The 90,022-nt window shown below is 34.4% G+C and carries 62 protein-coding genes and 1 tRNA gene; 37 read left to right on the top strand and 26 right to left on the bottom strand.

Annotated elements, in window-relative coordinates; translation table 11 throughout:
- Window positions 1-31: 31 nt before the first annotated feature.
- The 8 genes from PL77_RS08365 to PL77_RS08330 form a co-directional block, all read right to left on the bottom strand.
- Complete coding sequence (locus PL77_RS08365) at window positions 32-1,807, bottom strand: tetratricopeptide repeat protein (protein ID WP_044203733.1); 1,776 nt, start codon at window positions 1,805-1,807, stop codon at window positions 32-34.
- A 169-nt stretch (window positions 1,808-1,976) separates the two neighbouring features.
- Window positions 1,977-2,981 carry a sugar nucleotidyltransferase gene (locus PL77_RS08360; RefSeq protein ID WP_044203732.1) on the bottom strand — a complete coding sequence of 335 codons (1,005 nt, stop codon included), beginning with the start codon at window positions 2,979-2,981 and terminating at the stop codon, window positions 1,977-1,979.
- Between the two features lie 9 nt (window positions 2,982-2,990).
- Window positions 2,991-3,425 (bottom strand): dUTP diphosphatase, encoded by a 435-nt coding sequence (dut, locus tag PL77_RS08355; protein WP_044203731.1) that lies wholly within the window; start codon window positions 3,423-3,425, stop codon window positions 2,991-2,993.
- 5 nt (window positions 3,426-3,430) lie between these two features.
- Window positions 3,431-4,939: a lipopolysaccharide biosynthesis protein gene (locus PL77_RS08350; protein ID WP_044203730.1), complete on the bottom strand. Its 1,509-nt coding sequence runs from the start codon at window positions 4,937-4,939 to the stop codon at window positions 3,431-3,433.
- A gap of 113 nt (window positions 4,940-5,052) precedes the next feature.
- Entirely contained in the window at window positions 5,053-5,829 is a 777-nt protein-coding gene (locus PL77_RS08345; protein ID WP_044203728.1) for an enoyl-CoA hydratase/isomerase family protein, read from the bottom strand.
- A gap of 229 nt (window positions 5,830-6,058) precedes the next feature.
- A complete protein-coding gene (locus PL77_RS08340; RefSeq protein WP_044203727.1) occupies window positions 6,059-6,877 on the bottom strand; it encodes a tetratricopeptide repeat protein in 819 nt (272 codons plus the stop codon).
- Window positions 6,878-6,918: 41 nt separating this feature from the next.
- Window positions 6,919-7,734, bottom strand: a complete 816-nt coding sequence (locus tag PL77_RS30355; RefSeq protein WP_052444265.1) for an OmpA family protein — start codon at window positions 7,732-7,734, stop codon at window positions 6,919-6,921.
- A gap of 159 nt (window positions 7,735-7,893) precedes the next feature.
- On the bottom strand, window positions 7,894-8,187 hold the full coding sequence (locus PL77_RS08330) for a hypothetical protein (RefSeq protein ID WP_044203726.1): 294 nt from the start codon (window positions 8,185-8,187) through the stop codon (window positions 7,894-7,896).
- 157 nt (window positions 8,188-8,344) lie between these two features.
- Here PL77_RS08330 and PL77_RS08325 point away from each other — a divergent pair, with 157 nt between their 5' ends.
- The 15 genes from PL77_RS08325 to PL77_RS08255 all read left to right on the top strand — a co-directional run bounded on the left by PL77_RS08325 (window position 8,345) and on the right by PL77_RS08255 (window position 41,192).
- Entirely contained in the window at window positions 8,345-9,664 is a 1,320-nt protein-coding gene (locus tag PL77_RS08325) for a tetratricopeptide repeat protein (protein ID WP_044203725.1), read from the top strand.
- 84 nt (window positions 9,665-9,748) lie between these two features.
- Window positions 9,749-11,689 carry a DNA topoisomerase (ATP-hydrolyzing) subunit B gene (gyrB, locus tag PL77_RS08320; RefSeq protein ID WP_156152293.1) on the top strand — a complete coding sequence of 647 codons (1,941 nt, stop codon included), beginning with the start codon at window positions 9,749-9,751 and terminating at the stop codon, window positions 11,687-11,689.
- A 130-nt stretch (window positions 11,690-11,819) separates the two neighbouring features.
- A complete protein-coding gene (locus PL77_RS30350) occupies window positions 11,820-12,758 on the top strand; it encodes a lysophospholipid acyltransferase family protein (protein ID WP_052444264.1) in 939 nt (312 codons plus the stop codon).
- A 321-nt stretch (window positions 12,759-13,079) separates the two neighbouring features.
- A complete protein-coding gene (locus PL77_RS08310; RefSeq protein WP_044203723.1) occupies window positions 13,080-14,144 on the top strand; it encodes a type IX secretion system membrane protein PorP/SprF in 1,065 nt (354 codons plus the stop codon).
- A gap of 206 nt (window positions 14,145-14,350) precedes the next feature.
- Complete coding sequence (locus PL77_RS08305; protein WP_044203722.1) at window positions 14,351-30,982, top strand: T9SS C-terminal target domain-containing protein; 16,632 nt, start codon at window positions 14,351-14,353, stop codon at window positions 30,980-30,982.
- A gap of 335 nt (window positions 30,983-31,317) precedes the next feature.
- A complete protein-coding gene (locus tag PL77_RS08300) occupies window positions 31,318-31,920 on the top strand; it encodes a porin family protein (protein WP_044203721.1) in 603 nt (200 codons plus the stop codon).
- A 131-nt stretch (window positions 31,921-32,051) separates the two neighbouring features.
- Window positions 32,052-33,668 carry an adenine deaminase gene (gene ade, locus PL77_RS08295; RefSeq protein WP_044203719.1) on the top strand — a complete coding sequence of 539 codons (1,617 nt, stop codon included), beginning with the start codon at window positions 32,052-32,054 and terminating at the stop codon, window positions 33,666-33,668.
- Window positions 33,669-34,007: 339 nt separating this feature from the next.
- Window positions 34,008-34,081, top strand: a tRNA-Ile gene (locus PL77_RS08290).
- A gap of 181 nt (window positions 34,082-34,262) precedes the next feature.
- Window positions 34,263-35,054 carry a zinc ribbon domain-containing protein gene (locus PL77_RS08285; protein ID WP_044203718.1) on the top strand — a complete coding sequence of 264 codons (792 nt, stop codon included), beginning with the start codon at window positions 34,263-34,265 and terminating at the stop codon, window positions 35,052-35,054.
- An 83-nt stretch (window positions 35,055-35,137) separates the two neighbouring features.
- Window positions 35,138-35,749, top strand: a complete 612-nt coding sequence (locus PL77_RS08280) for a fumarylacetoacetate hydrolase family protein (protein ID WP_044203716.1) — start codon at window positions 35,138-35,140, stop codon at window positions 35,747-35,749.
- Between the two features lie 12 nt (window positions 35,750-35,761).
- Window positions 35,762-36,916 (top strand): serine hydrolase, encoded by a 1,155-nt coding sequence (locus tag PL77_RS08275; RefSeq protein WP_052444263.1) that lies wholly within the window; start codon window positions 35,762-35,764, stop codon window positions 36,914-36,916.
- Between the two features lie 13 nt (window positions 36,917-36,929).
- On the top strand, window positions 36,930-37,679 hold the full coding sequence (locus PL77_RS08270; RefSeq protein WP_044203715.1) for an RNA methyltransferase: 750 nt from the start codon (window positions 36,930-36,932) through the stop codon (window positions 37,677-37,679).
- Window positions 37,680-37,761: 82 nt separating this feature from the next.
- Window positions 37,762-38,577, top strand: a complete 816-nt coding sequence (locus tag PL77_RS08265) for a hypothetical protein (protein ID WP_044203714.1) — start codon at window positions 37,762-37,764, stop codon at window positions 38,575-38,577.
- Between the two features lie 140 nt (window positions 38,578-38,717).
- Window positions 38,718-39,524, top strand: a complete 807-nt coding sequence (gene murQ / locus PL77_RS08260; protein ID WP_044203713.1) for an N-acetylmuramic acid 6-phosphate etherase — start codon at window positions 38,718-38,720, stop codon at window positions 39,522-39,524.
- A 363-nt stretch (window positions 39,525-39,887) separates the two neighbouring features.
- On the top strand, window positions 39,888-41,192 hold the full coding sequence (locus PL77_RS08255; RefSeq protein ID WP_044203712.1) for a DEAD/DEAH box helicase: 1,305 nt from the start codon (window positions 39,888-39,890) through the stop codon (window positions 41,190-41,192).
- Here PL77_RS08255 and PL77_RS08250 read toward each other — a convergent pair.
- Complete coding sequence (locus tag PL77_RS08250) at window positions 41,189-41,920, bottom strand: geranylgeranylglyceryl/heptaprenylglyceryl phosphate synthase (protein ID WP_044203710.1); 732 nt, start codon at window positions 41,918-41,920, stop codon at window positions 41,189-41,191. The genes PL77_RS08255 and PL77_RS08250 overlap by 4 nt on opposite strands.
- Before the next feature lie 160 nt (window positions 41,921-42,080).
- Between PL77_RS08250 and pyk the strand changes: the two genes are divergently transcribed.
- The 12 genes from pyk (at window position 42,081) to PL77_RS08190 (ending at window position 56,094) form a co-directional block, all read left to right on the top strand.
- Window positions 42,081-43,511, top strand: a complete 1,431-nt coding sequence (gene pyk / locus PL77_RS08245) for a pyruvate kinase (protein WP_044203708.1) — start codon at window positions 42,081-42,083, stop codon at window positions 43,509-43,511.
- A 239-nt stretch (window positions 43,512-43,750) separates the two neighbouring features.
- Window positions 43,751-44,830: an LptF/LptG family permease gene (locus PL77_RS08240; RefSeq protein ID WP_044203705.1), complete on the top strand. Its 1,080-nt coding sequence runs from the start codon at window positions 43,751-43,753 to the stop codon at window positions 44,828-44,830.
- Between the two features lie 229 nt (window positions 44,831-45,059).
- Window positions 45,060-45,725: a diphthine--ammonia ligase gene (locus tag PL77_RS30345; RefSeq protein ID WP_052444262.1), complete on the top strand. Its 666-nt coding sequence runs from the start codon at window positions 45,060-45,062 to the stop codon at window positions 45,723-45,725.
- Window positions 45,726-45,891: 166 nt separating this feature from the next.
- On the top strand, window positions 45,892-47,727 hold the full coding sequence (locus PL77_RS08230) for a T9SS type A sorting domain-containing protein (RefSeq protein ID WP_044203702.1): 1,836 nt from the start codon (window positions 45,892-45,894) through the stop codon (window positions 47,725-47,727).
- Window positions 47,728-47,926: 199 nt separating this feature from the next.
- Window positions 47,927-48,838, top strand: coding sequence for a DMT family transporter (locus PL77_RS08225; RefSeq protein WP_044203701.1), 912 nt, complete (start codon window positions 47,927-47,929; stop codon window positions 48,836-48,838).
- A gap of 60 nt (window positions 48,839-48,898) precedes the next feature.
- Window positions 48,899-50,098 carry a S9 family peptidase gene (locus tag PL77_RS08220; protein ID WP_044203699.1) on the top strand — a complete coding sequence of 400 codons (1,200 nt, stop codon included), beginning with the start codon at window positions 48,899-48,901 and terminating at the stop codon, window positions 50,096-50,098.
- Window positions 50,099-50,201: 103 nt separating this feature from the next.
- A complete protein-coding gene (locus tag PL77_RS08215; protein ID WP_052444261.1) occupies window positions 50,202-51,077 on the top strand; it encodes a universal stress protein in 876 nt (291 codons plus the stop codon).
- Between the two features lie 79 nt (window positions 51,078-51,156).
- Window positions 51,157-52,254 carry a Nif3-like dinuclear metal center hexameric protein gene (locus PL77_RS08210; RefSeq protein WP_044203697.1) on the top strand — a complete coding sequence of 366 codons (1,098 nt, stop codon included), beginning with the start codon at window positions 51,157-51,159 and terminating at the stop codon, window positions 52,252-52,254.
- 47 nt (window positions 52,255-52,301) lie between these two features.
- The gene (locus tag PL77_RS08205) at window positions 52,302-53,468 is read left to right on the top strand and encodes a YncE family protein (protein ID WP_044203695.1); all 1,167 of its coding nucleotides are present in this window, start codon (window positions 52,302-52,304) and stop codon (window positions 53,466-53,468) included.
- Between the two features lie 82 nt (window positions 53,469-53,550).
- The gene (gene sdaAB, locus PL77_RS08200) at window positions 53,551-54,228 is read left to right on the top strand and encodes an L-serine ammonia-lyase, iron-sulfur-dependent subunit beta (RefSeq protein WP_044203693.1); all 678 of its coding nucleotides are present in this window, start codon (window positions 53,551-53,553) and stop codon (window positions 54,226-54,228) included.
- 83 nt (window positions 54,229-54,311) lie between these two features.
- Entirely contained in the window at window positions 54,312-55,658 is a 1,347-nt protein-coding gene (locus tag PL77_RS08195) for a TolC family protein (protein ID WP_082026452.1), read from the top strand.
- A 16-nt stretch (window positions 55,659-55,674) separates the two neighbouring features.
- On the top strand, window positions 55,675-56,094 hold the full coding sequence (locus PL77_RS08190) for a DUF2147 domain-containing protein (protein WP_044203688.1): 420 nt from the start codon (window positions 55,675-55,677) through the stop codon (window positions 56,092-56,094).
- 63 nt (window positions 56,095-56,157) lie between these two features.
- Here PL77_RS08190 and PL77_RS08185 read toward each other — a convergent pair whose 3' ends face one another.
- The 7 genes from PL77_RS08185 to PL77_RS08155 form a co-directional block, all read right to left on the bottom strand.
- Entirely contained in the window at window positions 56,158-57,441 is a 1,284-nt protein-coding gene (locus PL77_RS08185; protein ID WP_156152291.1) for a site-specific integrase, read from the bottom strand.
- Between the two features lie 325 nt (window positions 57,442-57,766).
- A complete protein-coding gene (accC, locus tag PL77_RS08180; RefSeq protein ID WP_044203686.1) occupies window positions 57,767-59,110 on the bottom strand; it encodes an acetyl-CoA carboxylase biotin carboxylase subunit in 1,344 nt (447 codons plus the stop codon).
- A 51-nt stretch (window positions 59,111-59,161) separates the two neighbouring features.
- Complete coding sequence (gene accB, locus PL77_RS08175; RefSeq protein WP_044203737.1) at window positions 59,162-59,680, bottom strand: acetyl-CoA carboxylase biotin carboxyl carrier protein; 519 nt, start codon at window positions 59,678-59,680, stop codon at window positions 59,162-59,164.
- Window positions 59,681-59,758: 78 nt separating this feature from the next.
- Window positions 59,759-60,325, bottom strand: coding sequence for an elongation factor P (gene efp / locus PL77_RS08170; protein WP_044203683.1), 567 nt, complete (start codon window positions 60,323-60,325; stop codon window positions 59,759-59,761).
- A gap of 81 nt (window positions 60,326-60,406) precedes the next feature.
- Entirely contained in the window at window positions 60,407-61,393 is a 987-nt protein-coding gene (locus PL77_RS08165) for a beta-ketoacyl-ACP synthase III (RefSeq protein ID WP_044203681.1), read from the bottom strand.
- 156 nt (window positions 61,394-61,549) lie between these two features.
- Window positions 61,550-61,756 (bottom strand): 50S ribosomal protein L32, encoded by a 207-nt coding sequence (gene rpmF, locus PL77_RS08160; RefSeq protein ID WP_044203678.1) that lies wholly within the window; start codon window positions 61,754-61,756, stop codon window positions 61,550-61,552.
- A 20-nt stretch (window positions 61,757-61,776) separates the two neighbouring features.
- On the bottom strand, window positions 61,777-62,316 hold the full coding sequence (locus PL77_RS08155) for a DUF177 domain-containing protein (RefSeq protein ID WP_156152290.1): 540 nt from the start codon (window positions 62,314-62,316) through the stop codon (window positions 61,777-61,779).
- A 149-nt stretch (window positions 62,317-62,465) separates the two neighbouring features.
- Between PL77_RS08155 and PL77_RS08150 the strand changes: the two genes are divergently transcribed.
- The 4 genes from PL77_RS08150 (at window position 62,466) to PL77_RS08135 (ending at window position 66,130) form a co-directional block, all read left to right on the top strand.
- Complete coding sequence (locus tag PL77_RS08150; RefSeq protein ID WP_044203674.1) at window positions 62,466-63,170, top strand: 16S rRNA (uracil(1498)-N(3))-methyltransferase; 705 nt, start codon at window positions 62,466-62,468, stop codon at window positions 63,168-63,170.
- Between the two features lie 93 nt (window positions 63,171-63,263).
- Complete coding sequence (locus tag PL77_RS08145; RefSeq protein ID WP_044203671.1) at window positions 63,264-63,932, top strand: DUF4159 domain-containing protein; 669 nt, start codon at window positions 63,264-63,266, stop codon at window positions 63,930-63,932.
- 68 nt (window positions 63,933-64,000) lie between these two features.
- Complete coding sequence (locus tag PL77_RS08140; RefSeq protein WP_044203668.1) at window positions 64,001-65,026, top strand: acyl-CoA reductase; 1,026 nt, start codon at window positions 64,001-64,003, stop codon at window positions 65,024-65,026.
- Between the two features lie 3 nt (window positions 65,027-65,029).
- Window positions 65,030-66,130, top strand: a complete 1,101-nt coding sequence (locus tag PL77_RS08135; RefSeq protein ID WP_044203666.1) for a glycosyltransferase — start codon at window positions 65,030-65,032, stop codon at window positions 66,128-66,130.
- Here PL77_RS08135 and PL77_RS08130 read toward each other — a convergent pair.
- Complete coding sequence (locus tag PL77_RS08130; RefSeq protein ID WP_044203664.1) at window positions 66,120-66,392, bottom strand: hypothetical protein; 273 nt, start codon at window positions 66,390-66,392, stop codon at window positions 66,120-66,122. The two genes, PL77_RS08135 and PL77_RS08130, sit on opposite strands and share 11 nt — an antisense overlap.
- 229 nt (window positions 66,393-66,621) lie before the next feature.
- On the opposite strand from PL77_RS08130, the gene PL77_RS08125 reads away from it, so the two are divergent.
- Together PL77_RS08125 and PL77_RS08120 are read left to right on the top strand one after the other, a co-directional pair.
- A complete protein-coding gene (locus PL77_RS08125) occupies window positions 66,622-67,275 on the top strand; it encodes a metal-dependent transcriptional regulator (protein ID WP_044203663.1) in 654 nt (217 codons plus the stop codon).
- On the top strand, window positions 67,272-68,336 hold the full coding sequence (locus PL77_RS08120; RefSeq protein ID WP_044203661.1) for a M42 family metallopeptidase: 1,065 nt from the start codon (window positions 67,272-67,274) through the stop codon (window positions 68,334-68,336). Before PL77_RS08125 ends, PL77_RS08120 begins: the two co-directional genes overlap by 4 nt.
- 62 nt (window positions 68,337-68,398) lie before the next feature.
- On the opposite strand, the gene PL77_RS08115 is transcribed toward PL77_RS08120, so the two are convergent.
- Window positions 68,399-69,019, bottom strand: coding sequence for a hypothetical protein (locus PL77_RS08115; RefSeq protein ID WP_044203658.1), 621 nt, complete (start codon window positions 69,017-69,019; stop codon window positions 68,399-68,401).
- 217 nt (window positions 69,020-69,236) lie between these two features.
- Between PL77_RS08115 and PL77_RS08110 the strand changes: the two genes are divergently transcribed.
- The 4 genes from PL77_RS08110 to PL77_RS08095 all read left to right on the top strand — a co-directional run bounded on the left by PL77_RS08110 (window position 69,237) and on the right by PL77_RS08095 (window position 72,794).
- Complete coding sequence (locus PL77_RS08110; RefSeq protein WP_044203655.1) at window positions 69,237-69,668, top strand: hypothetical protein; 432 nt, start codon at window positions 69,237-69,239, stop codon at window positions 69,666-69,668.
- 147 nt (window positions 69,669-69,815) lie between these two features.
- On the top strand, window positions 69,816-70,841 hold the full coding sequence (locus PL77_RS30340; RefSeq protein ID WP_052444260.1) for a sensor histidine kinase: 1,026 nt from the start codon (window positions 69,816-69,818) through the stop codon (window positions 70,839-70,841).
- Window positions 70,822-71,550 (top strand): LytTR family DNA-binding domain-containing protein, encoded by a 729-nt coding sequence (locus tag PL77_RS08100; protein WP_044203653.1) that lies wholly within the window; start codon window positions 70,822-70,824, stop codon window positions 71,548-71,550. Before PL77_RS30340 ends, PL77_RS08100 begins: the two co-directional genes overlap by 20 nt.
- Window positions 71,547-72,794, top strand: a complete 1,248-nt coding sequence (locus tag PL77_RS08095; RefSeq protein WP_044203650.1) for a hypothetical protein — start codon at window positions 71,547-71,549, stop codon at window positions 72,792-72,794. Before PL77_RS08100 ends, PL77_RS08095 begins: the two co-directional genes overlap by 4 nt.
- A gap of 155 nt (window positions 72,795-72,949) precedes the next feature.
- Here PL77_RS08095 and PL77_RS08090 read toward each other — a convergent pair whose 3' ends face one another.
- The 8 genes from PL77_RS08090 to PL77_RS08055 form a co-directional block, all read right to left on the bottom strand.
- A complete protein-coding gene (locus tag PL77_RS08090) occupies window positions 72,950-74,845 on the bottom strand; it encodes a 7TM diverse intracellular signaling domain-containing protein (protein WP_044203648.1) in 1,896 nt (631 codons plus the stop codon).
- On the bottom strand, window positions 74,842-77,157 hold the full coding sequence (locus tag PL77_RS08085) for an outer membrane beta-barrel family protein (protein ID WP_044203645.1): 2,316 nt from the start codon (window positions 77,155-77,157) through the stop codon (window positions 74,842-74,844). The genes PL77_RS08090 and PL77_RS08085 overlap by 4 nt, the downstream gene beginning before the upstream one ends.
- A gap of 1,075 nt (window positions 77,158-78,232) precedes the next feature.
- Window positions 78,233-80,764: a copper-translocating P-type ATPase gene (locus PL77_RS08080; protein WP_052444259.1), complete on the bottom strand. Its 2,532-nt coding sequence runs from the start codon at window positions 80,762-80,764 to the stop codon at window positions 78,233-78,235.
- Between the two features lie 139 nt (window positions 80,765-80,903).
- Window positions 80,904-82,427: a hypothetical protein gene (locus PL77_RS08075; RefSeq protein WP_044203643.1), complete on the bottom strand. Its 1,524-nt coding sequence runs from the start codon at window positions 82,425-82,427 to the stop codon at window positions 80,904-80,906.
- Window positions 82,428-82,587: 160 nt separating this feature from the next.
- The gene (locus tag PL77_RS08070) at window positions 82,588-84,327 is read right to left on the bottom strand and encodes an efflux RND transporter periplasmic adaptor subunit (protein WP_044203641.1); all 1,740 of its coding nucleotides are present in this window, start codon (window positions 84,325-84,327) and stop codon (window positions 82,588-82,590) included.
- 32 nt (window positions 84,328-84,359) lie between these two features.
- Window positions 84,360-85,592, bottom strand: coding sequence for a TolC family protein (locus PL77_RS08065; protein WP_044203639.1), 1,233 nt, complete (start codon window positions 85,590-85,592; stop codon window positions 84,360-84,362).
- Window positions 85,593-85,615: 23 nt separating this feature from the next.
- Window positions 85,616-89,386: an efflux RND transporter permease subunit gene (locus PL77_RS08060; protein ID WP_044203636.1), complete on the bottom strand. Its 3,771-nt coding sequence runs from the start codon at window positions 89,384-89,386 to the stop codon at window positions 85,616-85,618.
- Window positions 89,387-89,485: 99 nt separating this feature from the next.
- A complete protein-coding gene (locus tag PL77_RS08055; RefSeq protein ID WP_044203635.1) occupies window positions 89,486-89,902 on the bottom strand; it encodes a hypothetical protein in 417 nt (138 codons plus the stop codon).
- Window positions 89,903-90,022: the final 120 nt, after the last annotated feature.

The raw sequence follows: 90,022 nt of genomic DNA, 5'->3' as shown, positions 1-90,022 counted from the left end.
ACTGATGAGTTATGAGACAGCCTCTTTTTAGTTATTGTGATATGTATTTTTTCTGATTGATCTTCTGTTCTAAAACTTCCGTGACTTCATCACCCGTTTCTTTTGCTTTTTTCCAATACTCGATAGCCTTATCAACTTTCCCCACTTTAAACAATACATCACCATAATGTTCTAAGACGGTTCCATTTTTGGTAATTCCTGCAGCTTTTTCAAGTATTTTTTCAGCTTCGGTGTATTTCTCTCTCACAAACAATACCCAACCATAAGTGTCTAAGTAAGTATCATTTTCAGGTTCTGCTAATATCAGTTCTTGAGACATTTTCTCAGCTTTCTCAAGGTTTTCCTTGCGAAGAGATAAATAATAACTGTAGTTATTTAATACATAAAGATTAATAGGATCAACCTCAAGTACCTCTTCGTATTTCTTAAATGACTTTTCAAAATCATCTAATTTATAATAAGTGTCACCTAGTTGAGCATTAAACTGAATTTTAAGTGAAGGATCTACCACAATCTGAAGACCTTGATTAAGCATTGCTTCAGCTTCTTCGTATTCTTCTAAAAACAACTTCGATGAACCACTATAGAAATATAAAATTGCTTGATTTGGGAAATACTCAATTGCTAAATCTGAATGAACTTCAACCGAGTCAGTCTCCTGTAATTCCCAATCAATTGATAAGACCTGCTGCCATAACTTAAAATTATTAGGATTAAGATCTAATGACCTTCTATAGTAGTTTCTTGCCTCAGCATACTTTTTGATTGAAACTTGAAAATCACCATAAATTGCAAATACCCTATGATCATTTGGATGTGCTTCTAAAGCGATTTTAATCAATTCCTCTCCTTCTTTTCTCTTCTTCTCGTTATAAGTGAATTGAAGGTAGCCAGTTAAAATATTGAATGATTCATCAGAAAGTGCATCATCACTTCCAAATGCTATTTTGAGTTCTTCGTAATACTTTTCAGATTCTCCTTGATTTCTGTAAATACTCGCTAAAAGAAAGTGTCCCTCTCCTTCATTAGGATAATCTTTTAAAATCGGCTCTAGCATTTCTCTTGCATCATCCGTTTTATTATTCCCCAATAACAATCTTACTTGAGAATACTTAAAGTTAAGATCTTCAGGGTAAGCTCTAATTAGTTTTTCACCTTCAGAAAGTGCTGAATCTAAATCCCCAAGACGTATATATATTCTTTGTTTTTGACGAACTATAATATCATTAATGCCATATTTCTCTTCACCAATATCAAAATATTCGATTGCTTTTCTTGGTGCTCCCATTTGTAGATATAGCATTGCTATTTGGAAAAATGCTTCTTCGTCATCACCTGTTTTAGTGATTTGATCTTCTAAGACTTGTAATGCATCTTTGTACAAACCAAGAATTTCAAAATTTTGGGCGACAAGTTTATAATAATATTTATTGTTTGGATCAAGTTCTAAAGCTCTTTTGGCAAACTGTTGAGATCTCTGGTAATTCTCTAACTTTTGATAACATAAAGCCGTTTGGTATTTAATACCATCGTTTTTTCCGTTTAGCTCGTTACATTTCAAGAGTAATTCTAAAGCCTGATTATACTCTTCTAATAAGTAGTCATTAACAGCATAGATAAAGAGTTCTTCCGATTTTCTTAAATCTTTTTTAGAAGGTTCCTCAATACTTACAACAGGTGTGTCTTTTTCTTTTTTTGACTTCCTTTTTTTCTTTTTCTTTTGGGCAATTGCTGCATTATCAAAAGCAATAAAACTAATGATAAGTAAAACTAACAAAGTACGAATGTTCAATAAGTTTCTATTCATTGTATATGATAAACCCCTCTAAATCTATTTTGAAGCAAGTGAGCATTTAATATAAAGTCTACACCTGTCTATATTTATATAAATCTACGAAAATACTAAATGAAAAAAACAGCGAAATTTAAAATATTTCGCTGTTTTTGATATTTAATGAAAATAAATAATGATTTTTTTATTCTTTTACAGAAGTAAAGTCTCCAATACTAAGATCTTTTGATCGACCTCTGTAAACAACATGGTTTCCAACTACTGAATTCTCAATATTTACTCTTCGAATATCACTATCTTCTTGTACAATAGAATTTTGAACGACAGAATTTTCTATAATAGTATTCTCACCAATAGATACATAAGGTCCAACTACTGCATTAGAGATTTTTGCATTCTCACCAACGTAAACAGGACTTACTAATACTACATTATCAAGAACGGCAGAATCATGAACTAACTCTTGCTCTTGGATATAAGTTAAATATCTTTGGTTTGTATTTACAATTGCATCCTTATTGCCACAATCCAACCATTCAATAACAGTTCCCGGCTTTAAACGAGCACCTTTGGCTTTCATATTTTCAAGAGCACCAGTTAATTGATACTCACCATCATTCATGATATTATTGTCAATTAAGTACTGTAATTCAGTTCTTAATTTCTCACCTTCTTTGAAGTAATAAATACCAATAATCGCTTGATCTGAAATAAATTCCGTTGGTTTTTCAACGAAATCAGTAATAACACCTTCAGAATTTAATTTTACAACACCAAATGCTGATGGATCTTCTACTCTCTGTGTGTAAATGATACCATCTTCAAATTTATCAATTGTAAAATCAGCTTTAAATAATGTATCTGCAAATGCAACAATAATATTACCATCCATTGAATCTGCAGCACAATTAATAGCATGTGCAGTTCCAAGTGGTTCGTCTTGATAATAAATTGTTCCCTTAGCGCCTAATGACTCTGCAATTTGAACAAGCTCTCTTTCAACAACTTCACCAAAATCACCTATTACGAAAGCAATCTCTTCTAATGTTTCATCAGACATTGCTGCTAAATCTTCTACTAAACGATGAACTATTGGCTTACCTGCAATTTTAACAAGAGGTTTTGGAGTTGTAAGAGTATGTGGTCTCAAACGAGAACCACGACCAGCCATTGGTACAATAATTTTCATATCTATATTTTATTTTTTTCCAGTACTACCATATCCACCTGCACCTCTTTCAGTTGATGAAAGCTCTTCTACAGGTTCCCATTCTACCGTCTCATGCTTTGCTACAATCAACTGAGCAACTCTTTCACCATCTTCTATATTGAAAACGTCATTCGATAGGTTTACTAATAAGACTTTTACCTCACCTCTGTAATCAGCATCGATGGTACCAGGTGAGTTCAACACTGTCAAGCCATGCTTAAACGCAAGACCACTTCTAGGTCTTACCTGAGCTTCATAACCTTCTGGTAATTCAATAAATAACCCAGTAGGGATTAGTTTTCTTTCTAAGGGTTGAAGTGCTACAGGCTCCTCTAAAACAGCTCTTAAATCCAAACCCGCTGATAATGGTGTTTGGTATTGAGGTAAAGGATGATGACTCTTATTTATAACTTTAATTTGCATTGAAATTAAATTCTGTTTGAAAGTTTATGTAATAGTGAATTCACCAATTCTTTCTCCTTATAGACAATGAATAATAAGAAGAGTACAAACATAGTATTTTGAGCGAAAATATTTAGCCAAAATCCATTTATTTTTGCGAATGTGTTAATAACAATAAACATACCACCCACAAAAAAGTAGACAAAAACCATCTTTACATTGTAAGGTATAGGGTAATATTTCTGACCTAAATAATAGGAATAAGCCATCATTGTAAAATAACAACAAAAAGTTGCTATTGCACTACCAAAAAAGCCTATGTAAGGTACCAATATAAAGTTCATACTTAATGTCACTACAGCACCAATTGCACTGATCTTGGCTCCATAGGAAGTTTTATCAGTTACTTTAAACCAAACTGATAAGTTATAATACATTCCTAAAAATACATTTGCCATTAAAAGTATTGGCACAACTGGTAATCCTACAAAATACACTTCTTGTTGTAATACAATTGGTGCAATCCAAGATAGGTTACTAACTACTCCTACAACCATAATCATAAGAGTAATTACAAAATAGTGCATTACCTTAGCAAATATTTGTGGAGAGTTTTTTGATTCAGCAGTTGAAAAGAAAAAAGGTTCAGCTGCGTATTTATAAGCGGTAACTGCCAGTGTGATAAAGATAGATAATCTATAATTGGCAGAATAAATACCCATCGCGGCTTCTGCATCACCAAAGGAGTAGAAATCATCTGGTATAAGTATTGTCAATAGAGTTCTATCTGATGCCTCATTGATAAAAAAGGCTACACCAGAAAATATTAAAGGAAAACCATATTGATAATAAGGTTTCATTTTCTCCCAAGACCAAGAAAACTTAATAGTTAGAAACTTATCCAATAACAACAACATGACGAATGCTTTTGAAATCAAGTTTGCTAAGAAAACGTATCCTCTACCGAAACTAGGATCAAAGTATTCCAAAATAAGGTTTGAGAATATTGAAGTTGATTTTCCTTCTACAACTTCCATACAAGTCACAAGGAAAAAGTAATTTAAACCAAATGTTAAAACTACTTCACTCATTTTTAAAATGGCAAATCGTTTGGCTTTACCATCAATTCTTAAACTCGCAAAAGGAATAACAATAATGGTATCTATTGCAAATAAAATCGAAAATAACTTCACATACATTTCACTATCTTCATACCCAAATAATGTCTCAACATAGGGTGCTAAAAACCACAATGCTGAGGATAATATAAATGAGGTTATAAATAATGAAGATTGAATATTGGAGTAGACTTCATTCTTATTTTTTTTGGCAGCAAACCTAAAAAATGCCGTTTCCATACCATAGGTATATAGGACATTAAATAAAACGGCGTAAGTGTAAAAGAGGGAAACAATTCCAAAATTTGCAGGACCAAATACTGACGTATGCAAAGGAGTTAAAGCATAGTTGATCAGTTTCATCAACACTGTAGTTAACCCATAAATAACAGTATCTGAAAGTAATTTTTTAAGCATTTGTTTGATAAATGAAAAACCTCTTTAGTCATACTTAGCTGAATAAAGAGGTCATAACACCAAGGGTTAATAATTTAATTTACAACCGAATAGTGCTTGTTTAGTTTATTTAATTATTTTCCTTTAAAAGATGCCTTTCTTTTTTCTAGAAATGCACTTGTTCCTTCTACGAAATCATCTGTCTTAATCGCACTTGAAAAGGCATTAGCCTCCGTTTGATAACCTGTATTCATCTGGAATGACGCATTAATACAATCAATAGCGTGAGAAACAGCAAGTGGTGCTTTCTTAAGGATTTTATTGACTACCTGTTTTGCTTTTTCTATTAATTCCTCTTGAGGAACAACGTGATTTACCAAACCAATTTCATAGGCTCTTTGTGCTGAAATCATATCTCCGGTCAAAATCAACTCATTAGCAATCCCTTTTCCTACTAAATGTGGCAACCTTTGAGTACCTCCATAACCTGGAATAATTCCAAGAGACACTTCAGGTAAACCAAATTTTGCATTTTCAGAAGCAATACGAATATGACAGGCTAAAGATAACTCACACCCACCACCTAAAGCGAATCCATTAACAGCTGCAATGACTGGTTTTGGACACGCTTCAATACTTTGCATAATCTCCTGCCCTTCTTCCGAAAATTTTCTTGCGTTTAACTCATTAAGGTCTTTAATCTCTGAAATATCTGCCCCTGCAACAAAAGCTTTTTCACCTTTTCCAGTAATAATTATTGCTCGAATAGATTCATCATCGTAAGCATTTTGAAAAGCATCTTTAATTTCTTCTAAAGTTTTAGAATTTAGAGCGTTTAACTTACTCTCTCTATTAATCGTAATAAGAAGTAAGTTTTCATTTTTTTCTAAAAGTAGATTTTTATAATCCATTTTGACAATTTCTTTTCTGTTCTGTTAGCAAATAAATTTTGTAGTTTATAAATCGACTTTATTAAAAAGAAAATTATAAATCACCAATGTAAAAATCCTATTCACTTTTCTTGAAAATACTGAATCATCTGTTATGATCCTCTAAAAATATTGAAATAGCTATCTAAAACTAAACCATTTGTGATAAATGTACCAAATATTTTGGTGCAAAAACAAACAAAATCAACTTCTATTGTCCACAACTTAACAAGATCAACGAATCATAATCCCCAGTTGAGTTATAATATTCAGCCATTTTTGCATGTTTACAAGCTTCTGGAAGATTGCCAAGCTGTATTGCCGCTTTTGATACATTTGATCGGTACAAGCTATTTTGAGGTTTGATGTCTACTGCTTTTTTGAAAAATTTATATGCATCTTTAAATTCTTCTTTTTTCATCGAAATCATTCCAAGATTATTCGCTGCTTCATCCCTTTTAGGGTTGATCTCTAATGCTACTACAGAATAATGAAACGCGGAATCCAATTGATTTAATTCAAAAAAACAGTAACCAAGATTGGTGTATAACACGTCATCTTCAGCTACGAACTTTTTTAAAACTCTCAAGTCTGCCAAGGCTTTATTATAGTCCTTTTGATTTTGATACAAAGTTGCCCTATTTAACAAAAGTGAAGTATTCTCTACGTTACAATCAAGTCCTAGTGAAAGTGTAGTTATAGCCTGTTTTATCTCTTCTTTAAGATAAAGTAAGTTGGCTTTATTTTGATAAGCATCTTGTAAACATGAATCAAGAAGAATAGCCTTATCATAAGCTTCTAACGCTGATCTATACTCTTCAAGTTCAGTATAAGCAATTCCTAGATTATTCCATGCCTCTGCAAAATTACTATCGTATTTCACGGACAGTTGTAATTGTGTTTTCGCTACAGTATAATCTTTCTGCTTCAAAGCATCTCTCCCTTTGATAAATGCTTGGTTACGGTCTGCATTCTCATCACAAGCACATAAAATGCATGCGGCAATTAAAATGTAAAAAATCTTTTTCATAAAAAAACCGACTCAATTTGATGAGTCGGTTGCAAATGTAATTAGTTCAAAGCTTTAATGGAAACCCTTCTGTTTTTGAGTCGTCCAACTTCTGTACTATTTGGTGCAATTGGCTTTTCAGAACCCCATCCTATCGGTTCAAGTCTTTCACTCTTTACACCATTTTTTATTAATTCATTCTTTACTGCTACAGCTCTTTGTAAAGATAATTTCTTGTTACTTTCAACATTACCTACGTTATCGGTATGTCCTTCAATACTTAAATTTAAACGAGGAGCAAACTGATTCATTAATTTTGCTACTTCTTTAATATTTTCATAAGAGGCTTGAGAAAGGTTTGCACTACCTGTTGAGAATTGGAAGTAAAGGTTTACCTCTCCTTTCGACTTTAACATTTCAAGCATCTCTTGAGCCGTTTCAGCTTCTTGAATTTTTTCTTGCTCAATGATCGTAATCGTGTAAGTAGCTCCATCTTCATGAGTTTCCAAAATACACCAAAACTTCTTTGTATTTGACCTTACTTGAAAAGATCCATAATTAGAACCTTTAAATAGAGGTTTACCTCTCAAGCTTTTTACTTTATCAAAATAGGTTTGTATAATCTGATTTGCATTTGGGTGTTTGTAAGCACCACTTTTTTCATATTTAAAGGTAGCAAAAGTCTTATTTCCTGATATCGGAAAGATGTCTACTTCACTCATTGGAAACTCTATTTCATCAAATTTTGATTCACTATAAATCAATTCATAACCACTCAATTTTACAACAAGTGGGTTATCAAGTACATCTTGAGCATTGATTTGTATTGAAAAAAATATTAATAGGTATGAAATTAAGGTAAACTTTGTACTACGCATTATTAATCAAATTATCATGTTATTTTTACAATTATCCTCTACTACAAAATACGTGCAAAATACTCGATATATTGTATAGACGAACTTTAAAGCAAAAAATAAGGGTTGCTATCTACTTCATACATAGACAGCAACCCTTATAAATATTTTGATATTTTTTTAGTTTAGTGAAAACGAAGGAACAGCCGGACTGGTTACCTCGGCAATACTTAACTCTGAAATAGTGATTTCTACAAAATCATAAAGTTTGAACGCACATAAAATATTATCCACCTCGCTTTTTGATTCTGCATCTAAAGTTAACCAAGCCTTCTGTGCATTGTCAGACAACATGAAAGATGAAATAATGCCATCGTTCATCATGTTTCCTATTTCTGTATATTGTGAAGGAAGAATGTCTATTAAATGCTGATCTAAAATTTCAGGTAACTTTATTTCTACAATAAATTTCATATGTTATATATTTGTTCTAGAAGACAAGATTATCTAAAAAAATTTACGTTTCCTATTTTATAAGGTTGCTTTAACTAAATGTTGTTAATTATTTAATTGAAGTCTATCTCATAATATTGCCAGAAAAAATATCTTTTAACAGTCAATATCCATTTTTTTGAATTTTAGACCTTTTTTTACTGTTTTATTCGTTTTCGTTTGTGATATCGCTGTTTACAGTCAAACAATCGACCCTTTACTTACAGAAGACCTAAAAACGATTTCAATTTATCAGGAAAACCTAACTAGTACTAAAAAAGTTCACGTTATTCCTAACGTCTCAAAAGACAACAAATACTATTATAATAGCCTATTTGTCAAAAGTTTGTGCGAGTTTAAAAGCGGGTCGTATTGGTCTGGATATTGGGATTTAAAAAAAGTGTATAGTCATGCACAACAAAATTACAGTCATAATCAAAGTGATACTTTAAACGGCTTATTGATAGGCATCATCTCAACCACAATCAATATTATTCCGCAAGAATACAAATGGCTTATGCGGTTTGTTGGTTTTCCTAACCTATCCCACCAAAACCCTGAAAGGTTAATTGAAAATGCGAAAAATTCTACAAACCCTTTTATTGAGTTTGAAGCTTATTCTTCTGACTTGTTTCTTGATGTTTACATAAGGAAGGATTACAAAAAACAAAAAATCGAATTATATCAAAAAAAATATGGTCAACTGTATGAAGGTAAAATCGTATTGAGTTGGGTTTATGATAGAATTAAAGAATATGAATCCAACATCAATATCTTACAATCTTTCACAAGTGTTGAGAGAAATAACTATGAGTATTTTTATTACTTATTGGGAACTAGTCATTTTTATCTTAACCGGTATAAGAATGCAAAAAATTACTTCGACGCGTATCTTAACATCACAGAATCAGATTATATCAAAACTACCAAGTACAGACTTTTTCTCATTGACTGGCTGACGAAAGACCTTTCTGAAGAAGAAGTCATTGATAAACTTAAAGACATCTCAAAATCAGGTGAAGATCAACTCTACCTCGATAAATACGCACAATCCTTTGCACAATCTTCCGATTTACCTAACAAGGATTTAATGTATGCAAGAGTGCTTTATGATGGAAAAAAATATAATGCTTCTGATTCCATTCTTTATCATATGAATCCTGAAGAATTCTCAAGAAAAGATAAATTAGAATACAATTATAGATATGCCAGAGTAAAAGAAGCTTTAAATGATACAACTTTAGCAATAAAGTATTATCTTAATGTGATTGATTATGGAGGAAGTAAGCCTAAAAGATACTTTACGGCCAATGCCGCACTGCAATTAGGTATTTTATATGAAGGGTTAAATGATATTGAAAAAGCTACTTTTTATTATAAAAAAGCATACTCCTATCCTAAACATTCCTATAAAAACAGCATAGATGCAGAAGCGAAAAGAAGATTAAACACTTTGTAAGCAATTGACTACAATTCCATTAAAAAAAAAGGGTTGTAATTGAGCTTAAAAAAAGGTAGATTCGCAGATATTTTGAACAAAGATATGGAAGAAAAAAAAGACAATTATTCAGCCGGTAATATTCAAGTCCTTGAAGGATTAGAAGCCGTTCGTAAGAGACCAGCAATGTACATCGGTGACATTGGCATCAAAGGTTTGCACCATCTAATTTGGGAAGTTGTAGATAACTCCATTGATGAGGCAATGGCTGGTTTTTGTACAGATATATTTGTGACTATCAATGAGGACAACTCTATTACCGTTCGTGATAATGGTAGAGGTATTCCTACTGATATGCACCCTAAGGAAAAGAAATCTGCTCTTGAGGTAGTAATGACAGTACTTCACGCAGGTGGTAAATTTGATAAAGATACTTATAAAGTATCTGGTGGTCTTCATGGTGTAGGTGTTTCATGTGTAAACGCATTATCTACAGACTTAAAAGTTACTGTTCATAGAGCAGGGAAAATTTTCCAACAAGAATATAAAACAGGTATTCCTCAATATGATGTAAAAAATATTGGCGAAACAGATATTACTGGTACAACAGTTCAATTCTGGCCTGACTTAAGCATCTTTACTTCAGGTGTGTATAATTATGACACTGTAGCTTCAAGATTAAGAGAATTATCTTACTTGAATGCAGGTATTACAATTCACTTAGAAGATAAAAGAGAGCAAGACGAAGAAGGTGAAAACATCAAAGAAACTTTCTATTCTGAAGGCGGTTTAAGTGAATATGTTTCTTACTTAGACAATACTCGTCAAGCACTTTTAGGCACTCCTATCTTTATGGAAGGAGAAAAAGCCAATATTCAAGTGCAAGTGGCAATGACCTATAATACTTCTTTCTCTGAGCATGTTTTCTCTTATGTGAACAACATCAATACTTATGAAGGTGGTACTCACGTTGCAGGTTTTAGACGTTCTTTAACGAGAACTTTAAAGTCTTATGCTGATTCTACTGGTCTTTTAGATAAAGTAAAAGTAGATATTGCTGGTGATGACTTTAGAGAAGGTTTAACAGCCATCATCTCTGTTAAAGTACCTGAGCCACAATTTGAAGGTCAAACGAAAACAAAATTAGGTAACTCTGAAGTTTCAGGTGCAGTGGATTCGGCTGTAACTGAGACATTAAAGACTTTCTTAGAAGAGCATCCTAAAGAAGCTAAGAATATTGTACAGAAAGTAATCACTGCCGCTCAAGCTCGTCATGCAGCTCGTAAGGCTCGTGAAATGGTACAGCGTAAAAACGTTCTTACTGGAACTGGCTTGCCTGGTAAACTCTCTGACTGTTCTGAAAAAGATCCCGCACTTTGTGAATTATACCTAGTGGAGGGTGACTCAGCAGGTGGTTCTGCTAAGCAAGGTAGAGATAGAAATTTCCAAGCTATCCTTCCTCTTAAGGGTAAAATCCTTAACGTAGAAAAAGCACAAGAGCACAAAATCTACGACAACGAAGAGATCAAAAACATCATCACAGCATTAGGTGTTCGTTTTGGTACTGAAAATGATGAGAAAGAACTTAATTTAGAAAAGTTACGTTACCACAAAATCATTATCATGACCGATGCCGACGTCGATGGTTCTCACATTAGAACATTGATCCTAACATTGTTCTTTAGATACATGAAACCATTGATTGAACAAGGTTATTTATACATCGCTCAACCTCCTCTTTACTTAGTGAAGAAAGGAAAGCAAGAAAAATATTGCTGGAGTGAAGATGACCGTATAAGAGCTATCCAAGAATTTGGTGGTGATGAAGGAAAAGTAGGTTTACAACGTTATAAGGGTCTTGGTGAAATGAACCCAGAACAATTATGGCATACTACTATGGATCCTGAATTCAGATCAATGAGTAGAGTGGATATTGAATCTGCTGCTGAGGCAGATCACTTATTCTCTATGCTAATGGGTGATGAAGTTGCTCCTCGTAGAGACTTCATTGAAAGAAATGCACGTTACGCAAATGTTGATGTTTAATCAACTTTGTTAATTATATTAGAAGGCAACAGCAACCCTGTTGCCTTTTTTTAGTAATAATTAAACGAACCTTTCTTTCTATAAAGCGTTTACAAATAAGATCATTCATTTTTCAAAATAAACTTCAAAGATGAGTCAACATAAAGGTTGGAAAAAAGTAAAATATGAACTTTTGTATAGAGTCATTGTTGTATTAATCAAAGTAGCAAACTGGATTCCAAGAAAAGTTTTGATGTGGTGGTTCGGTAAATTAGGCGGATTAGTTTATTATGTAATGCCTCAAACCAAAAACCTCACGTTAAAGCACTTAAAATATGCTTATGAAAATGAGCTTTCTGACAAAGAGATCGAAAAAATCGCCAAAAATGTTTTCAAAAACTTAGGCCGAAACTTCACGGATATTGTCAGGTATCCTTCTATCAAAACAGTAGAAGAGTTAAACTCTGTAATTGATGTAGAAGGTGAACAATATTTAATAGATGCCCATAAAAAAGGCAAAGGTGTTATTCTCCTAACATGCCATAGAGGTGCTTTCGATATGGTTGGTTTTTATCTAAGCATGAATGACTATCCTTGTATCGCCATCGGAGCAAAATTACACGATGATAAATTGAATGACTTAGTTGTAAAAACACGTCGTCATAATAAAAATGAACAAGCAGATTTTGTAGAAAGATCTGATCCTCGAGGAAGCATCAAGATGTTTAAAAAACTAAAGGATGGTGGCCTAGCATTCTTATTGATTGATCAAGACACAACCAAAGTTCAAAATACATTTGTAGACTTTTTTGGTAAACAAGCAGCGACGCCCATTGGTGCTGCAATGTTAGCACTAAAAGCCGATTCGGCAATTATTCCTGCTTCAATTAAAATGCAAGAAAACGGAAAACACTTACTTGAATTTAGACCTGAAGTTCCTCTTGTAAAAACAGGAGACAGAGAAAAAGACATCAATGTTAATACGCAAAATATGTCCCTTGCTTTGGAGAAGTTCATTCGAGAAGCACCCGATCAATGGGTATGGTTCCATGAAAGATGGAAGTCTAAACCCACTGCAGATGTAAGCTAAAATGACATTTTCTAGTTTTCGATAAAAAAACAAGAGGAAATCAATAATAATTGGTTTCCTCTTTTTTGTTCCGTATACGTAATAGTGAGTTATTCATTTGTCAAATATATTACAATTAACCCTCAAATATTTAAATAATACAATATTAACATATTTTTATATATGTAAGTTTAAAAGATAATCTCACAGAAAAATGATTTTTTCTTTTAACAAGATCAAAAGACATATAACCCTTACAATGTAAGTTGTTTCAAGTGATTTAAGAAACACAAAATCCTTAAAAAACGTTCTTAAAATAACACTCACCCAAATTAACTTACTATGAAACCTAATTATTTCAATTTTCTATTTTTAATTACGACCACTTTTGCTTGTCTTTCATCTTATAAAAGTCAAGCTCAAGACACACAATTTTCTCAATATTACTCCACTCCTATGTATCTTAACCCGGCCTTAACAGGTGCTGGCGGAAAAACAAGAGCTATAGTAAATTACAGAAAGCAGTGGGCTGGATTGCCATCGAGTATTGTTTCTTTTATGGCTGCATTCGACCATAATTTCAAATACAAAAACTTCTCTCTGGGAGGATATATCAAACAAGATCAATTCGGAGTTAATGAAGGTACTCCACTCTCTCATTTAGAAGCGGTTGCTTCAGGCTCTTATACTATTGGAATAAATAGATATATGGGACTGAATTTAGGTCTACAAGTTGGGTATGGACAGAATAAATTAGACCGTTCCGCACTTGTATTCAATGATCAGCTAGATAGTTTTGGATTTACAGGAGGGGCAACAAATGAACCCTTTATCAATGATCAAGTGGGATATGCTGATGTGAGTACAGGTGCTATGCTTTATGGAGAAAAGTATTGGGTTGGGGTTGGTTTTAGCCATATCACAAGACCAAATATTTCTTTTTTAGGAGAGCAATCTTATCTACCTGTCAAAATTTCTGTAGAAGCAGGCTATATGATTCCATTAGAATTCAAAGGACATAGAACACACATTCCAGAATATAAAAGAAGATCAATTACGATTGCTACTCATTATCAATCACAAGGAAAAAATGATCAATTAAGCATTGGTGCTTACCTTCATTACGCACCTCTACTTTTTGGTGTTTGGTATAGAGGTCTTCCACTTATTAAAAGTGCTGAAAAAGACAGCGCAATTAATCACGATGCTATAGTGTTATTGACAGGTATAAAATTAGGGAATATAAACTTTGGCTATAGTTATGACATCACGACTTCAGACCTCCCACAACAAAATGCAAACTCCCATGAAATTAGTTTGCAATACACATTCAATTTATACAAAGATTACAGAAAGAAACCGAAAAGAAAACCTTTAGAATTATCTTGCCCATCCCCTTTATTATAAGAATAATACAATTTAATTTAAAACATTTTAGAATATACTTACATAAGTTTAATTATCCCCTTAGATTTTCTTAAATTCTAAGTGGATAATTTTTATTACCCCAAAAACAGTAGTTCAAAATTTATCCAATGCTAATTAAGAACCAATTATTCACTAGCTATAGAAAAAAGGGCTGACCTTCCTTATAAGTGCTGAACACCAATATTATGAACAAGTCGGTATTAAAAACATTACTCTTTTTGATTATCTGTACCTTAAGTCTTTTAGTCAATAAATTACATGCTCAAACAATCATCAGAGAATTCAACGGAACTACTTACACAGATCCTAATGTGGTAATAAACGGATGTGGTGGTGTTGCGATTGATTTTTCCGTTTCGCCTCTACCCGATCATTCTTATTCGAATTATCAATGGTCAAGGATAGAGAATGGAATTATACAGCCTTCATTTTCTATGCTTGCTGATCCCTTTGAACAATTCAATACAACAGGAGTTTATGGGATATCTGTAACATTTGATGATTACGATTCTACGAATTTAAGCACTACTACGCGTACACTCACTACCGCAGCAAACATAATCGAAGTATTTGACCAGCCTGAAGGTTCATTTTTCGCCGATGTTCAGAGTGTTTGTGTTGGAGGTACAATTACGTTAACCCAAACTACTCCTGGGACATTTTCAAGTCTATCATTTTTGGTTGACAATCAACTTTATGCTCTTACCGGAGACTCCACGACCATAACATTGGACAACCCCGGTGATTATGATGTCGTTTTAAGTGGTACGACAACAGACGGATGTCAGTTTATACGCAGAATGAATGATTATTTGCATGTTGAAAAGCCGTATTCCACGTCTTTTATTGCTTCACAAACACTTAGCTGTAATACAACCCAGAATGTTACATTTACTGCTACATCAACTGATATTGATGGCGGTTCTGTATCTCCAACTTATTTTTGGAATTTTGGAGATGGTACATTAGACACAACCTCCATTAATACTGTCACTCATACTTTTGATAGAGCTTTTGGTACTGATTTCAATGTGACTGTAAGTACAGAAAGTAACAATTGCCCTGGGACAATTAACAATTCAATCGACATCTACTTCAGAAGTATCAGCAGTCTTTATGGCACTCCAACTGTATCAGGAGATTGCAACGATCATATTCTCACTTATACACCTGGAGCAATTGACCCACAATTAGCAGGTATGAATGTCACTTGGGATTTTGGAGATGGATCCACCCCAACAGTACATGCTATAGGAGATATAGTTAGTCATGCCTATTCAAATCCAAGTCCTAATCCAGTAAATGTAACTGTTTCAGCAACTTTAAATAATGTTGCCGATAACAGCTGCAGTTACACTGATGCACAAGTAATCCCTATTTTACCTGAAGGCGGAATCACTATTTCATCAAATGAATTAGAGTATTGTAATGAAAACTTCGATGTTATTGTAGGGGCCAATAATCTACAGAATGTCACCAACTTCTATTGGGTACTTGATGGCAACACATCTACTCCTATTGGTAATAATGCAATGGTTGACACAATAGCAATTTCTGGGTTTGGTAGCCATACCATAGAATTATTTTTCGATGCGGGAACCGGTGACCTCAATGACAATTGTGCTTTAAATAGTATAGAAGTTTACTCTGCTCCTTTAAGTCTTTCTGTAGCAGGAGCTTCTCAAGCCTGCGAACCCGCAAATGATTCTTTTTTTGGGTCAAGTACATGGACTGATCAAGACGGAAATACAGTAGCCAACCCTTTCCCTGTTAATATCGAGGAATGGGAAGTTGTCAATTCAATTAATGATGATACCACTTACTATTACACCAACCCTCTTGATTTTGTTGATTTAGAATACGGAAGTTATCGAATTCGATATAACTTAACATTAGACTCCATTGGAAATAATGCTCAGTGTGAATATTCTTCGATTGAATACCTGTATGAAGTGGGTGAGGTTTTTGATAGTCCAACATTAAATTTAGATAACGGCACAATCTGTATCGGTACGATAGTCAATTTTTCAACAACTACTGATGCTGACACTGCTGGACTTGGTTTATCGGGCGAATACCCTATTATTTATGAGTACCGATATGCAAGTAATCTGAATTGGGTTGATGTTGGGACTGCCGGTATTGGAACATACTATTATGGTGATATAATAGATGATAATCGGATTGCATTACCTGGAGTATTTCAAGTAGAACTTAGAGCCGTTATCAACGGATGTGCCGGCGAGCCTACAATGATGGAAATTACAATTGAACCTTCAGAGGCAGAACATGAACTCACCACTGACGAATGTAACCCTACCGTACTAGGTTTTGTTAATAATTCACTTGGTACTAATGATACAGACTATCGTTGGACGTTAACAATTACACCACCAAGTCAGTCTTCTGTCACTTGGACTTCAGGGCTTACAAAAGATGAAAATTTTAATTTTTTAGCGGAACCTGACTTCCCTACTTTCACCGGATATCCTCAAGGTGAAATTCCCGAAAATTCTCAAGTTGATGTAACAATTGAGGCAATTGAACCAGGCAATAGTTGTTCAGATACTGAAGACACTACGTTTTTTATGCCTGGTCCTCTCCCACAATTAACAGCTTCACCGCAAACCTCAACTGGTACTTGTATAAATGATACTTTGGTATTTAATGCTGGCGATGGAAATATGGGGGATAATTACTTATGGACTTTCACTCATACTACAGACACTACAATTCAATATACATTTTCATCAAACACATCAAGTGTCAATACATTTTTTTCTATTCCAGGAGAATATAATGGAAATGTATTAGTAACAACTACTGGAGGTTGTACTTTTAATGATTCCGTTGGACCTATTCAAATTACAGGTGGATCAATTGCTATCAGCGGTCCGAGTAATGGTTGTGTTGGGGATAATTTCACTTTTAGTGGAACCAATCTCATGTATAGCCCCAATGCACCTAACTACACTTGGAAAGTAGATGGAGCAACTCAATCTTCAGGCATTGCTACTGGTGGTATTATTCCCGATCTTACAGGGGTAACATTTGCTTCTCCGAATACCCCTCAGAGTACTTCTCATACTATTTCATTAGAATTAGAAGTAGATGGCTGTTCGGCTGAATACTCCCACGATATAATTGTAACGCAACCAGATTTTGATTTCCCAGCCCCTCATAGCGATTATATCTCCTTTGATTATCAATGTGATGAAATTATAACAGTGGTTGATCTAGATTTAGATGACAATGAAGTTTATAATCTAAATACAGCCACAATCACCTATTCCATAGGTGGAACTTCGCTTACACCGGTTTCACAAACCGATGACCAAGCAAGATTAGCAATTGCTGCGGGTACTTATACTATGACTGTAACAATCGAAGATGAATTTGGATGTTCGTCTAATGATAATCTTCTATTTACTGTTCCGACCATGAGGGAGTTAGAAGCTGATTTAACTCCTAATACTACTAATCTTGTCTGTCCTGGGTTTGTAAGTTTTGCCGATTCATTGTTTGAAACTCCAGGTCATACCACAAGACGTCAATCCTTGGATTCTACAAATACATTATACGATGTTGAAATAATGTCATGGGCATGGGACTTTGACGCAGATGGAACAGTAGATGTCACGACAACTACAGGAAATGTTACACATTTTTATGACCGCCCTGGAGAATACAAAGCCATTGTAACTGTGACTGATGCTCAAGGTTGTCAAGATGAATCTGACTCTGTAACTATTGAAGTTGGAGGTACAGCAGGAGGATATGAAATCTTGAAGAAAATTGGATTTGAACCTGCTACTACAACAATGGTTGCTATTCCTGTCATGGATCCCAATACAGATATATCGAATACTATTTATCAATGGTCATCTGGTCATGGCTTATCAGGGTCTGATAGTGTTCAGGTATTCACTTATAATACAACTATTGGAGGAGCAAATTTAAGTACGGTCACTCCTAACCTTACCTTCTTAGATGAGAATGGCTGTAGCTACCCTGCAGACTATTCTGGCGACATGACAATTCTAAGCTGCCCTGACATTTCAAACCCTGACATTACTTTATGTACTGACAATGGACCTTATACACTAAATGTTGAGGACATGGCTTGGAACAGTCAATTTAGTCAAGCGGATACCATCGAAACGGATCAATATATCTATTCTTGGGAATTACAATACAGATGGTTTGTCGATGGTAATCCTATTTCAGAAATAAATGGTGGACACGATACGGAAGTTACTTTCAGTTTTGCTTCAGTTGACACCAACCCTTTTGTCATCAATCCTGATGATGCTGACGGCAAATTATATACTATTCAAACTACTATTATCGCTTCTTATGTCGATAAAATTGACGCCAGTAATAATGCACTGAATATTTCTGAATGTGTAACAACAGACAATATTAGAGTCATCTTCAACCCTACTCCTGTAGCCGCTTTTACCAACACAGAAGCCTGCGGTGGCGACCCTACAACGTTAGATGCCTCTACAACAGGTTTTGGACTCTATAGCAGAGGCAGCATTTCAAATTATGAATGGGATATTGACAATGATGGCACTTATGATATTAGCACTGCTTCTTCAAGTACAAATTATACATTCCCTGGACAGGGAGTTTATCCTGTTACACTTCGAGTGACATCTTCCGATGGTTGTGTCCATCAAACGACAGTAGACTCAGTGATTGTAAATTCTATTCCTGTTGGAGATTACTCTTATCAAAATATCTGTCAAAGTTTTGGCATACAGCTTAACGATCAATCCTCTATTTCACCTGTTACAGATGATGAAATTGTAAGATGGGATTGGGACTTTAACAATAATGGCACTTTTGACATAGGCGGTACTGACACTTTAATTCATCAGTTTCCACTTGTCTCTTTTGATACGCTAAGAGATAATTACAATACAGGTGCAATCATTGGTACTAATGTAGTATTAAGACCTCGTTTAAGAGTCACCACCAATAAAGGGTGTACATTTGATTATATCCCGTCTACTGATTCTCTTTTAGTTTTCTCTTTTGATGACCCTATCGCCAACCTTTCCGCTGAACGTCAATCAGATAATTTAGTCAATGAAGTATGTCTTGGGCAAACCATGCAATTTAATGATTTGTCTAATGTCAGCAACACTAATATCGCTTCCTATATCAGCAGCGGTGTTTTACCAAATGGCGTAAATGATATTAATGCTTGGATGTGGGATTTTGGTGACGGCAACTTTTCTACCTCTCAAAGTCCAACACACGATTACTTAACCGAAGGTACTTACACGGTAAGATTAACAGTCACAACTGCTAGAGGCTGTAGTGATTCAAACACAATTACTGTAAACGTTAGGGAGAATCCAGATCCTGAAATTGGATCAGACAGTTTAATTGTCTGCGATGATCAAACCGTATCTTTAAGACCTATTGCCAATGACAGTATTAATTTTGCTTACACTTGGTCTCAACTTATTAGTCCAACTACAGGTTCTATCACTGAAAACAACCTCAACGCTCATACTGCAACAGTTGATGTTGATGAAAGTGATTTCAATCCAGGTGAAAGCATTATTGATATCAGATATCAATTAGAAATCATTGATAACAACCACCCTACGGCGTGTACAACTTTTGACACAGTCGATGTACAATTCCACCGTTTCCCTAACATTGTATTAGATACTACTTTGGTTTCTTGTGACACTTCTGCCCACTATGAAGCATTACCTTTTGGAACGGAAACGATTAATGGATTCAATTACCAATGGACGCAAGTTTATCTTTCGGGAGGAACGGTTACAGAAACTAGTTTAACGGCTCAAGATTTCACTGTAAAGCCAAATACATACAACAGTGGATCTACAATTATCAGAGCAAAATATTATATTGATGTCACCAATGCTATCGGCTGTACTGATAGAGACAGTATTGAATTTGAATTTTACAGAAGGCCTGATTTCTCATTATTAAACCACACTTCTCCTGTTTGTAATGATACAGATCGAAGTTTATACGTAGTAGACTTTTATCCTTTTGGCACATCTGAAATACTTCCTCATAATGCTGCTTATGATTACACATGGTCAATGTCTTCAAGCCCAGGTGATCATAATGTAGATCCTGCATTTCTTAATGACCTTATTAATCAAGTCACTACCAATGATACCACTCAAAATTTATCGCTCAATATTTTAGAAGACTACTTTAATGATAACACAACAGACTTATCCTTTGAAATAGATTTACATGTTGAAAATACATTTGACAATACTTGTTTGAAGGATACGTCCTTGATTATTAATATTGAAAGGAGACCTAGAGATTTCACTCTTTTAGATACAAGAGTTGACCCTTGTAATTTATCGGTGACTCTTAACCACCATACAGAAACTTTAGATTTCAATTACAGATGGAGAGCTACTTCCGTAAGTTCAGAATATAATGGACCTGCCATTCCTGATACCAACGATCAAATTCGCACATTAAACTTTTCCGATACTGATTTTGCAACTGGAGAATCCCAATTTACAGTTGTCATGAATAACAGAGTAAGAAGGAAAACTAATCCAAGGTGTACTGTGAGCAAAAATGTTACTTTACAATTTTACAGAACACCAAATATCAACTTTTCTGAAATATGGCCAAACGGGAATAATTGTGCTCGAAATTTACAGCTTTCTTCAGGTAGTGAAGTTATCCCAGGCTTCGACTATAGTTGGGTTCAAACAGCAGTTTCTAACGGTACCGTCGTCCATGATGCCACAAATAATAAGGATATCAATTTATCAGTTGGCAGTTGGGATACAGGTGAAACTGTAATTACCGTAACATATGAACTTACTGTAACCAATTCAGCTTCCCCTACTTGTATGGATGTTGAAAGTTACACTTTTGAATTCCATAGAACTCCGGAGATTTCTTATAATCCTACCGCACTTAATTGTGCACTTCTAGATACGATCACCGTAAATAGCGAAGCGCTTAATTCTGCTACATTCTCATGGAATGAAAATACTGTTTCTGGAGGCGTGTTGACTACTACTGATAATGGAAATGAATACATCATTGAAGTGGATAGCTTTGACCCTACATCCCATAGAATAGATGGTAACTACTCTGTGAACATAGCCAATACAACTGCAAGTATTTGCGATAATGACACAACGCTTGATATTGTTTTCTTCAGAACTCCCGAGATCGCCTTTACAGACACTAGAACAGATTCTTGTGCACTTACCAATACTTATCAACCATTTGGAACAACAACCATTTCGGGTTATAATTATCAATGGAGAGAATTATATGTAAACGGCGGTACTATCTCGACCAATTCACTTACTGATCAAGATTTAACCTTTGATGTTGTAAGTTTCGATCAAGATACAGCTTACATTGACATTGCGTATGAATTATATGTAGAAAATAGTGATGCAACAAGCTGTATTGATGTGGATACCGTAATGTTCCAATTCTATAGAACTCCTCAACTAAATAACTTTAGAAAAACAAAACCGAATGATGAATGTGGCCTTTCAGTGGTACTCTATCCATTAGATAGCGTTGAAGTCATTAATCATTCTGAAGGCTTTGATTACACTTGGACTTTAGACGCATCAACTGTTACAGGTGCGACTTCAAGCACTTTGCCTGCCACGGTGATCACTGACATTTCAAATCAAGTAAACACACAGAACTTCAGTTTGAATATGCCTCTAACTGCATTTGAAGCAGGCAGCAATGAAATCACTTTCGAATTAGATTTAAACATAGTGCATTCTGCTTCAGGAGTGGATTGTAGCACCGACTCTACTATTTTACTCTCTTTCAAACGTCCTCCGGTGATAGATATGGTAGAAGTTAAGTCAGACAGCTGTGCACTTTCCGCCACACTTCAGCCATTTGGAACTGAAACTATTAATGGTTTTAATTATGACTGGCAAGTTGTTTCTATTACCAACTACACGAATTCAACTTATGCAGTAGGTCAAAACTTTACATCTCAAGACCTTACTGTAAATCTTGTAGACAGTGATTTTACACCTACGGAATCAAAAATTACAATGATTGTGGCATTAGAAGTACAGAATCAATTGTTACCTACCAACCCTTCTTGTATTGATAATATTACCGACACTTTAGTTTTCTATAGAACTCCTGAAATTGACACTCCATTTTTGTCCACAAAAATCAATACTTGTGATCATACCGCTACTGCAGCACCTTTTACTACTGAGGTAAATGGATATGGTTATGTTTGGGAAAAAGTATCTGAAACAAATGGAGCCGTAACGGATAATACTTTAACCAATCGAGAAATTACAGTTTCGCTTGATACATTTGCCACCAACAGCCTTCAAGTTGATGCTCAATATAGATTAAGAGTTTTCAATATTGAAGTACCAAGTTGTTACGATGAACAGACCGTAGACTTTGAGTTTTATAGAACTCCTGAAATGGCCTTTGACAACCCACTTTCTTATTGTGCTTCGGTTGACTCTTCCATGACATTCCGATCAAACAATGAAGCTTTCGTTCACTTTGGAGCTGATTTTTATTGGAATCTAAATTCTATTACTGGAGGTACTATTGACAGTACTGCAGGAGGTAGCGAGGTATTTACAATTGATGTAGCTTCTTTTGATACCGATGCCGTAAGAATTGATGCCGAATATACATTGACAATTACGAATCCATCTACTCACACCTGTGACGATGACACAACTTTCCAAGTCACTTTCTTTAGAACACCAGAGATCAATTTTGCTTCCACAAAAACTGATTCTTGTGCACTTACCGATATAATTCAACCTTTTAATGGAGAAGACATTCCTTTGTTTACAAGAAATTGGAGACAATTGTCAGTCAATGGAGGAGCCATCACTCAAAATTCCTCAAATACTGACCTTGACTTAGACATTACAGCGGATAGTTTTGATCAAAATTCCACCACCATTACAGTAAGATATGAATTAACAGCTACCAATTCAGTGTCAAATATTTGTGTTGACAAAGATACGGTTGAGTTCTATTTTTATAGAATACCAAACTTTAATAATTACAACGAGCAGCAACCTTTAGGACTATGCGGAGGCCTGATCCAAGTAGCTCCTCTTGGTCTTACAGAAGTGATAAATCACAACAATGGTTTTGATTACACTTGGACGCTTGACCCTACTTCTGTTTCCGGGGCCGGGGTTGACGGAAATACGCTATCGACAAGTGTTTTGAACTATTTAAATACAAACCAAAATAGTCAGAACCTGAGTGTAAATATTGAAGACAGTGATTATCAAGAAGGAGCACATATCTTACGTTTTAATATGGATTTTAATATTAGACATTCCAATACTAATATTACTTGTGCTGATTCAAGCAAAACGATCATGTTCCAATATTACAGAAATCCCGAAATTAATATTACAGAATTGAAAGCGGATTCTTGTGATTTAACTACTACACTACAACCTTTTGGTGCTGAAATTATCCCTGGTTTTTCACACAACTGGGAAATTCAAAACATTACAGGATATAACGGAAGTGACTATGCTGTAAATGATACGTATACTACTCAAAACACTACGTTTACAATCACTGATGATGATTTCATTTCAAATGAGTCTGTAATCAGTATCACATTGGCGTTAACTGTGGTCAATACTGAGGCCCCACTCGATAACAGTTGTAGCAATACTGAAACTTACACCCTCTATTTCTATAGAACACCTCAAATCAAAAATGATTTCTTTGCTTCAAAAGATGCAGTATGTGATAATAATGGAACTATCTCTCCTTTTGATACTCATATCAATGGATATGTCTATCAATGGACTTTGGATTCTATTTCTACAAAGAACGGTGTAGTTACAGGTGTTGTCAATGATAATAGTAGCTTAGCAGAAAGAGAATTAAATGTACAGGTAGATAGTTTCACTGATCTTCATTCTATCATGAAGGTCTACTATAAATTAAGAGTCCTCAACTCAAGCCAGCCTATTTGTTATGCGGAAGACACGGTGACTTTTACTTTCTACCGAACTCCTGAAGTAATGCTAACAAGTATGACCGGTGCTTGTCAAAATGCTGTAAAAGTCACTTCCACTAATGAGATGCTCATGGATGTTGATTTTGATTGGATGCTAATCAGTCAATCAGGAGGAACCGTCCTTACTGACCCAGCAGATCATGATGGACATCGAACGATTACTTTTACAGCCACTGATTATGACCCTGGACAAAGTGAGATCAATTCTACTTACATGATCACCTTGTTAAACTCGGGAGAATCAATGTGTGATGATGATACCACCTTTAATTTCACTTTATATCGCCATCCTGAAATCAACTTCAGCTATACAAGATCTTCAGCGGATTCTTGTGCAGATGCCTTAACTATTCATCCATTTTATGGAGAGGGAATTTCTGGATTCACAAACAGTTGGAGTGAAATTTCAAGGACAGGTGGTACGATCACAACCTCATCATTAACCGATGAAGACTTAACGATCTCTTTAGATACATTTGAAATCAATTCAACGAGAGTTGATACTAGATATTCACTGACCTCATTTAATACCAATTCTGCTTCTTGTGAAGATTCTATGAGTATTGTAACTACACTTTACCGTCAAGCTGACTTTACAAATTTTAATGAAAGTAGAGCTGGCGGAATGTGTGGATTGGAAATGACACTTTCACCATTAGGTCTTATCGAGAATATCCCACACAATACAGGTTTTGATTATACTTGGTCTTATGACAGTTTAAATGTAACAGGTGCTGCTAATAATCAATTACCACCTGAAGTAATCAATAGTTTTTATAATCAAGTAAATAACCAAAACCTAAGTTTAACACTCCCAATTGAAGCCTTTGCTAATGGGAGCAATAAGATTGAGATTCCTGTTACCATTACCATCGATAACAGTGATCAAAATAGCTGCTCAAATTCTTACAATCATACAATGGTATTTTACAGACCTCCTGTATTTGATATCCAACAAAGTTTAGTGGGATGTGATGTTACCAATACGATTACCACGTTTGGAAGTGAAAATGCTTCATCAGCTTTTAATTATAATTGGAGTTTCGCAGCTCCTACAGGAGGTACCGTTACAAATACTTCTTTAACTGGACAAAATATCACGTTTAGTAACCCTGTATTTAATAACGGAAGTGATACTATCAGAATAAATGTAGCATTAACGGTAGAAAACGCTGAAAATACTTCATGTCAAGCTGATACCGCTTTCACGTTTGTATTCTACAAAACACCGGTCATCAGTTTCTCTCAGACAATTACAGGTTGTGATTCCGTGAACTTAATACGTTCTATGGGCACTGAAACTATTAATGGTTTCGCCTATTTATGGGAGCAAACACAACTTTCAGGAGGCCAAGTTGGTTTTACACCTGGTTACTCAACGACGACTCAAGACATCGAAATAGAGAAAGTTTCTTTTGATGCGGGGAGCCATAAAATTGACACTGAATACAAATTAACAGTTCATAATACAGATACCTTAGGAAATGTTCTTTGTTCTGATATTGATAGTACTTCATTTACAATTTTAAGAGTCCCATCCATCTCTATACAACAATCACTGGTGGCAGGAGATTGTGGAAACACCAATACAATTACAACATTTGGAACAGAAATTATTTCAGGGTTTGTATACGAGTGGACTCCTGTCTCAGTCAATGGAGGAACAGTGAATTTATCTTCGACTACAACGCAAAATGTAACGTTTGATAATCCAATCTTTGATGTTTCATCTAATAAAATTGACATTACTTATTCAATCGTTGTTAGAAACGCTGAAAACCCTTCTACCTGCTTCGATACAGAAACAGTTACATTTACTTTTTACAGAACCCCTACCGCTTCACTACAACCTATTACCCCTGTATGTTCATCAACATCGATATTGCTCACTACTCAAGAATCATATGTCCCTGACTTTAATTACTTATGGACGTTATTAGACACAAGAGTTGACAATAATCCTAATACAGAGACATTAATAGCTCCTCAAGTAGTGCAAAGTGAAAATACTTACACTATCAATTCACCAGTGGACATGGAAGGCTTCTTCCCAACGGGAAGTAGTGAAATTACATACGAATATGAAGTAAGTGTTGAAAATGGTCAATCACCAGGGTGTACAGATAAGGATACAATTGAAGCAACATTTTATAGAGTTCCTATACTGAGTAGTACACAATCTTTAGACAGTACCAATTGTGAATTAGTCAATATCATTCGTCCATTTGGCACCGAATCTATTCCGAATTATAACTACACATGGACCGAAGTTGCTGTTAATGGCGGATCTATTAACGTTACTCATTTGGACCCTCAAAATCAAGACACACAGTTCTCCGTTGTATCATTTGATTCATTAAGTCATAGAATTGATGTTTCATACAGCGTTTTTGTTACCAACAATTCTGGAGCTTGTACCGGAAACGAAACTTATAATTTCACTTTCTTTAGAACACCTCAAGCAAGTTTAAGCCATTTAAATCTCACCCCTGCTTGTATGGACTCAGAAGTGACATTATTCCCGATTGACAATGAAAACGCAGGTTTTACTTATCAATGGACACCGATTAGTGTTACTACAGATAATGGTATTGATTTGTTAGCTTCTAATATCAAACCATTAGAAAGTAATTTAAACAATCATACTTTAACTTTAAATCACAACCCTAATTTCCCTCAAAATGCTGTTAGAGTTACATCCGTTTATGAATTAACAGTCACCAACTCAGATAATGGTTGTACTTCGAGTGATCAAGTGACGGTTATCTTTGATAGAGATGCTCTTTTAGCCTTAAGTACAAATAATTTTAGTACTTGCGACAATAACGACATCACTTTACAAACCGTAGAGCCAAGAACTGACAATTATGCTTACACTTGGACAATTGATAGTATTTACACTGATAACAATGCCGATATCACAGCATTTACAAATGTCAATACATCAACAGTCGGTAGTATGACAATTGATGGAATCCCTGCTGATTTCCCTTCAGGAAGTGCATTAATCACTGCAAAGTATAATGTACATGCAGAAAATCAATTGAATACCGATTGTGACGCCGACACTAGTTACACTATCTCAATTGCTCGTCAACCTATGATTTCATTTACAGATAATCATTCTGGGTGTGCATTAGACTCTGTCACTATTAAACCTCTTGGTGATGAGATAATCAATGGCTTTAATTATAATTGGACTATTGTTTCAATTGATGGATATAGCGGTAATTCTTCTTCTATTTTAAATGCACAAAACAACAATCAGAACATTGACCTCTATTTTGGGAATAATGATTTTAGTGCCGGAAGATCACAAATTGAAGTCACTTTTGAATTAACAGCCAACAATCCAAATGAAGGTGGATGTTCTGACACACAACAACACACTTTGGTCTTCTTTAGAGTTCCAATGATTGACTTCTCGATTACAAAAGCAAGTAATGATAGTTGTGCTAGTGAAATAGTAATACAGCCATTTAACGAAGTAGTTAGTGATTATTCTTATCAATGGACTCTACTTACGAATACAAACGGATCTGTTTCAATGGTCAATGATCAAGCAAGAGATTTAGTTGTGAACAACCCTATTTTTGATCAAGGAGAAACTCGAATCGATTTACGTTATCAATTAGAAATAATTAATAATAATGTAAACGCATCTCAGCCATGTATTACGACTGAAGAAGTTGCTGTTTCTTTCTTCAAAACTCCTGTACTTGAAAATGATTTATTAACTACGCCAATCAATTGCGGTAGCAATGCGAAACTCAAAGGTTTAACATTCGATATCAATACTAACCAAGACAGTAATTATGTATTTGATTGGTCCATCAATAATCTTACTGGGGGTACTATTGATACCGTATCCGTATTGGATAGTCTTTTGATTGACGTCAATGAATTTGATCAAGGTTCTGGAGAAATCAACTTCACTATTGATTTAATGGCTCACAACTCGCATCAATACAATACTTGCTTTGCGAATGAAACAAGAAGTTTGACTTTCTACAGAACGCCTCAAGTCAGTTTGAATTCATCAGCTACCGATTTATGTGAAAACAATCAATTCACCATTACCACAGGAGAAGAAGCCGTTTCTGAATTCAATTACAATTGGAGCTTTAATATCACTGATGATATCGGCAACAATACAGGAACAGTAGACTCTACTTCTAATGGAAGCCGAGGTCATGCATTAATAGTGTCCAATCCTACATTCCCAACAGGAGCTTCATACATTGAAATTGAAGCTACCCTAGAAGTCTTAAATGGAAACAGTGGATGTTCGGATACAGAAAGTATTACATTAAGATTCCATAGACAACCAGAATTAAGTATTGTAAGTTCAAACTCAAATGCTTGTGATAATAACACCATCATCTTAACCCCTCTTCAAAGCGAAGTACAAAACTTCACCTACACTTGGGAGCGCTTGCGTATGAGCAGTGATATTGATTCTGTAAATGGTGCAGACATCCAAATCAGTTCAATGTCTGACTATCAAGTAATAGTAGAAAACCCAACTTTCCCTAACGGTGCAGCTCAACTCTCTGCTTGGTACAAGTTAACGGTTTCTAATCCATCGAATCCATATTGTACTATTGTTTCTGACTCTATCGAGGTTACATTCTTCAGAAGTCCAATTAGTGCCTTAGGTGAAGACCTACAAGCCGGCTGCGATTCGTCTATCATGACAATTAATCCAATAAATGAAGAATTCATTGGTAATTTCAATTACAATTGGACCATCAACCGAATTGATACAGATCAAAGAACATCAGATACAAGGGCTAGTGTAACCATCAATAATGCTAGCACTTATCAGCCAACATTTGAAGTGACAACAATACCGGGTGATGCTTCTTGGGTAAAAGCCTATATTTCATTGACTACAGAAAACCAATTGAATAATTGTGGAACAAGTACAGATGAAATTGCGGTCACTTTCTTACGAACACCAACAGTGAGTTTGCCAGCTGATATGGCTGATTGTCAAGAAAGAGTATTCTTCTTGAGTCCAAATGAAACAAATTGGTCGGGAATGGATTATGAATGGGAAGTGATTGAGTCTATGGGTGGAAGTATTAATAACCAATCCAATATGAACTCTTACCTTGCTTCACTTTCAGAGCCAGTTTTCAACTCTAACTCTTTTGAAGTAAACAGTACTATTGTTTTAAGAGTTAAAAACAAAGAAAATTCAAATTGTGTAGCTATCGATACAATGAACATTGTATTTAATAGAACGCCTATTGCCAATTTTGTAGTGGACCAAGGATTTGGCTGTCAGAATGAATTAATCCACTTCTCTACTAGAAATGCTGAAGTTCCACATGCAGGAAGTGTTTTTGAATGGGATTTTAATAATGATGGCAATTATGAAATTCAAACTTCAGGTGACACGACTTATACCTTCACAAAAGAAGGTGATCACCCTGTATCGATGAGAATAATTACACCAGCCGGTTGTATATCAGATAAGTATACTTCAATAGTTCCAATTCATGAAATACCTACTCCATCCTTTACATTCAATGATATCTGTATTGGAGAAGTTGCTCAATTTATTAATACAACACCTCAATTAAATCAAAGCGGTGATCATGGAATTAGAGCTGTAAAATGGGACTTTGATTATAGTGAGATAAATGGAGCATTATTTGACGCTTACGAGACTAATACTTCCTTCCAATATCCAGAAGCAGGCACATTCGCTGTTTTAGTAGAAGTAACCAATAATGGAGGTTGTACAAATACTTATATCGATTCAATAACTGTCACACCGCTTCCTGTTGTCACATTACCATCAGATGTTTGGATCTGTGAAGGGTTAGCTACTACTCTTACGCCAGAGGTAGATGTTCCAGTCACTTACTTATGGAGTACAGGCGAAACTACTCAAGCGATAGAGGTAGCACCTCAGGAGGAAACGACATACACCTTAACAGTCACCAATTCACAAGGATGTGTGAATACTCATGATATCACAGTGCATATCATCCCTGATATTGACATGGATAGAGAACAAGAATCATGTGAAACAGAAGCTATCACATTCGATGCTAGAATCCCTGATTATGAAGAGACCGTTCAGACTTACATTTGGAGTACAGGCGAAACCACTCCTACAATAGATGTTCTAGAAAATGGAGTCTATTCTGTCAGAACTATGGTGGAACATTCTTCAGGAACTATGTGTGAATTTACGCATGAGTTTGAAGCTATTTTCCATCCTAATCCTGAGATGGTTTTAGAAGACACTACTTTCTGTTTTGAATTTGGGGATTTACTACAAGTGGGAGCCATTGAAGGCGAAAACTTTACCTATCAATGGAATACGGGAGAAACATCTAGAGTAGTTACAAGAGATCGCTCTGGAACATACACTGTTGTGGTGACAGATGAGACACACGCTACAAGATGTTCAACAGTGGATACGATTTTTATTAATCAAATTTGTCCTGCAAGGATGAATACACCAAATGCCTTCACTCCAAATGGAGACGGCATAAACGATGAGTTCTTGCTTGAACCAGCCTATGCTGTTGATATAGATCTTCACATCTTTAATAATTGGGGAGAGTCAATATTCCACAAAGAATATAAAACATCATCAGAAGCAAGTAGCCCAGGTAATGGATGGGACGGTCAATATAAAGGTGCTGATATGATATCAGGTAATTACACTTACACTATTCGTTACACATCACAAAAAGATGGATCTGTTACAGAAAAAACAGGACAAATTTTACTAATAAGATAATTATTTAGACGAGATTTCTTTTAATGAATTGAAATCTCGTTTTTTATATTTCAACGAGTCATAGAGCATCTCATTACTTTAATTTCTATTTCATTGTTTTGAATTTTTATCTTCAGAATTATCAAAGAAAATTACTAATAAATGTATTTTGGGGTAGTGTTATGATTAAATTCATTGAAGAATTAATTATAGATTATCTTTGGCTTGGTTCTTACATAAAAAGAATAGTAACTTTAAATATTAAGCAAGACAGAATTTATTACAATGACCCTTAAGTCTACAAAAATAATTTTGTGCTTTTAAAAACTATATTTTTTGAAATTACCTATTCTTATATGAAGAAAATATTTTTGGCCCTTAGTTTATTAATCGCCTCTTATTCTGTCTTTGGACAAGGTATCATGGTAGCAGGAAAGGTTGGCACAAGTATTTCAACCATTAAAACCAATCGTGCGAATGATTTCAACTACAAGCCAAATATTAATTTTGGTATAGCAGTAGAAGCCGCTACAAACGATCTATTTTCATTACAGGCAGAATGCATGTACTCTATCATTAGTTCAAAATCTGAAGGAACAACCATTAATTTGAATTATGTTGATTTTCCAATTTTAGCAAAACTTACATTTGGAAAAAAAGAGCGCTTTTTCTTCAATGCAGGCCCAATGGTAAGTATTTTGGCCAGAGCAAAAGAAAAGGGATCTGTAAATATTTTGGATGGCACATTGAGTCCCGCTGAAAACGGTGGAGAAAGAGATGGCATGAGATATTTAAATGACTCTAATTTTTCTATGGTTTTTGGAGTTGGTGCTTTGATAGACAATATAATGATAGACTTTAGGTACATTACTGGTTTTTCAGATATTTCTAGAGCAGAAGGAAACGACTTATCTGTCTCTAGGTTTGATATAACTGTAGCTTACGCTTTAGTATTTTAAGTAATCATTCTTTTAAAATGATTGTTTAAAAACACGACATAAAATTTCAACAACAATTAAATTAAATATAGACTAAGCCAAAATACTTCAAACACTGATGAGGTATTTTGGCTTTGTTCAATTAAAAACCAATGGAAAAAGAAATACAAGCATATATTGTAGATGTTCATGGAAGAGTCATCTTTCCTGGAACGTTAAAATTTAGAGGAAAAAAAATCACTTCCATCAAATACGACGAATCTGCAAAAGGTTGCAATCAATATATAATGCCAGGGTTCGTGGATGCACACATCCACATTGAAAGTTCTATGCTAGTTCCTTCTGAATTTGCAAAAATTGCAGTGAGACATGGTACGGTAGCAACAGTTTCTGATCCTCATGAGATTGCCAATGTATTAGGTGTAGAAGGTGTACAGTACATGATTGATGATGGGAAAAAAACACCTCTAAAATTTAACTTCGGTGCTCCTTCATGCGTTCCTGCTACAAACTTTGAAAGTGCAGGAGCAACTATCAATTCAAGAGCTATTGAATCTTTACTAAAAAGTAAAGACATTAAATACCTAGCTGAAATGATGAATTGGCCGGGTGTTTTATATGGAGATGCAGAAGTAAAAAAGAAAATCCTTGCTGCCAAAACACTTAATAAACCCATAGATGGACATGCCCCTGGGTTAAAAGGAGAACAAGCAAGAAAATATGCCAGTGCGGGTATATCTACCGATCATGAATGCGTGGAGCTTGATGAAGCAAGAGATAAGTTAGAAGCGGGCATGAAAATACAGATCAGAGAAGGAAGTGCTGCTAAAAACTATGAAGCCCTTGCTCCCTTGATCAAGACCAATCCTGAATCCTTAATGTTTTGTACAGATGACTCCCACCCTCACGAGTTGGTCGATTATCATATGGATAAGTTTGTACATCGCTCTATTGAAAATGGTGATGACATCTTTAATGTTATAAAAATTGCTTCCATCAATCCCATTAATCACTACAAACTTGATGTAGGACAATTAAGAGTTGGAGACTATGCCGACTTTATCATTGTAGACAGCATTACGGACTTTAATATTATTGCCACTTATATTGATGGTGAGAAAGTTGCTGAAAACGGTAAAGAGCTATTTACAACTCCAAAAGCAGAAATTATCAATAAGTTTAACTGCACCAAAAAACACACCTCCTTTTTTGATGTAGATTATCAACCTGAAGATAAAATAAGATGCATTATTGCTCACGATGGTCAACTTATTACATCTACCGAAGTGCATGAATATAAATCATTCAAAAGGAATGATATACTTAAAATGACAGTAGTAAACCGATATGAAGACACAGATCCCTCAATTGGCTTTATTAAAGGTTTTGGGTTGTTCAAAGGTGCAATTGCTTCTACGGTAGCACATGACTCACACAATATTGTTGCTGTTGGCTCATCTGACTTCGAGATTTACAAAGCGGTCAATAAAGTCATTGATATGAAAGGAGGCATTTGTATCGTTTCTGATGATGAAACAAATAGTCTTGAGTTACCGATTGCCGGATTAATGACGAATGAAAATGGAGAAGTAGTGGCTGAGCAATACCAAAAGCTACTTGATAAAGCAAAAGAGTACGGTAGTCAGTTACATGACCCTTACATGACTTTATCTTTTATGGCCTTGCTAGTCATTCCTCAACTCAAGCTGAGTGATAAAGGACTATTCGATGGTGCTACGTTTAAGTTTACAGATTTATTAGTGAAATAAAATATCATCTTGACAAAAATTAGAGGAGTATAATTATTTGCTCCTCTTGTTTTGTAAAAAGAAGATTATTCTTCGTCAAAAACACTAATAATCCCTTAATAAATGATAACGATTACAAGAATCTAAACATAGCCCTGTTTAAACAGAAAATGCATTTTTGATGAATCCTGAGTGGAAAATTGTCTATCTAGTCGACTAGATACGTTTTCTTTCATTTTTTATTCAAAAATAAATTATTGTTTTCCAACTGGTTAAAAAAATAATACAAAAAACTTTATTTTTTCTTTTGCATTGTTGGAAAACAATCTGCTATATTTGCAACGCTTTCAAGGAAAAGCAGCTCCCATAGCTCAGTTGGTTAGAGCATCTGACTCATAATCAGAGGGTCACAGGTTCGAGCCCTGTTGGGAGCACTTAATGGGGCTAACAATTGTATTGTTAGCCTTTTTTTTGCTTTATGGAAAATAGATTAGTTATTTAATTCTAATTTATACTGAATATGTCGATTTTATTTACTAAAATTGCATCTTGCATAGTATCTATAATGCATACAGGAAAAAATTTAATGTCAACACTTTAGTTTTACCAATCCCTATGGAGAATACCGTCGCCCAAAGAATCGAGGCGCTTTCGAAAGTACAACATATCGACAGCGAACTAGATGCAATCCGCAAATTACGCGGCGACTTGCCGGAAGAAGTTCAAGACTTAGAGGATGAAATCGTACGTTTTGAAACTCGTATCGATAACCTTAATGCAGATCTTGGTAGCACAGAGGCAAATATTGAACAGTTAAAAGGTAAAATTCAAGATTTCAAGAAGCGTATTACATATCTTGAAGAGCAACAAATGAATGTTAGAAATAACAGAGAATTTGATGCGATCAACAAAGAAATGGAGATGCTTGATCTTGATATACAAGTTGCACAAAAGAAAATTCGTGATAACGAGGCTGATGGCAAAGTGAAGCGTGATAAAATCGTTAATACGAAAGAAGCTTTAGAAGAACGTAGAAAAGATCTACAAGCTAAGAAAGCCGAACTTGACGAAATTATGGCGGAAAGTGAAGTGGACGAGCAAAAGCTTTTGAAGCAACGTGATAAGGCAACGAAACATCTTGATGAGAGATTATTAAGATCATATAATAAGATTAGAGAGAATTCTTCAAATGGATTAGCTGTAGTATCTGTAAAAAGAGGTGCTTGTGGTGGTTGTTTCGCAACTGTTCCTCCACAACGTCAAGCAGATATTCGTGAGAAAAAGAAGCTAATCGTTTGTGAGCACTGTGGTAGAGTTCTTACTGAAGTAGAAGTAATCGAGGAAGTGGAACCAGCTCCTAAGAGACGTTCTACTAGAGGTAGAAAAGCTACGGCTAAGAAAAAGTAATTCTATTACCGACAAAAATGGCCCGATAATAACCTATCGGGCTTTTTTTGTTTATTTACTGTACTGACACTTTTTTTATTATTATGAAAATCATTTGCATCGGTCGTAATTACGTAGACCATATTGAAGAACTAAACAACGAACGACCAACTCAACCTGTCATTTTCTCTAAGCCTGACACTGCTGTTTTGAGAAATAACGCACCGTTTTATTATCCAGAATTTTCTGAAGATATCCATCATGAAGTTGAGTTAGTAATAAAAATCTGCAAAGAGGGAAAATACATCCAAGAAAAATTTGCACATCGTTACTACGACGAAGTTGCCCTTGGCATTGACTTCACTGCAAGAGATGTCCAAAAACAATTAAAAGACAAAGGACTTCCTTGGGATCTTGCGAAAGGTTTTAATGGCAGTGCCCCTATTTCAACATTCCAACCCATCTCCAATTTTGAGTCTATTCAAAATATCAATTTTAGTGTAAAACTAAATGGAGAAGAAAAACAGAATGGAAATTCAAAAATGATGCTTTGGAATGTAGATGAAATCATTTCATTCGTCTCAAAATATATAACGTTAAGAAAAGGTGACCTCATTTTCACAGGCACACCAAAAGGTGTTTCTCCAGTTAAAATAGGCGACCGTATTGAAGGTTTTATCGAAGATCAAAAATTATTAGACTTCGAAGTTAAATAGTATTTCTTATTTGTGCGTACTTTAAATTCACTCTTCCTTTTACTTTTTTGTTTTTGTATAACATTAGGATGCCAAAAACAACCAGAAGTAAAGGAAGAAATAGTAGAAGATAACACCAGCGTCGACATTGATTCTTTATCACAGGAAGAGCTAGATCATTTTCAACATATTTTCGACTCTACATTTACAAAACTCCAAAAAACAAGACGGTTTAACGGGGTTGTTTTAGGTGCAAAAAATAAACAGATTGTCTATAAAAAGGCATTTGGTTATAGAGATGTTAGGAGAAGAACAAAATTAGAAGAAGATGATATTTTCCAACTCGCTTCAGTATCAAAGCAATTTACCGCTAGTGCTATTCTAATGTTGGAGCAAGATTCTTTACTATCTGTCAACGACTCCATCAATAAATTCTTTCCCGATTTCCCCTATCCTGGAATCACTATTAAGATGCTTCTTGATCACCGATCTGGACTTCCTAATTACATCTATTTAATGGATAGAAAATTAAAAGATAAACACACTCCTATCGGCAATCAATTGTGCATAGACTATATGTACGAGCACAAGCCGGGCAAATATGGATCACCAGATGGCAGGTTCAAATATTCCAATTCAGGCTACATGCTTCTTGCTTCAATTGTCGAAAAGGTATCCGGGTATCCATTTCCTACCTTCTTAAAGGAAAGAATTTTTACACCTTTACAAATGGATTCTACATTTACTTTCGATCCAGTAAAAGTACAACAAGACAATATCCCTTTTGGACATACAGGTAGAGGCCGAAAGTTTGAAGAATACATGTTGGATGGTGTTTTGGGAGATAAAAGTGTATATTCAAATGTTGAAGATCTTTTCAAATGGCACAAAGCACTTTTAGGAGACTCCATTTTAAGTGTTGAAAGTAAAGAAAAAGCCTTTACCTTTCATAGCCCTAAACGAAAAAGTAAATACAACTATGGTTTTGGATGGAGATTATTTAAACCTTCTGACGGAACAAAAGTTGTTTACCATGGAGGTTGGTGGAGAGGTTATTCCACCCTCTTTGTGCATTATCCTGAGTCAGAAGCATTTTTAATTATCCTAACAAATAGAGTAAATCACTCTTATGTTAATACTAACCATGTTTTTGATGCATTAGAAATTCCAGAATTTAGAAGAAGATAAATCATATAAGCCAGTGAATAAGCGTTGGAGTAAAGAAACTAGAGCATTATTGCAAAAGAAAAAACGTAAAGAAACAAATCGTTTTATTGTTGAAGGTTATAAAAATTTGGAAGAACTTTTTAGGTCACCCCTAAAAGTACATGCCCTTTTTTATACTGAAAAGCTGAATCCATTGCTCAATAAGGATCTTATTAATTCAATTTCTGTAGTCGATGAAACAACCCCCGAACTACTGAAACAAAATGGTAATTTACAAACTAATGACACTGGATTAGCGGTAGTTGAAACCCCCACTTTCAACCTACCAACAACTGAAGAACTTCCTAATTTCTGTTTAGCATTAGATGACGTACGCGACCCCGGGAATCTTGGTACTATTTTAAGAGTTGCCGACTGGTATGGTATTAAAGATATCTTCTTATCAAAACAATGTACTGATCCATTTTCCCCAAAAGTTGTTGCTTCTACAATGGGGGCATTCAGTAGAATACAGACTCATATTGTTGACCTACCCGAACTTTTAACGAAATATAAAAGTGATGGTATCCAAATTATTGGAGCAGACATGGATGGCAAAGACATTCATCAATTTATTCCTGATCAAAAGTCAATAATGGTAATGGGAAGCGAATCACATGGCATCAGTGAAGAAGTTCATCAAGTGCTTTCAACAAAAATTACGATACCTAAATATGGAGAAGCAGAATCTTTGAATGTTGCAATTGCTACAGCTATTATTTGCGACAATATAAAACGTGTTTGACATTTATTGTGAATTCTAAATGAATCATTTATAGTACGATTTATGTTAATACTATAGAATTACTTATAACATAATCAATACTATGAATATCAAATACTTTATTACTATAACTAATCACGCACCAAATTTTGACAACTCAAACATTGTTTCATTTGCACCAACTGGAGGTAACAGTTTAGCAACTTGGGTAAAATTGGATAAGAATTTTAAATGGGTAGATAAAGTATTAAAAATTAACACTGACGTATGTTTGTATACTAATGAAGAAATCTCACTTGAAACTGCTGCTCATTGGGTCTTGACAGAGTTTAGAGTGATGGAAAAATTCATTTGGAAAGATACAGTAGCTTACTCTCATCAAGAGTTAATTAGCATGGCTAACTTAGAAAACAAGCTTCTTTGGAAAGATGTTGCCTTTGCTGATCGTTTGATTTTTGATGAAAAATATCCTAGTAATTATCACTTTGCTAAAAAAGTAAATCCGCTAGCATTATCGATTGACAGAAATATCAATAAGATGCTTAGAAAAGCGGATCGTTCATTAATAATAAATAAAATTAATGACGAACTCAATTTGTTTATCATACCCTTCCAAGACAACCTTGTATTTGATGAAATTTTACATGTCATGAATAACCTTCTGATAGGTGGCCAAGATGACATTTACAAACTTGAAGCTCGTTTTCAAGAAGCCAAACATGTTGTAGGCCTGAAAAAAGTAGGACAAAAGATCATTCAAAACATCAAAATTTCAAACAAGAAAACTGGAAACTATATTTTTGGTGTTATCAATGCTAATCATCATAAAACAAAAACACTTCTTGATTTTGCAATTGAAGATCTGGATGAAGTATCCGAGCACATCCATCAAATTATTGATGAATCGCTCAATCAATAATACAAGCAAGAAATAATTATATCTTCTTCATAAAATCCAAAAGATATGTACGTCACTATGATGCAAAACTATTTCGTGTATATTTGTAACGTATAATCACAACAAACAATCTTTATAAAAGTTATACAATACTTTAAAAAATGATTACAGAGTCATCCTCAAATTATAATAACCTTGAGAAGATGGATGTAAATACACTTTTACATAGCATTAATCAAGAAGATCAAACTGTACCTTTAGCTGTAGAAAAAGCAATCCCTCAAATTGAAGCTTTGGTAAATGAAATTGTACCAAGAATGAAAAAAGGAGGACGATTATTCTATATCGGTGCAGGAACAAGTGGACGACTAGGAGTTGTTGATGCCTCTGAATGCCCTCCTACTTTTGGTGTTTCTTTTGACTTAGTTGTCGGATTAATTGCAGGTGGTGATGGTGCTATTCGTAAAGCTGTTGAACACGCAGAAGATGATGCTCAACAAGCATGGGTAGATTTAGAGAATGAAAATATATCTGAAAACGATACTTTAATTGGTATTGCCGCTTCTGGTAGAACACCTTATGTAATTGGTGGACTTGAAAAAGCTAATCAAAATAATATCCTAACGGGTTGTATTGTCTGCAATCCAGGAAGTAAAATGGCAGAAGTGGCTCAATTTCCAATCGAAGCGATTGTCGGACCTGAATTTGTAACAGGTAGCACACGAATGAAAGCGGGTACTGCTCAGAAATTAATATTAAATATGATTTCTACTTCAGTGATGATACAGCTTGGGAAAGTTGTTGGAAACAAAATGGTCGACATGCAATTGACCAACCACAAATTAGAAGAAAGAGCAATCAAAATGGTAATGGATGAAATTAATGTCGAAAGAGAGGTGGCTCAAAAATTATTGAGTAAGCATCCTTCCGTAAGACAAGCTACAGAGGCTTACAAAAATAAATCCTAAAACACCACTCATTCTTTTGTCTTTTGTGTATTTTTGATAGAACAACACTCATAATGATACATAAAGTGTTTTACTAAAAATGATGAATAAAATAGATCAGCTTATCATTTTGATAAAACACTTTACACACCAATTCAAAATTGGACTAAAATTTAAGTCTAAGAATCTAATTAGGTCTAAATTTCAAAATTGAAACAATTCCATTATAGCTATGAAGAGATTAATTAAATAAATGGAAGTTTTATAGTTAGAAGAACTGATAATACTCCTATCATTATAATAATGGATTTTGCAAAGGTGCTGTTTCAATTCTACTCCATGTGAGTTAAAACATTGATTTTTTAAAAAACAAAAATAATTATTGTGACATTCGATGATTTTGAGTTAAATGACGATCTTTTAGACGGCATTTACTCCATGAACTTCAGGGAGCCCACTCCCATTCAAGCTCAAGCTATTCCCGCAATTTTAGACGGAAAAGACTTGATTGCTTGTGCTCAGACCGGAACAGGTAAAACGGCTGCTTTCTTACTTCCTATAATGGACCAAATTCACATGTCAGATTATGACGGTACAGAAACGCATACCATTATTATTGTTCCCACAAGAGAATTAGCATTACAAATTGATTATCAAATCCAAGGATTATCCTATTATACTCCAGTTACTTCAATAGCTGTTTATGGTGGTGATTCGAGTACATTTTCAAATCAAAGAAATGCACTAAAAACGGGCGTTGATATTATTGTTGCTACTCCTGGAAAATTATTATCACATCTCAACATTGGCGCTAACGTTGGTAAGGTGAAAAATCTTATTCTAGATGAAGCTGACCGAATGCTTGATATGGGATTTTATGAGGATATTTTGCAAATTGCTTCTCACCTACCAAAGCAGAGACAGAATGTTTTCTTCTCCGCTACAATGCCTCCAAAGATTAGAACGTTGGCAAAAAAGTTATTGCACAACCCTGTTGAAATAACAATTGCAATTTCTAAGACTTCCAAAAATGTCACTCAAAAAGCCTTTCTGGTATATGAAAATCAGAAAAACTTAATGGTTGATTTCTTGGTCCAACAAGAAAATTATGAAAGTGTCATTATTTTCACTTCTACAAAATCTAAAGTAAAAGAGATTACTGATGCACTTACAAAACGTGGGTTAAGTGTTGAGGGAATAAGTTCCGATTTGGACCAGAAAGAAAGAGAAGATGTTTTGTTGAGATTTAAAGGGCAACAAACAAAAATTCTAGTTGGAACGGATATCATTTCAAGAGGTATTGATGTGGACACCGTTGAATTAGTCATCAATTTTGATGTCCCGAAAGACCCTGAAGATTACGTGCACCGTGTAGGTAGAACTGCCAGAGCATCTCGTGAAGGTGAAGCGATCACATTTATCAATGAAAATCCGAAAGAACAACAATCTTTTGCGAAAATTGAAAATCTTCTTCAATTAGAAGTAGAAAAACCTCAAAACCCAGACTTTTTAGGACCAGGTCCATCTTACAATCCAATTGTAAAAAGGAATAATAATAATCGAAGAAAATTCTACGGAAAAAAGAAGAACTTCAACAACAATACTTCTAGAGGTAATAATAGTAATTCAAAGAAAAAATATCACAAAAAACCTTTTAAGAAAGGTCCAAATCGAAATAATGGTAATTAAATCCTATTTCGTATTTCTTTCAAAAAGTTGGGGTTGTTTTCAAATGCAGTACCTATTACTACTATGTCAGCCCCAGCATCAAATTTTTCCATTACAGTTTCAACATCTCTGATTCCACCTCCCACAAATAACAACCCCTCCACTGCTTTTCGTACACCTTGAACCATTGTGTTCGAGACAGGAGTTTTTGCACCACTGCCTCCTTCTAAATAAAAACTTCTCATCCCCATTAATTCTCCAGCCATAGCTGTGCTTCTTGCAATATCATCTTTGTTATGAGGAATAGGTTGCGTATTACTCATATATTGAACAGAAGTAGTCGCCCCACTTTCCACCAAAATATATCCTAAAGGAATCGCCTCAAGATTGGCCTCTTTTACCTTATGAGCAGCATGAACTTGTTGACCAATTAAAAAATCTGGATTTCTTCCCGATATCAAAGACATAAATAAAATTGCATCGGCGTCAGGTGCAACTTGCATTGCGTTTCCCGGGAACAAAATCACTGGTTTTTTCAATTGTTTTAAATCATTAACAGTTTTATTAAGAATATTTGAAGATAAAAGGCTCCCTCCGACTAAAAATATATCTGGCAGATGATTTTTATTGCCATTTTTTAAGAAAAAAAATAGTTCATTTGTCCACCGATCCGGATCGATCAAAACTGCAAGCGTTTTTTTTTGTGATTTTTTTCGATCCAAAAGAGCTTTTTCTGTTTTTAATTGCATTTGTTAATATAAGATGATTAAACAGGATTTGTTCTATTGTATGAATTTGATAAATTCGCATGTGTTTCAAATATAGAGGACAAAAATAAATAATCAGCACATCTGATTTTGTTATTTTCCCTCGAACAATTTAAAATTATATATTCGTTAATTAAGAACTATGAGTATCGCAATCAACAAGACCAAAATCGTCGCTACGATTGGACCAGCAACAAGAGATAAGCAAAAAATTCTTGAGCTTATTCACGCTGGAGCAGATGTATTCCGTTTAAACTTCTCACACGACGTACATTCTGCACATAAGCAAGTAATCGATTGGGTATCAGAGTACAACTCAAAATTCGGTCATAACATAGCTATCTTACAAGATTTACAAGGACCAAAAATCCGTATCGGTGAAATCGAAGGTGGAGCTGTTGAGATCGTTGAAGGCGAAAAAATTACTATTACAAACAATCCAGTTGTAGGTACTAAAGATAAAGTATCAACTTCTTACACTAATATCGTGAAAGACGTTAAAGCTGGTGACAACATTCTTATCGACGACGGTAACTTGTGTGTTCGCGTTGTTGAAGTTAAAGCAAACGAAATCATTTGTGAAGTAGTTTACGGAGGTAAATTAAAGTCACGTAAAGGTATGAACTTACCTGATACTGATATCTCTGAAGCTTCTTTAACTGCAAAAGATAGAAGAGACTTAGAATTCGGTTTAGAGTGTGGTGTAAACTGGGTAGCTTTATCATTCGTAAGAAACCCTGAAGATATCACTTCAGTAAAAGAAATCATCAAATCTAAAGGTTCAAATGCTAAGATCATCGCTAAAATCGAGCGTCCTGAAGCAATTGCGAACTTTGATGAGATCTTAAAAGTAACTGACGCTGTTATGGTTGCTCGTGGTGACCTAGGTGTTGAGATCAACTTTGAAGACGTACCAATGCTTCAAAAAGAAATGATCCAGAAGTGTAACAGAGCTGCTAAGCCAGTAGTTGTTGCAACTCAAATGATGGAGTCAATGATCAACAACCCTCGTCCAACTCGTGCAGAGGTAAATGACGTGGCAAACGCAGTAGCTGACGGTACTGACGCAGTAATGTTATCAGCTGAATCAGCAGCAGGTGACTACCCTATCGAAACTGTTCAAGCAATGGTTCGTATCATCACTGCTATCGAGCGTCAAAACGACAAAATCTACAACAAAACGTATGACTTCAACCCTGAAAGCTCAGCGTTTAGCGGTAACTTAATTGCTCAAGCGGCGTCTAGCATTTCTGCTGACTTAGGTGCTAAAGCAATCATCGGTTTGACTACTTCAGGCTTCACTGCTTCAAGAATCTCAAGACACCGTCCTAAGACAAACATCTTTATTTTCTCATCTGACAAGCAATTAGCGGCTACGCTTAATATTGTTTGGGGTGTGAAAGCATTCCATTATGTACCAAAAGGTTCTTCTGAAGAAACTTTCAAAGAGTTAGAAGAGATCTTAGTACAAAAAGGTTTCCTTGCACAAGGTGATAAATTTGTAAACATCGCTGCTTTACCTCTTACTGAAACAGGTAAAACAAACAGCTTAAAAATCGGTACAGTAGAGTAATTCATTATTCGCTGTAAATAGATGCTAAAGGCCTTTTGAGTGGTTTTACTCAAAAGGCCTTTGTTTTTTAAATAAAATTCATTTTAATTCTTTCTTCATTGATGTGAAACAACGTTAAAAGACACTATTTATATGTATTCTATTGCCTTTTACGTTGGAAAATTAATGAAGGAATTCTTTTTTTGTATTCGGTAAGGCTTTTGCCTTTTAGTCGAATTAAAACACTTACGACAGACAATATGAAACTTCTGGATAAGTATATTCTTAAAAAGTTTTTTAAAACATTTATTTTTGTAGTACTGTTACTAAACATCATTGTTTGTGTAATTGATTACACTGAAAAGCAGGACGACTTTTTAAAACACGGATTAGAGTTTGGATATGTATTCCAAGAATACTATATAAACCTATTTATACACTGGGTAAATACGTTGAGTCCACTTTCTATCTTTATTGCTGTTGTATTTATGACTGCAAGACTTGCAGCACATTCAGAAGTTATTGCAGTATTAAGTAACGGGGTTAGTTACCCAAGATTCTTATTACCTTATGTTGTTGGTGCAACTATAGTGGGATTATTAATTTTTGCTTTGGTAGGATATGTAGTGCCTTACAATGCGAAAACAAGAGTAGCTTTTGAGATTAAATACCTAAAAAGCCCTTACTACTTTAACGAAAGAGACATTCACTACAAGGTAAGTGATTCAACATACTTATATGTAGAAAGCTATAATAACAGAATCAAGAGAGGTTACAGACCTACTTTAGAAACATTTGATGGCAACAAGCTATTAGAAAAAATTTCTGCTAACAGAATTCAATGGGATTCTGCTAAACAAGAGTGGAAATTTGACAAATACGAAAAATATACTTTCAACCCTGATGGAACTCAGAAATTTGCAAAAGGGACTTCATTAACGAAGAAGTTAAATTTAGATCCTAAGTATTTTGAGAGTAAGTACAATCTCCATGAAACGCTTACAAATACTGAGTTATCTGATTACATTGAACAAGAAAAAAGTAGAGGAGTTGCTAATCTTGGTGTATATGAAAATGCACTTTATGAAAGATACGCTTACCCTTTTGCCATCTTATTACTTACGTTGATGGGAGTTTGTGTTTCATCAGTTAAATCAAGACATGGTTCAGGTTATTTAATCGCTATGGGATTTGTTCTTGCATTTGTTTACCTCCTAATGGTAATCATGAGTAGAGCAATTGCTGAAGCTGAAACCTTAAGTCCATTCTTAGCGGCATGGCTACCAAATATTATTTTCACTTTTGTAACTATTGGATTATACTTTAGAGTACAGAAATAAAGAAAAATAATTTAAACAAAGAAGAGTCTAACAGGTATGAATGTTAGGCTCTTTTTTTTAGATCAAACTTGAATATTCACTTTATCAGTAAGTGATTTTTAACATAAGAAATACGTGAGGGAATTCATTTGAATAATAACAGATGATTCATTATTTACAGGTTGTAAAAAAATATTCGTTTTGATATTCTTTTTAAGAATTTACTCGATGTATAGATAAAAATATTAATATGAAAAACGCAGTTGTACTTTGGACTGGTGGTAAAGATTCTGCCCTCGCTTACTTCGAATTAAAAGACAAATACAATATTGTCAAATTTGTGACTTTTGTGCCTAAAACAGACAAGAAATTTGTTGCTCATCCTGTAGAATTAATGAAAGCCCAATCTTCGAGTATTGGAGCTCAACATGAATTTGTGAAGGTAGGAGAACCTTTCAAGGAAGGATATATTGATGCAATGAAACAATTAAAGAAGGAAGGAATTGAGGTAGTCATTACCGGTGATATTTCAACAATTAATGGCCAACCTAATTTCATTGAAGAATGCTGTAAGGGACTTTTAGAAATCGATATGCCACTTTGGGAACATGACCGCAGAGCATTACTCGACAAGTTTATTGAAAACAACTTCGAAATTTTGATCTCTCTATCTTATAAAAAAGATTTTGAAGAACATATTACAGGTAGAAGACTTGATAAAAAATTAGTGGAGGAACTAAAAGTACTCCAGGATAAAACAGGTATTGACCCGTGTGGAGAAAATGGAGAATACCATACCAATGTTCTTGATGCCCCTTACTTCAACAATAAGATTGACTTAGGTTTCACTGTTGAAGAAAAAGAACAGTACCATTCTATCAATATTGAGAATATTACGGCAACTCCAAAAAACTAAATTTCCACTCCTAAATTAACTTTCAATTTCACTATCAATCTAAAATATAATTGGGTTGATGGTGAAATAAATTATAAATACTAGCTATATTACAATCCAATTTCAAGCTAAACACTAACCCAAAAGTAAACTCTCATTTTTTTCCAATAAATATTTCATACACAAAATGAGCAAACTATACTTTAGGTTAATAATTACCTTAATCAGCATTTCAGGATTATCCTTTCATCTTGATGCACAAACATTACCTTTCCCTCAATCTAGTGATGTTAATGAATTGCACTCTACCACTTTTTTATTCAGTGAAACAAGGTCAGGTGACACTGTAATCAACCTCGGTGATATTAATGGAGATGGTTTTAGTGACTATGCAGTTCATAATTATAATTCTCATGAAAGTTACTATCTCGTTCTTGGAAAAGCCGATTACCCCTCCAATGTCAATAATGATCATTTTTCAAGATTCCGAAACACTAACTACTTTAATTTCAATAAAATATATGGTGGTGGCGACATTAATAACGACGGTTATGATGATATTGTCATCTCAGATAAGTGGGACAATAACTGCAATGGTGTCCTAAACATTTTATACGGTGGACCCTATGTGCCAGAAGTGATTACAAGAGATGATATTGACTTACAATTCAAAACCATTTTGGCTGATGAAGAAGACTACAATGACATTTCAATTACTAGGTTTGCAAATCATGCAGAAATCATCAAGGATATTAATAATGATGGATTTGATGATATTATAGTTACAGAAAACACACGTGGTTCATCGAGTATTTGTCCAAATGAAGTAACCAATAGAACTGATGATAGAAGTTATATTATCTTTGGTAAAGAAAACTTTCCAGATAGTCAAAAGCATATCAGTGACATTGAAGACAAGGTTGAATTCCATAATAAACGAGATAACAGGTCTGTTGACAACCTTAAAGTTCTTGGTGATATAAATGGAGACGTTTTTGATGATTTTGTATGCTTAATAAAAGAATTAAATGATGAAAATAATGATGGGCTTGATGGATATATCGCATTATTAATATTCGGCAAAGAAAATTGGACAGCAGGCAAATACGATATTGCTGACTTAATAGATAAAAAAGAGGCTACCTTTCTAAATATAAAATATGGCGACAACCTTGAGTATATCAATTTTAATTTCAGTAAAATTGGAGATATTGACAAGGATGGTTATGATGATTTTGGAATTACATTTCCCTTTAAAGTGGTCACGGGCTTCTGGCGTGAGAGGAAATCTATAGTCCTCTATGGCCATAAATCAATTGGGGAAAGTCAAATTGATTTAAAAGATATAAAAAGAGTTCAAGGTTTTGAAATTACAACCGATAGTCAATTCAGCCCTCTTTTTTCTAATAGCAGAGGAGATATAAATGACGATGGTTATGAAGATATTTTATTGACTGACCATAAGGGATCAACTTTTATAATTTATGGCTCCAGTTCTAAATATCACTATCCAAAAATAGTTGATTTTGGTAGTCACCCTACTGAAGCAAATATAGATGGAAACAGGGCTTTCAGAATAGAAAATAGTGACAGTGATACTCATCATACCGCAGGAATTACATTTCTTGATGATTTCAATGGAGATGGTGTAAATGATATTGTGCAAGGGGCTATGAGTGACCAAAGTAAACCTCTATTTATTGGAAGATGTTATGTCGTTTATGGCGTGAAAGATGGAATTATTGCCTCAAATGACATCCTTCAAACTAACACCTCGACTATTAATTTATTCCCTAATCCCGCTTCTGATCTAATAGAATTAAATATCGAAAATGATTTCTTGGGTGATATCGAAATTGAAATCTTCACATTAAAGGGGCAGAATGTTTTATCTTTCACACAAAGAAAAAATAATGAAAACCATCAATCTACCATTGATATAAGACATTTACTCCCTGCGACTTATATTCTTAATGTAAAAGCAGATGAGGCTATTTTCACAAAGAAGTTTATCAAAAAATAAAGCTACTGAATACAGTTTTAAGTAGAATTAGCCTTTCAATTTTTCTCATACATTAATAACCTAGACTTACTGATTTTCAAAGACTTTATAGTTCAGTAAACTTTATTAGTTCTTATACTTTGATTGAATTAGTTAATTCTACTTCCTTTTTATACCTTTGCCGCACAATTATTTAACACCACCTATACTTCCATAAATAATGTTCAACGAACAACTTAAACTTCATATCATTGTTTTTGTCTGGGGATTTACGGCAATCCTTGGGGTATTGATTGAATTAGATTCCTTCCAATTGGTATTTTATAGAACACTCATTGCTGCAGTTTCAATGTGGATTTTCATGAAATTTAAAGGTTGGGAATTGAAAGTGAATTGGAAAGAAGCGACAAAACTATTATTAACGGGTGGCTTGGTAGCCTCACATTGGATCCTATTTTTTGCCTCTGCTAAAATTTCCAAAGTAAGTGTTTGCCTAGCAGGTATTGCTACTACAGCCCTATTCACCTCACTATTAGAACCTTTGCTAACGAAATCAAGTATTAAGCCTTATGAAGTTGTACTTGGCCTTTTTGTAATAGTAGGTCTTTACATCATTTTCCAATTTGAATTTGATCATGCTTTAGGGCTCACTTTATCGCTTTGTGCCGCATTTGTGGGGTCACTTTTTAGCGTTTTAAATGGTAATTATGTGAAGACTATCTCCTCTCCTAAAATAACACTTTACGAAATGATTGGAGGTTGTGTCACTGCTTTTATTTGTCTTCCATTTCTTTCTGAAAGCGAGACACTTCTAGCAATTCCTTCAACCCTTGATATCATTTATTTATTTGTATTAGCTGTAATTTGCACTACAATTGCTTATGCAGTTTGCGTTGAAATTCAAAAAAGTTTAAGTGCCTTCCAAGTAAACTTAACGGTAAATTTAGAACCTATTTATGGTATTATTCTAGCTTTAATTTTCTTTGGAGAGGAAGAAACTATGACGCCAGGGTTTTATGTAGGAGCGGGAATTATTTTACTATCTGTGCTCTCCTATCCTTTCTTAAAGCAAAACTATAACAGAAGATCTTCCAATAGAAAAAAATTACACGAAGAAGTTATTCAGAATTAATGAAAACAATTCTTGTGTTTTAGAGGTCTTACTTTTAACTTAAAAAAAACAATTAAAAACATGACCTCTAACTTATTTTTTTTAAAGAAATACGCTCTCTACTTCGTCTTATTATTTGTCTCATTTGCCTGTTCAACATCGGATGATGGTGAAGAAATTACGCAAGTCAATAAGACTTTAGTTTCACATGAAGAAAAGAGTAGTTTTACAGAATCTGAAATCAATGTATTAGCACTTTTAGGTGGATTAGGTGAAGTAGCTCCTTTAATACAAAGTGGATTTACAAGTTATAATGTACAGTATAATACCACTGACAAAGATGGCAAAACAATAATAGCATCTGGCGTAGTTGCTTTCCCAACGGTAGAAGATCAGATCGACTGGGTAATCCTTAGTCGTGGTACTATACTTGCTGATAGTGAAGCTCCTTCGGTTTCCACTCTACCTTCTTATGAAATTGGTGCAGCTTTAGGTTTTGCCATTGTGGTGCCTGATTTAGTAGGTTTTGGATCTACAGCAGATTATCCTCAATATTATTTTATCAAAGACAAAACGGGCGAACAAACCAATGATTTATTAAAAGCTGCTCAAGAATTAGCATCAGAGTTAAATATTACCACTACACAGAGAGCTTTCATTACAGGGTACTCTCAAGGTGGTTACTCTTCGTTGGCTGCAACGGAATACATTGAAAAAAACAACCCAGACCTTGAAGTTTTAGCCATTCTTTCTGGAGCTGGAGGCTATAATTTATTAAGAGTAATGGAAGAAGTGTTGCAACAAGAGAGTTATGATTCTCCTTCGTTTTTAGCTTTAATTACACAAACCTATTACACTCATTACGGTTGGGATCTTAATACTTACCCTATTTTTCATGAAAATATCACTAATATTGACCAACTACTTAATGGTAGTTATTCAACTTCTGAATTAAATACTTTACTACCCATGAAGTTAAGTGAGCTCTTTCATGAAGATTTTCTTACGAGTATGAATAATAAAGATACATCCCATCCGATGTATCAGCATTTAATGGAAAATTCTGTACATACAATCTCATCCAACTCCCCCTTTTATTTGTATCATTCTCCAAATGATGAAATCATCCCACCTGTTACAAGTGAAGAAACTCACAGTCTACTTCAACAAAATAACAATACTTCCACGTATAAATTGATTGATGGAGAAAGTCATTCAGATGCCGCAGTCTCAATGTTAGTAGAAGCATTTGGTGATATGACAACTGTACTAAATCAATAACAATAATTATTGTATTATTTACGTTTATATTGATTTTCATCAATGTTTAACTTTCACTTTGTTTGTATATTCATGTACTGATTAAGATATAAACATAAAGATCATGGAAATCAAAAATATATTAGTCCCTACGGACTTTTCTCCGGAAGCTACAAATGCTTTAAATGTTGCGATTCAAATTGCAAAAAAGTGCAATGCAGCTATTTCATTATTGCATGTCATTGATGTCCCGACTATCAATCATTATGATAGTTTGTCGGTCTTTGGAGCAGGTGATATTGGTATGGAAGACCCTGAGGTTTACACACATTACACTAGAAAACTCTCTGAAATTGTCAACACAAAAGTAGATAAGATCGTTGAAGAAAATCCTGGTGTAGTAATCCAAAAACACATTGAGTTTGATTCTTTGCAAAGACACTTAGCTGATTTTGTAGTGAAAGATGAAACAGACTTGATCATTATTGGCTCTCAAGGAGTTAGTGGTATTGATGAAGTGTTAATTGGGTCTAATACTGAAAAAATAATACGTCACGCCAAAGTTCCTGTACTTACAGTAAAAAGGGAAGAGAAAAACTTTGGGCCTAAGAAAATAGTTTTTGCATCCGATTTCCATAAAATCAATGATAATGTCATCGCTTCATTAAAGCATTTCCAAGATATATTTGACTCTGAAATTCATCTTGTCAAGGTAATCACTCCAAGTAACTTTGAAGCAACGCCTTTCTCTATTACACAATTGGAGGAATTTGCTAAAGAGCATGAATTTAAAAACTACGAAGTGCATACCTTCAATGATTTTTCAGAAGAAGAAGGCATAAGAGGTTTTGCTCAGTTTATTGAAGCAGATATGATCTCATTGATAACACATGGTAGAACAGGTTTACAACATATTCTTTATGGTAGTATTGCGGAGGAGGTCGCCAATCATGCCATCAGACCTGTTTTAACTTTCAATAAAAAGTTAAAGACAAAATAGTTTTTTATTACATTTGTCTAAATATAAAATAGTATAAGCTCGTTTCTTACCGATTCGAGCTTCATTTTTCTAAAAGAGTATGAAAGTCAAAGAAGTAATAAAAATATTAGAAGAATTAGCACCAGCACAATACCAAGAAAGTTATGATAATGCTGGATTAATTACAGGAAGTGGTCAAGAAGAAGTACAAAACGTTTTAGTGACTTTAGATTGTACAGAAGATATAGTAGAAGAAGCAATACAAAAAGGTTGTAACCTTATTGTAGCTCACCACCCTATTGTTTTCAAAGGATTAAAAAGATTAAATGGCAAAGATTACGTTGAGAGAACTGTCATCAAGGCCATCAAAAACGATATTTGCATTTTTGCGATTCACACCAACCTTGACAATATGATCCATGGTGTAAATAAAAAAATAGCGGATCTTATTGGTTTAGAAAATGTAAAAATCTTAAGTCCTATCAAAAACAACCAATTATTCTTAAGTACTTATGTACCAGTTGCAGATATTGATAAAGTTCAAAATGCATTAGCAGTGGCAGGTGCCGGAAAAATTGGAAATTATGATGGGTGTAATTTCCAAATTGAAGGAAAAGGCTCATTTACACCTAACGATAATGCTAATCCTGCAATTGGCTTTAAGGGTAAACCAGAATCTGTAAAAGAAATTAAAATCGAAGTACAATTCCCTTCTCATCTAAAAGGCAAAGTATTATCAGCACTACAAGCTGCTCATCCTTATGAAGAAGTGGTCTATCAATTACAAACTTTAGAGTCTACTTCAAAAGAAATTGGATCTGGAATGTATGGTACATTACCTTCTCCGATTTCTGAAATGGAATTATTAAAGAAGTTAAAAGTAGTATTTAAAGCCGGAGTGATCAAACACACACCATTACGAAATAAAATGGTAACCAAAGTAGCATTATGCGGTGGTGCAGGAAGTTTCCTTTTAAGAAATGCCATAGGTGTAAATGCTGATTTCTTTGTTTCAGGCGACTTTAAATACCATGAGTTTTTTGATGCTGAAGGAAAAATCGTGATTGCTGATATTGGACATTATGAAAGTGAACAATTTACATCTGATTTACTAGTAGATCATTTAAGTGATAACTTCCCGTCTATATCATTCATGAAAACAGAAATCAACACCAATCCTGTTAACTGCTTTGTATAGAAAGCAAGAATCAAATAATGATGCATTAATTTCAGGCTAATACCCGGATGAAATTGAAAATAAATAAATATAGCATAGTCATATCCACTCTCATTATTTTTGTGAGTGGATATTTTATTTTTCTTAATAAAGATACCGAAGGCACACCTTCCCTATTAGTCAGTCATGAGACCTATCAATACGATTCTCTTGAATTGATATCCTCTACGAGATTCCCTGTAGACCTAGCTCCTAAATCACTAATCCACACTCAAGACAACTCTAAAGTTTATGTACTATGCCTTGAGGCCCTATCTGTCATAGAAATTGATACTAAAACCAAAAAGAGAATCAGAACCCTCAATTTTAAACCTTCAGCAGGGATGGGATTTGATTATAAAACAAGAAAATGGGTAAAATCCATTCAAGAAAAACCCGTAGAAGGCCTACTTACTCATAATGATCAATACTTATGGATAAGCTTGCATAATGCTGATGGTGTAATTGTATGGAATCTAAAAGAAAACAATAATGAATCGAAAAACTATAAAAGTGCTACGATAGTTGAAAATGATCAAATTAATACAATTAAACTTCCGTTTTTTGATACAGAAACCACTCCCAAATTTTTGGTAAATGACTCCATCAACAACAGAGTAATTGTAAGTAATTGGCATGACAATTCATTAAGTATCATCGAATATAATGCACAAAATCCATCTCACTGGAAAACCTTAAAACATATTCCAACAAAAGTGACACCTCGAGGGTTAGTCGTTGATCAGAAAAATTCGACACTATGGCTCGGAAATATGGCATCACACAACCTCCAAATTTTTGATTTAAAGACATTCGAACTGAAAACCACAATTCAAGATGTCATCTCTCCAAGACATTTTGTAAAGAATGATTCATTAATACTAATTTCTCAAAGTAGTAAGGAGATTATTTCAGCATACGATCGAAAAACTTTTCAGAAGAAATTTCAGATAAAAACGCTTGATGATCCAAGATCAATTGCTATCTCTAATAATGGGCAATTCCTTTTTTGCACTTCTTACGGAGATAACAAACTAGAAATCTTTGATTTAAAAACTAAAAAGAGGCTTTATAGCCTTACATCGCATGGAGGACCAGTTGGCATTACACTGTTAGAAAGCAAAAAATCGATTCAAGCCTGGGTTTGTAATTATAAATTTTCAACTGTAAATGTCTTTACTTTTGATTTGAAATAATGATATTTACAAATCACATATAAAACCGATTATCAAAAGATAGTCACATTACTTAACCATATAATTAAATAATAGCCAAACTATGGCAGATAAATCAAGCATTTTTGATATGATTGGACCGGTCATGATTGGTCCATCGAGTTCGCATACTGCAGGTGTAGTAAGAATAGGAAGAGTGGGTCACAAAATGATCGGGGGCACACCTGATAAAGCCGAAATTGTATTTTATAATTCATTTGCTCGAACTTATGAAGGGCACGGTTCTGACAAAGCTATCATTGCAGGACTTATGGGACTCAGTACTGATGACCCTGGAATAAAGCAGGCTTTTGATCTAGCTGAACAAGAAAAACTTGAGTATACTTTTAAGCCTGTAGGAAACGCTTCTGCTCATCACCCCAATACCATCCGTTTAATTCTTGAAAAAGACGGAAACAGATTAGAATTGGTGGGTGTAAGTAAAGGTGGTGGCATTATCTCAATTCGAGAGGTGAACGGGTTCACTTCTAACTTTAGTGCCAACTCTCCTACTTTGATCGTAACAGCCGATGACAGAAAAGGAGCGATCTCTTTTATTTCTATGTTACTCTCTCAAGAAGAGGTTAACATTGCAGAGATGACTGTTTCAAGAAGTGGCAAAAATCAAAAAGCTACTCAGTTTATAGAAATGGATGAACGTCCAAGAGACATCACCCTTCAATACCTCGAAAGTATTAAATGGGTACATAAAGTCACTTTTTTACCAAATGTAGACGACTAACCTATTAAAGGTTAGTTTTTCTTTTTATATTTTGGATAAAATACAATCATCACACTTCATTTGTTCTAAAGACAAATTTTACAATGTACAAACATAAACTTCTAACTTTATTTTTTCTTTTAAATAGTGTCATAACCTATTCTCAAGACATGGTATGGACTTATCAGCAATGTGTTGAATATGCCATCGAAAATAACCTTTTCGTAAAACTCCAAAATTACGATGTACTGGAACGTACTGAAGAGTACGCGCAGGCTCGCTCTCAAAGATATCCTAACGTTACAGGGTTTTATTCTCATAGTTATAATAGAGGTTTAAATCCTGACCCGATTACCAACCGAAACGATATTCAAAATGTCAATACGGGTAGTATTGGAGCTCAAGTTGGCGTCCCTATTTTTAATGGATTTCGTATTAACAACACTATCAAACAATCTAGAAAGAATATTGAAAGTTCTGAACTAGGTAAAGAAAAGATAGAAAATGATATTATCATTCAGGTTACCGAAAATTATCTGGATGTTATTTATAAATACGAGAATATTGATATCTCAAAAAAGAGAGTGAAAACATTAGAAGAGCAAGTTGAAAGAACTAAAAAGTTGGTGGATGCGGGCTCGTCACCTCTTTCTGAATTATTGGATTTAATGTCTCAATTTGCCGATACTGAGCGACAATTAACAGAAGCTGAAAATGCTTACAATATTGCTTTGCTAACGCTAAAACAGTCTATGCAATTGGACTTCTCTACTCCTTTTGAAATTGATATTCCACAATTTCAAGATCCTGATACCACAGTACAATTCTCATCCAATTCAAACACTGTTTTTGAAGAATCAAAAAATATTATGCCTGAAATCAAACAAGCTGAAGCCAATATTGCAGCTTCTCAATATCAGGTGAAAATTGCAGAAGGAGCCTACTATCCTACTGTTAATTTCAATGGTAACGTAAATACAAGATATGCATCAAATTATGTAAATCCATTGGACCCTACAGATAGTTCATTGGGCACTCAATTTGAAAATTTCTTTAGTCAGGCAGCAACAGTCCAACTCAACATCCCTATTTACAACAGAAGAGATACTAAAACTCAAGTCAATAAGGCCAAAATCACAACAATGAAAAATGAGGTTCAACTACAACAAGAACTAAATGACCTTAGACAGAAAATCGAGCAAGCTTATATCAATGCACTAAGTGCTCAAAAAACATATATGTCTTCTAAAAAATCAGTAGAATCTCTAGAAGAACAATTCAGATCCGTCAACAAAAGATTTGTTTCTGGTGCAGCAAACACAACTGATTATGTTGTAGCCGAAAACAACTTAAACATTGCGAAAGCAGAGCTAAACAGAGCTAAATACCAATTTATATTCTCTCGTAAAATCCTTGATTTCTATGAGGGCAAACAAATTATCTTAGAATAGAATTAATTTTAATCAAATGAAGAAACTATTATTTTTTGTATTCCTTATTTTTTCATCCTCTCCTCTATTTGCTCAAGAAACATCTGCTTTCGGCGTATGGAAAACAATCGATGATGAAACTAACGAAGCAAAAGCTTATGTAGAAATTTACAAGGTGGGCGATAAAATGCATGGAAAAATCACTAAACTTTTGATGGATCCTGAAGATACTTTGTGTGACAATTGTCCTGGCGATAAGAAAAACAAACCTGTATTAGGGATGGAAATTATCTGGGGAATGGAAAAAGATGGGGACCGTTGGATTGACGGTGAAATTCTCAAGCCTGAAAACGGTAAAGTCTATGATGGGAAAATCTGGGTTGAAGATGGAAAACTTCAAGTCCGTGGATATATTGGTTTTATGTATAAAACACAAACTTGGTTAAGAGTAGAATAAATCTATTCTTGATCAATACTTCAAAAGGTGTCTTTTCAATGTTAAAGGACACCTTTTTGTTTTTTAATATTCTGAGGAATCATAAATAGAGTTTAGTAAATCCCTTGATTTATCTTGTAAATAATGCTGCTCTGTAATTTGGGTCGTTGCATGTCCTAAAAGCCTTGATGTAGTCAATAATCCAAATTTTTCTAATGAATTATAAGCAAATGTGTGTCTTAAATTATGCAGGCTTATTGAATACAATTCCCCTTCCTTTACCACCTCCTTCAGGTCACATTGGTACAAGAAGTCCGAAAAATATTTAGATAAACTACTTATATTGTTGTTCTTATACCCCAATAAAGCATCTTGCCTTTCTAATTGATTCGTTTCTACAAATTCCAATAAAAAATGATATACTTCTGGCGGAATAGGCAAGGTCATCGTGTTATTTTTGCCTTTTAACCACACTTCCATTCTTTTCGTTTCAAAATTTATATCAGCTACTTTTAAATTTAACATAGAACTTCCCCTTAACCCCATACTAACACCAAGATGAAGTATTAATTGTTGTTTCTGATTAGCCTTGTTAAATAATACTTTGATTTGTTCATTAGAAAGACCAATACGATTCACCGATTGTAGAGAATCCTCAAACTTCTTTAAACTATTGATTTCTAATGCGATTTTATGTCTATTTTCATCGCTAGAAGTATGTTCATAATACGTTGCAAAGCGTTTAATCGCTTTTAAGTATAAATTCAGGGTTGATATTTTTAAATGTGCCTGTTCTCTTAAAAATTTATTTACGGATAAAGCTGAAATGTTGGAATAGGTAGAAGAATTAAGCCATTCCAAATATAAACCGACAATATTAGATAGCGTTTTTCCATAATGGGTCTTCCTCGTTAGTTTTGAATTTAAAGCGAGCCAATCTTCAAATCCTTTCGACCATTCATTTTGTAATAACGACTCATTTTTATTTTCAATTACTTTATTAAAATTATTTTCATAAAGCCAGACCAAGTATCCCTCTTTCTCTACCTCTAAATTTATTCGTCTTCCATACATTCTCCTTAATGCTTTTTGAGAAGTAGTAAGCACTCCTATTTCAATTTGTTTCTGTAAATAAGCCGTGTAATAATTAAAACTAGCCTTTGTTAATAATCCATTCCGAAATTCAACAATAAACTTCAAGAAGTAATTCATCTGTGTAATTGCCTTAGAAACAGTATTTAAAGCTTTCTTATCAGAATTCCCTCCCTCTAAAAGATATGATCTATACCCTTTCAATAAAAAATCAATGGGCATTCCTTCATTATCCAACGCCAGAGAAGTTGTTTTTGTAATTATTTTATTATTCAATTGAATAAATATTTAAATTTTATAAATTACATTATACAGTTATACAAATATAATGATTATTTATTTAACCGATTTATAAATTATATAATGAATATAACACATATCATAAGATATTTACTTCAACATATAAATTTATACTAGTAATAATTGAAGCCTCCTATTTATGAAAATTGAAACTCCATTAAAGTTGATTTGAAATAAATTAATTTGGTTATGAAGATCTAAATTTGAACTATTAGATTAATATCTAACAATATGAATAAACAAAAAAAGGGAGTCATTTCTGACTCCCTTAATCATGATATATATTATTTACGCTACCCTATTATAGAGTTTCGTAAGTAAATTCATCCATAAATCCTGTATTGAAATCACCTGATTGGTAAACTTCATTATCCATTAATCTTAAATGGAAAGGAATTGTAGTTTTGATTCCCTCAATGATAAACTCTTGAAGAGCTCTCTTCATTCTCTTAATTGCTTCCTCTCTTGTTTCAGCTGTAACAATCAATTTCGCAATCATTGAATCGTAGTTTGGAGGAATCGAGTACCCAGAATAAACGTGAGTATCAACTCTTACACCTGGACCACCTGGTACGTGAAGATTTGTAATCTTACCTGGTGATGGTCTAAAATCAGCTGCTGGATCTTCAGCATTGATTCTACACTCGATTGAGTGTGCTTGTGGCGTATAGTTTTTACCAGAAATCTTCTCACCAGCAGCTACTTTAATTTGCTCTCTGATTAAGTCGAATCCAGTTACTTGCTCCGTTACAGGGTGTTCAACCTGAATACGAGTGTTCATTTCCATGAAATAGAAATCACCGTATTTGTCCACTAGGAATTCTACAGTACCTGCACCTTCGTAGCTAATTTTCTCAGCACCAGCAATTGCTGCTTGACCCATCTTTTCTCTCAATTCAGGAGATAAAGCTGGAGAAGGAACTTCCTCTGTTAATTTTTGGTGACGTCTTTGGATTGAACAGTCTCTTTCTGACAAGTGACATGCACTTCCGTAGCTATCGCCAATAATTTGAATCTCAACGTGACGAGGTTCAACAACGAATTTTTCAAGGTACATCCCGTCATTACCAAATGCAGCTGCAGACTCTTGACGAGCAGAATCCCATGCTTTTTGGAACTCATCAGGACCGTTCACGATACGCATACCACGACCGCCACCACCTGCTGTAGCTTTTAAGATAACTGGGTATTTGATTTTTGCAGCGATTTCCAAACCTTGCTCTACTGAGTCTAAAAGACCCTCTGAACCTGGAATTGTAGGAACACCTGCTTCTTTCATTGTAGCTTTTGCTGTCGCTTTATCACCCATACGGTTGATCATGTCAGCTGATGCTCCAATGAATTTGATATTATTTTCAGCACAAATTGCAGAGAACTGTGCATTTTCAGATAAGAATCCATAACCTGGGTGGATAGCATCACAATTTGTGATTTCTGCTGCCGCCATGATATTAGGAATGCTTAAGTAAGAATCTGTACTTGGTGCAGGACCAATACATACAGCTTCATCTGCAAAACGAACGTGCAGACTGTCTTTGTCAGCTGTAGAGTAAACTGCTACTGTTTTGATCCCCATCTCAGCACAAGTACGGATCACACGTAATGCAATTTCACCTCTATTCGCTATAAGTATTTTTTTAAACACGATACCTTCTTAGTTTGGTTAATAATAAGTATTAGTTGATCGAACTAATAATTAAGATGGATCTACTAAGAATAATGGTTGATCGTATTCTACTGGTGACATGTTGTCCACTAAAATCTTAACGATTTTACCTGAAACCTCAGATTCAATCTCGTTGAAAAGTTTCATTGCTTCGATAATACAAACAACGTCGCCTTTCTTTACAGAATCACCTACATTCACGAACATATCCGACTCTGGGTTCGGAGCAGTATAGAATGTACCGATCATTGGAGATTTGATTTCAATGTAGTTAGAAGTATCTGCTGCTGGTGCCGCTGGAGCTTCTGCTACTGGTGCTGCCTCTGCTGCTGGAGCTGAAGCTGGTAACTCAGCTGATGGAGCTGGAGCTGCTGCTAAAGGAGCAACTGGAGCCGCTGCTAATACTGGTGCTGCAGGAGCAATAGCTGGTGCTGAAGCATCAACATTGCGTTTAACGTGAAGTTTGATTTCTGCAGTTTCTACATTTACTTCTTGCAAGCCTGAACCTGCAATAAAGCTGATCAGATCTTTTACCTCTGGTGCTTTCATAATGTGATAGTGTGTGTGTTTGAGAGAAGGCATAAGAAATAACCTTCTCTCAAACCTATTCGATTAAATACTAAAAAATTATTTTTTAACGCGTTCTGAGTAAGAACGATCCGTTGTATTTACTTTGATAACATCGCCTTGATTCACAAACAAAGGAACCATAATGTTCGCACCTGTTTCAACAGTTGCTGGCTTCAATGTGTTTGTAGCAGTATCACCTTTGATACCTGGCTCTGTATAAGTAACCTCTAACTCAACAAATTGAGCTAGTTCACAACCAACGACTTCTTCTACTTCTGCATGGAAAAGAATATCAACATTCATTCCATCTTGTAGCAAATCATTGTTTGGTACTTGTTCTGCAGGTAATGCTACCTCTTCCCAAGTAGTTGTATCCATAAAATGGAATCCCATATCATCTGCATAAGAATACTGATGTTGTCTTCTTTCAATACGGGCTGTTGTTACTTTATGACCTGCAGTAAAAGTATTATCAATCACTTTTCCTGTACGTATACTTTTTAGTTTAGTACGAACAAATGCAGGACCTTTACCTGGCTTTACATGTTGGAATTCGATGATTTGAAAAATATCATTATTGAATTCAATACATAAACCGTTTTTAAAATCAGCTGTAGATGCCATTATATATACTTTTTATTCTATTTCTAATAACTTAAAATTGGCGGGCAAAAAAATTTCCAACCACAAAAATAAAAAAATTTATTAGTATGCCCACTTAATGTAAGCTGAACCCCACGTAAATCCACCTCCAAAGGCTGCTAAGACAAGATTATCTCCTTTTTTTAACTTATTTTCATAATCCATAAGACATAAAGGAATCGTTGCAGCGGTAGTATTTCCGTATTTATGGATGTTCATCATTACCTTATCTTCTCCCACGTTCATACGTTTTGCAGTGGCATCAATAATTCTTTTGTTAGCTTGATGAGGAACTAAGTAAGCAACGTCGTCACCACTTAAACTATTTCTTTCCATGATTTCAGCTGCTGCATCTGCCATTGAAACTACTGCATACTTGAATACATGCATTCCTGCTTGATAGATGTAGTGCAAACGTTGATCAACGGTCTCATGAGATGATGGCATTCTTGAACCACCTGCTTTCATATTCAAGTATTCTTCACCTACACCATCACTTTTTAAGACAAAGTCCATTACACCCTCTTCTTCTTCTGTTGGCTCAAGCAATACTGCTCCTGCACCATCACCAAAAAGAACGCAAGTAGTACGGTCAGTGTAGTCTACAATACTTGACATTTTATCAGCACCAACAATAACTACTTTTTTATATTTACCAGTCTCAATAAATTGAGCACCTGTGCTAAGAGCATATAAAAAACCAGAACAAGCCGCACCGATGTCGTAACTAAAAGAATTGGAAGCTCCCACTCCTTTAGCAATAATGTTAGCAGTTGCTGGGAAGAACATGTCAGGCGTTACAGTTGCACAAATAATTAGGTCAATATCCTCAGGGTTAGTATTTGTTTTTTCTAGTAACTGTTTGACTGCTTGAATACCTAAATACGAAGTACCCATATTCTCGCCCTTAAGTATACGCCTTTCAGATATGCCCGTCCTCTCAAGAATCCATTGATCATTTGTATCAACCATTGTTTCCAGTTCTTGATTGGTAAGAACATAGTCAGGGACGTATCCTCCAACTCCTTTAATTGCTGCTTTTAATGCCATAGTAATATTGGTATTTCTTTTCTTTTTTTGGCTTTAACTTTTCGTCAAAATCAAATTTCAAAAAGCAAAGATAATCAACTCTTTTAAAATCCATATAAAGTATAAAAAAAAGCCAATCCTGTTTTTAGGATTGGCTTGATTCTGTGTAGTTTAAAACTACTCAGCAGTTTCGTCTACATCTACAGAGTTATCGATAACCACTTGGCCACGATAGTACATTTTACCGTCTGACCAGAAAGCACGGTGTCTTACGTGTGCTTCACCAGTAGATTGGCAAAAAGAGATTGTAGGTTTATCCATCTTAAGGTGCGTTCTACGCTTACCTCTCGAAGCTTTCGAAATTCTCGACTTAGGATGTGCCATTTTTAATTCTTAAATATATATCATTTGAGTTTTTTCAAAATATCCCAACGAGGGTCAGTTGGTTTCCCTTCTTCTTCCTCATTGATTTCCTCCTCACTTTCTTCGTCATACTCCTCTTCTCCATATGATGAATAAAATAATTCATCATCTTCATCCTCCTCTGGATGTAAACGCTTCGAAGGTAAGGACACTGCTATTAAATCATAGATTATCTGAGCGAAATCTAAATCTGACTCATTGAAAGGTATTTTAAATAAATCATCTTCCAACATTTCAAACTTATCTGAGAATTTAAAATATATCTTTTGAGTTTCCTCAAGCTGATAATCATATTCTCTTAAGCTCCTATCACTTAATAACACCACTTTTGCATTAAGAGTTAGATCTACGTCGATCTGTGTTTCACTCTTAACAAGTTGCAATATCACGCTTCCAGTTATATTTTCCATCAATTCAGATTCAAATATTTCTAAAAGTTGTGATGTTAACTCGATCTCGAATTGGTGTTTACCATTTTTTAAACCTCCAATTCCTATTGTATATGCATTTTTCTTCTTCACCTTCACTGTGATTTGGCTTGCAAAATTACAAAATCAATTCATACTAAGAAAGTATTTTAAAGAAATAATCAAGAAAAATAAAAAATAAAGGTAAATGTCGTGTATTTTTGCTCAGAATTAAGAAAAACACAACCTATCCCTAACGATTTATGAGACTTTTTTATCATAATGATATAAATCCTGATCAAAACGAAGTTACATTATCTCCCGAAGACAGTAAACATATTGTAAGGGTGTTACGAATGCAAAATTCAGAGCAACTACATTTAATGGATGGCAAGGGAAATAGATATACATGTACGATCATTGATGCTCATCAAAAGAAGTGTAAGGTTAAAGTCGACAACATAGAATCTTTACCTGCCACGGCATCACATATACATATAGGTATCGCTCCTACTAAAAACATGGATAGAATTGAATTCTTTTTAGAAAAAGCGATAGAAATTGGTGTTGGAAAAATTACATTCTTCTATTCGAAACATTCAGAAAGAAAACAATTAAAACTTGACCGTTTAGAAAGAATTGCTGTTTCAGCCATGAAACAATCAAGAAAGTTTTGGTCTCCAGAATTGTCTATAGTTCCTAATTTCAAAGAGGTGATAAATATTGAGTCAGACCAAAAGTTTATCGCTTACGTCCCTACAGATAGTACTGAAAATTTATTCCAAAAGATTAATAAAGATCAAAACATCTTCGTTTTAGTGGGACCTGAAGGAGGTTTTAGTGAGGAAGAAGCTGAACAAGCTAAAGAAAACGGTTTTGAATGGGTTAGTTTAGGAAAAGAAAGGCTACGAACTGAGACAGCAGGAATTGTTACTGCTCAAATTTTAAATATGGTCGATTTGAAATAAAAGATTTATTATATTGTATATACTAAGGTGAACTGAATCCATTTTAGTAATAAAAACAAAGCATCATAACTTTAAGATAACGAACCAATCCTGATGAAAAGAACTATCACATTTATACTTTTCCTAATTGTTCCCTTTTTAGCCCTTTCACAAGGCCATAGTAAATTTTCACTCAAAATTGCAAAAGTGAAATATACAGGAGGAGGTGACTGGTATGCCAACAAAACAGCTTTACCAAATCTTGCTGAATTCTGCAACGACAACTTAGGTACAAGCATTGATGTCGATGACGAGATTGTTGAAATTGGAAGCCCTGAACTATTTGATTTCAGCTATATTTACCTAACGGGCCACGGCAATGTTGTATTTTCTGACTCTGACGTTGATAACTTAAGAAGTTACCTTGTTAGTGGTGGTTTTTTACATATCGATGACAACTATGGGTTAGATAAATTTATCCGATTGGAGATGAAAAAGGTTTTCCCTGATCTCGATTTCATTGAAATACCTTTTGATCACCCTATTTATCATCAAACATTCAGTTTTCCTGATGGCCTTCCTAAAATCCATGAACATGATGGAAAACCTGCACAAGGTTTTGGTATTTTATATGAAGGAAGACTCGTTTGTTTCTACAGTTATGAATCTGATTTAGGAAACGGCTGGGAGGATGAATCCATTCACAATGACCCCGAAGAAGTAAGATTAAAAGCACTTCAGATGGGAGCCAACATAATTTCCTTCGCTTTGACAGACTTTTAAATCATTTTTCTTGTTTACTCACATTATTCCTATTTGATTTGCACTGTTTTTAGAAAATAAGAGGAATTATGACGTTGCAAGAAAGAATTAATGCTTTTGTAGCATTAGGAGATAAACTAAGAACTTTAGACGGAGACACTAAAGCTGCACTTACCCAACGAGCAAATGATGATAATGGATGGTTTGATGACTTATCTGTATCAAATGCATTGACAGGTATTGAAAAAATGCTTTCAAAAGAGGTATTGGAAAATTGGGTCAATGAATATTCAAGTTCTGACACTGAAAAACCAAATAAAGTATTAGTTGTAATGGCGGGAAACATCCCTGCTGTTGGTTTCCATGATGCTTTAAGTATTCTTATCTCAGGTCATATCTTGATGGCTAAACTAAGTTCTCTAGATACTTTTCTAATGACAACCCTCTTTAACTGGTTAAAAGAAATTGAGCCTAAATTCAATGATTTTATTGAAATATTAGACGCTCCGGTCAAAGAAATCGATAAAGTTATCGCTACAGGATCAGATAACAGCACAAGATATTTCATCAAATATTTTAGTAAGTACCCTAATATCATCCGCCATAATCGCTCATCAGTAGCCGTTATTAGAGGCGATGAAGACGAGGAAACATTAGCTAAATTAGCAGATGACATCTTCTTATACTATGGTCTGGGATGCAGAAACATCAGTAAAGTGTATGCTCCTAAAGATTATGATCTTACAAAATTGTTGAAAGCTTTAGAGCCAAGAGCTAAAGAAACAATCATCAACCACAAATACGCCAACAACTATGACTACAACAAGTCAATTTATTTGGTCAATAAAGTGGAGCATTTAGACAATGGTGGTTTGATCTTTACGGAGTCAGAAGAAATGGTTTCTCCTATCTCAGTACTTTATTATGAAACCTATGAAAATGGATTAGAGTTGAAAGCAAAATTAAGTGATGCTGAAGACAAAATCCAATGCGTTGTCACGGATGGACAATGGCTTGCTGGATCGGAAGATTTCGGTCAAGCTCAATTCCCAAGCGTTTCTACTTATGCTGATAATGTAGACACGATGGAGTTCCTTTCACCAGTTGTAAAATAATTTATGCAAAAGATTATTCTTGCTTCCGTTTTAAAACCAGTGGATGACACTAGGGTTTATGAGAAGTTTGGAAAATCACTTGCTAAAATAAAGAATACTGAATTAGTCATTTTTGGAACAAAAAGTAATGACACTTCTCTTTATCATTTAGAGGAAAATATACGTTTTGAACCTTATGACATCAATGAAAAGTCTACTCGCAAAGATGCGGGTAGGCTTTTTTGTGCTTTATTGAAAAAAGAAAAACCTCAGCATATTATTATTCATACCATTGAGTTGCTTCCTTTTTTGATTGGGTATAAAATCCGTCATAAAAATGTCAAAATTTACTATGACATATTAGAAAATTACCCTTTAAATTTCACTGCTCAAACTTATCACAAGAAATACATAAAATATTTATTGGCACTTGGTGCTCAATTGATTGAAAAATTTTCTTTTCCCTTTCTCAATCAAATTTTTTTAGCTGAAAAGGCCTATTTGGATGAAAAATCACTACCAGTTTCTAAAACTACTGTACTGGAAAATAAATATGTGCCTATTACATCTAAACCCAATACTTTAACGTCAAACGAAAAAGTCATTACTTATTGTGGTACTTTATCAAAAGCTTTTGGTGTCCTGGAATTTTTAAATTTTGTAACTGTTTTAAGCAGTTGCAATTCACAACTAAATTTCAAATTCAAAATAATTGGAAAAGCTTATGAAGATGATGTCGTAAAAATAATTCATGAATATGCCCAAAAGTATCCTATTGAAATCATTGGGATCACCTCATTTGTTCCGCATTTAAAGATTGTAGAAGAAATGCAAAAATCAGACTTCGTGGCTTTACCCTATCCTACTAATGCTTCTACTAAAAATTGCATTCCAACAAAAATGTATGAATGCATGGCTTTGGAAATTCCGATGATCATTCAAGAAAATAGTTTATGGAAGAGTATTGTCACTCCTTATCAAGCTGGAATATTTCTTGATTTTAATTCTTTCAATAAAACAGAATTAGAAAATAAAATCTTGCAACTGGATCCTTACCCAAATGGCTATAATAAAAATGCCCTTTGGAAAACCGAAGAGCATAAACTTTTTAAAATTATAAAATAAAGAACATCCAATAAGATAAACTTAGCACAGCACTTATCCCAATCAACCAAAATGCTATACCCAAGGCTTTCTCTTGAAACTTATAAAACCATAACTTCTTTTTGAATTTCTTTTTCTCGGCTTCAGATGCCTCCTTAAAACGAAGCGGTTTCTTTTGAAGATTAGTCCCCATGTTTTTGGATGGAAACCTACCAGTGGTCACCTGTCTGATTTCTCTTCTGTTGTTTTCTAAACTCTTAATTGCACTCGATTCAAATCCCATTTCGTTAAATTTTTAGTTATCAATAGTTCACCTCTTTTCAGTATACAATAGTTCATTTTCATTCTACTGAAAGCCTATTATTATTAAACGATAAAACATATTAACAGGTTCAAAAAATGAAATTTTTTCTTCGATAAAAACAATAAATAGTAGATTTAAAATTATGAAAAGTGTGGGCTAACTATTTATTTGCAATTCGCAATTATAATAGCATATATAACACCTTTACATGTTTAGTCATTCAGAAGAAAACTATTTAAAAACCATCTATCATTTATCCGAAAAAGATACGCCTGTTAGTACCAATGCCATTGCTGATCAACTGCGGACGAAAGCTGCGTCTGTTACTGATATGATTAAAAAACTCAATAGCAAAGGCGTAATTCATTATCAAAAATACAAAGGAACAACCCTAACTGAGGCCGGAAATAAGGCTGCCCTCCTAGTCATACGTAAGCATCGATTATGGGAGGTCTTCTTATTAGAAAAGTTGAATTTCAATTGGGATGAGGTACATGAAGTAGCGGAACAATTGGAGCATATTCAATCTCAAAGAATGATCGAACGTCTGGATCAATTCCTTGGTTACCCTAAGTATGATCCACATGGAGACCCAATTCCAGATAAAAACGGTGAATTTAGCAACCTAAAAGCCACAAAACTGTCCAACATTCCGTCAAGAGAAAAAGCAACAGTAGTCGCTGTAAAAGATGGGAATAGTAGCCTTTTACAATATTTAGACAAAGTAGGAATTGGCATAGGAACTGAACTGGAAGTGGTAGAAAAAATAGAATTTGACCAATCATTAGAAATAATTATCAATGGTAGAGAACAAAAAATCATCTCTTCCATGGTATCTGAAAATATATTAGTACAATTATGAGTTTAGAAAGAATTGATATTCCATTATTAAAGGAAATAAGTGAAACTGCAGGTGCTCCTGGCTTTGAGAAAAAAGTAAGACATTTACTTATTGACACCTTAAAGGATATTGTTGACGAATACTATGTTGACAATATGGGCAACCTCATCACCATCAAGAAATCCAAAAATGAGAATGCTAAGAAGTTTATGTTAGCAGCTCACATGGATGAAATCGGTTTTATGGTGAAACATATCGATGATAATGGTTACATCAGATTTCAAACATTAGGTGGTTTTGACCCTAAAACACTTACTTCTTTAAGAGTAAAAGTGCATGGTAAGAAAGACCTTTTAGGTGTGATGGGTTGTAAACCAATTCACTCTATGAGTGCTGCCGAAAGAGCCAAAGTAGTCACAAATGAAGAATACTTTATTGACTGTGGGCTTTCAAAAGAAGAAGTAGAAAAGCATGTGAAAGTTGGTGATTCAATCACCCGCTGGCAAGAATTAGACATGGTTGGAGACTTGATTAATGGTAAATCCCTGGATGACAGAGTTTGTGTTTATGCACTTGTTGAAATCATGAAGGCATTGAAAGAGCAAGATACTCCTGTAGATGTTTACGGTGTTTTTACTGTTCAAGAGGAAGTTGGCTTAAGAGGCGCTCAAGTAGCAGGTCATGGTGTTTCACCAGATTTCGGTATTGCTTTAGACGTTACCGTGGCTAATGATATTCCAGGTCTTGCTCCACAAGATTATGTTACATCTATGGGTAAAGGTGCTGGTATTAAACATTTTGATGGTGGAACTATCTGTGATAGAAGAATGGTTGAACACCTTGAAAACGTAGCGAAAGAAAAAGAGATTCCTGCTCAACCTGAAGTACTTCCTTTTGGAGGGACTGATACGGCAAACATTCAAAGAATGCCTAAAAATGGTTCGATTGCGGGTGCTCTAAGTATTCCAATGCGTTATTTGCATCAAACCACTGAAATGGCTCACCCGACGGATGTAGTTGCAATGATAGACTTAGTCGTTCAAGCTATTCTTGAAGTTGAAAATGGAGACTGGAGTTACTAATATATAGATTATAAATTTAAAAAGACCTCTTGAAAATTAATTTTTTCAAGAGGTCTTTTTGTTTAATTTAATGGCCGTTCATTATTGATCAGTATCGCACTTATGAACTCCGTTTCTGAAACTTGTTCCTTCATTAATAATTGATGGATAGTTGGATAATTTTCAAAATATACAGCAAATTTTGCCTTAAACAGTTTACTGTTATGAGGAATTCTTATATAATCTGGACAAGTTGCTGTTTTAAAATAGAAAAAACTTGTAGCGTACTCAATAAAACTTTCGACAGCACCTGCTACAGCCACAGCAACGATACCTCCTTCAACTATCCCTCCATATGTATAAGTCGACCTACTACTTGAAGACATATAATAAGCAAGTTTTATTTCTCCCAATGAAATTACATTTGCGAACCTTCTTGAATTCTCATAAGGTACACTAACATACTCCACTCCATCAGCATAAAAATAACTTACTTCTTCTGCCTTATATTTTAACGCTCCTTGATCCGTTAAAATTTTAATTTTTTTACCATTCCATTCCGAGTAGGGTGTTATAATATCTCCATAAATCGTAACACCATAAGTAGATGGGTTTTCTTTATATATTAGATAGTCTGGACCATATTGAGCTTGAACATATGTACAATATGTTATAAGAAATAATATGTAGAATAGTTGTTTCATTATAAATGATCAATTAGAAAAGTGTTTGCTTGTTTGAACTATAAATATATTAGATTTCATTTTAAGTATCATACAATCAGCAATAAAGAGTATTTGCAACCGATTGAATTACTTATTTGCATTTCACCATTTCAACGCTGCATTTCACCAAATAAAATTCAAACACTGCTCAATTAAGGAGACATTTGATATATCATTAATCAAAACCTCAACTATTATGAACTTAAGTGTCAAATTAATTTTAGCATCTCTTTTACTTACTTCATTGTTTTCTTGTACTTCAGCTACAGATGAAATATTCCCTGAAGTTTCTAATTCTAACCGTTTGCCAAGGGTTGATAGTTCTCCTCAAAATGCATTCTTGACGATTGAATTAGTACCCAACGGTGATGTTTGCAACAATAGCATCATTGCAAATGTAGAGCTTATTTCTTCTACAGGTTTTGAATTCAAACAAAATATTCAAGCAAGAGATGGTGTTTTAACATTTTCATTAGATAACAATTTTGTAGGAGGAAGCTATGCAGTGACTTTCAAAACTATTGATGATGAAGAATTAATAGGTTCAACTTCATTTTATTTGACATCAGATGATTTGAAAAAAGAATATTACACTAAAACTGTTGAATATAGTAATTGTAATTTCTAAATTGAAAAACCTATTTCGAACAAAAGACACCCCGTAACTTTATTCATTTAGAATAACTTTTGTTCTTAGAGAAAAGACTTTTCTGAATCTAAGAGTGTTTTAAAATCTCAATCTGGTTTTGAAACACTCTTTCTTAATTTTTGACAGATGCCTTTAAGAAGTTTTTATTTTTTTACGATTGCATTTTATTATTTAGTCTTTTTCGTTATTGAATTCTTCACGGATTACAGAGCAGAATCAGATCATCAATGGTTAGGGCTAAATTATTTGTTAGTGCTTGCTTTAGCGACAACATTTTTAAAATGTTTTGGAGCCATTTTTTTTGCTAGGATTTCTAAATATGTATTGATCAAGAAAAGTAGTATTCTGGCATTTATTATTCTTTTTTCAGGCTTTCTATTAATACTGTTCCTTTACAGTGAAGTGTCTTGGGTTTATCGTTGGAGCTATTTTTTAGAAGATTTCAGAGGCCCTTTTTATAATATCTACAACTTACAAGCTGCACTCATTCCTTATTTTATAGGCATTTGTATTGAAATTGTATTTGAATACCTCAAACAGTACAATGAACAACAAAGTCTAAAACTTGAGAAGACCAAAGCTGAATTAAGTTTTCTGAAGGCACAAATCAGTCCGCATTTTTTATTCAATACAATCAACACAATTTTTTGGTTGATAATAAAAGATCCAAAAGGTGCTCAGGAGTTATTGTTAAAATTAAGCGACATGTTACGTTATCAATTGTATGAATGTGATCATGATTTTGTTCCTATTCAAAAGGAAATTGATTACCTCACTCATCTTTGTAAAGTACAAGGTTATAGAAAAGGAAAGAAAGTAAAAATTACAACTGAATTTGATTGTGAAGATACTGTATTTCAAATTCCACCATTATTATTTTTGCCATTAGTGGAGAATGCAATGAAATATGTGTCCCAAAAAGACGATAAAGAGAACTATATTTCTATTTTTTTAAGACAGAGAAGCAACCTTGTTAGTTTTGAAATTGTCAATTCTACAGACAATAGTCATATTGAATTAGAAGAAGACAAAAAATACAGTGGTATTGGTCTTTCTAATATAAAAAAGCGACTTTCTCTTATTTATGGAAATAATTATAAATTCTCTACCTCTTTAATCAACAACGTATATTATGCAAAAATCGAATTCTAAGATCCGGTGTCTCATTGTAGATGATGAAGAACTAGCACGCGATGGAATGGCTCATTATGTATCTCAGGTTCCGTTTTTAGAAACTGTAGCCATTTGTGAGAGTGCAATGGAAGCTCAACAAGTATTAGACGAACACCCTATTGATTTGTGTTTCTGTGATATCAATATGCCCTACCTTTCTGGCATTGATTGGGTAAGATCCATGAAAAACCCACCAATGGTTATCTTTACAACTGCTTATTCTGAATTTGCGATTCAAAGCTATGAAGTCAACACACTCGATTACCTGTTAAAACCGATATCCTTTGATCGTTTTTATAAAAGTTGCCTCAAAGCAAAAGAAGCTTTTAATACATCGCAAAAAGAGGAAGAATTTGATGATTTTATTTTTGTAAAAGTAGACCTTCAAATCAAAAAAATCTGGTGCAAAGATATTAAGTATATCGAATCGCAGAACAACTATATCAATATCGTCACTACCAAAGGTAACTTCCTCACTCTACTTACATTAAAAGAGGTTCAAGAAAACCTTCCTTCTTACTTTTTAAAAGTTCAAAAATCCTTTATCATCAATATTCATTTTGTAGAGGCCATTGAAGGAAATAGTGTTGTGATTGCTGACACCTTGATCAGCATTAGTAGAAATAATAAAAACGACATCTTCGATACTTTAACGCAAGGAAAGTTTATCCTCAAAAATTCTAAATGAAAAACACTCTACTCCATATTATCTTATTTTTATTCCTTTTTGGGTGTACACATACTCCTATTGGTTATCTTATCACCAAGAATGATAAAGAATTGATTGGGTATTATGAAGAGAATGATAATATTGTATTCAATATTAAAGACTCAGATATTATTAATTATCTAGACATTTCAGAAACGGATTTTTACACTTCTCCTTATACACCAAACTTTAATAACTGGGAAAAATACCTTATCAAGAAAGAAGATATAGTTATTAATGAACTTCACTTAATTGGCTCATTTAATGATTACAAAATTGATTCTTCCTACTTAATGGAAAAGAAATCAGATCATTGGGAGCTAATCCTACCCAAAAAGAAAATTTCACCTGCCAGTGGTGATTTCAATTTCATAGTTAATAAAAAGTTCCTCATTACCCCCAACCATTATAATTCTCTGAATACGCATGTACCCGTATTTGTTGATAAAGATTTAAGACGAATGTATATCATTTGGCTCATGTATATCATTGAGCCCAAAGAGCAAATGGGATATGTAGCAACGGATGACAGTATTACATTTATTTTTAATCCGGAAGAATATTCATTGAGTAATAATAACTATGGTGTACAATCGGCTTATGATCCGGACTTGATCGGTAAAGTACAAGTGGCAGGAAGTTTTAATTCTTGGAGTAAATATTTCACGATGGAGAAAAAAGGCGAATTGTTCTATTTTACTTTGCCTATTGATGAAAATATTAATAATTGGGGAGAATTTAAGTTCATCGTCAATGATCATAACTGGGTAAACCCTCCTTTTGAAGCAAGAAATAAATTAGGGCATTTTATGGGAATGCGTCATTATAATTTCACTTATCAAACTAATTACAATCATCAGGTAATGGGTTATAGCATTCAAAAAGATGATGTTGTTTTTGAATGGAAGTTAAATGACAACGACCTCATGACCTATTATCAAAGATCTGAAGCAAGACAGTTCAATATCAGAAATATGTATTTGTATGCTAGTTTTCTCGAAAAGGAAAATAGTCATAAAATATTAATGGAAGAAGTTGGTCATCGACATTACAGAATCGCATTTAAGAAGAATACCTTTGAAAAAGGAAAACATTACACTTTCAATTTTATGGTCAATGGACTACTTGAACTGACCCCCAATTATGGAGCTTCCAATCTTACAAGAACTGCTTTATGGGATGAAATCCAAACAGTTCGATATGACTTTTTCCTTAATGAATAACCAAGACACTGTAATCTAAATTACGATTAACTTTCAATCAATAGTTTCTACTAGATTTTATTGGGCCTACTTTCAAGTTTCCTTTTTCTTCATTCGTATCCTTCAGATCAGCAGAAATCTCTCGATAAATATTTGAAAACTTAGTTTACAATACATTAATCTGTAGGTAAGAAAGTAGGCAATAGCAATTTTGATTCTTTGTTTTTGGCCTTCAACGTTTTCAACCTAAACTTGGATACTGTGTTTCTAGACATTCCAATTTCATCTGATAATTGTTGAATACTAAATTCTTCATCAAAATTGGAAATAATATAAGACAAATAGAACGCTTTGGTTAAATCGAACTTCAAGCTATGGAAGATTGTATTGCTTGTTACAGATTCATTATAACCACACTTTGTACATCGTTTTGAGAACTGTTTAGTTCCGTCAGAATAAGTATGATTTCCACATTGCTTACAGGTAAAACCATCTTTCCATTTTTGTTTTTCAAGATACCTCAAACATGATAATTGATCAGGGAAAAGTTCCTCAAATTCTTTATGACTTAACCTTTTGTTTGTAAATCTTCTTTCCCTTTCTTGTTTGATCTCCCCTTTCAGGTTGTAATTATTCACGTCAAGAACGCGATTAAGTTTGTCAAGCTTTTCGGTCTTATCCTGTAATTCTTTGTTCAGAGCACTAAGTTCAGATTCTCTTTTCTGCAAAGAGGCTGTTCTTTCTTGTACTTTCTCTTCTAATTCATTATTTACTTTCTCACTCAAAATCATTGTTTTCTTTTGCTCCTCAATGACTTTGTTCTGCATTTCTTCTTTTTCAGATTGATGCTGAATGATCTCTTTTTGAGCGATCCTTTCTCTTTCTTTTAAAAGCCTCAAACTATCATACAGTCCATAAGAGAACAATAGCATTTCTAGTAAAATTGAAATTCTAAGGCTGTATAAAGTGTAAGTATTGAAAGGGACAATAGCATACCATTTTAAAAGCCAAATAAAGAAACCAAAGAAAAATATGATCAACCCAAAGATAAAATAAGGTGATATTTTTTTGTATTCCCTGTAGGCTTTGACCACAAAATAAAGTAGCGTTAAAATTGTAGTAATTAATAACAACCCTCCCTCTTGTGTACTAAAGAATAGAAGAATTAAAAAGAAGATGACAGTTAAAGCTGACATCAAAATGTTCATTGCTTTGGAATAAAGCGGATTATCACTTTCATCAGAGATTATTTCCTTGATGAAAAAGACCAATGACATCGTCATTCCAAAAATAAACAGAAGGGTTGAAAAGGAATTGACCCAAGGTGCATCAGGCCATACAAACTGAAATCCCATGCCATCTCGTGAGGCTGAGTAAAGCATGATAAACACCAAGTGAATAACGTAAAATAAATATTTCTTCTCTCTAATATTTGCAAAAAGCATTAAACTATAGAGAATCATGAGTGCAAAAGCACCATAGTACAAGCCAAAAAACAAATATTTAAGTGTGGATTCTTTTATAAATTCGTCACCATTGGTAAGGTTTACTAATAAATCGACTTTGTGAGCTGATTGAACTCGAACATAAAGTGGTTGTGTATAATCGATGTTATCAGCTAGAGGAATAATATAATTCGTATGTTTGATATCCCTTTTATCAAAGTCGTAATTATCACCCATAAAAATCTTTTCAACTCCACCTTCAACGGTAGGCAAATAGACAATCATATCATCGATGGTTTGATCATAAAATTCTATTAGCCATTCATAAGAACTAAAAGAGTCAATACTGATGTTCAATTGTAGCCAGTAATTACCTTCTACATTGAATTTATCTTTACTGTGAGTGGGAGAAGTTTTGAAAGATGGTGACAACTCTAGAATTTCTTCATATGATAATTCCTGAGTGAGATCCACCCAAAAAGGGATTTGACCTAAATCTAAAACCTTACTATACGCAGAATCATAAAGATGAATAACATCCTTATGATTCTGTCCATAAATTTCATTTTTCGATAAAAGAAATGCCGTAATTAATAAAGCAAATGTAAATAGTTTCTTATTTATCATACAGAGAAAAACGACCATGAGAATCCTAACTTAACTGTTGTAGGCAAATCTACAACATTTGATGATTCAAATGTACGTGAAATATTACTTCTATATATTTTTCTGGTAGAGAAAATATCAACAGCAGTTAGCCAAACCCTACCTTTTCCTTCATATATACTTTTTGATACCGAAGCATCGACTCCAGAAGCAGGAGTCATTGTACCATTGTAACGTATAGTTTGTGACAAATAGTAACCCGTTAATCTAACTCTAAAGCCGTTTAAAAGATTGGCTTTATAAGTCATCTTACCATTGAACATGGTCTGTGTCAATGGAAAATCTCCTGTTCTAGTATTATACATATCATGGTAAAGGTCACCTGAAATAATGATACGGTGCTTTTTACTTAACTGATATTGAAGGTAGATATTTGTACCTACCGTATACTTATCTACAATATTGGCAAAAGTTGAATAAATTGTATCTCCTTTATTTTCGAAAACTCTTTCTACTCCGTCAATTGTACTTCTGAAGAACACCCCACCTCTTGTTGAGAAATTGTCTTGATGATTTGTTACATCAAGCACTAATTTTTGTTTCTTTTGAAGTGTTAAATTGGGATTACCCGAACTAATGAATAATGGATTACTATCGTTAATAGTAGGATTCAACATCCACTCAGGAGGTGTGTTCATTCTGAAAGAATAAGCAATTCGACCCATCCAATTTTCATTAAACTTTTTATTCAAACTTGCGTTCGGATTGAAAACCCAAAAATTATTCTGAGTGCTGAATTTATCTTCAAGGTTTTCTATATCAGAATTAATGATTGAATTTTCAGCAATACCTCCAACATTTAAAGTCAGGTCGTTTACAAACTTATACTTATACTGAAAATATGCGGTAAACTTTTGGTTCAGATAATCTGTATTTTGATAACCTAAACCTCTATTAGTTTCCTCTCCGTCTTCATCTCTGTTATAAAAACGTTCGGTGTTGGTTTGTACTTTTGTCTGATTTCTAAAACCAGTCGTTAAAATACTACTTGGATTAAATGGATGAACATACTTTACGTTTGCAAAAAAGTTTTTACTTGGTCGATCCCTTTCAGTTAACCTTTCATCATTATAACGTAGTTCGTCTGAATCTAGGTATAGAGTATTAGTTTGGTTGGCGTTTAATTGGTCATAATCGTCAACAGAAAAGCGTAAAGTAGTTAAAAACTTTCGGCCTTCCGTCATAAAGTGTTTATCGTAATTCAACTGTGCTTGTAGCCTTTTGGTTAACCTACTATTTGAAGCTGTACGATAATTAATTCTAGGATTAATATTATCAGGGTCTATATTTTGAACAAGTTCCTCTTCGTCACTTTCCGTAGTGTTTTCTCTATGAGAATAACTTAAATTAAATCGAAGTTTATCGTTTACTGACAATGCGTAAGAGGATGACCAATTGGCATTGAACATTTTCAAACCTTGTGTATACTCACTTTCATTTTCACGAGTATTTGAACCGTAATTTAAACGCTCTGAAGAGTTTTTGTAAGGAAGTTCATTTTGAATGTAGCGAGCATTTAAAGTAGTAGACCATTTGTCTCCTGATCTTGAAATATTAAAACCGGCTTTTGCTTGTGTAGGCAAACCACCTTCCACATAAATTCTGGCATTATTACCAAGTTTCACATTCTCCTTCAAAACAATATTAATGGCTGTAGTTGCTGAAGTATATTCAGCTGGAGGGTTGTTCAGAAGTTCAACTCTTTCAATTAGCTGCATAGGAATATCTTCCAAAGGGTTTTCTAAGCTAGATTCTTCTCCATTTACTAGAATCACCACCTGTTCCCCATTAGAGGTCACTTCTCCATTTTCGTCCATTGTAATAGAAGGCATACCCGAGACAATATCTTCCATATTGGCTCCTCCTCCTTCTTCAACATTAAAACTCATTCCATCTGCCGTCATATTGACAGATTCTTTTTCGGCTGTAACAGTTACACCTTCCAATTCAGTGATCGTTGATTTGAGTTGAATTTGGCCCAATGAGATATCTAAATCATCATTTACACTAATCACTCGGCTATTTAATTGGTAGCCAGTGTAATGAAATTGAATTTCATAGTCGCCCTTTTCCTTTACATTTAAAGTAAATTTACCATCAAAATCAGTGCTCACGATGGCAATAGTTGCATCCGCTTGTTTACAAGAAACATTCACAAACGGTAAAGATTCTTTCGAGTCACTATCTATAACTTCCCCTGAAATGTTTTGAGAATAAGTTGATAAGATAGATAAATGAAAAAATGTAATTGTTATAAGTAGTAATCTAAACATCGTCTAGTAATTAATAAAAATATTTATTTAGTCTTCGCAGTAGTAATTATGATAAATTTAAGATATTATTAAAATAACTGTATTACAATGACTTAATATTTAATAAATTCTAACAAAAAGAATACCCTAGGTAATGAATTACCTAGGGTATATGAGTTAATGTAATTTAAATCCTAATCAAATCATGATAAACTCTCTTTTGAGATTAGGAACAATTAGGTTCAATCAGGAAAGTAGCTAACCGAAACAACTTACACTTCGGTTAGTTACCTATGATTATTTATAGGTTTTAGTAATTAAAATCTCATTGGTTTTGTTTTCAGCTAGGTTGTTAAAGGTTTCCTGCTCTATATCGTGGTGAAAAGGAGTTTTAACGCTCCTTTTCTATAAAGTATTTGTTTAGTCCAGTGTAAATTTATGTTTATACTCCATCTTATCTTATTTTTAATTGGCTTATCATCCTCTAATTTATGAAGAGTAGTTACCCACTCTTCAATAAATTAGAAATAGATAAAATGATAGTTTCTATGTTAGTAGTAGATCTATTAAGTGATAATGATTTAAGGTTTTAGTTTTAGCTAAGCTTAATAACTTTAACTGGTTTTGTTTTTAGTATTTAATCTTCCTCTCATTAATAGTACAGCAAATCAATTATTGATATAATATCTTTATCTGTTTCACATTTCAAGTATACTAGCTTTGGTTATTTTTTGATTCATTTTTCTTGATTTTTCATCAAAAAAACCGAAAAAACAGACACAATAAAAACATTAAAATAACAACAATAAAAACAATCAAAAACACTAAAAAACAAGCTTTTTCATATTGTTATGAAGGTTTATAACCACAATAAAAACAATTCAAAAAAAATATGATAAATCTAAAAAAATCAGTAGTACACCATGTTATTACCTATGTACAACATTCAGATCACGACCAATAGATTTTATTAAATATTTTATAACGCCTTTTATTTCTTACCAAGAATTTAAAATCAAAAAAGAAACTCCCTATAAAAAAATAGAGCCTCTACTTCAGTGTGAAGTAGAGGCTCTATTTTTGGTTGACTATAATCCTAAAGCTTTACTCTTTTCAAACGAAGTGCATTAGAGATTACAGAGACCGAACTAAAACTCATGGCTAAAGTAGCAAGCATTGGGCTTAATAGAATTCCAAAAAATGGAAATAATACCCCTGCCGCTATTGGCACACCTAACACATTATAGAAGAATGCAAAAATTAGATTCTGTTTTATATTCAACATTACTTCCTCACTTAACTTTCTAGCTTTGGTTAGATTTGAAAGGTTACCTTTCAATAAAGTAATTTCAGCACTCTGAATGGCAATGTCGGTGCCATCTCCCATTGCTATTCCAATATTTGCTTGGGTGAGGGCCGGTGCATCATTTATTCCATCCCCTGCCATTGCCACATGAAAACCTTTACTTTGATATTCTTTGATGAAGTTTAATTTATCTTCAGGAAGGCAATTCGCATTATAAGAAGTTATCCCTACTTGGTCTGCCACATATTTAGCGGTCGCTTCATTATCTCCAGTAAGCATGACCACTTCTATCCCCTCTTTTTGTAATGCCTTTACTTGCTGCTGAGCATCTTTCTTAATTGGATCTGTTATGACAATACCTCCAAGCAACATTTTATTTTTTGAAACATAAACGATCGTTGCTCCCTCTTCTAAGTGTTTATTTACTTTTTGAAATTCCTTAAGGTCTAAATTTTCAAGGTCAACAAGTTTTTGATTACCTACAGCAATTTCATCGTTTCCTATTAATGCTTTCCCTCCTTTTCCGATCAAATATTGATACGCTTTTACAGCAAGAATATCCATGTTTTCTTGCTTCACTTTTTCTACAATTGCTTTAGCCAAAGGATGATTGCTATTTTGATCAATACTTGCAGCATAAGTAAGGATGTCCGATGAAGATGTTCCATTAAAACAAAGTACTTCCTTTACATTCGGCTTTCCTTCTGTTAGTGTACCGGTTTTGTCAATCATCAAAACATCAACTTTGCTGAAATTTTGTAATGCCTCGGCATCTTTAATGAGAATACCATATTGTGCACCCTTTCCGGTTCCTACCATAATAGACATTGGAGTAGCCAGCCCAAGAGCACATGGGCAAGCAATGAGTAAAACGGCAACTGCATTAACTAAAGCATAAGTGGCTGCATTTTCTCCATTGTACAAGAAAAACCAAATGAAGAAAGTAAGAATAGAAACACTGACAACAATCGGAACAAAATAGGTGGAAATTTGATCTGCAATTTTCTGAATAGGAGCTCTAGATCTACTTGCGTCATTGACCATATTAATGACTTTTGAAAGAAGTGTCTCTCCTCCTACTTTCTCTGCTTTCATTAAAAATGAACCATTCATATTAATTGACCCACTTGTCACCTTATCATTTATGGTAACGTCAACAGGAATTGGCTCTCCAGTAATCATAGATTGATCCACTATGCCATTTCCTTCTGTAATACTACCATCAACAGGAATTTTCTCCCCTGGCTTTATTTTTACGAGATCTCCTTTTTCAATATGTTCAATGGCCACTTTAAACTCTTTATTATTTCTAATAATAGTAGATGTGGAAGGTGCCCATTGCAGTAGTGCTTTTAGTGCTGAATTGGTTTGAGCATGTGCTCTAAGTTCCATAAGTTGACCAATCATCAAAAGCAACAAAATGCTACATGTAGCTTCAAAGTAAACATGTACCGCTCCGTTCTCTTTAAATTGATCAGGGAAGGCATTCGGGAATAAGAGGGCTATCACACTAAAACCAAAGGCGACCATTGTTCCTATACCAATTAAAGTCCACATATTAAGGTTTCGGGTCACGATAGAAGACCAAGCTCTTTTAAGAATAATGTTGCCGGTATAGAACACCATAGGTATGGTGAGTAGAAATTGCACCCAATTCCAAGCTGTTTGTGACATAAGGTTCAACATAGCATGATGTATGGGTGGAAATAGATGGCCAAGCATTGCAATGCTCACTACTGGAATCGTCAACAAAAGGCTTAATCGAAACCTCTGCTTCATATCTTCATAAGCCTCATTTTTCTCTTCCTCAATTTCAGGAATAACAGGTTCTAAAGTAGTTGTACAAATAGGACATTCACCGGGTGCATCATGTAATTCATCAGGATGGTTCGGGCAAGCATATTGAACCGCTGGTTTTGCTTCAGGTATTTTTTCTAAAGGCATTCCACAAACTGAACAATCTCCTGGATCATCAAAAAGTTTATCTTCACCCTCACACATCATGGGACAATAATATTTACCTGCATCTTCAGAAGAAAATTGAGGTACCTCATATTCAATTTTTGGGATCTCATGTGTGATTTTAAAAGCAAATTGACTAGCATCAACATCTTTAGCAGAAAGCTGTTCTTTTACCTCATAACCTGCTTCTCCAATTATTTTATTGATGCACTTTTGGCATGCTCCTTCCGTGACAACCCTAAGGATATTTCCATCTATTACTTCCCAATCAATCACTCTTGGGTCTTTATCTAGAAGAGGTTGTACTTTGGCTTCACAAGCCTTACACCCCAATGTAGTATCTAACGTTAATTCTCTCATCTGCTTATTGCGATTAGTATACTACAAATATAAGGTGGGTTATGGTTTTTGTTTGTACAGAATTTTTGTAAAAATGTGTAAGATCTTTCTTATTAAAAAAGTCAGCACCTTTTGAAAGCTACTGACTCTTTGATGATCGTTAGTATTGAATTGACCTTGCTATTTCTTTTAATGGAATAAAAACAGGAACATTTTTATGTTTTAGCCTCGTCTCAACCTCACTTAATTCTCTTATGAAAATATCATTCAAATCTTTCAAGTATTTTTTGGTTGATTCAGAATAGTTGGTCTTCTCAAAATTATATTTCGTATTGTATAAAGTAGAAACATTGGTAGGTTTAAAGAACATCTCTCTTTCCATTCTATATCTAAACATATCTTTGATGGTCATTCCATTTTCCCAATCAATTTCATTATTATGAACCTCTTTGGGATTTACTCTTACCCTTAAAGGAACCAAATAACTTGGAACTTGAGCAAAACTATGGTGATCGGCTGAGTGAGCAACCGATACATCCCATATGATCATCGTGATTTCCTGAATTAAGTTGTCCTTCAAAAGAATTTCATCTGATGACGTAAATGTAGGTAACCACTGATTGATATGCCCTGCCCATTCCTTGATAATCAATAATTCTTCATCACTAATGACATTGACGACTTCAGTCACAAATTTCTTTATGACATTATAGTACTCAAGAAGGAAGGTGTAATAAGGTGAATCAAACTTTTCAATTTCTTTAGAATAGTGATACCCATTATAACTGTCATTTCCTTCAATACCACTATAAGCGCAAGCCACTAGTGACCTTTGACCATCTCCATCACCAAGGAAACCAGAATAAGGAAACTTTTGATCATTTTCAACCGGAGAAGCGGTAGAGTTTAGTACTACTTTATTCAGCACCAATGTATGTTCGAAATGCGGTAAAAGTAGTTGCAATAGAATAGTATTAATTGGAAGAGAAGATTTACTAATCGCATTAATACAATCAAATGGAAAATGAAGTAGTGCATGTTCTGACAAAATCAATTTGTAAGCCGCTCCTTGCATAGCATATACCTTTGCGATTGACCAAAGATCCGCATCAGTAGGTTGGACTATTTTCTTATCCCCTTCAAATTGATCAACATAAATTAGTTTTGCCTCAAGAGCATTGTTTACCTTTTCAAATACTACAATCGTACCTGTAGCATAAATTCCTTCGAAAGGTTTTGTAAAAGACATCAATGAAAAGTCAATAATGTAGTATTCCCTCTCATTATGATCTACTGGAAGAAAGTCATTAAAAATAGCTCTTTTTTGATCACTTAGCCCTTTGATTAAAAACTTACTAAATACACCTTCACCTAAATAGTGATTGAAATCTTCATCGCTGATTTTATGAAGTCCTTTGTGTTTATAAGCATAGTGAAGTGCTTTCGGCCAATAGGTCCACATGTTTTTTACATATCTACGACCTATTTTTTTCTTCCATTCCTCTTTTTCTTTCCTAGGAAGCCTTAGTACTGCGGGAGCTTCACCTTTTGGATTTCTAGGAGACGGTTGTGGCCATGGCCCCTGCCTTTGGTATAAAAAAGCTTCTTTCGGTAGGTTTACGTTTTTTTTAGAGTCGGATGTTTGTTGATGAGCGAAGTCCGATAATTCATCTAAAGTCTGCATGTTGAAAGTATAAATAAGTTGTAATACACATTTAATACAAAACTAGCTAGAATAATTTTACCATAAAATAGTGAATATTCATTCTCTTTTTTTTATGTAATGTATATTACAACTTAACCTTTCATTTTAGTTCACTGAAATACAGTGAATTGATTATTATTTATTGTATTTCTCTTTTCATTTCACCACACTTCAACATCATATCACCGTAATATGGATTAAGAACGTCTTTTGTAGTTGAAAGCCAAGATGCACCTTGATCATGATTTGCCATTGGGCAATATAAGAGGAAGACTTTCTCATTGGCAGGTAACCCCAAACGTGTAATTACGTCTGCCAATAGCTTAGAAACTGAAACTAAATAGCGTCTTCTAGTGTCAATGTTATCTGCTTTTTGCATAGCGGACACATCTTCTTTCAGTGTTTTTGATTTTTTCATCCAATAATGATGAGCCTCACCTTTCAATCCTTTCATTTGAACCAAATCCAATTTTTCTGAGAAATCCCCTAGAAGTTCTTTTGCTTTATCATCATCACTTGCAACGAGAGCATCTTTCATCAAAATATAGGCTTGGAATGCTTGTTGAAGTTGAAACTGAAATACAGGTGAAACACCTTCTTCAAATTTTGATTTACCATCAGAATGCATTTCTTTACTTGACATTTCTCCTTTATATGGATCAATCATACTTGGTTTCCCCTTAAGCTGAGCAGCAGCATCTACCGTGTAAGTACCTTGAGTGACTACATGTTCTCCCATTTTCAATCCTTTAGTAATGATATAAGCATTGGATAAATTGGTACCCAACGTTACTTCTCTCATTTCAAAAGTAGGTTCTTCTTGATTCTCAACTTTCACATAAATGATGGATCTTGGACCTGTCCATAATACAGCTGATTTAGGAACAACAATTACGTCCTCTTTAGTGGGCAATTTGGCTTTTAAATTTCCTGTCACAAACATTTCGGGTTTCAATGTTCCTTTATTATTCATAACGTTCCCTCTGATAGAGGCCACTCGTGTTTGAGGATTTATAAACGGATCAATAAAGTTGATGGTGGTTTTAAACTCCTGTCCAGGATAAGAGGAAACCGAAAAAGTAACCTTATCACCTTCTTTGATCCAAGCCAAATCACTTTCATAGGCATCAAACTTCACCCAAAGGCGGGAAAGATCTGCTAAATCATACATAATTTGACCTTCCATCACATGATCTCCTTCCACCACATTCAATTTTGTAATGACCCCCGATATATCTGCTCTAATGACAAACTCCGTCATTACTTTTCCTGATTGATCAATTTCATTGATTTGCTTTTCGGTCAACTTCCACAACCTTAATTTCTCTTTGGCTGCTCGTAATAATTGAGGATTGGTGTCTTTTACTTTTTTGGCTTCAAAATATTCTCTTTGAGCCGTTACTAATTGAGGGGAATAAATTGTTGCGAGCTTCTGTCCTTTTCTTACTCTTTCTCCAATATAATTCACAAAGCTTTTCTCAATTCTACCGGAAATATGTGATGCTTGTGAATAGGTTCTTCTCTCATCAACAGCTAACTTTCCCTGTAAAACCAATTCTTTCTCTGGGGAAGATTGAATTACCTCCGTTGTTTGAATATTTGCTAGTGCAACGGCTGACTTGGACAAAGAAATGTGAGAAAGGTCTTGCCCTGCATCTGATGTAGAAGCTGGTATCAAATCCATACCACATATTGGGCAATCCCCTGGTTCATTTTGTCGTATTTGTGGATGCATAGAACAAGTCCACACCTCTTCTTCCGAATGTTGATGTTTTACTTCATGTGAACTTTCTTCACCACTAAAAAACAACCAACCACTCATTAACCCGATAATAAAAACGAATAATAATGAGCCATAAGATTTTATATATTTTTCCATTGTAATTTCTTTTTTATTGATAACTGAAATGATTAAACGCCTTGAAGGAAATCGATTTTGGCCAACGCATCATTTTTACTTTGTTCAGCTTTATGAATTTTGAATTGATACTCTAAACGTTTCATTTGCAAGCGTAACAATTCAATAAAGGCAGACCCTTGTGTATTTTGTCCAACAGTATAGATTTCACGTTGAATTTTTATTGCTTGATCCACTTTTGCTATTTGCTGATCAATTAAGTTGATATCTCTTTGTGCATCTTCTCTCTGATTTTGAGCCTTCAAATATTCTGATTGAAGTGCATTTTCTAATTCTTGTTTCTGCAATTTGATCGATTGGTTGTTCAGTGCTAGCTGTTCCTTCCTGCCGTTGTATTTTTTAGCATTAAAAGCAGGAATAGACAAACCAACCATTGGCATTACAGCATTATTTCCCGCATTATCAGATTGCATTTGAGTGTTACCAATAATACTATAATCTAAAGCAATTTTGATTTTTGGTGATGCTTCTTTTGCTACAGATTGAATTTCGGCATTCACTACTTTTTGATTGGCCTCCAATTCTAACAACAAAGGGTTATTTCCCAATGAAGAAGAATCTGAATTAAAAATCAATTGATCTGATAACTCTATTTTTTCCGTAGGATGATTAAGTACCAAACCAAATTGTTGATTAAATAATGTACTATCCGCAATCAAAGCATTGATCTTATTTTGCGCTTCTTCTATTTGCATCTGTACTCTTAACACATCTACCAGAGAACCTTTTGCATTTTCATATTGTGTTAAGGCAATTGATTCAAAACTTTTCAAAATCTCAAAGTTATATCGAGCTGAAATAAGATCTTTTTGATTCTGAAGCATTTGAAAGTACAAAGCCCTCACCGTATATTTTACTGTATTTTCTGTTTGATGTTTCTGCTGTTCTGCTTTTTCAACTTTATGATTCACTACATCGTATTGCTTTGCTCTTGTTCCAAACCAAGGCAACATTATTCCCGCTGAAACTTTATGATCAATCGGTCCATTTCTCGTTTCAATTGGAGACACTCCATAACCGTACATTACGTCTAAGTTGGATGTGGCTTCACCTTTAATGACCTCTTTTTCTGAGGCTACAGCTTGAATATTTTGGTTTTGAGCTTGAATACCAAAGTTATTTTCCAACGCAACAGAAATGTAATTATCCAAGAATGGGTTTTGAGCATTTCCTGTCAATGTAAATAGCAATAAAACCAGTGTTATACTTTTTTTAAGTTGTTTCATTTCTTTACAATTTCAAATTATATTTACTGATTTTCACTATTTGTAATGGACTTTGACAAGGCTCCTTCTTTGACAGCACAATATAATGTTGGTACCACAAAGAGTGTCAATAGAGCAATGGTCATTCCTCCAAATCCAGGGATAGCCATGGGTTTCATAATATCAGCTCCTCTGCCTGTAGAAGTCAAAATTGGAATAAATGCCAATAATGTAGTGGCTGTTGTCATCAAACTTGGTCTTATTCTTCTCATTCCGCCTTCAAGTACTGCTTTTCTTATTTCTTGTACGGATTGAGGTGCATTTTTTGAAAAGGATTGATCAAGGTAAGTAGCGATAAGCACTCCATCGTCGGTTGCAATACCAAACAATGCGATAAAACCCACCCAAACTGCAACACTTAAATTGACTGTTCCGATATCAAACAGTGCTCTCATATTTGTACCCAAAAGGGTGAAATCAAGAAACGATGGTTTGCTGTACATCCACAACATTAAAAAGCCTCCACTGAAAGCTACTATTATCCCAGAAAAAACCATCAACGTCGTTTTCACTGATTTGAATTGTAGATAAAGGATGAAGAAAATAAGCATCAAACAGATCGGCATTACAATAGAAAGCCGTTCTGATGCTCTAAGCTGATTTTCATAATTTCCAGAGAATTTATAACTGACTCCTTTGGGAACAACCAAATCGCCATTTTTAATTTTTGCTTCAATATAAGCCGTCGCTTCCTCTACAACCTGCACTTCTGAGTAGTCAGGAAGTTTATCCAGTAGTACATAGCCGGTTAAGAATGTATCTTCACTTTTGATACTTTGAGGACCCGCAGTATATTTTATTTCAGCCAATTCTTCCAAAGGAACTTGAATCCCTAATGGAACATTGACTAGGAACTTTTTCAACACATCAGGATTATCTCTGTATTCTCTCGCATAGCGAAGACGGACAGGAAAACGCTCTCTGCCTTCTACGGTATACGTCAATGGCATTCCACCAATCACCATCTCCAAAAGCATTTGCATATCTTTGACATTCATGCCATAACGGGCAATTTTCTGGCGGTCAATTTCGATTTCCAAATAAGGTTTTCCAACAATACGGTCAGCAAAAACAGCTTCTTTTTTAACAGATGGAACTTCCTTTAAAAGTTGCTCTAATTGAATCCCAAAGTCCTCTATTGAGGCTAAATCTGGACCATAAACTTTAATCCCCATAGGAGCCCTCATGCCCGTTTGAGTCATAATAAGTCGTGTTTCAATTGGTTGCAACTTAGGAGCAGAGGTTAGTCCAGGCAACTGCGTCACTTTTACAATCTCTTGCCAAATATCATCAGGAGATTGAATTTCATCTCTCCATTGTCTGAAATATTGACCATTAGAATCTTCAATTAAATTACCTCTATCATCTTTGAGGTACTTGCCGTCTTCATCCATCTTAAACCTTAGTCGGTTCCCTTTCTCGTCTACCTTATACTCCGTTTTATAATTGATAATATTCTCATACATTGATAATGGAGCTGGATCTAAAGGTGATTGGGTTCTCCCTGCCTTTCCAACAACCGATTCAACTTCAGGAATACTTTTCACGGCCATATCCATCAATTGAAGGTTTTTCTTTACCTCTGAAACCCCTGCATTAGGCATCGTTGTGGGCATCAATAGAAAACTTCCTTCTGACAATGACGGCATAAATTCGGAACCTATTCCGGGGAATGCCTTACTCATGTTTTGGTAAGCTCTTGAGGAAGTCACATCTACATTCATTGAAGAAAAAATACTTTGAAAGGGTGAAAATAGAGTTGCAAATCCCTGCCAAGCTGAAATTCCTGAAAAGACAATAAAGAAAACGATGGATAAAAATGTGATTTTATGATCTAAACATTTTGAAAGGATTTTGGGGTAAATTTTAATAAAGAGCTGAAAACCTCCTAATATCAAAATGATCAACCCTGCAACAAAAATAAAATTCTTAAAGTCACTTTCTTGAGCTCCGAGAGGTAACCAATCCATTGCCAATAAGTAGGTAATAAGGAAAGCTACAATTCCGCTTTTTATTCGATCATAATTTAATTCTGAGATGTATATCTTCAGTTGTTTTTCAAATAATGAATAAAGTGTAACTAGTACTACACCCAACCCTAAAGTGAACTTGATGAAAAGTAAGCCAATACCTAATATCAGAGATATTATTTTAAAGAGGAAAGCCCCTTTTTTCTTTTGATCTGATTTGAAGAAATAATAGGCAAATGAAGGTAAAAAGATCAATGCTACCACTACAGAAGCACATAATGCAAACGTTTTGGTATAGGCCAAGGGAGAAAAGAGTTTACCTTCTGATGCTTGTAAAGTGAAAACGGGAATAAAACTAACTACGGTGGTCGCTACTGCAGTAACAATTGCTCCGGAAACCTCCTCGGTTGCATCATAAATTACTTGAATCAGCTTTCGTCCCTTTCTATGATCAAGATGTTTAATCAAGTTTTCGGACATTACAATACCTATATCAACCATGGTTCCAATTGCGATGGCAATGCCACCTAATGAAACAATATTGGCCACAATGCCCATATATTTCATTATCACAAAAACCATCAAAACTGAAATAGGTAATAAACTTGAAATCAAAACGGATGCTCTAAGATTCCAAACCATGATCAAGACTACAATGACGGTGATTAAAACCTCTTGTATTAAAGCCTCATTGAGTGTACCAATCGTTTCTTTGATCAAAGTAGAGCGGTCATAAAAAGGGACAATGGTGACTTTACTTAGCGTTCCATCCTCCAGTATTTTCTGAGGTAATCCGGATTGGATCGAATTGATTTTATCTTTTACATGATCAATCACCAGCATTGGATTTTCTCCAAAACGGGCTGTCACCACTCCTCCTACTGCCTCTGCTCCTTCTTTATCCAAAATACCTCTTCGATCTGAAGGGCCTTCAACCACTTTGGCCACATCTTTTATTCTAATGGGAATATTATTATTGACCTTCACAACACTTTCTTCAAGGTCGCTTAGGTCTTTGATGTAACCAATTCCTCTCACAAAATATTCTGCACTGTTGACCTCAATGGTACGTGCTCCTACATCTAAATTTGAATTTTGGACAGCGTTCATCACTTGCTGTAGGGTTACATCATATGCTTTCAAAGCATTGGGATCCACATCTATTTGATATTCCTTCACGAAACCACCAACGGATGCAACTTCTGCCACTCCATCAGCAGACATTAAAGCGTATTTCACTAAGAAATCTTGAGTGGATCTTAGTTCCTCTAAATTCCAACCTCCTGTTGGATTTCCTTCTTCATCCCTTCCCTCTAAAGTATACCAAAACACTTGTCCAACAGCGGTTGCATCTGGACCTAAAGTGGGTTGAACACCATCTGGAAGTGTATTAGGTGGAAGGCTATTGATTTTTTCTAAGATTCTAGTTCTTCCAAAATAGAACTCAACATCGTCTTTGAAAATTATATTGATGGAAGAAAACCCAAACATAGAGTTACTTCGGATACTTTTCACACCTGGTATACCCAGCAAACTCGTGGTCAATGGATAAGTCACCTGATCTTCTATATCTTGAGGTGATCGGCCGGGCCAATTGGTAAATACAATCTGCTGATTATCTCCTATGTCTGGAATAGCGTCTACTGCTACTGGATCATAGGGAATATAGTTATTAATTGCTGTTTTGAATGGGCTATGGATTAAGCCCCACAATACAAACAATAATAAAACGACTATCGTCACTACTCTGTTAAAGAGGAAGAAACGAACGATTTTATTAATCATTTTATCTATTTAGTTTAAAGAAAGGCCCAATAAAGCCTCAATAATAAAAATAATACATTTCACTTGTCTTAAAACTTATGTAAGACAAAAAATGCTTCTTTAAACTAAAATAACTTGATAGGAAATATTGATAGGAACGGTCCTATGGTTTGGAGGGGATTTCGACTCACAAAAAGAAGGAATTGGGTGTACTTCATTTGCAAGGTTTGTGGTAGGTAGAATAAATGTATAAGCAGATTCCCAAAGGTTCTTTATCATTTCTTGATAAGAGAAGGTAGGCACCTCCACAATATCAATAACTTGATCAAAATGACTCTCTACTTTTACATGATGCTTATTGTTTTTACAACAATCCGATTTCATTTTCATATCCATACTCATTGCACAACACTCGTGGGAGGGTTGCATATTGATGGCTTTTAAAACACCATTACAAATGTGAGCATTGCCCACTATTCCAATAGTGCCTAAAATCAATATCAATGATAAGAATATATTTTTTACGGATTTAAGCATATTCAAATTTAAAAGTTTATCCTTAAATATCAAATTTAATTTATGTTAAGATGATTTTGTATTGAGATTTGAATATGCCTATGTTATTTAGAAATCAGGAGATTTCTTTTGATTTATTGG

Origin of the sequence: Flammeovirga sp. OC4, assembly GCF_000812565.1 — a bacterium.
Classification (GTDB): domain Bacteria; phylum Bacteroidota; class Bacteroidia; order Cytophagales; family Flammeovirgaceae; genus Flammeovirga.
The sequence above is the reverse complement of the archived record's forward strand: the minus strand, read 5'-3'. Positions and strand labels throughout refer to the sequence as shown.

Coding starts and splice junctions, on each gene's coding strand:
- PL77_RS08365 (WP_044203733.1), bottom strand. CDS start 1,807: ATGAATAGAAACTTATTGAACATTCGTACTTTGTTAGTTTTACTTATC.
- PL77_RS08360 (WP_044203732.1), bottom strand. CDS start 2,981: ATGAAAATTATTGTACCAATGGCTGGTCGTGGTTCTCGTTTGAGACCA.
- dut (WP_044203731.1), bottom strand. CDS start 3,425: ATGCAAATTAAAGTTATAAATAAGAGTCATCATCCTTTACCTCAATAC.
- PL77_RS08350 (WP_044203730.1), bottom strand. CDS start 4,939: ATGCTTAAAAAATTACTTTCAGATACTGTTATTTATGGGTTAACTACA.
- PL77_RS08345 (WP_044203728.1), bottom strand. CDS start 5,829: ATGGATTATAAAAATCTACTTTTAGAAAAAAATGAAAACTTACTTCTT.
- PL77_RS08340 (WP_044203727.1), bottom strand. CDS start 6,877: ATGAAAAAGATTTTTTACATTTTAATTGCCGCATGCATTTTATGTGCT.
- PL77_RS30355 (WP_052444265.1), bottom strand. CDS start 7,734: ATGCGTAGTACAAAGTTTACCTTAATTTCATACCTATTAATATTTTTT.
- PL77_RS08330 (WP_044203726.1), bottom strand. CDS start 8,187: ATGAAATTTATTGTAGAAATAAAGTTACCTGAAATTTTAGATCAGCAT.
- gyrB (WP_156152293.1), top strand. CDS start 9,749: ATGGAAGAAAAAAAAGACAATTATTCAGCCGGTAATATTCAAGTCCTT.
- PL77_RS30350 (WP_052444264.1), top strand. CDS start 11,820: ATGAGTCAACATAAAGGTTGGAAAAAAGTAAAATATGAACTTTTGTAT.
- PL77_RS08310 (WP_044203723.1), top strand. CDS start 13,080: ATGAAACCTAATTATTTCAATTTTCTATTTTTAATTACGACCACTTTT.
- PL77_RS08305 (WP_044203722.1), top strand. CDS start 14,351: ATGAACAAGTCGGTATTAAAAACATTACTCTTTTTGATTATCTGTACC.
- PL77_RS08300 (WP_044203721.1), top strand. CDS start 31,318: ATGAAGAAAATATTTTTGGCCCTTAGTTTATTAATCGCCTCTTATTCT.
- ade (WP_044203719.1), top strand. CDS start 32,052: ATGGAAAAAGAAATACAAGCATATATTGTAGATGTTCATGGAAGAGTC.
- PL77_RS08285 (WP_044203718.1), top strand. CDS start 34,263: ATGGAGAATACCGTCGCCCAAAGAATCGAGGCGCTTTCGAAAGTACAA.
- PL77_RS08280 (WP_044203716.1), top strand. CDS start 35,138: ATGAAAATCATTTGCATCGGTCGTAATTACGTAGACCATATTGAAGAA.
- PL77_RS08265 (WP_044203714.1), top strand. CDS start 37,762: ATGAATATCAAATACTTTATTACTATAACTAATCACGCACCAAATTTT.
- murQ (WP_044203713.1), top strand. CDS start 38,718: ATGATTACAGAGTCATCCTCAAATTATAATAACCTTGAGAAGATGGAT.
- PL77_RS08250 (WP_044203710.1), bottom strand. CDS start 41,920: ATGCAATTAAAAACAGAAAAAGCTCTTTTGGATCGAAAAAAATCACAA.
- pyk (WP_044203708.1), top strand. CDS start 42,081: ATGAGTATCGCAATCAACAAGACCAAAATCGTCGCTACGATTGGACCA.
- PL77_RS08240 (WP_044203705.1), top strand. CDS start 43,751: ATGAAACTTCTGGATAAGTATATTCTTAAAAAGTTTTTTAAAACATTT.
- PL77_RS30345 (WP_052444262.1), top strand. CDS start 45,060: ATGAAAAACGCAGTTGTACTTTGGACTGGTGGTAAAGATTCTGCCCTC.
- PL77_RS08230 (WP_044203702.1), top strand. CDS start 45,892: ATGAGCAAACTATACTTTAGGTTAATAATTACCTTAATCAGCATTTCA.
- PL77_RS08225 (WP_044203701.1), top strand. CDS start 47,927: ATGTTCAACGAACAACTTAAACTTCATATCATTGTTTTTGTCTGGGGA.
- PL77_RS08220 (WP_044203699.1), top strand. CDS start 48,899: ATGACCTCTAACTTATTTTTTTTAAAGAAATACGCTCTCTACTTCGTC.
- PL77_RS08215 (WP_052444261.1), top strand. CDS start 50,202: ATGGAAATCAAAAATATATTAGTCCCTACGGACTTTTCTCCGGAAGCT.
- PL77_RS08210 (WP_044203697.1), top strand. CDS start 51,157: ATGAAAGTCAAAGAAGTAATAAAAATATTAGAAGAATTAGCACCAGCA.
- PL77_RS08205 (WP_044203695.1), top strand. CDS start 52,302: ATGAAATTGAAAATAAATAAATATAGCATAGTCATATCCACTCTCATT.
- sdaAB (WP_044203693.1), top strand. CDS start 53,551: ATGGCAGATAAATCAAGCATTTTTGATATGATTGGACCGGTCATGATT.
- PL77_RS08195 (WP_082026452.1), top strand. CDS start 54,312: ATGTACAAACATAAACTTCTAACTTTATTTTTTCTTTTAAATAGTGTC.
- PL77_RS08190 (WP_044203688.1), top strand. CDS start 55,675: ATGAAGAAACTATTATTTTTTGTATTCCTTATTTTTTCATCCTCTCCT.
- accB (WP_044203737.1), bottom strand. CDS start 59,680: ATGAAAGCACCAGAGGTAAAAGATCTGATCAGCTTTATTGCAGGTTCA.
- efp (WP_044203683.1), bottom strand. CDS start 60,325: ATGGCATCTACAGCTGATTTTAAAAACGGTTTATGTATTGAATTCAAT.
- PL77_RS08165 (WP_044203681.1), bottom strand. CDS start 61,393: ATGGCATTAAAAGCAGCAATTAAAGGAGTTGGAGGATACGTCCCTGAC.
- rpmF (WP_044203678.1), bottom strand. CDS start 61,756: ATGGCACATCCTAAGTCGAGAATTTCGAAAGCTTCGAGAGGTAAGCGT.
- PL77_RS08150 (WP_044203674.1), top strand. CDS start 62,466: ATGAGACTTTTTTATCATAATGATATAAATCCTGATCAAAACGAAGTT.
- PL77_RS08145 (WP_044203671.1), top strand. CDS start 63,264: ATGAAAAGAACTATCACATTTATACTTTTCCTAATTGTTCCCTTTTTA.
- PL77_RS08140 (WP_044203668.1), top strand. CDS start 64,001: ATGACGTTGCAAGAAAGAATTAATGCTTTTGTAGCATTAGGAGATAAA.
- PL77_RS08135 (WP_044203666.1), top strand. CDS start 65,030: ATGCAAAAGATTATTCTTGCTTCCGTTTTAAAACCAGTGGATGACACT.
- PL77_RS08130 (WP_044203664.1), bottom strand. CDS start 66,392: ATGGGATTTGAATCGAGTGCAATTAAGAGTTTAGAAAACAACAGAAGA.
- PL77_RS08125 (WP_044203663.1), top strand. CDS start 66,622: ATGTTTAGTCATTCAGAAGAAAACTATTTAAAAACCATCTATCATTTA.
- PL77_RS08120 (WP_044203661.1), top strand. CDS start 67,272: ATGAGTTTAGAAAGAATTGATATTCCATTATTAAAGGAAATAAGTGAA.
- PL77_RS08115 (WP_044203658.1), bottom strand. CDS start 69,019: ATGAAACAACTATTCTACATATTATTTCTTATAACATATTGTACATAT.
- PL77_RS08110 (WP_044203655.1), top strand. CDS start 69,237: ATGAACTTAAGTGTCAAATTAATTTTAGCATCTCTTTTACTTACTTCA.
- PL77_RS30340 (WP_052444260.1), top strand. CDS start 69,816: ATGCCTTTAAGAAGTTTTTATTTTTTTACGATTGCATTTTATTATTTA.
- PL77_RS08100 (WP_044203653.1), top strand. CDS start 70,822: ATGCAAAAATCGAATTCTAAGATCCGGTGTCTCATTGTAGATGATGAA.
- PL77_RS08095 (WP_044203650.1), top strand. CDS start 71,547: ATGAAAAACACTCTACTCCATATTATCTTATTTTTATTCCTTTTTGGG.
- PL77_RS08090 (WP_044203648.1), bottom strand. CDS start 74,845: ATGATAAATAAGAAACTATTTACATTTGCTTTATTAATTACGGCATTT.
- PL77_RS08085 (WP_044203645.1), bottom strand. CDS start 77,157: ATGTTTAGATTACTACTTATAACAATTACATTTTTTCATTTATCTATC.
- PL77_RS08080 (WP_052444259.1), bottom strand. CDS start 80,764: ATGAGAGAATTAACGTTAGATACTACATTGGGGTGTAAGGCTTGTGAA.
- PL77_RS08075 (WP_044203643.1), bottom strand. CDS start 82,427: ATGCAGACTTTAGATGAATTATCGGACTTCGCTCATCAACAAACATCC.
- PL77_RS08070 (WP_044203641.1), bottom strand. CDS start 84,327: ATGGAAAAATATATAAAATCTTATGGCTCATTATTATTCGTTTTTATT.
- PL77_RS08065 (WP_044203639.1), bottom strand. CDS start 85,592: ATGAAACAACTTAAAAAAAGTATAACACTGGTTTTATTGCTATTTACA.
- PL77_RS08060 (WP_044203636.1), bottom strand. CDS start 89,386: ATGATTAATAAAATCGTTCGTTTCTTCCTCTTTAACAGAGTAGTGACG.
- PL77_RS08055 (WP_044203635.1), bottom strand. CDS start 89,902: ATGCTTAAATCCGTAAAAAATATATTCTTATCATTGATATTGATTTTA.